We start from the raw sequence: 115,343 nt of genomic DNA on the forward strand, positions 1-115,343 counted from the left end.
AGCCAGCTGCGATGCACCAGCCAACCGGCTGGCTTATTCACCGCGACCAGCCACTCATCTTGATAAAGGATTTCGAGCATCAGGCGGAAGGTTCCTGGAACAGCGCATCAAATTTGTTGAGCGTCAGCAATAACGCCGCATAGCCTGCGGTGTCGTCTGGCAATGCGACTTCATAATAAGGTGCGATAGCGAAATTCTGCGGTAACGGCGCGCCACTTTCGAGCAGCGCATAAAAGCGCGGCATCAATACCCATTGCAGCCACTGCAGTGGCTCCATGGTATCGAGACAGAAAGGTTCGGTACTGGCGAAGGCGTTCGCCTCGGGGGATTGTGACTGCCAATGGCCGTGTTCGCGCATCACCGCTTCGACCTGCTGCAGGCGCTGAAAAATCATTTGCGACGACATGCGCCACCTCCAGAGAAAAATTGGGCGGCAAGCATACCATCAGTCACGCCCGGCGCAAAAATGGCATAAAAAAAGGGAGCACTGTGATTACAGTGCTCCCGGTTTTCGTTTGCAGCATTCCAGCTACTGCTGTGCTCCCTGCTCATCCATGACAACTTTTCCTGCGCTTTCCGTCGCTTGTCATCATGACATTGGTCCTTAGCATCCTGGCCCGCCACATTCCGCGTGGCTCTCATTCTCCGTCCTGGAGGTGTCCCTGACTCAATCCTGAGTGTCCTGCTTCGTCCTGAAGCCTTCCTTGTGCCGTAAACTCCGTTACGTTCCTGCCTCATGGCTGACATTCTCCTGAACGTCTCTTAATCCCCAGCATCCTGCCAGTGGTGACTATTCTCCCAGAAACCATCGCAATAACAAGCCAGTAAGAAGCGTTAATGGATTAAGCCCTGTCTTAATTTTCAGATTGATGCCATAAGTTCATGATTCACAATATTTTTACATTTACGGCTTCCAGAAGTCTGCACGATGATCTAGCGATCTCTCACACGCGGCGTGAGAGATCTCTCACAAAGCGAAGCCTGAAAATCTGCAAATCACTGAGTAACCGGTTGTAATGCATTAAGAAATGTCTTAACGGATGGCGCCAGCACTTCGCGCTTTTTAGTGCCAGGCTCCTCCAGAATGACCTCACCGGTAAGATTGCACAGCGCAATCACATCATTCTCTGAATCGGTGGTGGCGATAAACAAGGTCGGTGCTTGTCTTAAGCGGCGCTTCATGACCAGATGGCCAATCAGGTTCTCCTGCAGACGGGTGAAATCCGCTTCGCTCCATACCTGCAGCAGGGTAATCGGCCGCTGCTTTAAGGTTGCCGTCATATCGCCTGCAAATTGCGTGGTGTAAAACGCACTGATTTCCGGTTGCAGCTGCAGATCCAGTGCGCGCTCCACCGCTTCAAGCGTGGCCGGTAAGGTAAACGGCTGCGGCTGCCACAACACGCGGTCATCCAGCGTGCTGATAATACAATCTGAAGGAACGCCAAGCAGATCGGCGCTGGCGGGAAAATGTCCGGTTTGTTGCTGCCAATGTTCAACGTAGCGGGCGGTAAACTCACGCAGAGCATCTACGGTTTGCTGCATCATTCATATTCTCGCAGGTGTTAGGTTACACTTAACCACTTTGATGAAATTTAGTGGTAACCGTTATGTCTTCTGAAAACCGGGATCAGGCATTAAGCGGCCTGACCTTAGGTAAGCCCACGGCTTATGTTGATCGTTACGATAACACGCTGCTGCAATCCGTACCGCGCAGCCTGAACCGTGAGCCGCTTGGGCTGTATCCCGATACACTGCCATTTACTGGTGCAGATATCTGGACGCTATACGAACTCTCCTGGCTCAACAGCAAAGGCGTTCCGCAAGTCGCGGTGGGCGAAGTGGTGCTGCGCGCCGATAGCCAAAACCTGATCGAGTCGAAGAGTTTCAAGCTCTATCTTAACAGTTTTAATCAGACAGTTTTCGCTGACTGGGGCGAAGTGCGCCAGACGCTGGAGCGCGATCTCAGCGCCTGCGCAAAGGGTCAGGTCAGCGTGGCCCTGTTTCGTCTTAGCGAAGTGGAAGGCCAGCCAATCGGCCACTTCAATGGCGAAGTGATTGATGAGCAAGATATCGAAATCCACGATTACGCCTTCAACGCAGATTATCTGGCGCAGGCTGCTGGCCGCGAGGTGGTTGAAGAAACGCTGGTTAGCCATCTGCTGAAATCAAACTGCTTAATCACCAATCAGCCCGATTGGGGCTCGGTAATGATCCGCTACAAAGGCCCGCGTATCGATCGTGAAGCGCTGCTGCGTTATCTGATCTCATTCCGTCAGCACAATGAGTTTCATGAGCAGTGCGTTGAACGCATTTTCAACGACGTTCAGTGCTTTTGTCAGCCAGAAGCGTTAACCGTTTATGCACGTTACACGCGGCGCGGCGGTCTGGATATCAATCCGTGGCGCAGCAACGTGCCCTTCTCTCCCGGTTTTTCCCGCCTGGTTCGCCAGTAACAGATTGCGAGACGCCTCGCAGGGCGCTGCACGGATGCGCGGTTCCTCTTGAGCATTCACGGCGGACAACGTTACTCTGTTGAAGGCGCGATTGAAGCATGCGCGACCAGGGATTTTCGTCGCTGCGTTAATAAGTTAAGCGCAGCGTCATCAGCCACGCATTTGCGTGTAAAGGAGTTCTCTTGATTACACATATCAGCCCGCTTGGCTCGATGGATCTGCTCTCCCAGCTTGAAGTCGACATGCTGAAGCGCACCGCCAGCAGCGACCTTTATCAGCTGTTTCGTAACTGTTCTCTTGCGGTACTCAATTCCGGCAGCCAAACCGACAGCAGCCAGGAATTGCTTTCGCGTTTCGAAAACTTTGATATCAACGTGTTGCGCCGTGAACGCGGCGTGAAACTTGAACTCATCAACCCGCCGGAAGAGGCGTTTGTTGATGGCCGTATTATTCGTTCGCTGCAGGCGAACCTGTTTGCCGTGCTGCGCGACATCCTGTTTGTGAACGGACAACTGGCGGCCACCGAACGCTGCCAGAGTGATGAACCGGAAGACTCTGCGCATATCACCAATCAGGTTTTTTCGATTCTGCGTAACGCGCGTGCGCTCCATATTGGTGAGTACCCGAATACCGTGGTGTGCTGGGGCGGTCACTCGATCAATGCGGTGGAATACCAATATTGCCGCAATGTCGGCACACAAATGGGCCTGCGCGAACTCAACATCTGTACCGGTTGCGGGCCTGGCGTGATGGAAGCCCCGATGAAAGGTGCCGCCGTTGGCCATGCGCAGCAGCGCTATCATGACAGCCGCTTTATCGGCCTGACCGAACCGTCAATCATTGCCGCAGAGCCACCGAATCCGCTGGTCAATGAGCTGATCATCATGCCGGATATCGAAAAACGCCTCGAAGCCTTTGTGCGTATCGCCCACGGCATCGTGATTTTCCCAGGCGGCGTAGGCACAGCGGAAGAGCTGCTCTATCTGTTGGGTATTTTGATGAATCCGCATAACAGCGATCAGGTACTTCCGCTGATTCTGACCGGACCCAAAGAGAGCGCCGACTACTTCCGCGTGCTGGATGATTTCATCGTTAACACGCTGGGTGAAGGCGCACGCAAGCACTACAAAATCATCATTGATGATGCCGCTGAAGTAGCGCGTCTGATGAAGAAAGCCATGCCGCAGGTGAAAGAGTATCGTCGCGAAACCGGCGATGCCTACAGCTTTAACTGGTCGATTCGTATCGCACCCGAATTGCAGGTGCCCTTCCTGCCGACGCACGAGAATATGGCAAACCTGAAGCTGTTTCCGGATCAGCCTGCCGAGCTGTTGGCAGCGGATCTGCGTCGCGCTTTCTCCGGCATTGTCGCGGGTAACGTTAAAGAGATCGGGATTCGTGAAATTCGCGAGAAAGGTCCATATAAGCTGCACGGCGATGCCAATCTCATGCACCGCATGGATGAGCTGTTGCAAGGCTTTGTCGCACAGCAGCGCATGAAGCTGCCGGGCAGCGCCTACATCCCTTGCTACGAAATCATCAAATAACCCATCAGGAAGGCAGCCTGCGGGCTGCCACTATCGCTATGTCGTTTCATCTTCTTATCATTGATGCACTCAATCTGATTCGCCGTCTGCACGCCGTTCAGGGATCGCCGTGCCGCGACAGCTGTGTTGCCGCCTTGCATCAGTTATTAGGACATACCCAGCCCACGCACGTGGTGGCGGTGTTTGATAGCCATGAGCGTCAGCCCGGTTGGCGCCATCAACTTTTGCCGGATTACAAAGCGGGCCGTCCGCCGATGCCGGAAGATTTGCATCTGGAGATGCCCGCGCTGCAGGACGCCTTCCGCGCAGCAGGCGTCAGCTGTTGGGTGGCCGATTTAGACGAAGCCGATGATCTCGCCGCCACGCTGGCGGTGAAAATGGCTGACGCCGGTCATCAAGCAACCATTGTCTCGACCGATAAAGGTTATTGCCAGCTGCTGGCACCCAACATTCGTATTCGCGACTATTTCCAGAAGCGCTGGCTGGATGTGCCATTTATCGAGCAAGAGTTTGGCGTAACGCCCGCGCAGTTGCCTGATTACTGGGGATTGTGCGGTATCAGCAGCAGTAAAATTCCCGGCGTACCCGGCATTGGCCCGAAAAGCGCCCGTGAGCTGTTAATGCAGTTTGGTTCGCTGGATGCGATTTATCAGCAATGGGATCAGGTGCCGAGCAAGTGGCAGGGGAAATTGCAGGAACAGCGGGAGATGGCAGAAATCTGCCGCAAGGTCTCGACGTTAAAACGGGATTTGGTTTTACAGGGCAATCTCAATACATTGAGATATCATACAAAATAGCGGTCACCATAAATGGCGACCCTACAAAACACATCATATCCTGCGAAATAATTTGTGCTACAGCAAGGCGGCAAGTGCGCGAGTCCCCGGGAGCATACATCAGTATGTGACCGGGGCGAGCAAACGCAGCCAACGCCGCTGTAGTGCAAAGTATGAAGCAGGACCGCTGTAGTGCAAAGTATGAAGCAGGACTAGCGCTCGTCGCGACGGCCGCCAACTGCCGCCCACAACCGGCGTACGTGAACGGTGACCTCTTCGCGGTCGTGATAGAGCTGACGTGCCTGAATCTGGGCATTTATGCCCTGCGCTTTCAGCGCGTCATCAATCATCGCCAGGTTCTGCGTCACTTCTTCGTAGCGCTTTTTCATGGGCAGCTTAAGGTTGAAGATCGCTTCACGGCACCAGCCATTCACCAGCCATTCGGTCATCAGGCTCGCTACGCGCACCGGTTTTTCCACCATGTCGCACACCAGCCAGCTGATATTGGTACGCGGCGGACGGAATTTAAAACCATCTTCGCGGCAGTGCGTGACTTGTCCGGTATCCATCAGGCTTGGCGCCATCGGACCGTTATCCACCGCAAATACCCACATGCTGCGTTTCACCAGCTGATAGGTCCAGCCGCCGGGGCAAGCGCCAAGATCGACGGCGTACATGCCGCTGGCTAAACGCTCATCCCACTCATCCGCCGGCACAAACACGTGGAAGGCCTCTTCCAGCTTGAGCGTGGAACGGCTCGGCGCATCGGACGGGAACTTCAGGCGCGGGATGCCCATGTAGAATGGTGAGTTGTTTTCCGGCAGCGAATAGCCAACGTAGCAGGTGCCCGGCGCAATAAAGAACACATGCACCACCGGACGCTTCGGCGTTTCGTAATTAAGCAGGATTTTGCTTTCACGCAGGCTGGCACGCAGCGGCACAGTTAATTTACGGCAGAACTTGGTGAGCTCTTTCGCTTCATTGGTATCCGGCACTTCAACGCGCAGTTCACCGCCCTTCTCCACCACACCGGTCAGCATGCCGACAATCGGCGTGATGCGATCTTCTGGCGGCAGATCGCGCAGCAGCTCTCCCACCACCAGCATCTGACGCGCAAAGATCAGCTCGGCAAACGGCAGCGTTTGGATCAGCTTTTCAGCGTCTTCCTGCTGATAGCACTCATACAGCACGTAACCCGAGTCATCTTTGACGCGCGGGAAGCCGTAAATCTCGCGCTCAGCTGCTTTCGCGCTGATTTCTGCCGCGCACTCTTTCTCAAATCCCGGACGGCAATAGAGTAAAACTTTATTCATGGCGATCTGCCTTTCGTTTCAGACGCAGTGCGCCAATCAACATCAAGAACCAGCCAATAAGGAAGCACAAGCCGCCCACTGGCGTAACAAAAACCCAAAACTTCATGTGCGACAGCGCCAGACAATAGAGGCTGCCACTGAACAACACGGTACCGAGCGCCATCGCAGCGCTACTCCAGTAAAACCAGATATTGGCGCGGCGCAGCATGGCGGCACCCAAGCCGATCACCGCCAGCGTGTGATACGCCTGATATTCGAGGCCGGTATGTATCCACGCCATTTCGGCCGGGCCGAGCGATTTGCTCAGCACATGCGCCCCGAAAGCACCAAACGCCACCAGTAAAAATCCACTGATAGCAGCAAAAACAAACATGGCACGACTGGACATCAAAGAATCCTCAAGGTAATGCGCACATCACTGTGCAGCCATCGATGCATTAGTGATCGTAGCGAAAACGGAATTTTTCTTGTTCATTGGCCGCTTTTTCCAGGATCCACTGACGAAAGGCGGCTATTTTACCCAGTTCTGCCTGGCTGTCATGACAAACCAGATAAAAAGCATTTTTACTGACTAATACGTCATTAAAAGGACACACCAGACGACCAGCTTCAATCTCACTCTGCGCCATCACATTATTTGCCAGCGCCACGCCCTGACCATGTATCGCCGCCTGCAGCACCATCGCGCTGTGGCTGAAGATCGGGCCCTGTTGCACATTAATGTGCTGCAATCCCAGCTGGCGCGTATAAGATTGCCAGTCGCGGCGCGATGCATCATGCAGCAGCGTGCAGTGCGCCAAATCAGCCGGTGATTTGAGCGGATTGTCGCCGGTCAGCAACATTGGTGAGCAGACCGGCAGCAAATATTCGGCATACAATTTCTCAACCCGCAGACCTGGCCAATTGCCGCGACCGTAGAAAATCGCCACGTCAACATCATCCGCCAGTTTCTCCTCATCACGGTCCACCGCCTGGATACGCACGTCGATGCCCGGATAAGCCATATTAAAGCTGGAAAGGCGAGGCACCAGCCACTGAATGGCGAAACTCGGCAGCAAACTGACGGTAAGTGCACCTTTGGCGCTGCGCGCCTGCAACTTACGTGTCGCATCGTTTAGGGCGGAGAAAATCTCCTTGATGTCTAAATAGTAGCTTTGACCTTCTTCTGTCAGTAAAAGCGAACGATTCCTCCGGCGAAACAGCTTTAAACCTAAGAAATCTTCCAGAGATTTGATCTGATGGCTGACAGCAGCCTGGGTAACAAACAGCTCTTCAGCGGCTTTGGTGAAGCTTAAATGACGGGCAGCAGCATCGAAGACGCGTAAAGCATTGAGCGGCGGAAGGCGTTTAGACATGGTTTTCCGTATCCGGATTGACAAGGTAATACTTCAACTTATACAAAGTCGCTACGTATTAGTTTTTTTAATCCGAGACATTATAATTTGTCCGTTGAGGAAGCTCCAGCAAATACCTATAGTTGCCGCACTTCCTGAGCCGGAACGAAAAGATTTCTGGAAACGTGCGAGAGATCGCAGACTTTTGGAGAGCTTTTGGCTTGTGGTCGTGATGTTGTGTTTGCATTTTGATCTGCCGCTTGCAGATCAAGCTTTTAATTCCTGTAGATTTACCCTGTCTGTCCATAGTGATTTTAAATAGCACCGCAAATTGCGGTGCTTTTTTTTGCCTAATTACTGCCCCATCTCTACCATCTCTTTAACGTCAGAGCGGTTAATCTGCTGCTTGTTGCCATTGGCATCCTGATAGCTGATCATACCGGTTTCATCATCAACTTTAGGTTTGCCGTCGGCGACGATGGTGCGACCATCATTAGTGTGCATCACGTAATTGCTGGAACATGCGGACAGGGTAAAGGCCAGAGTACATACGGCCAGCACTGCGGTGAGTTTATTCATCTTATTTCTCCTTGCAGATTGATTGCATTAAACCACCCGCATGCGCTCACCAAAGGTAGCGCCAGTGAAATCGACTGTGAATAGCGACGCGTTATGCGGGTTTCGGTTCAAACCTTGCAATAATTAGCATAACGCGCTTTTCCAGCTTTGCCAGGCAACGGGCCAGCTTTCAGCCTGGTCCTAATATGATTAACAGTGGGCTGAGTATGACCATTTTTTCCCCAGGCGCCTTCCGCCAGCAGTTCCCCGCAATGAGCGATGCCGGTATCTACCTCGATAGCGCGGCCACTGCGCTCAAGCCGCAGGCGGTGATCGACGCAACGGCACAGTTCTACAGCTTAAGCGCGGGCACCGTGCATCGTAGCCAGTTCGCTGCCGCTCGCGCATTAACCGAAAAGTACGAACAGGCGCGCGGTTTAGTGGCGCGCTGGCTCAATGCTGCGGACGATCGGCAGATTGTCTGGACGCGCGGTACCACCGAAGCGATCAATCTGGTGGCGAACAGCTGGCTGGCGCCGCGACTGCAGGCTGGCGATGAAATCGTAGTTAGCGAAGCCGAACATCACGCCAATCTGGTGCCGTGGCTAATGGTGGCAAAAGCGGCGGGCGCGAAAGTAGTGAAATGGCCGCTGGGCGCCGATCGTCTACCGGATATCGCGCAGTTGCCGGCATTGCTCAATTCACGCACCCGATTGTTAGCCGTTGGCCAGATGTCGAACGTCACCGGCGGCTGTCCGGATCTGGCGCAGGCGATCCGTTTAGCCCATGACGTCGGCGCCAAAGTGATGGTAGATGGCGCACAAGGCGTGGTGCATTGTCCGCCGGATGTGCAGGCGCTGGATATTGATTTCTATGCTTTTTCCGGCCATAAACTTTACGGCCCAATGGGCATTGGCGTGCTGTATGGTAAGGCGGAATTGCTGGAAGCGATGGATCCATGGCAAGGCGGCGGCAAAATGCTGACGCAGGTCGATTTTAACGGTTTCACGCCGCAGCCAGTACCGTGGCGTTTTGAGGCCGGAACGCCCAACGTTGCGGGCGTGGTGGGTTTGAGTGCCGCGCTGGAGTGGCTGGCGCAACATGATGGCAAAAAAGCCGAAATGTGGAGCCAGCAGCTGGCCAGCCTCGCTGAAGAGCAGCTGAGCGACATCGCCGGTTTCCGCAGCTTCCGCTGTGGCAATGCCAGCCTGCTGGCGTTTGATATTGCCGGCATTCATCACAGCGACATCGTCACGCTGCTCGCCGAGCACGGCATCGCATTACGCGCCGGACAGCACTGCGCGCAGCCGCTGATGGCGGCGCTTGGCGTTACCGGCACGCTGCGTGTCTCGTTCGCCCCCTATAATAATTTGCAGGACGTGGATGCGCTGGTGCGCGCCATGCGCCATGCCGTCGATTTACTGAGTGAATAAGCCCATGACATCAACCCTGCTCGCCCCGCATCCGTTCGGCGATCTGATTACCGCCGCCAGCCTGACGGAAAAATTCAGCTATTTTCATCAGTGGGAAGATCGCTATCGTCAGTTGATCCAGCTCAGCCGCCAGCTGCCTGCGTTAGCCGAAGAGCTAAAGACGGCGGATATCGAGCTTACAGGCTGTGAAAATCGCGTGTGGCTCAGCTGCCAGCTGTTGAACGACGGCACGCTGCACTTTTATGGCGACAGTGAAGGACGCATCGTGCGTGGATTGCTGGCGGTGTTACTGACGGCGGTGGAAGGCAAAACGCCAGCCGACTTGCTACAGCAAGATCCGCTGGCGTTGTTTGATACGTTAGGGCTGCGTGCGCAGCTGAGTGCGTCGCGCAGCAGCGGCTTACAGGCGCTGGCGGATGCGGTGCAACGCGCTGCACGTCAGCACACTCAGGCCGTTTGACGCGCCGCTTTCGCCAGAAACTTCTTCAACGCGTGAGAAACCGCCACAAACCCGAAAGTGGCGGTCACCATGGTCGCCGCGCCGAATCCGGCGGCACAATCCATCCGTTTCGGCCCTTCGGCGGTGGAGCGTGAAGTGCACACGCTGCCGTCCGGCTGCGGATACATCAGTGCTTCCGTTGAGAACACGCAGTCGATGCCGAGCTTGCCTTTGCTGTTCTTCACCACGCCGAAATCCCCTTTCAATCTCTCACGCAGCTTAGCCGCCAGCGGATCCTGAATGGTTTTCGCCAGATCGCTAACCTGGATCTGTGTGGGATCGATCTGGCCGCCCGCGCCGCCGGTGGTAATCAGCGGGATCTTGTTGCGACGACACCAGGCAATCAACGCAGCTTTGGGCCGCACGCTATCAATCGCATCAATCACGTAGTCAAACCCCGCTGATAACAGTTCGGCGGTATTCTCCGGCGTGATGAAGTCATCAATACAGATCACTTCGCATTCCGGATTGATGGCGCGCATACGTTCCGCCATCACTTCGGTTTTCGCCTGGCCCACTTTGCCCTGCAGCGCATGAATCTGGCGGTTGGTATTGGTGATACAGACATCGTCCATATCAATCAGGGTGATTTTACCGATGCCGGTGCGCGCTAACGCTTCCGCCGCCCACGATCCCACCCCCCCAATACCAATCACGCAAAAATGCGCGTCGGCAAAACGCTGTAGCGCGTCCTGCCCATAAAGACGCGCCGTGCCGCCAAAACGTTGTCGCCAGGCGTCGCTGACTACTGTCATAACCAAACCTTTCCGCTAAAACGGGACATTAATTAGAACCTAACAGCAGCGAACCGTTGTTGCCATTTTGTGGGTTGCTGAACATCGGCTGACCGGTGCCCGGCGCGGCTTTCAATACCCAGACGCGGCCATAGTGGTTGTAGAAACCGGCCAGATGCGCCGCATCGGGGCCAACGCCCTGATAGATATCGAAGTGCTGGCCTTTAATCGCGCCGCCCACGTCCAACGCCACCATCAGGCGCATCTCATATTTGCCATTGAACTTGCCCTTCTCGTTCAGCTGCGGCACTTCCGCCAACAGCACGGTTCCGGCTGGAATCAGTGAACGATCGGAGGCAACAGAGGCTTTGGCAATTAGCGGTACCGCGCTGGCACCGCGCACCGGCACATACTCTTCCGGTTTAAAGAAGACGAAGGATTGATTGGTTTCCAGCACCGAACGCACTTCCTGTGGCGAATGCTCTTGCGCCCACTGGCGAATCGCCTGCATCGACATATCTTCGCGCTTCACTTCACCGCGATCGATCAGCTCTTTACCAATGCTGTGGTAAGCCCAGCCATTTTTGCCGCCGTAGCCAAAGAAGCGCAGCGGACGGCCATCGCCAAAATCAACGTAGCCGCTGCCCTGCACATCCATCATGAAGTTATCGATCAGCGAGTTGCTGTAAGCAATGATGTAGCGATCGTCGAGCCCGCCGCTATATATAGAAGCGCGACTCGGCAGCTTCTGTCCGCGCGGACGCGGCGGCATACGATAAATCGGATACTGGAACTCGCCCTGACGGGTATAACGCGCTTCCACGACCGGCGTGTAGTAGCCGGTGAATTGCACGTTACCGTAATTGTCGGTGCCTTCCATCTGGTAGGCATTCAAACCAAACTGATTAAGCTGACGCGTATCGGCGCCGGACAGCAGCCAGTTTTGCACTGCGCTGTAGGTGCCGTTGTTGCGCCCAAACAGGCCAGAAGAGGCGGTTTGAATCTGCACCACCTGATCGCCAAAGTCTTTACCGTTCACCGGACGCCCTTTGGCATTCGGCTGATTGACCAGCCCGAGCGGTTGCTCCAGCTTGCCATCAATATATTGTTGACCGCGGTCGGTCGGTTTGGAACTACAGCCCGCTAACAGCGCGATAAATGCGCCAGTAAGTGCATACTTCGCCCAATGTCCTTTCATAACCTTCTCTTTTTATCGATTGTTTGCCCGGCGAAGATAGCAAAGGGACAGAGAGATTGAAATCTGCCCTAAGCGGTCACGCTCACATCTGTACAATAATTCACCCAATGGCGAGTTTATTCATCAACTGACTGTAAATTTAGCGTTTTGTCTCAAAAAGGGGTTGCATCGCCGCGCGTCCAGAGTATAGTGCGCATCCACGGACGCGGGGTGGAGCAGCCTGGTAGCTCGTCGGGCTCATAACCCGAAGGTCGTCGGTTCAAATCCGGCCCCCGCAACCAATTCTTCTTAAATGAAGAGACAATGTGAAGTGTCGTGTAACGCGTCAGTCGGACGCGGGGTGGAGCAGCCTGGTAGCTCGTCGGGCTCATAACCCGAAGGTCGTCGGTTCAAATCCGGCCCCCGCAACCAATTGTCTTAAGAAGAATACAATGTGAAAAGTCGCTTAACGCGACAGACGGACGCGGGGTGGAGCAGCCTGGTAGCTCGTCGGGCTCATAACCCGAAGGTCGTCGGTTCAAATCCGGCCCCCGCAACCAATCATTTAAACACCTTAACGGGTGTTTTTTTGTTTCTGCCGTCCGGAAAAAGCGGCATTGCTGCCGCCCTCCTCAGCGATGCGCCAGCGCCGCACCCTTATTAAAATACGCCTTAATCCCATGCAGAATCGCCTCAGCCACCTGATGCTGATAGCGCGCCGTGCGCAGCTTGCGCTCCTCTTCGACATTACTGATAAACGCGGTTTCCACCAGTATCGAAGGAATATCCGGTGCTTTCAACACTGCGAATCCCGCCTGATCGACCGTGCGCTTGTGCAGGTGGTTGATATGTCCCATGCGTGACAGCACCTCTTTACCAAACTTCAGGCTGTCGCTGATGGTCTGCCGCTGCACCATGTCGAACATGGTGTGGTCGAGATAGCGATCGCCGCTCATGCTGACGCCGCCAATCAAATCGGCATCATTCTGCGTTTGCGCGAGGAAGCGCGCCGCCGCTGAAGTTGCGCCGCTGGTTGAAAGCGCAAACACCGACGAACCACGCGCGGCCCGGCTGGTGAAGGCATCGGCGTGGATCGAGATAAACAGATCCGCGCGCTGCTTTCGCGCTTTCGCCACGCGCACACGCAGCGGGATGAACACATCCTCATTGCGCGTCATGTAGGCTTTCATGTTGCGCTCTTTATCGATCAGCGCCTTCAGATAGCGACCGATTTTCAACACGATATCCTTCTCGCGCGTTTTGTATTTGCCATGCGCGCCGGGATCTTCACCGCCATGTCCAGGATCGATCATGATGATAATCGGTCGATCGCGCCCTGCTTTCCCCGGTAGCGCCGCCTGCACCGGCTGATCGCGCTCAAGATCACCCTGATTGTAATCCTGCAGTAATGCCAGTAGCGGATCCTCTTCCCGTGATTGCTGATTAGGATAGAGATCGACCACTAAGCGATGCTTGATGCCCGCCACCGGCGCCAGGGTGAAGGTCTTAGGTGCCGTGCTGCGCTTCAGTTCCAGCACCAGCCGCACCGTATTGGCATCAAACTGGCCCACGCGTGCGGTTTTAATAAAGGGATCGTCTACGCGCACCAGCTTATCGACCCCTTTCAGAACCGGATTGATGTGCATATTTTCGATATCGATAACCAGACGATCGGGATTACTCAGCGTGAACTGCTTGTACTTTAGGGGAACGTTTGATTCCAGTGTAACGCGGGAGTAAGTCGATGATGGCCAGATGCGCACCGCCACAATACGCTGGCTGGCAGCCAGCCCGGTGCGCGTAACGCTTAGCATTAATAGTGCGCCTGCGCCCTGTAATAATCGTCTTCGTGTAAAAGCTTCGGACATGCCGCTCCAACTGCTGTGTTATGTCTAAAAAATCGTCACTTGATGGCAAGAAAGTGAAAACTTTGTTCGATGAGAATTGTCTTGTCTTGCCGGAAAACCCAGATAATGCAGGCTGTTAGCGCGTGTTGCATCAGGAAAATCGTAAAGTAACGTCAGCCCCGACGCTTGCAATAAGGGGCAAAAGAGCATAAAAATACGAAAATTACGAATAAACATGCACAGAGGGCTTTGCCGTGAAGGAACGCAGTACAGAACTGGTTCAGGGTTTTCGCCATACCGTTCCCTATATAAATACCCATCGTGACAAGACCTTTGTCATCATGTTGGGTGGCGAGGCCATCGAGCATGAGAACTTCTCAAGCATCGTTAATGATATCGGTCTGCTGCATAGCCTCGGCATTCGCTTAGTGGTGGTTTATGGTGCGCGTCCGCAAATTGACGCCAGCATGGCCCAGCAACAGCTGGAACCGATTTACCACAAACACACCCGCGTGACCGATGCGCAGTCCCTTGAGCTGGTGAAGCAAGCCGCAGGTCGTTTACAGCTGGATATCACCGCGCGTCTGTCGATGAGCCTCAACAACACGCCGCTGCAAGGTGCGCACATTAATGTGGTGAGCGGCAACTTCATTATCGCGCAGCCGCTCGGCGTGGATGATGGTGTTGATTACTGCCATAGCGGCCGTATTCGTCGTATTGATGAGGAAGCGATTCATCGTCAGCTGGACAACGACGCGATTGTACTGCTCGGTCCGGTGGCGGTTTCTGTGACCGGTGAGAGTTTTAACCTGACGTCAGAAGAAGTGGCGACGCAGCTGGCGATCAAATTGAAAGCCGAGAAGATGATTGGTTTCTGCTCTGAACAGGGCGTGACCAATCGCGAAGGCGCGATTATTTCTGAACTGTTCCCGAACGAAGCCCAGGCGCGCATTGACGAGATGGAAAGCGATGGCGATTTCCTTTCTGGCACCGTGCGTTTCTTGCGTGGTGCGGTAAAAGCCTGCCGCAGCGGCGTGCGTCGCAGTCACTTAATCAGCTATCAGGAAGATGGTGCGTTGCTGCAAGAACTGTTCTCGCGCGACGGTATCGGTACCCAGATTGTGATGGAGTCAGCCGAGCAGATTCGTCGCGCCAACATCAACGATATCGGCGGTATTCTTGAGCTGATTCGCCCGCTGGAGCAGCAAGGGATTTTAGTGCGTCGTTCCCGCGAGCAGCTGGAGATGGAGATTGATAAGTTCACCATTATTCAGCGCGATAACCTGACCATCGCCTGCGCCGCGCTCTATCCGTTCCCGGATGAGCAGATTGGCGAGATGGCTTGTGTGGCAGTGCATCCGGATTACCGTAGTTCGTCGCGGGGTGAGCTGCTGCTGGATCGCGTGGCGTTACAGGCGCGTCAGATGGGGCTGAAGAAGCTGTTTGTGTTAACCACGCGCAGCATTCATTGGTTCCAGGAGCGTGGCTTTACGCCGGTGGATATTGAGTCGCTGCCTGAGAGCAAGAAGCAGATGTATAACTATCAGCGCCGTTCAAAAGTGCTGATGGCGGATTTGGGTTAAGTGCGGTTGGTGTGATTGGTCGCCATAAATGGCGACCCTACTAAAACCGTTCATATCGGCCATACGAAACCATTCCCGTAGGGTCGGCATTAATGCCGACCTTGTCCATCACCGCACCAGCTTTACTCCCCGCTCAACCGCTCCAGCAATCCGCTGCGTCGCTGGGTACGCAACTGCACAGCACGGCGGAACACGCTGTCATCGCTATACAACGTCAGCTGCTTACGTGCGCGGGTAATCGCGGTGTAAATCAGTTCGCGCGTTAACACCGGCAGAAACTGCGCCGGCATCACCAGCGCCGTATGATCAAACTCCGAACCCTGCGATTTATGTACCGTCATCGCCCACGCGGTATCGTGCGTCGGCAATCGGCTCGGCTGCACCGCTTTAATGCTGCCATCCGGCAACGGGAAGAACACTTTCAGCAGACCTTCCTCATCAAACAGCGTAATGCCGATATCGCCGTTAAACAGGCCCAGCGCGCTGTCGTTGCGCGTCACCATCACCGGACGTCCCTGATACCAGCGACTGCCGCCGGTTGGACGACGAATCAGCTGCAGCTGCATCAGCTTCTGCTCAATACGCTGGTTCAATCCCTGCACGCCAAACGGCCCTTCACGCAGCGCGCACAGCAGCTGATATCGGCCAAATGCCGCGATAATCTCTGCAGGATCAGCGCGTTGGCTAATGAGTTTCAGGAATGGCTGATAACCGGCAGCAATCTCCGTCAGCATCGCCTGATACGCATCCGCATCCTGTAAAGGTTGACGGGTGATATCGCTGAAACCGGCCTGGAACACAGCTTCAACCGCCTTTACATCACCGGCGTTAACCGCTGCGGCCAGTTGGCCAATGCCGGAGTTGGCGTCAAAGCGGTAGCTTTTACGCAGCAGGCAAATCGCGTCGCGCACGGCGGGCGCGCTGCTGTCATCGTTACCCGCTACTTCACTGCCGGTGAGCGCACTCAGCTGCGCAGCACGCATCGGGCTGTATCCGGCTTCGGCACAACGACAGATGTCACCGAGCACCGCGCCCGCTTCCACCGACGCCAGCTGATCGCGATCGCCAAGAAATATCACGCGCGCCTGCGCTGGCAATGCCGCAATCAGGTTCGCCATCATGCCGAGATCGACCATTGAGGCTTCATCCACCACCAGCACATCCAGATGCAGCGGATTCCCGGCGTGATAGCGCAGGCGCTGCGTTTCCGGCTGCGCGCCTAACAAGCGGTGCAGCGTGGTGGCATCGGCTGGAAAGCGCTGCCGCTCCGCCTCGCTCACCGGCAGCTTTTGCAGCGCCTTGCCCAGCGATTCGGTGAGACGCGCCGCCGCTTTACCGGTTGGTGCAGCCAACTGAATACGTAACGCGCCTTCACTGAGACGGATCAGCGCCGCCAGCAGTTTTGCCACCGTGGTGGTTTTGCCGGTGCCGGGACCGCCCGAGATCACCGCAGTTTTCTGCGTCAGCGCCACCGCAGCCGCAATCTTCTGCCAGTTATCCGGCTCGATGCCAAACAGCTGATCCAGCACTAGCCGCACCTCTTCAGCCGCAAAAGCTTGTGATGTTGGTTGAGTCTGGAAGAAACGCGCCACCTGCCCTTCGTTGTGCCAAAGACGATGCAGATAGAGACGATCTTCGCTCAGCACGATGGGCGCTGCTTGCTCGCTGCGACTCAGCGCCGACCAGCCGCTTAAAATTGCAGCCCAATCCTGCGGTTCGCCTGCCGCTTGCCAGATGGCCTGCGCCAGCTCCGCATGACGCCCTTTAAACAGGTTGTCACGGCTTAGCTGTGATAACGGCAAACAGACATGCCCATCTCCCGCCTCCGCGCTGAGGCACGCTGCCAGCAGCAAACGCGCCGGTTGCTCGTCGTCGGCCAGCAGTTGAGCGAACTGGACATCCAGCGAGCGCAGCAAACGCAGCTCAGCCGCCTGTGCTAAAAGCGCGGTCATACCGCTCATGCTGTCGCTCCCGGCCCGCGAAACAGGCTATCCAGTTGTGAAACAAAATCGAAAGTCGGGCGGGTGTGGAACACACCGTTGTCTGGCGAACTGCCGTCCATGCCACGCAGGAACAGATAAAACACACCGCCGAAATGCTGCTCATAATCGTAATCCGGCACGCGATGTTGTAAATAGCGGTGCAGCGCCAGCGTGTAGAGTTGGTACTGCAAATCGTAGCGGTGGTCGATCATCGCCTGCGCCATGGCCTGCGGCGTGTAAGCCTCATGGCTGTCGCCGAGCCAGTTGGATTTATAATCCAGCAGGTAATATTTGCCCTGCCAGCGGAAAACCAGATCGATAAAGCCTTTCAGCATGCCCTGCACCTGACGAAAATCGAGCGGCGGAGCCTGTGCCGATAACGCATCCTGAGAAATTAACGCGCTCAGTTCGTGCGCGGTCAGCACGTTGTCAATCGGTAGATAGAACGCCATCTCTACCAAACGATCGCTGCTCTGCACCTGTGCCAGATGAATGCCCTGCGCGTTGAGCGGCGTGCTCAATACACGCGTAATCCACGCGCTGAGCATCGGCTGCCAGTGCAGCGGATAGCCGTTTTGCTGCAGATGTTGCGCCAGCTTCTCTTCAGAAGGCGGCTGCGGGAAATCCAGCGATTCGAACAGCTCGTGTAAAAATGTTCCCGGCGCAGCACCGCGCGGGAAATGATGTGGCGTGAGCGCTGCTTCCTCTTCCTCTTCACGCTCCTCTTCGCCTGCCGCTTCGACATCAAAATTCGGCATCACCTCAAGCAGACGATGAGCACTGTGCTGCTGCAAACCGGAGTAACTGGTGACGCGCCACGGATCGGCCAGCACGCGCGTTACGGATCGCGCGCCCAATTCGCTATCGGCGATAGCCTCAACCTGCCAGCGCTCGGCTTGCATATCTTCTGCCAGCACCACATCGGTGCCCGCCGCGTCCATGTCATGCAGTAACGCACCGAGCTGTTCGGCCGTCGCCGCTTCGCCGCGCTGCAACAGAAAACCGAGCGCGCTTTTATGCAAATCGCTCTCGCCCTCTTTCTTGCGTGTGCCGCGAAACAGCGGTGCCACGCCGACGCTGCAGTGATAGATCGAACGGGTCAATGCCACGTAAAGCAGGCGTAAATCCTCCGCCAGACGCTCCTGTTCGGCCAGCGCCAGACTCTCCTCGTCGGCTTGCAGATCCAGCACCGCGTCAAAGTTCTCACGATCGTGATAGAGCGCGGTATCGGCCTCGCGGAAACCGGCGGCAAACGGCAGCCACACTAACGGATATTGCAGGCCTTTAGATTTGTGGATGGTGACGATCTGCACCAGATGGCGATCGCTCTCCAGACGCAGCTGCTGGCTGGCAGACTGGCTGTCCGGACGCGCGATCTGCTGTGCCAGATGGCGCACCAGCGCATGCGGGCTATCCAGTTGTGCAGCCGCTTCCTGCAGCAGTTCGCCCAGATGCAGTAAATCTGTCAGACGACGCTCACCGTTCTCCGAGGCCAGCAGATTTTCCGCCAGCTGGCGCTCCAGCATCATTTCGCGCAGCATCGGCAAGACGCCACGCTGCTGCCACACCAGCTGCCAGCGGGCAAAGGTATCCACCAGTTCATCCCAACCGCGCGCATCCTGATCCAGCGCATCCAGCTGCGAGGCATCAAAAGCAAACAGCGAGGTTGCCAGCGCGGTGCGCAGCATACGCTCCTGCTCCGGCGCCAGTACTGCCTGCAACAGCCATAACAGCTCACGCGCTTCCGGCGTGGTGTAAACGCTGTCGCGATTCGACAGGTAAACCGATGGAATGCCCAGCAGATTGAGTGCTTCGCGAATCAGGTTGGCTTCGTTACGGCTGCGCACCAGCACGGTGATGTCAGAGGCTTGTACCGGCCGCAAAGTGGGCGCTTTGCCCAGCATCGCGCGCTGCTGCTGCCCGGCCTGCAACCAGCGACTAATATCGGCTGCACACTGCTGCGCCATACGTTGCTGATAATCGCCAACGCTGCAGCCTTCGCCTGGTTGTAGCCAGAAGCGTAACGCCGCTTGCTCAACCTGATCGATGCTAAGAGACAACGGCTGGTTTGGTGGTGCGAACTGCACCGGCTGGAACGGGATCTCCGCAAACAGGAAGGGCGCGTCGAGGCGTGCAAACAGTTGATTAACGCTGTTAACCATCGCTGGCGACGAGCGCCAGTTGGTGTCCAGCGTGTAGTGCGCACTGACTTCGCTGCGCGCGCGGATATAGGTAAAAATATCCGCGCCACGAAACGCGTAAATCGCCTGTTTGGGATCGCCAATCAGCAGCAGCGCATGCGCTGGCTGATTGATGTAAAGCGTGCGGAAGATGCGGTATTGCAGCGGATCGGTGTCCTGAAACTCATCTATCAGTGCCACCGGGAAACGCTGGCGAATCGCCTGAGCCAGCTGCTCACCGCTCGGCTGTTGCAGGGCTTCGTCGAGGCGGCTCAGCAAATCATCAAAGCCTAACAGCGCCTGCTGACGTTTCTCTTTGCGCACCGCAGCGCGCACCTCTACCAGCGCGCGCGCAATCACCAGATCGCGCAGCGACAGCGGCTGGGCAAGGAAACTGTCGATGGCGTCAAACAGGGTGTGATGCGGCGGATTGCCCTTTTTGGTCTTCTCTTCAAGCATGCGCTGACCGAAGCGCGCCAGTTCGGCAGGCACCTGATAATCACGCGTTTCGCTCTGCGCCCAGGAGCTGACTTTGTTGACCCAGACCGGCAAATTTTTGCTGCTGTAGCTGCGCTTATCCACATCAGATTGCCCCACCAGCGTCAGCACCTCTTCACCCACCGCCAGCCATTGCGCTTTCATGGCGGCGATACGCGCCAGGTTTTCGCTGTGGCGCGAAGCCAGAGTTTCACTGTCAGCAGGCGGCAGAAGCAGGCTGGGCGATTCGCCCTGCAACCACGGACGCAAAGTGGAAAGCAACTGCTCTGGGCCGCTCCATTCACTGACAATTACCCGCGCAACATCCAGCGTCAGCGGATAGCAGTGACGACGCCAGAAATCGGCGGTCGCCTGGCGCAGCAGCAGCTGTTCATCCTCAATCAGCTGTTGTTCAAACAGCATGCCGGACTCAAAGGCGTTGAGATTCAGCATGCGCTGGCAGAAGCCGTGAATGGTGAAAATGGCGGCTTCATCCATCTGACGTTCGGCGGCCAGCAGCAGCGAGGCGGCATCGGCGGGTTGCGGGATCTCTTGCAGCAGCTGCATCAGCATCGGATTGCTGCTAATGCCGCGCAGGCAGGCTAACCGCAGCTCGTGGATGTTGGCGCGAATACGCCCGCGCAGTTCAGCGGTAGCGGCCTCGGTAAAGGTCACCACCAGAATCTCTTCGACCGACAGCGGACGCGAATAAGCATGTTGTCCGCCCAATCCCAGCAGCAGCCGCAGATAGAGCAGCCCGATGGTAAAGGTTTTACCGGTCCCTGCGGAGGCCTCAATCAGACGCTCACCGCGCAGCGGCAGCGTCAGAGGATTGAGCGATTCAGGTAGCAGACTCATTGCGCGTCACTCTTCACGGGCAAGGATTGCTGCAGTTTCTGGACCTCATCCCATGTGGTCCAGCCCGGCAGCTGTGCGTAGTCATCTTTGGTCGCGCCATCATGGCTGCCGCCAATCTGAGAAATCATCGCCATGCCTGTTTGTGCTAATACCGCCTGATGGAAGAAGTCGGCCAGACCAGCTGGTGTTAGCTGCTGGATTTGCTCAATCGCTTTTTCACGCGTATCGAAAGCAAAGTTCTGACGTTTAAAGTCACGGTTAAAGCGGTTCGCCTCTTCATCCAGCGTTTGCGGGCGCTGCTTCATATCGTTAATTAGCGCCTGCTGATACTGGGCAAAATCTTCCGCTTTCATGCTGCGCAGACGCTGTTCCGCCTGCGGATAAAACGCCTGGAAGCGTTGCAGTAAAAACGTCGGCTGCTTGCTGTTACTTTGCAGCAGGAAACCGATGCCCCATTGGCGACCAATCGGCATCTGATACGCAAACACCGCGTAGCCGAGCTGCTCTTCGGTACGCAACTGGTTGTAGAACCAGGGTTGGACGATCTGGCTCAGCATGGTGCTGTTGGCCATGCTTTGATATTCGCTGAAGCCCAACGGCACATACAGCGCGGCCAGCGCCGAATCGGTGCTACTGCCGGCTTTTTGCAGGTTGGCCTTGATCGCTTTATCCACCGACACATAATCACTGTGCCAGTAGCCGTGACCATCGCTCTGCAACTGCTGCTGCAGCTCATCGCCGAGCTGTTTCACGCGATCGGCAGAGAGATTGCCCACCACCATCATTTCCGGCGTTGCATGATGAATCAGCGCATCGCGGTAATCGGTGACCTCTTTCAGCGTGATGTCCTTCACCAGTTTGCGGCGCGTTTCACGCTGGGTGTAAGGCAGCTGCGACAACATCTGCATCGGCTGAATCGCCTGTTCAAACGCTTTGCCCTTCTCTGCCGCCTCCAGTCGATCCAGATACCAGGATTTGGCCTGCTCCAGCTGCTGCTGATCCGGCGTAAAGGTGGCGTAACCTTCCACCAGCTTCTTTAGCAATTCCGGAAGACGTTGGGTAAAACCGCTGGCGCTAAACACGATGCCATCATCTTCCCCGGTGGAGAAACTGATGCCGCCAATCGAGGCTTGCGAATTCAGTTCATCCAGCGCCAGGCTAGAGAGATAGTCATTCAAGCCAAACAGCACCTGCTGGCGCGCATCGCTAATCGCGGATTTGTTACGCAGCGCCAGGGTGATAGCGGCTTTCGGTTCGCTGGCAAACAGCTGACTTGGCATCCAGTAAATACGCATGCTGTCGCCATTGGTCAGTGCGACCGGATGATCGTAGGTTTTGCCATCGGCAGGAATGATGGAAAAATCCGACGGAATGTAGGGATTCAGCGTGGGCATCGACAGCTGGAGCTGTGCGGCGCGTTGCTGCCAGTCGCTGAACTGGGCCTCGCTGATTTTGTCCACCTGATAGGGCGCATTCACAAAGTAGGCCTCTTTGTTATGCGGCTCCTGCGGGCTGATGTACCAGATACGCGCGTTCTGCGGCGTCATCTCATCGAGACGCGTTTTGATTGCGGCGGGATCGAACTGATCGGCCAGATACGGCGCATCCAGCGTGTGTTCAACCGGCACCCGCAGCATGGTATCCACCAGCCACTCAATGTAATCCATATCGCGGGTAATCGATGGATAACGGAAATCCAGCGCCAGCACGTGGGAGACTTCATCGAAGTACGCTTTACTGATGCCTTTGCTGCGCAGCATATCGAGGTAATTAAACACCGCAGCGACCACTTCATCGCGCTGCGCAAGACCTTTGTCGGTTAACGAAACGCTGATAGCGAAGACGCCGCTATTGCGCTCGGTCATTGGGTCAGCACCGGCGCTGACGCCATCCGCCAGCCCCTGTTTTTGCAGCCAGTCGTTGAGGGTGTTTTTACTGCGATTGCTGAGAATGTAGCTGATCAGCGTATCGGTTTTACTGCGGAACTGGCCGCTGTTGTTCGGGATACGGAACTCAATTTTTAACTGCTTGCGCGGCTGCGCGGGCACGTAATGGATAATGATGCCCTTCTGCGCGTCGGTCACCACCGGCACGTCAATCTCTGGCACGGTGGTCTGATGATTAGCCACACGACCAAAGGTTTTTGCCGCAATGTCGGCCATCTCGGGTAGCGGTTTGTTGCTGTAGATCACCGCCTTCATCAGATTGGCGGAATAATGGCTGTGATAAAAGTCGGTCAGCGCCTGATGCAATTTGCTGTCCGGCTTGTCGCTCAACGTATCGAGGTTGCCGCCGGAATAGCGCGAGCCCGGATGCGCGGGATTGAGGGTTTCTGCGCCCACCTGCGCCATGCGCAAGCCATCGCGTGAGCGAGCCATGGTCAGTTCTGCGTTGACCGCATGGCGCTCACGGTCGGCATTAACCGGATCGAGCAACGGTTCAGCAATCGCATCAGCCAGACGATCGACTGCTGGCTGCAGCGCACTGTTTTCCACTTCCAGATAGAACGCCGTGCGATACGACGCGGTGCTGGCATTGTGGCTGCCGCCATTCTTTTTCAGGAATTCGGCGAGATTATCAGGCTGCGGATAACGCTTTGATCCCATCAACACCATGTGTTCGAGATAGTGCGCCAAACCCAGTTGCTGATTAGGATCGTCCAGCGAACCAATCGGTAAGGTCAGCGCCGCCAGTGATTTAGGCGCTTCGGCATCCGAGACCAGCAGCACGGTCATGCCGTTGTTTAATGTAATCGCCTGGTAACTGCGTGGATCGTGATCGCTTTTACGAATGGTGTCATTGATGGGTTGCCAGCCGCGATCGGTATCGGCAAAGGCATTCAGCGCTAACGTGCTCAGCAGCAGCGCTCCAATCCAGCGTGCGTAAATCCGCATTTAAACCCCTTACGTTACCCTTTTCCGCTTGCTGTGTGCCCAGCGGTGAAATAGACAAACTTTCTTATCGTGTCAGGAACAACCTCAAACGAGGCCGTATTCCCTTGCTATTCATCATTTTGATGCGCCAGGCGCACCGGCAAATACCATTGGCGTGCGGCGGCAGTTATCGCATGCACGGCATCATCATCCAATGAGCGACTCAGGCGCTGCAGATAGGGATCGCTGCCCTCGCCTTCCACCTGGAAACCACCCTGCCAGGCTTGCAGCAATTTGTTAAGTGCCTTTTTCTGCGTTGCTTCGTCTTCCAGCAACTGCTGCGACTTACTGTCAAAGCTGGCTTCCAGCCAGGCTCCGCCGGATTTATTCAGCAGCATCAGCGGCTGGACTAATCCAGCCTGATAACCCGCAACATACTCATTCAGTAGCGACAGCGCCTGTTCCGCAGGCAGCGCCGCGAAGCGCCAGTGACTCTGTTTACGACCGTACATGCGGCTTTCACCGCTGCCGCCCAATGCGCAATACACCAGATGTTCCAGCCATAGCAGCAGGCCATCATTCATGTTGAGCACGCCCGGACGCCAGCGCAGCAGGCCATCAGCTTGCACCTGCGTCAGCCAACCGGTCAATTGCACTGCGCCGAGCGTCAGATTGATTTCCCAACTTTCGGCGGGCTGGCGTTGACCACTCACCTCGACTGCCACTTCCAGCATCTCTTCGGTCTGGCTCTGCCAGAAAAGTTCCCCGAACGCGCCGTAAGGCAGATTGCCTGCCGCGCGATGGCGCGCATACAGTTGCGCCGGATCGTCACCGTTGACCAGCGTATTCAGTAATTGGGCGTTGATTTGGTAGCGTTCGAGGCTATCAGGCGCGAACGGTTCGCTGTCGGGCAGTTCGCTCTCTTCCATCCAGAAAGCCACACCCAAGCGCTGCTGGAACCATGCGCGCACCGGATGACGCCAGAAGCGCAGCAGTTGCTCCAGCGACAAGGTTTCTAACGGTGCAGGCGGCAAAGGCTGTACAAAATCCGGCTGTGCCACGCCGCTGCCGCTGGCCGCTGGCAGCCACTCCGCAGCAAAGCTTTGCCCGGGTGCGCCCGGTTGGAAGTTCTCTGCGGCAAACGGCATGCGGCTGTGCAGCTTTTGCAGATGGTCGCGCACGCGTTGCTCACTGATATCGGGTTCAAGTGCTTCATCCTCCGGCAGACGGAAGCTTTGTCCCAGATAATCCACCAGCTCGCTCACTAATACCGATGGATAGCGCTCCGTGTTGTCCTGAATCGCCCGGCCAATGTAGCTGATATAGAGCTGCTGCTGCGCCGAGATCAGCGCTTCGAGGAACAGATAGCGGTCATCATCGCGGCGGCTACGGTCGCCTTTGCGCATCTGTTGCTGCATCAGGTCGAAACCAAGCGGCGCTAAGGTGCGCGGATAGACGCCATCGTTCATGCCCAGCAAACACACCACTTTGAAGGGAATCGAACGCATCGGCATCAGCGTACAGAAGTTGATGGGACCGGCGAGAAAACGTTGGCTGATGCGCTGTTGATCGAGGCGCGAACGCAGCTCATCGCGTAGCAGCGTAACCGGAATCGGCTGTTGATACGCCGCCTGCATGCCCTGTTCGATAATCTGTTTCCACTGCGTTTCCACCAGCAGTAGCGCGGCTTCACTTTCGGCGTCTCCGCTAAAGAAGCACTCAATCAGCTCACGGCACAGCGGCTGCCACTCTGCCAGCGTGCGTTCTTCTGCCAGACGCGCACGCCACTCTTCCAGTCGCGATAGCAGTTCAGCCAGATGACCCGCCAGTTCAGCGATCAAACCCCTGGATTCGTCATAAGGCAGAATCCCTTGCCAGTCACCGTTGCGGCTCTCCAGCGCATAGCCGAGCAGCATGCGCTGCAGGCCAAAGCGCCAGGTGTGTTGTCCGGTTACCGGCAGCGCCAGCGCTTCTACGCTGGCATCATCCAATCCCCAGCGAATGCCGGACTCCATCACCCAACGGCGCAGCAGTCGCAGCCCGCTTTCATCTACCGAGAAGCGCTGTGCCAGCGCGGGAACCTCAAGCAGCGCCAGCACATCTTCGGAGGCAAAGCGACTTTCAGGCAGCGACAGCAAGCTGAGCAGCGCCAGAATCGCCGGATGCGCCTGACTGGCGCGGCGGTCGGAAATGGCGAACGGCAAATAGCGTTCGCTCGGCGCGCTGGCAAAAGCGGCCTGAATAAAAGGGGCGTAACTGTCGATATCCGCCACCATCACGATGATGTCGCGCGGCTTGAGTTCGGGATTGGCTTCCATCAGCGTGAGCAGATGATCCTGCAGCACTTCAACTTCACGCTGGGCGCTATGACACACCTGCAGCGTGATCGAGCGATCTTCCGGATCAAGCAGGCGTTTCTCGGCGCTGTTCGCCAATTCTCCCGCATTAAGACCAATGACCGCTCTATCGTCCAGATTGAGCAGATCCGCTTGCAAGCTGTGCAGCAGATTGTCTTGTGGCATCTCAACGAAGGCATCAATGTCGTTGGCAGCGGATTCCATCTGGCTCAGCAGAAACAGATTATCGCGCCCCAGTTTGCCCCATGATGCCAGCAGCGGATTGGTTAGCTGCTGCTCGCCGATGTCGTTAAACAATGCCGGCGCGCTGGCTGGATCGCGGAACAGCGGCTGCAGCTCGTCCGATTGTATGCGGCGACGCTGGCGGCTTTGCAGCTTCGCCAGAAAAGCATAATCCTGAATGTCGCCCCAATAGTGACGGCAGGGGTTGGTGAACAGCAGATGGATATCAATGTGCCGACCCAGCGCTTCCAGTGCCTGCAGATAGACCGGAGGCAGCGCGGAAATACCGCAAATAAACACGCGTTGCGGCAAGCCTGCCGGCGGCGTTTGCGCCTGTTCCAGCTTTTGGATGAAGCGCGCATAGAGATTGGCGCGATGCCACATCGGCTGACCCAGGCTTTCGGTGAAGTTGACCAGATCGCACCACAGCGGTGCCTGCCACTGCTGCGATTCGCCCAAGCCATCAATCAGTTCACCGCGCTCCCAGCTGTTGAGCCAGTCCGAGCGATACACCAGATATTGGTCAAACAGGTCAGCAACACGGGCGCTGAGCTGATACAGCTTGCGCTTATCGTCATCATCATTGAGGTAGTGACGCAGCGGCTGGAATGCGTCCTGCTCCAGCAAAGTTGGCAAGCGATGCATCAGCTTCCAGCTCATGCTGGCTTTGGTAAAGGCGCTCTCTTCAGGAATATCGGGCAGCACCTTGACGAACATGTTCCAGATGAAGCTGGCAGGCAGCGGGAAATCGATGTTGGCGGCAATGCCGAAACTGTTAGCCAGCTCCATTTGCAGCCACTGCGCCATGCCTGGGCTTTGTACCAGCACCTGCTCAGCCGCCAGCGGGTCGGCCAGCGGTTGATTTTCAATCAGAATTCCTGCCAGATTCTTCAACAGATCAAGCTGATTTGAGTGATAGACCCGGAACATATTTCTCCTAAACACAAGACAACAACGCAGCCGAGCCACTCTACCGTTTATCACCTGCGATGCCTACCGCTAGTGGCAATTGAGCTGCGCCAGTGAGGCGGAACGCTGCTGTGGACCCGTAACCGTCACGCGCTCCAGCGTACAGCCGCCCGCCAGGCTCTGCTGCTGGCGCTGATTCTGCCATCCCTCAACCTCACGTCCAAGCAACGCCTGACCGGCAACACGCCACGCCTGTCGCTGCTGCCACTGCTGGCTAAAACCCAGCGCCAGCGCGCGATGATATTGCAGCAAGGTGCTGATGGTCATCGCCAACATCAGCATCGCCACCAGTGTTTCTGCGAGGCTAAAGCCCTGCTGCTTCTGGCTGGCACAGCGCCGGCTGCGACAGCGGACAGTAATCGATCCAGCCATGCGCTTGCCGCTGTGGTTGCGTGTTGGGAATTGATACCCAACGATAGAGCCACAGCGCGCGCCCTTCTCCATGTCCCGATAACAACGCATTGTCATCCTCCATCCGTAGCAGGCAGCTTTGCCACTGCTCTGCTGTCCATTGCTGACATTGCCAGCCGGTGGCCTGCGGCCAGTTTTGCACGCTGCCCCACTCTAACGCCGCCTGCGCCTGCCAGAAATCCTGGCCGTGCAGTTGCTCGTCAGCCACTAATACCATGCTTTGCGAAAGCTGCGTTCGCGTGGCGTGTAGCGTCAATCCGCCCATCAGTAACATCATCAGCACCATGCCCAGCGTGCTATTGCCGCGCTGCTTCACAGATTGATTCCTTCAATCCAGTTTTCCAGTTCTACGCTTTGGCTGTCAGCGTGTCCCGCCAGTTGCAGCACCAGACGCGTTCCCTGCCGCTCAAGCTTGAAGGTATCGATGGTGAGAAACGCCGGATCGGAGAGTTTCTCCCAACCGCTGCTGTTGCACTCATCCACGCCACGCTGCATTTCAAGCTGTCCGCTGCGCAGCCGATAGCCGTAATAGTCACTTTCGCTGTGGCCCACGCCTTCCCAGCGCCCGTTGCTGTTCTCATCCCAGCGCAGTAAAACGCAACTGCCGCTGGCGGCAATCGTTAGCGCCGAACCGCTGCACTGGCCGTGACAATAGCCGGCTCGGCGCAGCGCTTTATGCAGCGTATTGACGATCTGCTGCAGCTCCTGCTGTAACTGCACGCGCTGTTGCAGGCGCAGATTCTGCTCCAGCAGCAGCGGTAAAAATCGCCCGACGCTGATCATCAGTACCGCGCCTATCGCCATGGCAATCAGCATCTCCAGCAGGCTGAATCCACGTTGCGCTATTCGCATCCTTTTTCTCCCGGCTGGCAGGCGCGGATGCGCGCTCTGGCGGAGATGATTAAGCGCCAGCGCCCCGCCGCACTGGCGAGATCGATGCTGCCAGGACGCGCAACATCACGCCGTCCGTAAAAACCGACGTCGCCGGTGATGGCGACAAGGCGCACGCTGTCGTGCGGCGGTTTAAATAACCAGCGCGAGGGCAATGCGCAGCCTTCTGCCGGTTTGGCTCCCGCGCCAAGACAACCGTTTTCACCGCTTTGTAACCACAGCGTGAGATCGCGATTGTGCCAGTTTGCATGGGCGCGCAGGCGCAGCAGAAATCCCTGCAGTTGCAGTACGCTGTCGCGCAGCTGTTGATACTGCTGCCAGCGCTGCCAACCATGCAGCGCGCCAACGCTGAGTATGCCGGCGATCACCATCACCAATAGCAGTTCGGGCAAGGTGAAGCCGTGGTTATCGTTTCTGTTCATGGCGGGTAATGTGCCCAGCGGCATGAGGTTGAACAAGCTTGGGAAATCAGCGTTGGGAAACGTTGCGCAGGGAATCGGGTGAGGTGTGCAGTGGGATACAGCGTTTTGTGAGGCGGATTCAGGATTGAGGTGCGGTTGGAGAGTGAGATGCGGTGAGGATTGAGGTGCGGGTGAGTAGAGGTCGCCATGAATGGCGACCCTACGAGTGTGGTGTTAAATTGCGACGGGCGCTTTAATCGCGGGATGCGGATCGTAGCCTTCAATCTCGAAATCATCGAACTGATAATCAAAGATAGAGGCCGGTTTACGCTTGATCACCAGCTTCGGCAACGGACGCGGTTCGCGCGTTAACTGCAGGCGTGCTTGCTCTAAATGGTTGCTGTACAGATGGGTATCGCCACCGGTCCAGACAAAATCGCCCACTTCGAGATCGCACTGCTGCGCCACCATATGCACCAGCAGCGCGTAGCTGGCGATGTTGAATGGCAGACCAAGGAAGATATCGCACGAACGCTGATAGAGCTGGCAAGAGAGCTTGCCGTTCGCCACGTAGAACTGGAAGAAGGCGTGGCAAGGTGCCAGCGCCATTTGATCCAGCTCGCCCACGTTCCACGCCGAGACGATGATGCGGCGCGAATCCGGGTCACGCTTCAACTGCTCAATCACTTTACTGATTTGATCAATCTCTTCGCCCGACGCGCTGCCCCAGCTGCGCCACTGCTTGCCATACACCGGACCAAGATCGCCATTATCATCTGCCCATTCGTCCCAGATGGTGACCTTGTTCTCTTTCAGGTAACCGATGTTGGTCTCACCTTTCAGGAACCACAGCAGCTCATGAATGATCGAGCGCAGGTGCACTTTCTTGGTGGTAACCAGCGGAAAACCGTCCTGCAAATTGAAACGCATCTGGTGGCCAAAGATCGAGAGAGTGCCGGTGCCGGTACGGTCGGCCTTTTCAGCGCCTTCATTCAGCACATGTTGCATTAGGTCCAGATACTGTTTCATTTTACCTCACGAGTTTGTTGCTGCGGGCGACGACGATACGCCCAGATCATCATAATCACACCGGCCAGAATCATTGGGATCGACAAAATCTGTCCCATGCTGACGCCGCCTTCAAACAGGCCAAGCTGCGCATCCGGCTGACGGAAGAACTCCACGATAATGCGGAATGCGCCGTAGCCAATCAGGAACAGGCCCGAGACGCTGCCCATTGGGCGCGGCTTGCGGATAAACAGGTTGAGAATGATGAACAGCACGATACCTTCGAGGCACAGCTCATACAGCTGTGACGCATGACGCGGTAGTACGCCGTAGGTGTTCAGCAACTCCTGGTACTGCGGATTGTTGGCCGCCAGCGCGATATCTTCGCTGCGTGAACCCGGGAACAACATCGCGTATTTGAAATCGGGCGCCACGCGGCCCCACAGTTCGCCATTGATGAAGTTACCGAGACGACCGGCACCCAAACCAAACGGGATCAGCGGTGCAATGAAATCCGCCACCTGGAAGAAAGTACGCTTGGTGCGGCGTGCGAAGATCAGCATCACCACAATCACACCAATCAGGCCGCCGTGGAACGACATGCCGCCATCCCAGACCTTAAACAGATACAGCGGATTTTCCAGGAACAGCGGCAGGTTGTAGAACAACACATAGCCGATACGTCCACCGAGGAATACGCCGAGGAAGCCCGCATACAGCAGGTTTTCCACTTCCTCTTTTTTCCAGCCGCTGCCAGGTTTGTTGGCGCGTCGCGTCGCCAGCCACATGGCAAATACAAAGCCCACCAGATACATCAAGCCGTACCAGTGAAGCGAAACCGGTCCGATAGAGAAAATTACCGGATCGAATTGGGGAAACGAAATGTAGCCGTCAGTCATCTTTCACCACTGTTTTTTTCTGCCCTGAAACGGGTCTGGCTAAGGGTTCACATAATAAAAGGCCGCGCATAATAGCACAGCCACGTTTAACACAGGTCGCGAAGATGTAACCGTTAACGCCCGCCGCGAATTAAACCGCCTAAACCACGGCGCTCCATAAAGGTAGAGACCAGATGGCGCACTTCCGAGGCGGTATGCGCAGCCAGCCCATGCTCGCTAAGCTTCTGCGCCTCTTCAAAGTCGAGATGACGCAGCAGATATTTCACACGCGGTACATTCTTGCCGTTCATGCTGAGATGGTGATATCCCATGCCCACTAACAGCGCGACACACATTGGATCGCCGGCCATTTCACCACACAAGCAGAGCTCCAGTTTGGCCTGGCGGGCTTCGCTGGCGATGGTGTGCAGCGCCCGCAGCATCGCCGGATGCAGCGAATCATACAGGTTCGCCACGCGCGTGTTGTTACGATCGACCGCCAGCAAATATTGCGTCAAATCGTTGGTACCGACGGAGACAAAATCCACGCGATCCGCCAGATGCGGGATCATAAACAGCATCGACGGCACTTCAATCATGATGCCAATGCGCGGCTTAGGAATCACATAGCCGAGCATCTCTTCCACTTCGCGGCCAGCGCGATCGATCAGACGACGCGCATCATCGATCTCATCGATATGGCTGATCATCGGCAGCAAAATGCTTAAGTTGCCAGACGCCACGTTGGCACGCAGCATGGCGCGCACCTGTACCAGGAAGATTTCAGGCTGATCGAGCGTTAGGCGAATGCCACGCCAGCCAAGGCACGGATTCTCCTCGCTGATCGGCATATACGGCAGCTGTTTATCCGCGCCGACATCCAGCGTACGCAGCGTCACCGGCTTGTCGTAGAACAGCTGCAGCATGCCCTGATACTGCGCCACCTGCTCCTCTTCGGACGGGAAGCCGTTGTGCAGCATGAACGGAATTTCGGTGCGGTACAGACCGATGCCATCTACCCAGTTATCCAGTGCCTGCTCGTGTTCCGCGCTGAGACCGGCATTCAGCATCACCTGAATGCGCTCACCGCTTTTCAGCTCGCCGGGCTGCTCGACCACGCCTTCGGCCATTTTGCTCAGCGCGTTCTCTTCGCTGATCAAACGCTGATACTCCTGCACCAGCACCGGTTCCGGATCGATCAGCACTTCGCCGCGATAGCCATCAACAATCAGCAAGCGTTTGTTGAGCTGCGCCGGCAGGATATCCGCGCCCATTACGGTGGGGATGCCCATCGCGCGCGTCAAAATCGCCGCATGCGAGTTGGCCGCGCCGTCGCGCACCACCACGCCCGCCAGACGTTCCTGCGGCAATTCCGCCAGCGTGGTGGCGGTGAGTTCATCGGCGACTAACACGAAGCGTTCCGGCCACGCATTGGTGCCGACCAGTGAATCATCGAGGTGGAACAGCAGACGCTGACCGAGCACGCGCAGATCGCCGGCGCGCTCGCGTAAATATTGATCCTGCAGGTTGGCGAACTGCTCGGCGAACTTCTCGATCACCGTTTTCACTGCCCACTCGGCTACCGATCCGCGCTCGATCTCATCAAACAGATCTTTTTTCAGGCGCGCATCGGTAAGCAGGTGCGAATAGAGATCGAAGATCGCCGCGCTCTCTTTCTGCACGCTGGCAGCAAAGCGTTTACTGAAGCGGCGGAATTCGTTGCCGGCTTCGCCCATCGCCAGCACCAGACGCTCGCGTTCACGCTGCACGTCGAGCGTGGACGCAGCAGAAACCTGGTCGAGCAGCGGTTGAGTTTCATCCACCCATCCGGGCGCAACCGCCACGCCAGGTGCCGCAGCAATGGCTTTTACCCGCGTCTGACGGAATTGACCAAACAGTTGACCGAGCTGCGACTGCGACAGCAAGCCCGCCATTTGCGTGGCGAGCGTGACGAGGAAAGACTCTTCGCTTTCATCAAACTGACGGTGTTCGCGCTGCTGGATAACCAGCACGCCAAGCAGCTGGCGACGGCTGATGATCGGGACGCCGAGGAAGGAGCGATAGCGCTCCTCTTTAACAGAAGGAATGTATTTGAAGCTGGGATGGCTTTGCGCGTCGGCGAGGTTGATCGGCTCAGCTAAGCGTCCAACAAGGCCAACAATGCCTTCATCAAACGCCAGCGTGACCGTACGACCACGCGGCTTTTTTAGCCCGCGTGTCGCCATCAGGTAGTAGCAACGACGATCGTGATCGGCGAGATAAACCGAGCAAACCTCGGTTTCCATCGCAAGGCAAATTTCGTTTACCAGAATGTCGAGTGCTTCATTCAGACGTGGAGCACTCGCCACTTTCTCTACAATTTCGCGTAACTGAGTGAGCATAAAGGGCGTGGCCTATCCTCTTTTACGTCGTTGGGCGGCGTTATTCCGCTGCCCCGCACTCTCCTGCATAGACATCACTACGCCCGCGAATTCTTTCATTACGCGGCGATAAACATCGCGCTTGAAAGAGACCACCTGACGTACCGGATACCAGAAGCTAACCCAGCGCCAACCATCAAACTCCGGCGTGCTGCTGTGCTGCACATTGATTTCCGCGTCACTACACATCAACTGCAGAAGAAACCACTTTTGTTTCTGGCCGATACACACCGGCTTTGTGTCCCAACGCACCAAACGTTTTGGCAACTTGTAGCGTAACCAGTTTCGGGTTGAAGCAAGTATTCGAACATCTTTGCGGTGTAAACCCACTTCTTCGAACAGTTCGCGATACATCGCCTGTTCAGCAGTTTCACCCGGATTGATGCCTCCCTGAGGAAATTGCCAGGAGTGCTGTCCAAAGCGCCTGGCCCACAACACTTGTCCTTGCCTGTTACAGATTACGATACCAACATTCGGGCGGTAGCCATCATCATCGATCACTGGACTACCTCAAAGCTAAATTTGAATAGCCTGATTGTTTCACACTCCTTACAGGCGGTAAACCACTGGATAGCGGGCCGCAGGCGGAATAAAAACAGGATAACTCACAGAGATTAGCCAAGTTATAAACAGACGATCCCATTTATCGGCGATCTTATTCACGTTTTCTGTGGATAGCTTTGTGCAGAACACGGGAATGAGTTGAATAACCACTTCGGATAAATCTCATCGCTCAGCATAATAGCGGCGATAAATACGATATATTTCATCGATATAAAACTTATTAACCGTTAAATCACTATCAGGATCAACGGTTATCCTCCGCTCGGTTTTTTCGATCGGTTAAAGATCCATCACCGACGTTTTTATCCACAGAGAATGCCCTAAACCTGGTCAAAGAAAGGAAAAAAAGCGTTCAAAACACTAAAGTCAAGGCTGTAAATGGAAACAGGGGTACGAACAAAGGGGTGTTACCCCACTTTTCTGTGGATAACCAGGTTCAACACCTGTTCATTGTCGATAACAAGCTGGGATAACCTGGCCATATCATCGGATGGCCCCATTCCATTGGAATAAAAAAGCATGCTGAATCATGCTATTATCACGGTTATTCAACTAACTGCCATGTGGACAAACCCGACCCGCGTTTACTGTTCACTCTTCAACCAATGTGAGTTTTAGCATGCACTCCTCACCGTTATTGCCGTCACCACCTGAAAACGAAGCGGAATTACTGCAGCGCGCACAACAGCTGGCGGGACAGACCTTTGCCGCGCTGGCGGCGCAGATTAACCTGCCGATTCCCGCAGATTTGAAACGCGACAAAGGCTGGGTTGGCATGCTGTTAGAGCTGCATTTGGGCGCCAGCGCTGGCAGCAAAGCTGAGCAGGATTTCGCCCATCTCGGCATTGAGCTGAAAACTATTCCGGTTGATGCGCAAGGCAAACCGCTGGAGACCACCTTCGTGTGCGTCGCGCCATTAACTGGCAATAGCGGCGTGACCTGGCAAACCAGCCATGTGCGGCACAAACTGGCGCGAGTGCTGTGGATCCCGATCGAAGGCGATCGTACCTTGCCTTTGGCCGAGCGCCGCGTCGGTTCGCCGCTGCTGTGGCATCCGAGTGAAGAAGAGGAGCAACAGCTGCGTGAAGACTGGGAAGAGTTGATGGATATGATTGTGCTCGGTCAGGTGGAGCGCATCACCGCACGTCACGGTGCCTGGCTGCAGATCCGTCCTAAAGCCGCCAACAGCAAAGCGTTGACCGAAGCCATCGGCGAACACGGCGAGCCGATCATGACGCTGCCGCGCGGCTTTTATCTGAAGAAAAGCTTCACCGGTCCGCTTTTGGCGCGACATTTTTTACTGTAAATGCATATTGCTGCCGATAATTTTAGGAATGATGCGATTACTCCTAACGACGAAAGCATTTATTACTACACTTTTGCTGTTGAAGTCGCGAGAAGGAGATAAGAATGAAAGGGTTGGTGAGTGCAGTGGGTTTAGCGTTGGTGGCGCTGTTATTGAGTGGTTGTAGCAGTGATTACGTCATGGCGACCAAAGATGGCCGCATGATCATGACAGATGGCAAACCCGCCATCGATAAAGAGACCGGATTGGTACAGTACACCGATGAGAAAGGCCATCAGATGCAGATCAATGGTGATGAGGTTTCAACCATCATTGAGCGTTAAGTGCCAAATTGCCCTGCCTGCACGCGTTTTCCCTTTGTGCAGGCGATTTCCCGAACTTTCCCCTCTTCCTTCCGCGCCGCTTCACACGCTATAGTCCCAAAGGACACAACATTCCCTTTCATAATGAAAAAAGGATGCCGGCAAATGCACTATCACCGTATTCCCCATAGCACGCTGGAAGTGAGTCAGCTGGGGCTTGGAACCATGACGTTTGGTGAGCAGAACAGCGAAGCCGACGCCCACGCACAGCTTGATTACGCGGTTAGCAGTGGTATTAACCTGATTGATACCGCGGAAATGTATCCGGTGCCGCCGCGCCCGGAAACTCAGGGATTAACCGAACAATACATTGGTAGCTGGCTGAAGAAGCGCGGCAGCCGTGACAAAATCATCCTCGCCAGCAAAGTGGCCGGTCCGGTACGCGGCGCGGATGCGTCGATTCGCCCGAACCAGGCGCTGGATCGCAAAAACATCCGCGAAGCGCTGGATGCCAGCCTGAAACGCCTGAATACCGATTATCTCGATCTCTATCAGCTGCACTGGCCGCAGCGTCAGACCAACTATTTCGGCAAGCTGGGTTATCAATACACCGATTCCAGCGTGCCGGTGACGCTGCTGGAAACGCTGGAAGCGCTGACCGAACAGGTGCGCGCCGGTAAGATTCGCTACATTGGCGTGTCGAACGAAACCGCGTGGGGCGTGATGCGTTACCTGCAGCTGGCTGAAAAGCATGAGCTGCCGCGTATCGTCACCATCCAGAATCCGTACAGCCTGCTGAACCGCAGCTTCGAGGTTGGTTTAGCGGAGATCAGTCAGCATGAAGGCGTTGAGCTGCTGGCTTATTCCAGCCTGGCATTCGGTACCTTGAGCGGTAAATACCTGAACGGTGCGAAACCCGCCGGTGCGCGCAATACGCTGTTTAGCCGCTTCACCCGTTACAGCGGCGATCAGTCCAATCAGGCGATTGCTGCCTATGTTGCGCTGGCGAAGAAGCACAATATGGATCCGTCGCAGATGGCGCTGGCGTATGTGCGTCAACAGCCGTTTGTCGCCAGTACTTTGCTGGGCGCCACCACGCTGGAGCAACTGAAGATTAACGTTGAGAGTTTCAATCTGACGCTGAATGCTGATGTGTTAGAGGAACTGGAAGCGATTCATCGCCAGTTTACCTATCCAGCCCCGTAAAACCGTAGGGTCGCCATTCATGGCGACCTTTTTAATTACCGTACAATCCACCGCACCTTCTACCGCCGCCCTTTCCACCACAACACCGCAATCGCCACGGCGAAAATCGCGCCGAATCCGACGCCGGTCGCCACCGCAGGCGCGCCCAGCTTAATCGCCACGGTATACAATCCCAGCATCAGCAGCATCGCGGTATTTTCACCGAGATTCTGCACCGCAATCGCGTTGCCTGAACCCACGGACTCCTTGCCGCGCTCCTGCAGCAGCGCATTCAGCGGCACTACAAAGAAACCACCCAGCGCACCAATCAACATCAGCACCAGATAGGCATTCAGCAAGCTGGTTTGCAACGCGAACACCACCACCATCACGCCAATCAGCACACCGGCAGGCATGCAGCGACGCACGGTTTGCAGCGTCACCAGTTTTGCCGCCGCAGCCGCGCCAATCACGATGCCAATCGCCACCATCGCATTCAGCGTGGTCGGGGTTTTGTTGTCGCTGATGCCAAGCGCCACCGGTACCCACAGCACCAGCAGGAAACGCAGCGTCACGCCCGCGCCCCAAAACAAACTGGTACCGAGCAGCGAGAAACGCGTTTCGCCGTTACGCCACAGCAGCTTCGTGGCCGTGACGAAACTGCGCAGCATGGCAGCAAAATGCCAGCTCTGGCCCGGACGCGCCGCCGTCAGGCGCGGAATAAAGATGTTCGCCACCACCGCCATCGCATAGGTCATGGCACACACCACCAGCGCGGCGACCAGGTTCCAGTCCGCCAGCATCCCGCCCGCCACCGAACCCAGCAGAATCGCTGCAATGGTCGAACCTTCCATCAAGCCGTTGGCTTTGACCAGGCGTTCACCGCTGGTGATCTCCGTCAGGATGCCGTACTTGGCCGGCGAATAGGATGCCGCGCCAATCCCCACCAGCGTGTAGCCAAGGAACGGATTGAAGCCGAAGCAGATGGTCAGCGCGCCCAGCAGCTTGAGGCTGTTGGCGAACATCATCACCCGACCTTTGGCGAAGCTATCCGCCATCTGCCCAACGAACGGCGCGAGCAGAATGTAAGTAGCGACAAACAGCATTTGCAGGATCGGCTGGCTCCAGTCCGGATAGAACTGGTTTTTCAGCACCGCCAGCGTTACGAACAACAGCGCGTTGTCGCCAAATGCCGAGAAGAACTGCGCCACAATCACCGCCAGCATGTTGCGTGACATTAGCGGTGCATCGTTATTTAACGCCTGGCTCATGCTTGCTCCTGTTCCGCCAGCTGCTTGAGGCTGACATAGTCCGGTTTGCCGCTGCCCAGCATCGGCAGCTGTTTCATCACGCGGATATCGCGCGGCACCGCCAGTTCTGGTGCGCCAATCTCACGTGCTGCTTTCAGCAAGGTATCGCGCCCCAGTTCGCTGTCGGTAGTAAACAGCACCAAAGCTTCACCCCGATTACCGTCCGGACGCAGCGATGCCGCATGCTGTTTCTCGTTGGAGGCTTTCAGCGCAATCTGCTCCACAATTTCCAGCGACACCATCTCACCGGCAATTTTGGCAAAGCGTTTCGCACGCCCCTGAATCTGGCAGAAACCGCCTTCATCAAAGCTGACGATATCGCCGGTGTCGTACCAGCCTGCTTCCATCTCGCCTTCGCCGTTATCGGCGACCGGCACTTCCAGCACGCCTGGATTTTCCACGCGCAGATACCCGTTCATCACGTTTGGACCGCGCAGCTGCAGGCGACCGCCCTGCTCAATGCCCGGCACCGAAATCAGACGCGAATCCATGCCCGGCAGAATGCGGCCGACAGTGTGATTTTTCGCCGCCATCGGCACGTTGATCGCCACCACCGGCGCACACTCCGTCACGCCGTAGCCTTCGAGAATACGGATGCCGTATTTCTCCATGTAGATCTGACGCGTCGCTTCCTGCAGTTTCTCCGCGCCTGCCACCACATAGCGCAGACGCGCAAAATCGTAAGGGCTGGCGAAACGCGCGTAGTTACCGAGGAAGGTTGAAGTACCAAACAGCACGGTGCAGTTACGGTCGTAAACCAGCTCCGGCACGATGCGGTAATGCAGCGGGCTCGGATAGAGAAACACCTGCGCGCCGGTCAGCAACGGGGTAAACAGGCCAACGGTTAAACCAAAAGCATGGAACAGCGGCAGCGCCGACATAAAGCGGTCGCGCGGGGTGAAATCCGCCACGGTACGAATCTGCTCAACGTTCGCCAGCAGACTTTTATGCGAGTGCACCACACCTTTGGGATGGCCTTCCGAACCGGAGGTAAACAGCACCATCGCCGCATCTTCCGGCTGCTGCGCCACCAGCGCACGGCGCGGCATCAGCAGATGCGCCACAATCCACAACTTGTCCTGCAGCGTAACGGTATCTTTCAGATCTTCCAGATAGATCCACTGCACTTCGGTCAGTCCCTGCGGCAAGTGCCACAGGTTGCCTTTTTCGAGGAACTGCCGCGAGGTAAAGACAGTTTTCACCTGCGATGCGGTCAACGCCGCACGCATGCCATTCACACCTGCGGTGTAGTTGAGCATCGCCGGAATGCGGCCGCGCAGCGAAGCACCGAGAATCGCCGCCGCCGTCACCGTGGCGTTCGGCAGCAGCAGACCGACGTATTCACCTTGCTGGCTGTAGCGCTCCAGAATGCGGCCCACGCCAAGCGCTTTCTTCAGCAAACCGGTGTAGCTATCCGGTTTGAAGTTGACGTCTTCGATACACGGCTTCATCGCGCCATAACGCTGACGCGCATTGAGGAAAGCCTCGAACAGCGTCTCACGCGGACGCACTGCCATGCGGGCTTCCATCATCACATGATGAAGGTGCTCGCCCGCCAGCGTGCGGCGATCGCGCGCGCGTTTGGCGTCAGGCATCGGGATTACCGTTGGCGGCAGCACCGTTAAGGTGATGCGTGGGAACAGGCGGCGTTTAAACACGCCCGCCAGACGACCAAACGGTGTATATTCCGCGCCTTCGATACGCATCGGCACCACGGTGGCACCGGATTTCGCCGCCACAAAGCCCGCGCCGCTGTAGATCTTCATCAGCGATCCGGTCACGGTGATGCGCCCTTCCGGGAAGATTACCACCGGACGGCCCTGATTGATCATGCGCACCAGATGTTTGATCGACATCGGCTTGGTGGGATCGAGCGGAACGAAGTCGATAATCGGCTTCAGCAGACGCATAAACCATTGATCGCTGATCGACGAATAGACCGCGAACACCGGTTTGATCGGCAGAAACAGCGCCACCAATACGCCATCGAGAAATGACATATGGTTGGGGGTGATCAGCACTTTCTCTTTATGCAGTGCCGCGAGGTCGCCGCGCAGTTCCACACGCCACAGCAGGCGGAACAGGAAACGGAAAAAAGTCAGTAGCATGCCAGCTCCTTAGCAGTCGTAAAAAATGGCTCTTACGATGCAGGATCTGGGGATTTTCGACAAGTGGCGCGGTGATTTAAACGCAATTGCGGTTGTAGAGCCGCCATTCATGGCGTTAAGCACAGAGCGACTTTCGTTCGCCTCGTGCTGATGCAGTTGCAGCACCTTCGTGCGGCGACCGAGCAGAGGACGCATGGCCGCGCCCTCTGCACTCCCGGGCCTTGCGCCAGCCCAACCCGCCGCTTCGCGGTGCCTTCACTTATTCACGATTCCTGACGGACCGGTGGCGATTCGCTCCTGCTCAACGCCACCTCTCACCGCATCCATGCGGCTCGCCCTGGAATCCCTCATTCGCTCAGCGGTTTGGGATGTCGCCTCAACACCCGCGCTGCAGCATCAATGTATTATTTTGACTCACAGTCGCTGCAAATTCCGTAGGGTCCGCCATTCATGGCGACCTGGTTTCACCGCGCATCCATCTGCCAGCCGCCGCCCAGCGCCGCGATCAGACCAACGCTGCTCACCCATTGCGTGCTCTGCAGCGACAGCAAACTCTGCTGCGCACTCAGGCTGCTGTTTTCGGTGGTGGCGACGTCGAGATAGTCGATCATCCCGGCGTCATACTGATTGCGCGTCACGCGTGCCGATTCCTGCGCTGCGTCGGTGGCCGCCTGCTGCGAGGCGATTTCGCCCTGCAAGGTGTTCAGCTGCACCAGATAATCTTCCACTTCCCCCATGCCCGTCAGCACCGACTGGCGATAGCTGGCGACGCTGGCATCATAGGCGGCGCGCGCCTGTTCCACTTTCGCTGAGGTGGCACCGAAATCTAACAGCGTGCCGCTCAGTTCCGGCCCCAAAGACCAGACGCGATCAGGCAGCGAGAACAAACTGTTGATCGCCGATGAACTCACGCCGCCGCTGGCGCTCAGCGTCAGATCAGGATAGTAACCGGCAATCGCCACGCCAACCGCCGCATTTGCCGCAGCGACGTTGCGCTCGGCATAGGCGATATCAGGACGGCGCTGCAACAGCTGCGACGGCACGCTGTTCGGTATCGCGGGCATCGCCGCCTCCAGCTTCGCCACCGGCAAGGAGAAATCCGCCGGTGCGCGGCCCAGCAGCAGCGCAATCGCGTGCTCCATCTGTGCACGCTGCCACTGATAATCCTGCGCTGAGGCGCGGGCGCTCTCCAGCTGCATCTGCGCCTGCGCTAAGGTGGCGCGCGATTCGCTGCCCGCCGCGTATTTATTTTGAATCACGGTTAAATAGCGCTGATAAGCATCGATACTGCGCTGAAAGAGCGCGATTTTCTCGTCGATGATGCGCAGTTGGAAATAGTCCTGCGCCAGTTCGGACTGCGCGCTCAAGGTGATATTTGCCAGCTCGGCTTTGCTGGCTTCGGCGCTGGCGTTGTTCTCCTCCAGCGTGCGCCGCAGTTTGCCCCACAAATCCAGCTCCCAGCTGGCGCTGAGTTCGGCGGCATGGCTGTTGCTAACGCTGCGTTGTCCGGTAGCGCTGGCGCGGCTGCCGCTGCGCGTGCTACTGGCATCGTAGCCCACCGACGGCAACAACGCCGCGCGTGATTGCCCGGCCAGCGCCTGCGCTTCGCGGTACTGCGCGGCATAAGTGGCGACGTTCTGATTGGAGATGCTCACCTGCTTCAGCAGGCTATCCAGCGTGGCATCGTGATACACCTGCCACCAATCCCCTTTGCTGGTTGCATCCTGCGGCGTCGCCTGCGTCCAGCCTTTGGCTTCTTTGAAATGGGTCGGCATCGCCATCGTCGGGCGCTGATAATTGGGGCCAACCGCGCAGCCCGCCAGCAGCATCACGGTGAGCAACGGCGTTATTTTCAGGGACATTTTCATCTATCGGGATTCCACATGACGCAACCGCAGCCACTGACGTTGCGTGGCGCGGCTCAAACGATCAAGCCAGAGATAAACCACCGGCGTAGTAAACAGCGTCAGCAGCTGGCTCAGCGCCAAACCACCGGCAATCGCCAGCCCGAGCGGGCTACGTAAGTCGGCATCGCCGCCGCTGCCCAACGCCAGCGGCAGCGCGCCGAAGAACGCCGCCAGCGTGGTCATCATGATCGGCCGGAAACGCATCAAACAGGCTTGGGTAATCGCCTGCTGCGGCGTCATGCCTTGACTGCGCTCGGCGTGAATCGCAAAGTCGATCATCATGATGGCGTTCTTTTTCACGATACCGATCAGCAGGATGATGCCGATCAGCGCGATCACCGTCAGCTGCGTGTTGGTGAGCAGCAACAGCAGCAGCGCGCCCACGCCCGCCGACGGCAGCGTCGAGAGAATGGTGATCGGATGGATGTAACTCTCATACAGCACGCCGAGCACGATATACACCGCCGCCAGCGCCGCGATAATCAGCCACGGCATGGTGGCGGTAAGCTGGGCGAACGCGGCGGCGGTGCCAGCAAAACCGGCCTGAAGGGTGGAGGGTAAACCGAGCTGCGCCATCGCCTGCTTAATCAGCGCCTGCGCCTGCTCCAGCGACACGCCATCATTCAGGTTGAAGGCGATGGTGCTGGTGGCGGATTGGCCCTGATGCGCCACCGACAGTGGTGCGTTGCCGCCGGTGAAGCTGGCGAACGCCGCGAGCGGCACGCGATCGCCGCTGTCGTTAATCACGTACAGCTGCTGGAGAATCGCCGGATCGCGCGTGTAGCTATCCTGCAGCGACATCACCACATGATACTGATTAAGCGTGTGATAAAGCGTGGCGACCTGACGCTGGCTGAAGGCGTTATTCAGCATTGTGTCGAGCATCTGCACGTTCACGCCAAACCGTTTGGCGCGGTCGCGATCGATGTTGATCACCACTTCCTGACCGCCGGTTTGCGCATCAGAATCGACGCTATTCAATTGCGGGATCGCCGCCAGCGCCGCCTGCACTTTTGGCGTCCATGTGCGCAGCAGATCGAGATCGTCGGCCTGCAAGCTGTACTGATAGGTGGCGTTGGCACTGCGCCCGCCGATATGCAGATCCTGCGCCGCCATCAGGAACATCTGCGCGCCGGCGATATCGCGGGTTTTCATACTCAGGCGGTTGGCCACTTCGGTGGCGGTGGCATCGCGCTTGTCAAAATCTTTGAGCCGCACGAAGAAGTTGGCGCTGTTGCGCGAGCCGAACATGCCGCTGCCCATCGACGACATCACGCTCTCCACCGCCGGATCGGACTGGATGATTTTGGTGAACTGCAGCATTTTCGGCTTCATCGCCTGGAAGGAGATGTTCTGGTCAGCGCGCAGCGCGCCCATCAGCAAGCCGGTATCCTGATTGGGGAAAAAGCCTTTCTGCACCACGGAAAACAGGAACAGATTGAGCAACACGGTCAGCACCAGACTGAACATCGTCAGCTTTTGGTGCGCCATCACCCAAGCCAACCCGCGCGAGTAAGCCGCCAGCAACGCGTTAAGTTGGTTTTCGATAAACTGATACAGCGGATGTGGGCGTTGAGTGACTTTGGGCTTTGGCTTTAACAGGCGCGCGCACAGCATCGGCGTCAGGCTCAGCGAGACAAACATCGAGATCAGCAGCGATACCGTCAGCGTGACGGCAAATTCGCGGAACAAGCGTCCGACGATGCTGCCCATCAGCAGAATCGGGATAAACACCGCAATCAGCGACATAGTCATCGACAGCACGGTAAAACTCACTTCCTGCGCGCCACGCAGCGCCGCGCGCAGCGGACTGAGCCCTTCTTCAATATGGCGCGTGATGTTTTCCAGCACCACAATCGCGTCATCGACGACAAAACCGGTGGCGATAATCAGCGCCATCAGCGACAGATTATCGAGGCTGTAACCCAGCAGATACATCACCGCGCAGGTACCAATCAGCGAAACCGGCAGCGCCAGCGCCGGGATAATCACCGCCTGCACGTTGCGCAGAAACACAAACACCACGCCGATCACCAGCAGCATCGCCACCAGCAGCGTCTCTTCGGTGTCGTACAGCGAGGCGCGCACCGTCGGCGAGCGATCCACCACCACTTTCAGTTGCGTATCGGCGGGCAGATCTTTTTCCAGCGCCGGTAGCTGTGCTTTGATGGCATCAATGGTGTCGAGCATATTGGCACCGGCCTGGCGCTTGATGCCCACCATCACCGACGGCATAGCGTTGAGGAAACCGGCCTGATACTGATCTTCCACCGAATCATAAACGGTCGCCACATCATGCAGCCGCACTGCTTTGCCCGCTTTATAGGTGACGATCAGATCCTGATACTGCGCGGCTTTATCCAGCTGGCCGTTGCTGTCCACCACCCATGACTGGCTGCTGCCCTGCAAAATCCCTTTCGGCTTATTGGTGGTGCTGTTGGCGATGGCGCTGCGCACCGTATCCAGCGAAATGCCGTACTGCGTCAGCTTCAGCGGCTGTAGATCGATACGCACCGCCGGTAAGGCGCTGCCCATCAGCGACACTTCGCCCACGCCTTTCACCTGGCCCATCGCCTGCTCGATTTTGCTTTCGGCCAGATCGTAAAGTTCGCCTGGCGTGCGCGTGGCGGAAGTCAGCGCCAGCATCACAATCGGCGCATCCGATGGATTGGCTTTGCGATAGGTCGGCAGCGACTCCATCGCGCTCGGCAGCAAACTGCGCGCGGCGTTGATCGCCGCCTGCACGTCACGCGCCGCGCCGTTGATGTCGCGATCGAGATCAAACTGCAAAATCACGCTGGTCGATCCCTGCGAACTGCTTGAGGTCATCTCGGTGACACCGGCGATTTGCCCCAGCGAACGCTCCAGCGGCGTGGCGACGGTGGCCGCCATGGTTTCCGGGCTGGCACCGGCCAGGCTGGCGCTTACCATAATGGTGGGGAAATCCACCTGCGGCAGCGGCGCCACCGGCAGCAGCCGATAGCCCAACGCGCCCAGCAGCAGGATCGCCAGCGTCAGCAATAACGTGGCAACCGGGCGGAAGATAAACAGCCGGGTGAGGTTCATCGCTCGCCTCGCGCCTGCTGCTGCTTGCGCTGCATGTAGCGCTTGCCGCGCTGCGCGATGCCATCAAACCACAGGTAAATCACCGGCGTGGAGAACAGCGTTAGCACCTGGCTGACAATCAAACCGCCGACAATCACCAAACCCAGCGGCTGGCGCAGCTCAGCACCGGAACCGGACGCCAGCATCAGCGGCAGCGCACCCAGCAGCGCCGCCATGGTGGTCATCAGAATCGGGCGGAAGCGCAGTAAACAGGCCTGATGAATCGCGTCGCGCGCGCTCATGTGCTGCGTGTTTTCCGCCTCCAGCGCGAAGTCGATCATCATAATCGCGTTCTTCTTGACGATACCGATCAGCAGGATCACGCCAATCAGCGCGATCAGGCTGAACTCGCTGCCCGCCAGCAGCAGCGTCAACAGCGCACCGACCGCCGCCGACGGCAGCGTCGAGAGAATGGTCACCGGATGAATAAAGCTCTCGTACAGAATGCCGAGCACCACGTACATCGTGATTAATGCCGCCAGAATCAGCCACAACGTATTGCCGGTGGCGCTCTGGAACGCCGAGGTTTCGCCCTGATAACGCAAGGTGATGCTCGATGGCAGATTGAGCTGCTGCGTCACCTCGGCGATCGCCTTCTGCCCATCCTCCAGCGAATAGCCGCTGTTGAGATTGAATGACACCATTACCGCCGGGAACTGATTAAGGCGCATGTGCATTAGCGAACCGGTGCGCTGGTGAATGGTGGCGATGGAAGTAAGCTTCACCATGCCGGTGGTGGTTGTGGTGGTGTCATCCGTGGAAGACGTGGTACTGCTGGTCACCGGCAAATAGACATCATCAAACGAAGCTGGCGATTGCTGGTACTGCGGCGCCACTTCCAGCACCACGCGATACTGATTGGCCTGGGTAAAGATGGTCGAGACCAGACGCTGACCGAAGCTGTTATACAGCGCGGTATCGACGTCGGAGGCGGTAATGCCGTAGCGCGCCGCTTTATCGCGGTTGAGTTCGACGTAAGCCACACGCCCTTGATCCTGCAGGTTGCTCACTACGCCGTTAAACTCCGGACGCTGCTGCAAGGCGGCGACCATCTTCGGCGTCCAGCTCACCAGGTTTTCGCTGTCGGCATCATCCAGCGTGAATTGATACTGGCTCGGCGACACCTGATCGTTGACGGTCAAATCCTGCGCCGGTTGCAGATAGAGCTGAATGCCCGCCACCTGCTGCGCCGCCTGTTGCAGCTGTTTGATCACCACATCGGCTTTGTCATCGCGATCGCCAAATGGCTTGAGGTTGATCTGGATGCGCCCGCTATTCAGGCTGGTGTTGCTGCCATCAATACCGATGGTTGAGGACAAACTCGCCACCGACGGATTTTGCAAAATCACCTTCGCCAGCGCCTGCTGCCGCTTCGACATCTCGCTAAACGACACATCCTGCGACGCTACGGTGACGCCCTGAATCATCCCGGTATCCTGCGTCGGGAAGAAGCCTTTTGGGATGGCGATATACAAAAGCGCGGTGAACGCAAAGGTCGCCAGCGCCACCAGCAGCGTCAGCTTCTGATGGTTCAGTACCACCGTCAGCATGCGGTCGTAGCCGCGCACCAGCTTGTCGAACAGCTCGCCGCCTTTACGCGAGAAGCGCGACTGTTTTTCCGGCGGAATGTGCTGCAACAGATAGGCGCACAGCATCGGCGTCAGCGTTAGTGACACCCCCATCGACACCAGAATCGACACCGCCAGCGTGATGGCAAATTCGCGGAACAGCCGCCCGACCACATCGCCCATAAACAGCAGCGGGATCAGCACCGCAATCAGCGAAAAGGTCAGCGAGATAATGGTAAAGCCAATCTGCTGCGAGCCTTTCAGCGCCGCCTGCATCGGCGTTTCGCCCTCTTCCAGCCGGCGAGAAATGTTCTCCACCACCACAATCGCATCGTCAATAACGAAGCCGGTGGCGATAGTCAGCGCCATCAGCGACAGGTTATTCAGGCTGAAGTCGGCCAGATACATCACGCCGAAGGTGCCAATCAGCGACAGCGGCACCGCCACGCTGGGAATCAGCGTCGCCGCCACGTTGCGCAGGAACAGGAACGTCACCATCACCACCAGCGCCACCGACAGCATCAGCTCAAACTGCACATCGCTAATGGAGGCGCGAATGGTTTGCGTACGGTCCGACAGGATGCTCATCTTCACGCCGTCCGGCAGCGCCGCCTGCAATTTCGGCAGCTGCGCTTTGATGCTGTCCACCACCTGAATCACGTTGGCACCGGGCTGGCGCTGCACGCTGATGACAATAGCCGGGCTGTTGTTAGCCCACGCCGATTGGAAGCTGTTCTCCGGCCCTTGTTCGATATGCGCGATATCTTTCAGCCGCAGCGCCGCGCCGTTTTGATAAGTGATGATCAGATTGCCGTACTCATCGGCGGTGCGCAGCTGATCGTTGGCGTCGATGGTGACCGAGTGATATTTGCCGTCGAAGCCGCCTTTCGAGCCGTTAACGTTGCTGTTACTGATCAGCGTGTTGACGTCTTCCAGCGACAGCTTGTGCGCTGCCAGCGCTTTCGGGTCCATCTGCACGCGAATCGCCGGTTGATGGCCGCCCGCCAGCGTCACCATGCCGACGCCGTTAATCTGCGACAGCTTGAGCGCCACGCGCGTGTTCACCAGATCCTGCACCTGGGTCAGCGGCAGCGTGTCGGAACTCACCGCCAGCGTAATCACCGCCGTATCAGCCGGATTGACCTTTTTATAGGTCGGCGGATTGGGCAGATCGCTCGGCAGCAAATTATTGGCAGCGTTGATCGCCGCCTGCACTTCCTGCTCGGCGACATCCAGCGACAGATCGAGGCTGAACTTCAGCGTGACGATCGACGATCCGCTTGAGCTGGTCGACGTCATCTGGCTCAAACCGGCCATTTGGCCGAGCTGGCGCTCCAGCGGCGAGGTGACGGACGACGCCATCACATCCGGGCTGGCACCGGGATAGAGCGTGGTGACCTGGATGGTCGGGTAATCCACCTGCGGCAGCGCCGAAGTAGAAAGAAAGCGATAGGAGAAGATCCCGGCGATCAGCACGCCGACCATCAGCAAAATGGTGGCGACCGGACGCTGGATAAACAGGCGAGACGGATTCATTTGGCCTCGACGGTCGCGGTGGTTTTGCGCTCATCCGCCAGCTGCACTTTGCTGCCGTTGGTCAGGCGATCGATGCCTTCGGTCACCAGACGATCGCCCGGCGCCACGCCTTTGAGGATCGCCTGCTGATCTTCACCAAACGTTGGCCCGGTGGTGACCGCTTTGCGCGTCACGGTGTTGTCTTTATTGATGACAAACACGAAGCTGCCGTCGCTGCTCAGCTGCAGCGCCTGCGCCGGGATCACCGTGGCGTTTTTCAGGATGTTGGTTTGCAGTCGCAAATTAACGAACTGATTGGCAAACAGCGACTCGTCTTCATTCGGGAAGGTGGCTTTCAGCTCAATGGTGCCGGTGGCGGTATCGATCTGGTTGCTGATGAACTTCACCTCGCCCTGCGCCAGCGCGCTGCTGTTGTCCTGATCGTAGGCGGTGGCGGGCAGGCTTTGTCCGCCGTGCAGCGCTTTGGTCAACTGCGGAATGTTGCCCTGCGGCACGCTAAAGGTCACGGCGGCGGGCTGCATCTGCGTCACCACCACGATGCCGGTGGTATCGGTGGTTTGCACCATGTTGCCGGGATCGACCAGACGCAAACCGACGCGTCCGGTGATCGGCGAGATGATGCGCGCGTAATCGATATCCAGTTTAGCGCTGGCGATCTGCGCTTCATCGGCGGCGACCGCGCCTTTGTATTGGCCGACGGTGGCAGTTTGCGTATCGAGATCCTGGCGCGACAGCGAGTCCTGCGCCGCCAGTTTCTGATAGCGCACCAGCGTTAACTGCGCGCTTTTCAGCAACGCCTGATTCTGATTGAGATCGCCCTGATACTGCGCCAGCGTGGCTTGATAGCTGCGCGGATCGATCTGCGCCAGCAGCTGTCCGGTGCTGACTTTCTGTCCTTCGGTGAAGAACACCTTTTCCAGCTGACCGGCGACGCGGCTGGTGACGGTGACGCTGGCATTGGGGATCACCGTGCCAAGCGCGTTGAGATAATGCGGTACATCGGCAGTCGTGGCGACGCCGCTGTGCACCAGCGTTGCGCCGCCCATCATCATCGCCATGCCCGGCGGGCCGCCCGCGCCACCGCGATGACCGCCGCGACCGCCCTTCTCGCCGCCCGGCGGCATGCCGCCATGCCCGCCGACCACGCGCCAGATCACGCCCGCCACAATCAACAGCACAACCAACAGGAGCAGCCATTTCAGCCAGCGAGAGAACGTGGAGCGGGAAGCGTTAGGAGTCATCAGGATCTTCAAGTCAGCAAGAAAAAGGAAAGTCCCCGGTAAAACAGGGGATTATTTCAAAGGGAAACCATCACTGCGCGCATTATCGGTTGAATGCCCGCGCGAATTCCATACGCGAACCGTAAGGGTTTCGTTAAGGCAATTACGATTTCCAGCCGCCGCCTAACGCCTTGTAGAGGGTGATTTTCTGGCTCAGCTGGCCCAGATGCGCGCTGATCAGCGACTGCTGCGAACTGTAAAGCGATCGCTGGGCCACTAACACATTGAGATAATTGTCTACGCCTTGCCTGAAGCGCAATGCGGAGTAGTCGTAGTCGCGCTGATTGGCGCCAACCTCCTGTTGCAGCGCCGTCAGCTGATCCTGCCATGTGTCCTGCCCGGCCAGCGCATCGTTCACCTCTTTGAAGGCGGTTTGAATCGCTTTCTCGTAATCAGCAATGTCGATGCGTTTTTCGATATGCGCGATATTCAGGTTGGCCTCGTTTTTACCGCCGTCAAAAATCGGCAGATTAATCGATGGCATAAATGACCATGCGCCAGTGCCGCCGCCCAACAGGCTGCCAAGCGAACTGCTGGTGGAGCCGCCGGACGCGGTCAGCGTAATGCTCGGGAAGAAGGCGGCACGCGCCGCGCCGATATTGGCGTTCGCCGCCTTCAGCGTATGCTCCGCCGCCATGATGTCCGGGCGACGCGTCAGCAGATCCGATGGCAAGCCAGCCGGCGTGGCTGGGAACTGCCAGTTGGCGTCCAGCGTGGCGTGCGACAGCAGCGTGGCGGGCAGATCGGTGCCGACCAGCAAGCGCAGCGCATCGACATCCTGCCGCACCTGCCGCGTATAACTCGCCACGTCGGCCTGCGCCGCGCGCACCGTGCTTTCAGCCTGCGCCAGATCCTGATCGCTGCTGGCACCGCCGTCGTAGCTGAGTTTGGTCAGGTGATACGACTCCTGCTGGCTTTGCGCAGTACGTTGCGCCAGATGCAGCAGATCGTTATCCGAACTCAGCGTTAGCCACGCCGTCGCCACTTCCGCAATCAGCGAGATACGCGTGGCGCGCTCGGTGGCGGCGCTCGACAGATAGGTTTCCTGCGCCTGATCGCTCAGGCTTTGCAGGCGGCCAAAGAAATCCAGCTCCCACGAGGTCACACTCAAACCACTGTTCAGCTCGTGATAGGTCACCGCGCCGCTGGTTTTGGTGTTGTAGAGATTGGCCGGTTCATGCGCCGAGGTCTGGCTGGCCGTGGCGTTGATCGACGGCATCAACGCCGCGCGCTGCACCGTGACGCCCTGCTGCGCCTCTTGCACATTCAGCGCCGCCACGCGCAGGTCGCGGTTGTTGTCGAGCGACAGCTGAATCAGGTTGCGCAGCGTGACGTCAGTGAAGAAGTTCTGCCACGGCAAATCCGCCACGTTGCCGACCGGTGTCGCCTGATCGTATTTCTCATCCACCGGCAGCGCCGGGCGCTGATAATGCGGCGCCAGCGTACAACCGGCCAATGCCAAAGTCAGCGGCAACAGCGCCAGACGGAAATTACTAATGTTCATTTTTAACCACCTCTGCGGATGTTTGTTTCTTGCGCGCAAAGAACTGCGAAACCACCACGTAAAACATCGGCACAAAGAAAATGGCGAGGAAAGTCGCGGTGATCATCCCGCCCGCTACCGCCGTACCAATCGAGTGCTGACTGCCAGCGCCCGCGCCGTTGGAGATGGTCAGCGGCAGCACGCCGAGAATAAACGCCATCGAGGTCATAATGATTGGACGGATACGCAGCCGCGCCGCTTCCACCGCCGCTTCCACCAGCGTTTTGCCCTCACGCTCATGCAGCTCTTTGGCAAACTCTACGATCAAAATGGCGTTCTTCGCCGCCAGCCCGACCGTGGTGAGTAAGCCAACCTGGAAGAACACATCGTTCTGCAGGCCGCGCAGTAGCACCGCGCTGATGGTGCCAAGAATGCCGAGCGGCACCACCATGATCACCGAGAACGGAATCGACCAGCTCTCGTACAGCGCCGCCAGACACAGGAACACCACCAGAATCGAGATCAGATAGAGCTGCGTGGTTTGGCTGCCGGAGGCTTGCTCCTCATACGAAATGCCGTACCACTGCACGCGGAATCCGTGCGGCAGCTGCTTCGCCAGCTGCTCCACCGCTTTCATCGCTTCACCGGTACTTTGGCCCGGCGCGGGCGATCCGAGGATCTCTTCGGCGGTTAAGCCGTTAAAGCGTTCAAAGTGCGGCGAGCCATACACCCATTTACCCGAAGCAAAAGCGGAGAATGGCACCATGGTGCCGCTGCTGTTGCGGAAGTACCATTTGTCGAGATCGGACGGCGTGACGCGTGAGTCCGCTTTGCCCATCAGATAGACCTCTTTCACGCGGCCGTTATACATGAACTGATCGATGTAGCTGGAGCCCCAAGCCACCGACAAGGTGTTGTTGATGTCGGTCATGCTCAGGCCAAGCGCGCTGGCCTTCTCATCATTGATCTCCAGCTGATACTGCGGCTCATCTTCCAGCCCGTTAAGACGCACCTGCGCCAGATGCGGATCTTTGTTCGCCAGCGAAATAAGCTGGTGCGCGGCATCCATCATCTGCTGATGGCTGTGCGCGCCGGTATCCTGAAGATAGAGGTCGAAGCCGGTTGCGTTGCCCAGCTCCATCACCGCTGGCGGCACCATGGCGAAGATTTTGGCGTTCTGATAGTTGGCGAAGTGCGCCATCACGCGGTTCGCCAAATCCTGTACGCTTTGCCCGCTGTGCGTGCGGTCGCCCCAATCTTTCAGGCGCACAAAGGCCATGGCGTTGCTCTGACCGCGACCGGCAAAGTTAAAGCCCGCCACGCCAAAGGTGGTGGTCACCACCGACGCTTCGTTCTGTTGCAGATAGGCGTTGAGATCGTTGATGACCTGCTGAGTACGCTGCGACGACGAGTTCACCGGCAGTGTGATTTGCACCATCATCAAGCCCTGATCTTCGCCCGGCAGGAAGGTGGTGGGTACGCGGGTGAACAAAAAGCCCGTCACGCCGACAATCACCAGATAGATCACCAGGAACAGGCCGCGACGGGAAATCACTTTGCTGACGCCGTTGGTGTAATGCATCGCCCCGCTGTCGAACTTGCGGTTAAACCAACCGGCGAATCCGGTGGTTTTGTGCTCCGCCGCCGCCGGTTTCAGCAAGGTGGCGCACAGCGCAGGCGTGAAGATCAGCGCCATGATCACCGACAGCGCCATCGCCGAAACGATGGTGACCGAGAACTGGCGATAAATCACACCGGTCAATCCGGAGAAGAACGCCATCGGCAGCAGCACCGCCGACAACACCAGCGCAATGCCAAACAGCGCGCCCTGAATCTGCTGCATCGACTTGATGGTGGCGGCTTTGGGATCGAGATGCTCTTCGTGCATCACTCGCTCGACGTTCTCCACCACCACAATGGCGTCATCCACCAGCAACCCGATGGCGAGCACCATACCGAACATGGTGAGAGTGTTAATGCTGTAACCAAACGCCGACAGAATGCCGAAGGTGCCCAGCAGCACCACCGGTACCACCAGCGTGGTGATCAGCGTAGCGCGCAGGTTTTGCAGGAAGATCAGCATCACGAAGAACACCAGCACTACCGCTTCGATCAGCGTTTTCACCACTTCTTCAATCGAGGCGCTGACCACCGGCGAGGTGTCGTACGGGTACTGAATTTCGACGTTATCCGGCAGCGAATCTTTCAGGTCGGCGATGGTTTGGCGCACCGCTTTGGCGGTATCCAGTTCGTTAGCGCCGGTTGCCAGACGCAGCGCGATACCGGCGGCCGGTTTGCCGTTCATGGTGGCGTCGATGCCGTAACTTTGCGGCCCGAGCGCTACGCTAGCCACATCTTTCAGCCGCACCTGCGAGCCGTCGCTGTTCACTTTCAGCAGCACATTCTCAAACTGCTTCACGGTGGTGAAACGGGTTTTGCCGAGGATCGTCGCCTGGGTTTTTGCGCTCTGAATGGTCGGCAAACCGCCGAGTGAACCGGACGACACCTGCACGTTCTGGTTATCAATCGCGGTAGTGACATCGCTCGGCATCAGATTGTATTTATACAGCTTGGCCGGATCGAGCCAGATGCGCATCGCGTATTCGGATCCCAGCACCATGAAGTCGCCGACGCCCGGCGTACGCGAGATCGGATCTTCCAGTTTCGACACCAGCATGTCGGCCAGATCGCCGTTGGTCAGCTTGCCGTCTTTGGCGATCAGCCCAATGACCATCATGAAGTTTTTCTGGTACTTACGGATACGGATGCCTTGCTGCGTGACATCGGTGGGCAACTGCGACTCCGCCAGCGACACGCGGTCCTGCACCTGAACCTGGGCGATATCGGGATTGATGCCCTGATTAAAGGTGGCGATGATCTGCGCGCTACCGTCCGAGGCGCTGCTCGACTCCAGATAACGCAAACCATCCAGGCCGTTCAGCTGCTGCTCAATCACCTGCACCACGGTGTTTTGCGTGGTTTCGGCGCTGGCGCCCGGATAGGTCACCGAGATGGAGACCGCCGGCGCGGAGATGTTAGGATATTGATTGACCGGCAAACTGATAGCGGCAATCGCGCCCACCAGCATCACGATAATCGCGATAACCCAGGCAAAAATTGGACGTTCAATAAAAAACTTCGACATGCCGCCTCCCTATTGCGCTGCTGCGTCAGTCATCGAAAGACTCACCGCATTGGCGGATGGCGTGTCATTGGTGTTGGCAGCGGTAGTGGTGACTTTCACCCCGCTGCGCACGCTTTGCAGGTTGTTCACCACCACGTTTTCCCCTTGCTGCAGGCCCGACGTTACCAACCATTCGCCTTTGATCATCTCGCCGGTGTGGATGCTGCGCTGCTCAATGGTGTTGTCGCTTTTCACCACATAGACATACGGCTGGCCTTTGGTGTCATGCATGATCGACTCTTGCGGCAGCAAAATGCCCTGCTGCTGAATGCCCTGCGGGAAGCTGGCGTGCACGTACATGCCAGGCAGCAGTTCGTTGTGTGGATTCGGGAACACCGCGCGCAGCACCACGGTGCCGGTGGCGGTATCAACATTCACTTCCGAGAACGCCAGCTTGCCTTGCTCGGCGTACTGGCTGTTATCTTCCAGCGACAAGCCCACTGCGGCGGTGTTGTCGGCCACTTTGGCGATTTTGCCGTCGGCCAGCGCGCGGCGCAGACGCAGCAGATCGGTGGAGGATTCGCTGACATCGACATAGATCGGATCAAGCTGAGTGATGGTGGCGAGATAATCGGTTTGCCCGTTGGTGACCAGCGCACCGGCGGTAAACAGCGAGCGGCTGATGTGGCCGGAAATCGGCGCTTTCACCAGCGTGTAATCGAGATTCACCTTGGCGGTTTCCACATCGGCCTGCGCTTCACGCGCGGCGGCAACCGCATCGTCGTAGATTTGCTGGCTGATGGCGTGCGCGTTGGCCAGCGGCTGATAGCGTTTCACCACCATTGCATCGTTCTGCCAGGTCGTCATCGCTTTGTCGTAGGCGGCTTTATAGGTGGCCGGATCGATTTGATACAGCGGCTGGCCGGCTTTCACTTCACCGCCCTCAGTAAACAGGATTTTTTCAATCACGCCGCTCACCTGCGGACGCACCTGCGCAGTTCTCACCGCCGTGGTTCGGCCTGGCAATTGGCTAACAAGCGTAACGGGTTGCGCTTTCAGGTTGACCACGCCCACTTGCGGGGTGGCGGATGCGGCGGGCTTTGCTCCGCCCTGGTCACAGGCTGCCAGTAAAAACACCACGCTGGCAGAAAGAATTTTCAGGCGCATAGTTGTTCTCTAAAAGATAGGAAGGGAATAGTCACGAAGGTAATGACTCAAAAAGTCATTGTAGGGAGGCGGGTTAAGCGAGGTTGTTAAGGTTGCGTAAAATATATTTTCCAAAGGAAAATGGTAAACCTTTCGTGCCATAAATCGTTGGTGTTTTTGGCTTTTTGCGGTTTTTTGATGGCAATTCCGTCCGTGCATATCGCACCCGTAGGGTCGCCATTTAGGGTGACCGTTCCGGAGGCCGCACAGTACGGTCATTGGCAAGGTCGTCATGAATGACGACCCTACGGTTAACCTTTGGGTTCGATGCCGCGGCGGCGCAGCTCGCAGCGTGCCAGCTCTTTTAACCAGCACGACAGCGTAACGTTGTCGTCTTCGGTCACACTGCGCAGCTGTTCATGCAGCTCCGGATGAATACGTAACTGAAACGCCGAGGATCGGCCCTCGCCTTTTGGCGTGCGGTCTTTGGTTTTTGGCATTGCGGGTGGCCTCAACGAATCGCAAAAAAAAATCGCCCCCTAAAGCGCTACCAACACTGTAAGGGGCTAGCGAACCGCCATGGAATGCGACATCGCGGTGCGTTACATACAGGTTACACAACCCGATATTTTTATGTTGCCGGGGAAGTGTTAAGACTCAGACAAGAGGTGTGAGCGAGTTCGCTCGGCAGTAAATAACAGGCAAAAAAAACCCACGCATCTGCGTGGGTCGGTGTAATAACAGGGTACTGCCAAAGCAGCTTGTTTCACACCCATCAATACCTCTGGGATGTCCATATTGGCACCGTTGAGCCGGTGAAAGACAGGTGCAAAAAGCAACGGTGTTTGGGGAAGTGAAACGAGGTGTGAATATTCTCCACACCTCACTTACACTTTTGATTTAACTAAGATTTATCTGAAGAAGGTTTACTGTAGATCGCGTCAGGTGCCACGTTCATGTGCTTGAGTACCGGGCCCATGATGTTGCCGAAGATCGGTGCCGCCACCGATCCACCAAAGTGATCGCCAGCAGTAGGATGGTTGATCATCACCACCAGCGCCACTTCCGGATGGCTGGCAGGCGCGATGCCTGCGGTGTAGTTGATATAACCGCCATCGTACTTGCCGCTGGTGCCCATCTTCTCTGCGGTACCGGTTTTGGTCGCCAGACGATAACCCGGCACCGCCGCTCTAACACCGGTGCCGCCTGGCAGCACGTCGCTCTCCAGCATATGCACCACGGTTTGCACCACCTGCGGATTCGCCACCTGTTTGCCTAACACCGGCGGCGTCACTTTAGTGATCGACAGCGGACGATAGACGCCGTAAGAGCCGAGCGTGGCGTATTCACGCGCAATCTGCAGAGGCGTAACGCGCAAGCCGTAGCCAAAGGCGAAGGTGGCGCGTTCGATATCGGCCCAGCGCTCGCGATGCAGCGGGAAGTAACCGACGCTCTCGCCGGTCAATCCCAGCCCGGTAGGTTTACCCAGACCAAACGCCTGATAGGTATTAACCAGCGCTTCAGCGGGCATTGCCAGCGCAATGTGCGAGACGCCGATGTCACTCGATTTCTGCAGGATGCCGGTCATGGTGAGGCGCGGCCAGTGACCGACGTCGCGGATCAGGTGGCCGTTAACGCTGTACGGCGTGGTATCGATCACCGAGTCGGCGCGCACCAGATGGCGCTCCAGCCCTTCCATCACCACAAGCGGCTTCACCGTGGAGCCAGGTTCGTAGCTGTCGTTGATCGCCGAGTTACGCATCTGCGCCGGCGTGGCGTTTTCATAATTGTTCGGGTTGAACGACGGATAAGAAGCCATCGCCAGAATTTCGCCGGTGTCGATTTTCACCAATACCGCCGCGCCCGAATCCGCTTTGTTCAGCAGTACGCCGTCGCGCAGTTTGCTGTAGAGCGTGAATTGGTCGAACTTGTCGATGCTGAGCTGCACGGTTGGCGGCTGCTGTGGCGGCTGGTAATCGATCATCGCAATGATGTTGCCTTCGCCATCCTGACGATAAACCTCTTTGCCGGGATCGCCCTGCAGCACATGGTCGAAGCCTTTTTCGATGCCATTCAGGCCGTTGCTGTCGGCTCCCACGATACCAATCAGCGGCGCGGCCGCTTCACTCATCGGATAGAAACGGCTGTCGTTATACACCGAACTGATGCCTTTCAGTTTCAGCTCGGCGATATCTTTAGCGATGCCGAGTTCGATTTTACGGCCCAGATAGAGGAAACGTTTTTTCGGGTTGGCGGTAATGGCCGCGCGCAGATCTTCCGGACGCTGATTGAGCGCCGCCGCCAGATACGCCCATTTGGCGCTGGTGAAATCGGGATTCGCCTCCAGCACGCGCATTGGATCGGCGATGATGTCACGCGCCGGAACGCTCAGCGCTAACGCCTGGCCGTCGCGATCCAGCAAGGTGCCGCGATTAGTCGGCAGCGTCACGGTACGCAGCGAACGCTGATCGGCTTCGTGCTCTAGCATCGGATGCTTGATCAGCTGTAGGTCACCAACGCAAATCAGCAACAGCACCAGACAGCAGAAAACGCCAAGGCAAATCAGGCGAAAACGAAACGGGTTAAAGGGCGCTTTTATCTGGTCTTTTCCCAGAAATTTTTTTATTTGAGGCATGGCAATCCGCTGCTGTAAGTGAATCTGAAGCTTATTGCTTGCAGTTATAAAGAAACGTAAAGCGAGTTGACAGGAAAACTGTGTTTCGATTCGTTAAGCAAAAAAAAAACCTGCGCATCTGCGCAGGTCGGTGTAATCAAGAAAACTTTTTGATGTTCACCCATCAATACCTCTGGGACCCTGACTGTAGCAAGGCGGCACGCTGGGAAACCATCTCCTAAACGCAACAGTTACCGGCAAAATGTAACCAGCGATGAGATTATTCGTTGCCCATTCACATCAGATGTTTTTTGATTTCCACCAGGCAACTCATGGCGTTAGGGCCCTGGGTTAACGACGAGGTACCGATGTCTAACGTCAGTACATTCGGGTTGCCGGCGCGATCCCACGGCTGCCAGGCGCGACCAAATCCGGGATCGAACCAGGCGCCGGTGGCGATGATCACCACGCCCGGCGTTAAACCGTCGGTCAGGCGCACACCGGCCAGCATGCGACCACGCGCGTTGCTCACCTCAATCTCATCACCATTCTGAATATCACGCGTTGCCGCATCCTGCGGATGCATATACAGCGTCTCATGTCCGGCGGTTTTGTTGCCTTGCACCGTGGCGGTGGCGTCCATCTGGCTGTGCAGACGATCGGATGGCTGAATCGAGATCATATGCAGCGGAAACTGTGAACTGAGCGGCGCGCCCAGCCACTCTTGCGGCTCGCGCCACTCGGGATGGCCGGCGAAATCGTCCAGCTGATAATCGGCAATGGTTTGGCAGAACAGCTCAATCTTGCCGCTGGCGGTTTGAATTGGATGCGTTTCTGGGTTAGCGCGGAAATCATCCATAAACACGAACGGCTTGCCGCCTTCGGGAATCTCGACAAAACCGCGCTCCCAGAACTCATCGAACTCCGGGAAAGGAATATCGCGGCGCGCATGCGCCACTGCGCACTGCTGATACAGATGCTCAATCCACTGCATCTCATTACGCCCTTCGGTGAACACCTCACGGTAGCCCAGACGATCGGCGATATCAGCGAAGATGTCGAAATCATTGCGCGCCTGATGCTGCGGCTTGATCGCCTGATGCATTGCCAGCACGAAGCGATCGCGCGACGATCCGCCGATGTCGTTACGCTCCAGCGTGGTGGTGGCGGGCAACACGATATCCGCCATCTGCGCCGCCGGCGTCCAGACGATATCCTGCACAATCACGGTATCCGGGCGCTGCCAGCCTTCCACCAGACGATTGAGCTGCTGATGATGATGGAACGGATTGCCGCCCGCCCAGTGCACCAAATGGATATCCGGATAGTGCTGGGTTTCACCCTGGAATGCGTACGGCTGGCCGGGATTGAGCAGCATGTCGCTGATGCGCGCCACCGGAATCGACAAATTGCCCGGATTCGGGCCGGTGCTCATCATCGGTGCCGGACCGTCCTGACGCGGATTGCCGACGCTGTTCATCGAGCCGTGACCAAAGGAGAAACCGCCGCCCGGCAAGCCCGGCTGACCGAGCATTGACGACAGCGCAATCATCATCCAGTACGGCTGCTCGCCGCGATGGGCGCGCTGTACCGAATAGGAGCAGGTAATAAAGCTGCGTTTGCCAATCAGCTGCTGCGCCAGCAAAGCAATGCGCGCCGCCGGAATGCCGGTAATGCTGCTGGCCCACTCAGGCGTTTTGGCGATGCCATCGCTTTCACCGAGCAGATAGCCGCGCAGCTGCGGCCAGCCGATACAGTGGCTGGCGAGGAAGCTTTCATCCAGCGCGTTATGCCTGGTGATTTCAAAACCCAGCGCCAGCATCAGCGCCACGTCGGTGTTCGGGCGAATCGGAATCCACTCGGCATTGACGAACGCCGGACAGTCATCGCGCATCGGGCTAATGTTAATGATTGGCGTGCCTTTGGCGCTAAGCTGCTCCAGCGCCGGTTTCAGGCTGTGCTGCCCCGCGCCGCCGGACGCCACCTGCGCGTTTTTCAGCGCCAGGCCGCCGAAGGCGATAAAGATGTCGGCGTGCTGCACCACTTCCGGCCAGTCGGTCACGCGGCCAGTGAGCGGCATGTAGGTGCCAATCACGTACGGCAGGAAGAACTGCGCCGCGCCCCAGCTGTAGTTGCCTTGCTGATCGACCCCGCCGCCGCCCTGAAAATAGAAGCGGCGAATCAGCGTGCGCGCGTGGTTGACGCGCCCGGCGGATGACCAGCCGTATGAGCCGTTGAAAATGCCCGCTGCGCCGTAGCGATCGCGCACGCGGCGATTCTCTTCCGCCACCAAATCGAGCGCGGTATCCCAATCCACCGCCACGAAATCTTCCCGACCGCGTAAGGTGCGATCGCTGTTCTCGCGCGACTTCAGCCATGAACGGCGCACCATTGGCTGGCGGATACGCTTATCCGAATAGACCAGTTCAGGAATGGTGTTGAGCATCGGCGACGGATCGGCATCGGCGAAGAAGGGTTCACAGCCAATCAGGCGATCGTTTTCAGTGACGGCAGTGAATGCACCCCAGTGCGCCAGGTGTGGCACGCGAGTTTTCATGGTTTTTGGGTCCGGCAGGCAGGTGTGATTGTGTCTGGCAGCATAACATGAGCCTGTAACCGAGCTAAAGCGCGGCTGTGAGCGCCTGATTTTCCGTGCTTTTGCGACAGCGCTGGCATTCTGCCGGGTTGCTACAGGGTGGGTTTTCCGTAACACTGGTGGCATGTGTAAACGTTTTCCCGGATGTCGATAATCGCATGGCTACCATTAAGGATGTTGCCCGTATGGCTGGGGTGTCGGTTGCGACCGTCTCCCGCGTCATCAATAATTCGCCCAAAGCCAGCGAGAGTTCTCGCCTCGCCGTCACGGCGGCAATGGAGCAGTTGCAGTATCACCCGAACGCCAACGCACGCGCCCTGGCGCAGCAATCCACCGAAACCCTGGGGTTAGTGGTGGGCGATGTTTCCGACCCGTTTTTTGGCGCGATGGTCAAAGCGGTGGATGAAGTTGCGGGCCAAACCGGCAACTTTTTGCTGATTGGTAACGGTTACCACAATGAGCAAAAAGAGCGTCAGGCGATTGAGCAACTGATGCGTCATCGCTGCGCCGCCTTAGTGGTGCACGCCAAGAAAATCCCCGATGACGATTTAGAGATGCTGATGAAGCAGGTGCCGGGCATGGTGCTGCTGAATCGTCTGCTGAAAGGCTTTGAGCATCGCTGCATCGCGCTGGATGACCGCTACGGCGCGTGGCTGGCAACGCGCCATCTGATTCAGCAAGGCCATACGCAAATCGCCTTTATCTGCTCCACTCACACCATTTCCGATGCTGAAGATCGTCTGCAAGGCTATTACGACGCGCTGAAAGAGCACGGTTTGCCGTGCAACGATCGTTTAGTGGCGTGGGGCGAACCGGACGAAGTGGGCGGCGAGCAGGCGATGACCGAGCTGATGGGACGCGGCAAGCAGTTCACGGCGGTGGCCTGTTATAACGATTCGATGGCCGCCGGCGCGCTGGCGGTGCTGAGTGATAACGGCATTCGCGTGCCGGAAGAGATGTCGCTGATTGGCTTTGATGATGTGCTGGTGTCGCGCTATGTGCGCCCGCGTTTAACCACGGTGCGCTACCCGATTGTCACCATGGCGCAACAGGCGGCGCAACTGGCGCTGGCGCTCGCCAATGGCAGCGAGATGCCGGAAGTGACCAATATGTTTAGCCCCACGCTGGTAAGACGGCATTCGGTGAGTGGGCCGGGTTAATTTGGGTTTGTGCGTGGTTTCCCTCACCCTGGCCCTCTCCCAAAGGGAGAGGGGACTGAGCGAGTGCGTTTTTCACCTAATCATCCCCTCGCCCGCTTGCGGGAGAGGGTTAGGGTGAGGGACAACGCGCACCCATCACAACTCCCGCGAGTACACCTTCACCCGCACATCCGGGAACTCCAGCGCGTCACACTGATACTGCCAGCCAAAACGTTCGTAATAACCGCCAAAGGTTGACCATAACCACAGCTTGTCATGACCACGCTGCTGCGCGAAATCGATCACATGCTGCTGCAGCGCTTCGCTCAACCCTTTGCCGCGCGCGGACTCCTCGACAAACAGCGCCGCCACCCACGGTGTGAGATCCTGACGGCTGATCAAATCGCAGCGCCAGAATCCCACCGTGCCGAGCGGTATATCGCCATCAAGCGCCACAAAGGTCACCGGGAAATCGGCGCCGTTGAGGCTGCTGCGCACGATACTGTCGTAAAACTCACGCGACGTACCGTCGCCAAATGCCTGCCACAGCCAATCGGTGATCTGCGAGGCGTGATGCGGCACCTCGCTGAGCGCGACAATCTTCATCAGATCAGCTCCAGCGCCAGCAGCTCCTGAATGGTCTGCGCACGACGAATTTCACGCGGTGCGCCATTCTCAAACAGCACTTCCGGAATCAGCGGGCGGCTGTTGTAGTTCGACGACATCGATGCGCCGTACGCGCCGGTATCGTGGAACACCAGATAATCGCCGACCTGCGCCGCAGGCAGCGCGCGGGTTTCCACTTTGCCGCCTTCCAGCTGCGTGAACACGTCACCCGATTCACACAGCGGACCGGCCACCACGCTCTCGACAGTGGCGTCGCCCAACGCGCGGCCATCGACCGGCAGCAGAGAAATGTGGTGATAGCTGCCGTACATCGACGGACGCATCAAATCGCTGAAACCGGCATCAACCAGCACAAAGTGACGGCTGCCCATCTCTTTCACTGCACGCACCTGCGACACCAGCACGCCCGATTCGGCCACCAGGAAGCGACCTGGCTCGATCTCCAGTTTCACTGGATGACCGAGATGCGCGGCGATACGCTGACGCGCGCCGTTCCACAAGCCGTAATAGTGCTGGGTATCAATGGCTTCTTCGCCAATACGATAAGGAATCGACAAACCGCCACCGGCAGAAATCGCCTCAAGATCCTGACCAAACGCCACCACCTGATCGACCATCGCGTCACACACCTGCTGCAGATGGCCGTAATCCACGCCGGAACCGATATGCATATGCAGGCCGACCAGACGCAGGCCGTGCTGCTGAATCGCCGCCAGCGCCAGCGGCAGATCGCTATGCCAGATGCCGTGTTTGCTGTTCTCACCGCCGGTGTTGGTTTTCTGGCTGTGACCGTGACCAAAACCAGGATTGATGCGCAGCCACACCGCGTGGCCCGGCGACAGTTCGCCCAGTTGATGCAGCATATCCACCGAACCAGCATTGACCGGCACTTTTAGCTCGGCGATGCGCGTCAGCGTTGGCTGATCGAACACATCGGCGGTGAAGACGATATCTTCGCCGCCCGGCTGATAACCGGCGGCAATAGCACGCTCGATTTCGCCCAGCGACACCGAATCGACTTTGACGCCCGCCGCGCGCATCAGACGCAAAATGTGGATGTTGGAGCAGGCTTTCTGTGCAAAACGCACCACGTCAAAGGCGCCGAGTTGCGCAATACGCTGCTGAATGATCGCCGCATCGTACGCCCAGAATGGGCCAGAATAACGCTGCGCCAGCGGCAGTAAGTTGGCGGCAGTTAATGCGGTTTCGCTGTTGTTGAGTGGGCGTGGCATGTCAATTCTCCTGTGTCATTGAGGCCATTTAGCCACAGCGCATCAATTCAGAAAAATATCTGTTTTAGCGACATCTATACAAATATGATATGGATTCAGCGGAGGAGACGATGGCGAAAATTAACTGGCGACATATCGAAATTTTTCACGCGGTGATGACCAGCGGCAACCTGACGCAGGCGGCCACGCTGCTGCACACTTCGCAGCCGACGGTAAGCCGCGAACTGGCGCGCCTGGAGCAGCAGCTTGGCCTGCAACTGTTCGAACGCGTGCGTGGCCGCTTGCAACCAACGGTGCAAGGCTTGCGGCTGTACGAAGAGGTACAGCGCTCGTGGTACGGACTGGATCGCATTATGGATGCCGCCGAAGGATTGCGTCAGTTTCGTCAGGGCGAATTGTCGATCGCCTGCTTGCCGGTGTTTTCGCAGTCGCTGTTGCCGCCGCTGCTACAACCGTTTTTGCAGCGCTATCCGCAGGTCAGCCTGAATATTATTCCGCAGGAGTCGCCGCTACTGGAAGAGTGGCTGTCGGCGCAGCGTTACGATCTCGGTCTGACCGAAACCCAACACCCGCCAGCGGGTACCGAACGTGTGCCGCTGCTGACCTGTGATGAAGTGTGCGTGCTGCCGCCACAGCATCCGCTGTGTCAGCGCGAGGTGCTGACGCCACAGGATTTCCACGGTGAAAACTACGTCAGCCTGTCGCGCAGCGATAGCTATCGTCAGCTGCTGGATTCGCTGTTTCATGAGCAGGATGTGGAGCGTCGTCTGGTGCTGGAGACGCACAGCGCGGCGTCGGTGTGCGCGATGGTGCGCGCGGGCGTGGGGATTTCGATTGTGAATCCGCTGACGGCGCTGGATTACGCCGACAGCGGTGTGGTGATGCGTCGCTTCAGTATTGCCGTGCCCTTCACCGTCAGTCTGGTGCGGCCGCAGCATCGACCGGCTTCGGCGCTGGTCGATCACTTCTGCGACCACCTGCAACAGCACGTGGCCGCGTTTCCACAACGTATTGCCGAACGGCTGGCTTAAGCGTTGACCGCTTCGCCCTGCCCGCCCGATTTACGGAAGGTGATCAGGCAGATCACCAAACCAACTGCCGCGAGTGCGGCAGCGGCAACCGGCACCGACGTCAGGCCATAACCTTTCTCTATCACCGCGCCACCGACCCACGCGCCGAGCGCATTGCCGACGTTGAAGGCGGAGATATTCAGCGTCGAGACCAGATTTGGCGCATCTTTGCCGTGGCGCACCACGTTAATCTGCAAGCCCGGCACGGTGGCGAAGGTCGCCATCGCCCACAGGAACAGCGTGATTTCCGCCAGCCACAGCGCATGGCTGGTCCAGCTGAACAGCAGCGAGAACAGCGCAATCAGCATAAAGCTGAGGATCAGGCTAAACGACACTTTCCAGTCGGCCAGCTTGCCGCCGAGGATGTTGCCGACGGTCAGGCCCGCACCAATCAGGAACAGCGTCCAGCTGACACCGCGATCTGAGATGCCGGTCACCTGCAGCAGCAGCGGCGCAATGTAGCTAAACAGCGCAAACATCGCCGCCGCAAAGAACACCGTCATCAGCAGCGACAGCCACAGTTTGCCGTTGGCCAGCGCGCTGATTTCACTCGCCAGATGCACCGGCTTCTCTTCTTTGTTGGTCGGCAGGCTCACAATCAGCGCGATAAAGGCGAAGATGCCGATGATCGCCACGCCCCAGAAGGTGGCGCGCCAGCCAAACATCTGACCAAACCAGGTGCCGAGCGGCACGCCGAGCACGTTCGCCAGCGTCAGGCCGGTGAACATCAGCGCCACAGCAGAAGCCTGTTTACCCGGTGCCACCAGACTCGCCGCGACCACCGCACCGATGCCGAAGAACGCACCGTGACACAGCGCCGTCACCACACGCGCCAGCATCAGCAGGTTGTAGGTGTAGGCCAAAGCACAGAGCACGTTACCGATGATGAAGATGATCATCAGCAGAATCAGAGTACGTTTACGCGGCAGTTTGGCGGTCAGCAACGCCATGATCGGCGCGCCGATGGCAACGCCCAGCGCGTAACCGCTGATTAGCCATCCCGCAGAAGGAATCGTCACTTGCAGATCGCCCGCCACTTCGGGCAGCAATCCCATAATGACGAATTCCGTGGTGCCGATGGCGAACGCACTCAGCGCCAGCGCCAGTAATGCAACAGGCATAACACACTCTCCCAATAATTTTTTTGCAGGCGGACCGCACTGCGAGCGCAGTACGGTTACAACAGACGCTTATTAAAATTTGAACTGCGTCACACTGTTATTAAAGCATAGCCCTCTCATGCCAACTACCCCGCGCGCCGCAAGGCTTATTTGCGCCCGCAGCAATAATCCCTGCGCGGGAAAATGTCACAGACTAACCATTGAGACAGATTGATGTTTCCGCGCTACGCTTGAAAAGGATGTGATCGTTATCACAGTGAGTCAGCTTTTGACGCAAAATCAAACAGTAAAGGATGGACGTGCACTGCCGATACCTCAATGGATTGCCCGGTTATGGGGTGTCAAAAATCGAGGGGAAAGCGTATGCGATGGCTCATCGCGCTAACGGTTGGCTGCCTGAGTGGCTGCTCTGTTGGGCATTACGAATACAGCAAAGAAGCAGCAAAACGCGTCGATATGACCGTCACCGGCATTCCAACGGTGCTGGGCATTGGTGCGCTTGGCACCACCATTCCTCTCACGCCCGAATACAGCCTGACGGCGGCCCACGTGGCCAGGTATTCGCTCTATCGGGTGAAAGCCTGGCATCCCGAATGCGATATCGCCGTGGTGTACCACAAAAACAGCGAAGCCAATCTGCCACCGCCGTTCCGCAATAGCCACATTGGCGATGACGTGAATCTGTATGGCTACAGCTTTATTTCGGCGATGCCGGTGGCGTCGAGCGGCAAGAATCTGATTAACACCACGCTGGCAAATGACTGGAACAAAGCCAGCTGCGTGGTGGTGGCGGCCAATGCCGGCGTGGTGAAAGGCATGTCCGGCGGCGCGGTGTATAACGCCAGCGATGATACGCTGGCGGGCGTGATTGTCGGTTACAGCAGCCAGATTGATGACAATAAAAGCGGTAAGACGCTGTTTAAGAATGTGGCGCTGTATGTGCCGTATGCACGGTTTCAGGCGTGGCTGGATGGGGTGGTGAAGTCTTAGAGCGTGCGCGCTGTCCCCCATCCCGGCCGGTGCTGGCTGTCCCCCTCCTCGGTCCTCCCCCATAAATGGGGGAGGAAGATGTTGCAATATGATAGTTGGGGAGCTGCATGTGGCAGCGTCTCCTTCCCCCGCGAGCGGGGGAAGGTCGGGATGGGGGACAGCGTGCACAGTCACGCCGGAACCCACGCCCCCTTCAACTGCACCTGCGGGAATCCGCTGGTCAAAATACGCAGTTCGGCATCGCGCGGGGTGTTGTCGCCCTGCCCCTGAATGCTGACGATATCCTGCGGACAGGCGGAAAACGCCACAAAACAATCCATCTCGGCGCGCAGCACAATATAGTCGCCCGGCTTCGTGACCACTGGCAGCGTCTTCAGCGTGATGCCATCCGGCTGCACCTGAATATTCATAAAGATATTAAACGAGGCCAGATTGCCGTGCGGCAGCGTCACGCCCAGCTCGCTCATGCCTTCAAACAGGTTGTCATGACAGTTGCGATGCGGTTCGGTGCAGCCGAGCAGCTCATAACGACGTGCGTCGCAGGCCGCCATAAAGGTGTCGTGCACGCCTGGCGAGGTATCTGCCACCAGCGTCAAAATCGGGTGGCGCTGGCTGGTGATAAAGCTGTCGCCCACTTTGGGATTGAGACGCTGATTCCACACGCGCGTCGCCTCCATACACATATATTCACTCACGTCTTCGGCGTTATACGCCCAGCAATCCACCACCTGCGTGCCGTGCAGATTAATCACCTGCACCGCTTCACCTTTCTGCAGACGCACCGCTTTGCCGTAGCGCGCCGGGATGGTCATCGCTTCACGATGCTGAAATTCAGCCGACATGTTGTTCTCCTGATTAATGCTGCATGGCACGACGGTAGCGCGTCATGCGAGATTCAAGGCAGCGCGCCAGCCAGTCGATAACGCTGTTGAGCAGCCAGTAACAGAGCGCCACCGTGAGATAGATCTCCAGCGGCGCGTAGGTATCCGAAATCGCCTGTTTGGCGGCGTACATAAACTCCTGCACCGAGACAATCGACAGCAGCGCGGAGTCTTTAATCAAACCAATCATCAGCCCAACCAGCGGCGACAGCATCTGCGGCAATGTTTGCGGCAGCACCACGTCGCGCAGTTGTTCACTGCGGCTCAGGCCCAGCACGCGACACGCTTCCCACTGCCCTTGCGGCAGCGCATCAATCGCCGAGCGGATCACCTGCGCAATATAGGGCGCGTAGTAGAGCGTTAGCGCCAGCACGCCCACCACCGGCGACGACAGCGTGATGTCATATTCCGGCAGCACAAAGTAGAGCAGATAGATCACCACCAGCAGCGGCAAGGCGAGCGTTAAACCAATATAAAGATTGAGCAAACGCAGCCAGAACGGCGAGGCGCGCATTAGCAGCACGGCCAATAGCGCGCCCCACAGCAGCGAGCAGAGCGCCGCCACCAAACAGAGCTGCAAGGTGGCGAGCAAGCCGTCACCCAGCGACGGCAAAGAGGTGATAATTGCCTGCCAATCCATTATGCCAACCTCCGTTTCGCTTCCAGACGACGCGCCGCCGCAATCAACGGCATGGCGATCAGCAGATAACCGGCCGCCACCAGCAGCAACACCTGCGTGGCTTCGTAGGTGCGGGCGATGACGATCTGTCCGGCGTAGGTCAGTTCGGTGAGCGCCACCACCGACGCCAGCGGCGTGGTTTTCAGCAGAATGGTGAACTCATTGACCAGCATTGGCAGACTGGCGCGCATCACTTGTGGGTTGATGACGTACCACCACGTCAACAAGCGGCTCAGGCCCAAGGTGCGCGACGCTTCAAGCTGTCCGCGCGTCACCAGACTGCGATTGACGCGCAGGATTTCCGCCACGTAAGCGCCGCTGTTAAGACCAATGGCAATCACCGCCGCCAGCATTGGCTGACCGCCCAATCCCAGCCGTGGCAAGGTAAAAAACACCACAAACAGCTGCACAATCGCCGGCGTTCCGCGCATCACGCTGACATAGAAACGCCCGATGGCGCGCCAGATCCAGGCACGACGCAGTTGCAGGAAGCAGCCGAGCTGCCCCATTACTACGCTGACTAACGACGCCAGCACGGTCAGCACCAGCGTCATCAGCAGGCCGTGTCCGAGTTCCGGCAGCGCGGCCACTACCTGTTGATCCAGCCCCATGCGTTACTCCGCGTTAAAGTCGTGCAGGTTTTCCGCCACCGACAGCAGCAGCGGCGCGGGACGATCGTTGCCCTCAATGCCGGTGTTGCAGGCGGAGACGATGAACTGCGTGTCCATCACCACGCGACAGGTAATGCTGTCACCGGCTTTGGTCAGGTTGGTTTCCGGCAGAATATCGCCTTCCCGCGTCAGCTTGACGTGCATAAACAGGTTGATGGGATCCGGCAGCTTCGGTACCACCATGCCCAGACGCGCCAGCTCGCCACGCAGCGCATCGAGGCAACCTTCGCCCTGATGGCCGCGTTCAGTGAGAAACGCCGTGGTGGAAGCCGGCAGCAGCAGGTCGTGACGTTTCACGCTGTCTTTACCCAGCACCATCATCGGACGGCGACGGTTATTCACCAGACGCATACCGGAACCGAGCAGGTAGCTGTTGCTGAACACCCGCGTGTGATGCACCGACAGCCACACGGCGGGATCGGCCAGGCTAAAGCCAAACAGCGAAGCCACCGCTCCGTCGCCCTGTGCAGTGATACGCAGTAACTGGCCGCGCAGCACGCGAATCGAACCGATGCTGCCCGGCGCAACCTGCACCGGTTCAGCCAACGTGCGCACAGCGGTTTCTTCAAAACTTTCACGCATTAACAGCATGATTCATCTCCTGAGCGTGAAAATGGTCGCTGACCACGATGTCGATGGGCGTCACCTGCAGGCCGTTGCCGGGAATGATGTCCTGCGGGCAAGATGACACCGAGCAGATGAGATCGCACAGTGCTTCAAAGGTGATGCTGTCGCCCGCTTTGCTGTTGGGATCGGTGACTTCCATGCGGCCATCGGCGGTGACCGGGCCGTTCTGGAACAGGTTGAACGGCTCTGGCAGCGAGAAGTAGGTGACGCCAAATTCCTTCATCCCTTCCAGCAGGTTATCCACGCAGTTGCGATGCCCTTCGACACCGAAATCAATGCTGAAACGGGTGCGATCGCAGGCGGGCACGTTGGCGTCGTGGATGCCGATGCTATCGGCAAGAATGCGCAGCATCGGACGGTTTTCACTCGACCACAGCGCGTCGCCCGGCTTGAAGAACAGCGAGCGCAGTTGTTGACGCGTATGCACCGGCGACAGCTTCTCATTCAGATCATCGGCATTCACCGCGACGAAATCGGCCGCCTGCTGCCCTTCACTGTCAATCACGGTAATAAACTGGCCCTTGCGCACGCGGAAGGTTTTGCCAAAGCCGGCAGGTACCGTCAGGTTGGACTGGCACATAATTACTCCTGCGGGATGAAGTCGCTGGCGGGCACGGTAAAGGTGGTGCCGAGATATTGCTGCTGCAGTTTGGTCAGTTCGCCCTCTTTCTGCATCGCCAGGATGTGGTCGCTAATGGCTTTGTTCAGGCTGCCATCTTCTTTACGCGTCGCCCAACCCATCCACTGCGACGGGCCGACTTCGCCCACCTGCGCCACTTTGCCGGCATATTTTTTTGCTACTGGTGCCAGTACCGAGATGTCGTCATAAACGAAGTCGGCGCGTTTGGTCATCAGCGTGCTGACGGTTTGATCAAGTGAATCGACATTGATGATGGTGATCGGTTTTTTACCCTCATTCTTCAACTGCTCGTTGAAGCCCTTCAGCAGCTGCTCTGGCACGCTGGCGGTTTTCACCGCACCGCGCAGACCCGACAAGCTTTCCGGACTCAGGGTTTTGCCGTTGAAGGTTTTCGCCTCGGCTTCACGCACCAGCACGCCATTAACGGTTTTGCTGTACGGCACGGTGAACAGCACTTTTTTCGCGCGTTCCGCCGTGACGTTAAGGGATGAACCTTCGGCATTGAAAGAGCCGGAAATCAGGCCCGGCAGAATGCCGCTGAAGGCGGTTTTCTGAAACTCAAGTTTCACACCGAGCTCGTTGGCGAAGGATTGCATAATCGCCACGCTGTAACCGGTGATCTCACCTTTGTCATCGGTGTATTCGTAGGGAGGAAAGGTTGGATCGATACCGACGGTGATTTTGCCGCTGCTTTTGATGTCGGCCAGCGTGTCGGCTTGCGCCTGCGCTAAGGTGCCTACGGAGAGAAGAGCGGCAATCAGCAGTGCTGTTTTTTTCATTATGGTGTTTCCCTGGTGTTGGTGAAATGTCTTTTTCTACTGAGCATATTTTGTGCCAGTTTTTTCACCACTACGCAGGAAAACCCACAACAACTCATTCTTTAGGTAATAAAATCAATTGGAAACATTTGTTTCTTGTTTTTTATTTTTAATTTCTACTATTTCACATGATGCAGAATTGGGATGGATGGATTGGCGGAGGGTGGACAGAATTGCACCGTTTTGGTGATTTTTCTGGCGCACCCTGCGCCAGCACGGCGCATTATTCGAGTTCGTCGAGGGATTGGTGCAGCGCTTCGATTTGCGCGAGATGATCGTTGCTGGCTTTACCCATTTGTCGGGCCACCAGTGAACAGAGCAGATTACACACGCCGGAGAGCGCGGCGGTGCTGTCGAAGATCAGGCTGCTGTCGGTGTGACAGCGGATTACCCACTGCGCATGGCGCGCCGGTTTGCCAGAAAGTACATCGGCGATATACAGCATCGGCACATTGCGCTCGGCCAGCGCGTTCATCGCCGCTTCCAGCGCGGGCATGCGTCGACGCAGACCGACGCAGATCACCACATCTTCAGCGGTCAGAGCCGCCATATGTTCCGCCAGCGAATCACCGGGACGCGGCAGCAGACGCACGTCGGAGTGAATATGGATCAGATCGCGATAGATCAGATGCGCGATGGTTTGGCTGTGGCGCCAACCCATCACCACCACGCGACGCGCCTGGCTGATGGCGGTAACCGCCTGCTGCAGCTGTTCGCTGTCCAGCGTGCGATAGCTGTTGACCAGGTTGGCAATCTCTTTTTCCAGATGCTGCTGCATGATGCTGGCCAGCGGCGACGCGCTGGGTGCCGGTTGCAGGTAGAGCGGTGATCCGCTGCTCTGCATTTCACGCGCCTGGCGACGAGCGGCTTCATAACTTTCATAGCCGAGATGGCGGAAGAAGCGCGTGGTAGTGGCTTTGGATACGCCCGCGCTGTGCGCCAGTTCGGTGGCGGTGTTCATGGCTAACTGGCCCGGTGCGGCGAGTAGCACATCGGCAAGTCGCTGCTCGTGGCTGGAGAGTTGATCCCAGTGCTGACGAATCCGGCCCTCTAACGTTGCCGCTTTTGCACTCATGGTGATTCCCTGAAAATGAAAAAAACCATCCTGCACAGAGCGTGCCGGGTTGTCATCAGGAATTTTGTGTTGGGGGGAAGTGTGCTTGCTGTCCCCCTCCTCGGTCCTCCCCCATAAATGGGGGAGGAAGATGCTGCCATATGTCAGTCTTGAACTTGCATGTCGCAGCGTCTCCTTCCCCCGCTTGCGGGGGAAGGCCGGGATGGGGGACAGCGGCGCAATACTACTTAGCGCTAGGGCGCAGTGCCGGGAACAGGATCACATCGCGGATGGTGTGGCTGTTGGTGAACAGCATCACCATACGGTCGATACCAATGCCCAAACCAGCGGTTGGTGGCAGGCCATGTTCCAGCGCGGTGACGTAGTCTTCGTCGTAGAACATCGCTTCGTCATCGCCAGACTCTTTCGCATTCACCTGCTGCAGGAAACGCTCGGCCTGATCTTCTGCATCGTTCAGCTCTGAGAAGCCGTTACCGATTTCACGGCCGCCGATGAAGAACTCAAAGCGGTCGGTGATTTCCGGGTTCTCGTCGTTACGACGCGCCAGCGGCGACACTTCAGCCGGGTATTCGGTGATGAAGGTTGGCTGAATCAGGTGCGCTTCAGCGGTCTCTTCGAAGATCTCGGTTACTACGCGGCCGAGGCCCCAACTCTTCTCGACTTTGATGTGCAGCGATTGAGCAATCGCTACCGCTTTATCGAAGTCTTCCAGATCGCTCAGGTCAGTTTCCGGACGGTATTTCTTGATCGCTTCACGCATGGTGAGCTTCTCGAACGGCTTACCGAAATCGAAGCTGTGATCGCCATACGGCACTTCGGTGGTGCCCAGCACATCCTGCGCCAGGGTACGGAACAGGCTCTCAGTCAGCTCGATCAAATCTTTGTAATCCGCATACGCCATATAGAGTTCCATCATGGTGAACTCTGGGTTATGGCGCGGCGAAATACCTTCGTTACGGAAGTTACGGTTGATCTCGAACACGCGATCAAATCCGCCCACCACCAGACGCTTCAGATACAGCTCTGGCGCAATACGCAGGTACATATCGATGTCGAGCGCATTGTGATGGGTGATAAATGGACGCGCAGACGCGCCGCCAGGAATCACCTGCATCATCGGGGTTTCCACTTCCATAAACTCGCGGTTCACCATGAACTGACGAATGCCGGCCATGATTTGTGAGCGAATTTTGAAGGTTTTGCGCGAATCGTCGTTGGAGATCAGATCGAGATAACGCTGACGATAACGGGTTTCCTGATCGGCCAGACCGTGGAATTTGTCCGGCAGCGGACGCAGCGCTTTGGTCAGCAGACGCAGCTCAGTGATGTGGATCGACAGCTCACCGGTTTTGGTTTTGAACAGCTTACCGCGCGCACCGAGGATATCGCCGAGATCCCACTTTTTGAACTGCTCGTTGTAGACGCCTTCTGGCAGATCGTCGCGTGAGACGTAGATCTGAATCTGGCCGCCGACATCCTGCAGGGTGGCGAATGACGCTTTACCCATGATGCGGCGCGTCATCATTCGACCGGCCACGCTCACTTCTACGCCCAGCGCTTCCAGCTCTTCGTTCTCTTTAGCGTCATAGCTGGCATGCAGCACATCAGACGTGGTGTCGCGGCGGAAATCGTTAGGAAACGCCACGCCTTTTTCACGCAGCGCGCTGAGTTTTTCGCGACGCGCTTTCAGTTCGTTGTTTAACTCAAGGGCGGCATCAGCGCTCTGCGGTTGTTGTTCAGACATGTCGGTTCCTTATAGCCCTGCTTTTAAACTTGCTTCAATAAAACGATCGATATCGCCATCCAGCACCGCTTGGGTGTTGCGGGTTTCTACGCTGGTGCGCAGATCCTTGATGCGTGAATCGTCGAGAACATAAGAACGGATCTGGCTGCCCCAGCCAATATCAGATTTGTTATCTTCCGCTGCCTGCTTGTCCGCGTTTTTCTTCTGCATCTCATATTCGTACAGCTTGGCGCGTAACTGCTTGAAGGCCTGATCTTTGTTCTTGTGCTGTGAACGGTCGTTCTGGCACTGCACCACAATGTTGGTCGGCAAGTGGGTAATACGCACCGCAGACTCGGTTTTGTTAACGTGCTGGCCGCCCGCACCGGAGGCGCGGTAAACGTCGATACGCAAATCGGCGGGATTGATATCGATATCGATGTTGTCATCCACTTCCGGGTAGATAAACACCGAACTGAATGAGGTATGACGGCGGCCGCCGGAATCGAACGGGCTCTTACGCACCAGGCGATGAACGCCGGTTTCGGTGCGCAGCCAGCCAAACGCGTAGTCGCCGATGATTTTAATGGTGGCGGATTTGGTTCCGGCCACTTCACCGTCTGACTCTTCGATAATTTCGGTTTTATAGCCTTTGGCTTCCGCCCAGCGCAGATACATGCGCAGCAGCATGCTGGCCCAATCCTGCGCTTCGGTGCCGCCGGAACCGGCCTGAATATCCATGTAGCAGTCGGCGCTGTCATATTCGCCTGAGAACATACGACGGAATTCCAGTTCGCCCAGCTTCACTTCCAGTGCATCAAGCTCGGCAACCGCTTCGTTGAAAGTTTCTTCGTCGTCGGCTTCCACCGCCAGATCCAGCAAGCCTTGCACATCTTCCAGGCCCTGACGCATGTGATCTAAGGTTTCCACCACCGCTTCCAGTGAAGCGCGTTCTTTACCCAGCGCTTGCGCGCGCTCAGGTTCGTTCCAGACGTCAGGCTGTTCCAGCTCGGCGTTTACTTCTTCGAGGCGTTCTTTCTTGGCATCGTAGTCAAAGATACCCCCGAAGAACGTCGCTGCGCTCACTGAGGTCCTGGATACGATTTTTGACCGGATTAATTTCAAACATGGCTTTTCAGTCTTTTTTGACGATTCGGTGAAAGGAGATAAAAACTAACGCGCTAGTTTACCCGAAAGTGTGCGTACTTTGTAGCATTGCACGCAGTGTGAGTGAGTACGCACGCGCCGTGAGAAAAAAAGTTCTCAACCTTCTGGAAAGCCGCATTCGTTATGTTTTCCAAAACACCCCAGCAAACACCTCTCCCTCAGAACCTTCTTAGGAATTTTCCTGCAAATTTTAGGCGATTAGCGCTGAAAGACGTCATTAAAGATCATGATTTATAACGATAAATCATTAAGAATTGCCTTGTGAGAAATTTCCTGCAAGAAAGCAGACACGTCTCAAACAACGCCATTAAGCAGCTGATATTCAGCCTATCGATTTGTTAGCGCCCTTTTATCATTTTGCTCAGTGACTATCCCCCCGATGGACATCACTAACGTCCAGACCGTTTGTCACCACGACCGCCAGGAATGCGCAGCTTTGACAGGGAATGACACAGTAATCAGCGCCCGTAAACGTGAGCGGGCACAACATGTCCTGAGAGACATGAAGGAGTATCGATGTTTATTCCCGGTTTGCGCACTTCTCCGCGCCTGCTTGCCTTGTTGATGCCTTTGTTACTCGCCGCCTGCGGTGGCGGAGGTGGAGGCGGCGGTAGCGCGACAACCTCGCCCACCACCGGCACGCCTGAGACACCCACACCAGCTCAGCCCGGCGCGTTAGGCAATGCCAGCAAAGTGGGCATTATTGATTCGGGGTTATCGCCCGATCGCAGTGAAGTTAATTACGCCAATGTGCAGTTCACCAGCTACGTTGGCGGCGGTAGCAGTTTGAATGATAACCAAGGCATTAACGGTCACGGCACCGTGGTGGCGCTGACGTTATTGGGCCTGTCGCCGGGTAGCGCACTGTATGTGGCGCAGGCATCTCAAAACAATATTTTTCAATACGACGATACCGCGCGAGCGGTGAGCGGCCTGCTGAGCCAGGGCGTGCGGATTTTCAATATGTCGTACGCCTCCAGCGAACGTTTAACCACCGCGCAGGCGTTAACCGATGCGCAGCCGCACTATCAGGTACTGGTGCAAAGCATGCGTGAGATTGCGGCGGCTAACGGCCTGGCGGTGGTGATCACCGGCAATGGCGGCACCGCCACACCTTCTCCTAACGCCCAACTGCCGCTGATTTATCAGGACAGCGCGCTGCAAAAGAACATGCTGGCGGTCACCGGCGTGATGGACAGCACCTCATACGACACGGCGAACCGCGCGGCCTTAACCGGGCCGTTTGATGCCTGCGGCAACGCTGCCGCATGGTGCCTGAGCGCACCGGGTTACAGCGATTATCGTTTTCAGAATAGCGACGGCACCTGGGTGAATGCGCGTAGCTACGGCACCTCATTTGCCGCACCGCGCGCTGCAGCGGCGGCTTCGCAAGTGTTGCAGCGCTTTCCGTGGATGAGCGGCTACAACCTGCAGCAAACGCTGTTGACCACCGCCATTTATCATAGCGATGCGTATGCAGGCGCTGCGGATAGCGCCAACGGGAGGCCTTACAACGATACCTTCGGCTGGGGCGATCTCAACCAGGCGAAAGCGCTGAACGGTCCGGCGATGTTTTGGGCCAATGATTTTCACGCCAGCCTGGATGCGGGCAGCTATGTCTTCTCGAATGCCATCAGCGGCGATCGCGGTCTGATCCTTGACGGCGCGAATAATGGCGGCGTGCTGCAGTTAACCGGCAACAACAGTTACCTCGGCCAGACCAGTGTCTCGGCCAATACATTGCTCATCGATGGTGCGATTGCTGGCAGTGCCAACGTCAGCGGCAGCGGCATCCTGGGTGGCAGCGGCGTGATTGGCGGCAGCTTACTCAATCAGGGCTCGGTCAACGGCGGCTTGCAGGTGCACGGCGATTACCAGCAACGCAGCAACGGCGTGCTGAATATTGCGCTGAACAGTCCGCTGCGCGTAGCGGGCCATTCGACGCTGGACGGCATGCTAAACCTCGCGCCACCGTCATCGACCTATGTGGTGAAACAGCAGGAAACGCTGCTGACCAGCGATGCGGGCGTCAGCGGCCAGTTCAGTCAGGTCAATACCGGCGTGTTCCTCGATGGTTTGGTCAGCTACAACGCCAACAGCGTCACCGGCCAACTGACGCGTAAAAATACTGCGGCAGCAGCGGCAGCGATGGGCATCAACGGCGCCAGCACCCAGCAAACGGCCGTGAATCTGGAGCAGGCATTTAGCGTGGCGGATAGCTGGCAGCAACAGGGATCGCTCAGCAGTGCGCAGCAGTCGGCGCTGGGCGCGGCCGGCGCGTTCCAGACGCTGGCGGATGCCAGCAGTGCTCAGGCTGCCATTAATTCCCTTTCCGGTCAGGCGCACGCCTCCAGCAACGCGGTACTGTTTAACGCGCTGGATTATCAAAGCCGCCTGTTAAGCAACCGTATCGCCGACGCCAGCGCCGACAATCGTTACGGTTTCTGGATCGAAAGCGGTCAACTGCGCGGTTCACTGGATCAGGCGGGCTACCTCGGTACCGATTATCGCAACACGCTTACTGCGTTGGGCGTAGATAGCGATTTGGGCGTTTCTGGTCTGCGCGTGGGCGTGGCGTGGACGCAGAACCAGATCGATTCCACCTACGACCAAACCGGCGGCACCAGCCGTAATCGCCTGCAAGGCGCGATGCTGTATGGTCGCTACGATCTAACGCCAGAATGGTATCTGCAGGGCAATCTAAGCTATCAACATGGTCGCGATGAGTTAAAACGCCTGATATTACTGGATGAAGCTTCGCCGGTGTCATCGACCACCCGCAGCAACAGCTGGCAGGCGGCACTGCAGAGCGGCTATCGCTGGACAATTGAGGATAACTATCGCCTCGAACCGTATCTCGGCTGGCGTGAGACCGGGCTGGATACCGGTGCATTTGAGGATAAAGGCAGCGCGTTTGGTCTGAGTGGTGACGGCGACAGCTATCGACGCAGCGTCGGTTATAGCGGTTTGAGTATCAGCGCACGGCAGGATTGGTCGGCTGGATTGTGGAGCATGCTGAGTCTGTATGGCGAATATCAATACGCGTTCAACAATCCGTCAATGGATGTCAGCGCGCGCTGGGGCGGATTTGGCGATGACCAGAACCGTTTCACGATTCCCGGTATGCAGCTCGATCGCCGGTCGCAGTGGTTAGGCGTGCGGTTGGATGTGGCGCAGACGTCACGTGCGCGCCTGTTCCTGCGCGCCGACCAGCACTTCGCCGATCATGGTGACGAGAAAGTGCTGCGCGGCGGTGTGGATGTGAGTTTCTGAGTGCTGCGCACCCAACGGTGTAGGGTCGCCATTCATGGCGACCTCACGCACCTTACATCGGCCAGATATGATCGATGATCAACTGCACCGAACGATTACCACGATACTCGTTAATATCCAGCTTGTAGGCCAGCTGCACCTGACGCACGCTGCTGTCTGGCCACAGCGTGGTATCCACGTTGAAGGCAATCCCATCTAACAGCGGGCCGCCGCCGAGCGGCTCGACCATCACTTTTAAATGGCGCTCGCCCACTAACCGCTGTTGTAGCAGCTTGAACTTGCCATCGAACACCGGCTCCGGGAACGCCTGGCCCCACGGACCGGCTTCTCGCAGCATTTCGGCGGTGTGCAGCGTAAACTCCTGCGCATGCAGTTCGCCGTCCGACCAAATCACGCCCTGCAGCGCTTCGCCATCCAGCCACTCATCAATCAACGCGGCAAAACGCGCACGGAACTCCTCGTACTTCGCGGTTTCCAGTGACAATCCGGCGGCCATGGCGTGACCACCAAATTTGATCATCAAACCCGGGAACAGCGTGTCGAGACGCTCCAGTGCATCGCGCAGATGCAAACCGGCAATCGAGCGGCCAGAACCTTTCAGCGTGCCGTCTCCGGCAGGCGCGAAAGCGATCACCGGACGATGAAAGCGCTCTTTTAATCGCGACGCCAGAATTCCGACCACGCCCTGATGCCACTCTGGATGGTAGAACGCCAGACCCAGCGGCAGATCGGTGTGCTGGCGCTCCAGCTCATCGCACAGCGCCAGCGCTTCGCTCTTCATGCCCTGCTCAATCTCTTTGCGCGTCTGATTCAGCGCATCGAGCTCATTGGCCAGCATGCGCGCCTCGGAGATATCTTCGGTGAGCAGCAACGCCACGCCAACCGACATATCGTCCAGACGACCGGCGGCATTAAGACGCGGACCGACAGCAAAACCGAGATCGCTGGCAGCAAGTTGACGCGCATCGCGATTGGCAATCTCCAACAGCGCGCGAATCCCGGCGCGGCATTTTCCGGCGCGGATACGACTCAAACCTTGCCACACCAGAATGCGGTTGTTGGCATCTAGCGGCACCACATCGGCTACGGTGCCCAGCGCCACCAGATCGAGCAGTTCCGCCAGGTTTGGCTCGGCGCGGCTATCGCTAAACCAGTTTTGCTGACGCAGATGCGCACGCAGCGCCAGCATCAGATAGAAGGCCACGCCAACACCCGCCAGCGAACGTGAAGGGAATTCGCTGTCGTTGAGATTCGGGTTCACAATCGCTTCGGCGGCGGGCAAGGTTTCGCCCGGCAAGTGGTGATCGGTAACCAGCACCGGAATGCCGTGCTGATGCGCGGTATCGACTCCAGCATGTGATGAGATGCCGTTGTCGACGGTGAGAATCATCTCCGCACCGCGCGCTTTGGCCTGCTCGACCACTTCCGGACTTAAGCCGTAACCATCTTCGAAACGGTTTGGCACCAGATAATCAACGTTGCCACCAAGGCTGCGCAGCGCCAGCACGGTTAACGCGGTGCTGGTGGCGCCATCGGCATCGAAATCGCCTACCACCACGATGCGCTTGCCTGCCAACAGCATCTGATGCAGCAGCGTCACGGCGGCTTCGATGCCGCCCAGCGTTTGCCACGGCAGCAGATGTTTAGCGCCGCGCTCCAGTTCCAGCGCCTGTTTCACGCCGCGTTGCAGATACAAGCGGCGCAGCAAAGGGGGCAAATCAGCGGGTAGGCTGGCTTCGGTCTCGGCTTCGCGCCGACGCAATTCAACAGAATGAATCACTGTGCGTTAACCGCCACGCTTCTGGCCGTCAAGCACCTGCTTCAGCTCTTGCGGTCCCTGATAGCCAGGAATCATCATGCCGCTATCCGTGAGAATGGCTGGCGTGCCCTGAATGCCAAACAGGATGCCGAGTTTGTACTGCTGCTCGATATTGATTTTGCAGGTCGCTGGCGCATCCATCTGCGGCGCATCGCCTTTCATCGCTGCATCGAAAGCTTTGTTACGATCGGCGCTGCACCAGATGGCGCGCATGGCTTTTTCAACCTGGCCGTTGAGACCTTCACGCGGGAAGGCCAGATAGCGCACGGTGATGCCGAGCGCGTTGTAGTCGGCCATCTGCTCATGCAGCTTGCGGCAGTAGCCGCAGGTGATATCGGTGAACACGGTGATCACGTGCTGCTCTTTTGGCGCTTTGTAGACAATCATGTCTGGCGCCAGCGCCGTGACTTTTTTGTCCAGCAACTGGTTAGTGACGTTGACCGGTTGGCTGCCGCTGACATCATACAGCGGCCCCTGAATCATGTGTTTGCCGTCTTCGGAGACGTAGAGCACGCCGCTTTCGGTCAGCACCGTTTTGATGCCCGGCAGCGGTGACGGCTGGATTTCAGCCTGCTGCAATCCCAGTTTTTTCAGCGTTTGCTGAATGGCGTTGTCATCGGCATGCGCCAATCCAGTGAATGCACTGACCAGCAGAGCCAGCATCGTTAGCTGCTTTTTCATCTTAAATCCTTGTTACCGCATCTCAAGCGCGCGGATGATGCTGTTGATGTAACAGACGCAGGCGCTCAGTGGCGACGTGCGTATAAATTTGGGTGGTCGAGAGGTCGCTGTGGCCCAGCAACATCTGTACGACGCGCAAATCGGCGCCATGGTTCAGTAAATGTGTGGCAAATGCGTGGCGCAGCACGTGCGGCGACAGCTTTTCGCTATCGATACCGGCAAGGGTCGCATAGTGTTTGATGCGATGCCAGAAGGTCTGCCGCGTCATTTGCTGTGCGCGCTGGCTGGGAAACATCACGTCCAGCGTTTGCCCGTTGAGCAGCCACGGCCGACCATGTTCCATATAGTATTCAATCCAGTACACCGCTTCTTCACCTAACGGCACAAGGCGCTCTTTGTTGCCTTTACCGATCACGCGCACCACACCCTGACGCAGGCTGATATCGCTGATGGTTAAGCCCACCAGCTCCGTCACGCGTAAACCGGTGGCGTACAGCAATTCCAGCATCGCCTTGTCACGCAGTTCAAGCGGCACATCAATGCTCGGCGCCTGCAACAAGCGTTCGACCTGGTTTTCACTGAGATCTTTCGGCAGACGCTGCGGCAGTTTCGGTGCCGACAGCAGCGCGCTGGGATCGTCACTGCGCAATTTTTCCCGATAGAGATATTGGCACAAGCGGCGAATGGCGCTGAGGGTGCGCGCCGAGCTGGTGGCTTTGTAACCTCCCTCAACGCGTTCGGCGAGAAACTGCTGCAAATCAAGCGCTTCCAGCGTTAAGAGCGTGCGATCGTGGTGATGCAGCCAACCGGTGAGCGTTTGCAGATCCTGCCGATAAGAGGCGAGCGTATTTTGCGCCAGATTACGCTCAATCCAAAGCGCATCCAGAAACTGTTCGATCAGATCGCTGTCCTGCACTGTACTCTCCGCCCGTGTGAAATCGTGCTCATTATGCCTGAAAGTAGGCTGCTTCTGGTACAATTGCCCCCGAGTCAGTTTCAGACAGAGCATTAATTGCATGAATATTGGTTTATTTTATGGTTCGAGCACCTGCTACACCGAGATGACGGCGGAGAAGATCCGCGACTTTATCGGTGAAGAATTAGTCACGCTGCACAATTTGAAAGATGACGATCCGTCGCTGATGGAGCAGTACGATTTGCTGATCCTCGGTATTCCGACGTGGGACTTCGGTGAATTGCAGGAAGATTGGGAAGCGATTTGGCCGCAGATTCCGGCGCTGAACTTGCGCGGGAAAATCGTGGCGCTGTACGGCATGGGCGATCAGGGCGAATACGCCGAATGGTTCCTGGATGCGCTCGGCATGCTGCACGAACTGTTGCAGCCGATGGGCGTGCAGTTTGTAGGTTACTGGCCGCTGGAAGGCTATGAGTTTACCAGCAAAAAACCGCTGACCGCAGATGGCTCGCAGTTTGTCGGCCTGGCGCTTGACGATGTTAACCAGTTCGATCTGAGCGATGAGCGCGTCGAACAGTGGTGTGAACAGATTCTGACGGAAACCGCAGCGCTGCTTTAAGGCAGCGTTTGCCCCTCGCGCAGAAAACAGCAGGCGCGTAACGTGCGCCATTCACCGGGCGGCAGGTTGTCGTGCATCAACCACAGCCGCCAGCGCTTCCCCTGCTGGTTACGCAACACCAGCAAAACGCCATACGGTAACCAATCTGCCCTGCGTTCTGCTCGCCAGCGCACATCGCGCCACAGCCAATTGCCCTTAATGTCTAGCGCCAGACGACCTACGCGCTGCACCAAACGGCGCTCGTTGCGCCAGCATTCTGCCAGCAGCAGCACTAACACCGGCGCTTTACTCCACGCCCACGCGTCAGGCCACTCAAGCGCCAGCAGCAAACCGGCGCACAGCAGCGAGAGCGTCACATTCAGTGCGCGCGCACTGCGTGACGCCCGCAGATCACATTGCCACCGGACCGCGTTCACGGTTGCGCTGCTGAATCAGTTTCACCATGCGTTTGAACTCGGGATCGACCGGTTCACCGTGATTCATTAACCAGTTGAACAGATCGGGATCGTCACTCTTTAACAGCGCGATAAACACCTGCTTATCGGTGTCGTCCAGCGAATCATATTCGAATTTGAAAAACGGCATGATAGCGATATCCAGCTCCAGCATGCCGCGACGGCATGCCCATTGGACGCGGGCTTTGTCGTTAATTTCCATGTCTCAGGTTCCATGACTAAAAACAGTGGCGCTCAGTGTACCTGCTTTTTTTTCTCGCTGCAGGCGCTGTGCTTACCCCTGTGGAATGCCTCGGCGTTACATCCCCCAATTTGCAATGGGTATCACGCGATTTGTGCGCCATATTCAGTAAACAGGTTGCAAAGCCGCACTGCTCTTTTACCATTGCAACCTATTACCTCATTAATCAGGAAAGAGACATGTCGATTTTTACCCTTCCACCTCGCCAGCCTGCTGCATCGTCACGCCTGCCTTTGACCCTGATTTCGCTCGACGAATGGGCGCTGGTGAAGGTGCAGGGCAATGACAGCACGTCTTATCTGCAAGGTCAGCTGACGCTGGATGTTGCGGCGATGGGCGAGACGCAACATCGTCCTGCCGCGCACTGCGATGCCAAAGGAAAAATGTGGAGCAACATTCGTCTGTTCCATCGCACCGAAGGTTACGCGTACGTGGTGCGCCGCAACCTGCGTGAGCAGCAGCTTACCGAACTAAAGAAATACGCGGTGTTCGCCAAAGTCACCCTCGTTGCGGATGATGAAGCGGTGCTGCTGGGCGTTGCCGGTTTCCAGGCGCGCGCCGCGCTGGCGGGCGTGTTCAGCACGCTGCCGGATGCCGAAACGCCAGTGGTGCAGCAAGGTGACAGCACGCTGCTGTGGTTTGCCCAGCCAGCCGAACGTTTCCTGCTGGTGACCACGTCAGAACAGGCGAATGCGCTGAAAGAAAAACTGGCGGGCGAAGCGCAGTTCAACGACAGCTTGCAATGGCTGGCACTGGATATCGAAGCGGGCATTCCGGTGATTGAAAGCGCCACCAGCGCGCAGCTGATCCCACAAGCCACCAACCTGCAGGCGCTGGATGCGATCAGCTTCAAAAAAGGCTGCTACACCGGCCAGGAGATGGTGGCGCGGGCCAAATTCCGCGGCGCTAACAAACGCGCACTCTATTGGCTGGCGGGCAAAGCCAGCAAAGTGCCGGACGTTGGCGGTTCGATGGAGCTGCAGATGGGCGATAAATGGCGCCGCACCGGCACGGTATTGAGCGGTGTGCAGCTGGATGACGGCAGCGTTTGGGTGCAGGTGGTGATGAACAACGATTTGGAGCCGGAAAGCGTACTGCGCGTGGAAGGCGATGAAAGTGGCAAGTTGACCATTCAACCACTGCCGTATTCATTGGCAGAATAATTGCGCACCAAGCCCGCAGGGTCGCCATTCATGGCGACCTGAATCGAACTTACATCACATAAAAATAAATCGCGCAGAAGTGCAGCACGCTGCCGCCGAGCACAAAACCATGCCAGATGGCGTGACTGTAAGGAATGCGGCGTGAGACGTAGAAAATCACCCCCAGCGAATAAACAATCCCACCGGCAGCCAGCAGCCAAATCCCGCCCGGCGACAGTTTGATCGCCAGCTGATAAATCACCACCAGCGACAGCCAACCCATACCAAGATAAGTCACCAGCGACAGCGCTTCAAAGCGATGAGCAAAGGCGATTTTGAACAGGATACCGGCCAGCGCCAGACTCCAAATCACCACCATCAAACCTTGTGCCAGCGGCGAATTGAGCCCCACCAACAAGAACGGCGTATAAGTGCCGGCAATCAACAGATAGATGGCGCAGTGGTCAAATTTCTTTAGCCAGTATTTGGCTTTTTGATGGGGAATGGCGTGATACAGCGTTGAGGCGAGATAGAGCAAAATGATGCTGCTGCCGTACAGGCTGTAACTGGTGATCGCGGTGATGTTAGCTTGGGATTCAACGGCTTGTGTCAGCATTAACACCAGCCCGATAATACCGAAAATGCAGCCGATTCCGTGGCTGATACTATTGGCAATCTCTTCTGCCAACGAGTAGCCCTGGGCAATAACTGGGGTTTGTACCATGAAGTGATTCCTGAACAACGGAAAAAGCAAGTGTGCTATTTCTGAGCAACCAGAGTAACCGGGATAATTTTCAGAGTACACATGTACGCTAAATTAAATCTGTGAGTGGGTGTGACAGGTGAGAGATTGATTAAGTCGGTCGCCATGAATGGCGACCCTACGGGGATTTGGAGGGTTTTATACGTAAAGGATCATCGTTTTTGGGTTTTGTAGGGTCGGTATTTATGCCGGCCTGATTAATTATCGCCCGCCAGCCGCATCAATAAAGGTGCCCGTCACATACGACGCGGCATCGCTCGCCAGCCAGACAATCGCTGCAGCAATCTCTTCGGCCTGACCGCCGCGTCCCATTGGCAACATGCTTGCCAGCCGATCGACTCGGTCCGGCTCGCCGCCATCGGCGTGCATGTCGGTATAAATAAGGCCAGGGCGCACGCTGTTGACGCGAATACCCTGCGCCGCCACTTCCAGCGACAAACCTTTGGTCAGCGTATCCATCGCCCCTTTCGAGGCGGCGTAATCCACATATTCACCTGGCGCACCCAGACGGGATGCGGCGGATGACACGTTGACGATGGCACCACCTTTGCCGCCATGATGCGTACCCATGCGTTTCACCGCCTCACGACAACAGATGAACGTGCCGGTAACGTTAGTGGCGAACACGCGTTGAATACGTTCGGCATCCAGATCTTCCACCCGGCATTGGGTAAACAAAATACCGGCATTATTCACCAGCACTCGCAGCACGCCCGCTTGCTGATCCAACTCGGCAAACATACGCATAACCTGTGTTTCATCGGCGATATCGGCCTGCAATGTAAACGCACTGCCGCCCTGCGCTTCAATCTCTGCCACCACGCTTGCCGCTTCGGCTTGACGCTGGCGATAGTTGATCGCCACGCGATAACCCGCCTGCGCCAACAATAACGCGGTTGCGCGGCCAATCCCACGACTACCACCGGTAATCAAAGCCAGATCCATTTTTGCCTCCAAAAAAAAGGGCCGAACAGTCGGCCCTTTCATAAATACTTCCCGTAACTTTAGCCTAAATATATTCGCTCATTGGTACACACGAACAGAAGACATTGCGGTCGCCAAATACATCATCCAGACGTTTCACCGTCGGCCAGTATTTGTTAGCGCTGCCGGCCGGGAACACCGCCAGTTCGCGGGTGTACGGATGCGTCCAGTCGCCGACGATTTCTGTCTGGGTGTGCGGTGCGTTTACCAGCGGGTTATCTTCCAGCGGCCATTCGCCATCGGCAACGCGATCGATTTCCATGCGGATGGCCAGCATCGCATCGATAAAGCGATCCAGCTCGATTTTGCTTTCTGATTCCGTTGGTTCAACCATCAGCGTTCCCGCCACCGGGAATGACATGGTTGGTGCGTGGAAACCGTAATCGATCAGACGTTTAGCAATATCCAGCTCGCTGATGCCGGTCTGCTCTTTCAGCGGACGAATGTCGAGAATACATTCGTGCGCCACGCGGCCATCGCGGCCCGCATACAGAATCGGATAAGCAGATTGCAGACGGCTGGCGATATAGTTGGCGTTCAGAATCGCCACCGAACTGGCTTGTTTCAGACCTTCTGCGCCCATCATGCGGATATACATCCAGCTGATTGGCAGAATCGATGCACTACCGAACGGAGCAGCAGAAACCGCGCCCTGCTGCGTCAGCACGCCATCAATTTGCACTACGCTGTGACCCGGCACGAACGGCGCCAGATGCGCTTTCACACCGATTGGGCCCATGCCTGGACCGCCACCGCCGTGCGGAATGCAGAAGGTTTTGTGCAGGTTAAGGTGCGATACGTCCGCGCCGATGTAACCCGGCGTGGTGATACCAACCTGCGCATTCATGTTGGCGCCGTCGAGATACACCTGGCCGCCGTGCTGATGCACGATCTGGCACACTTCGCGGATGGTTTCTTCGTAAACGCCGTGCGTTGACGGATAGGTCACCATGATGCACGACAGCTGCTCACCGACCTGTGCGGCTTTCTCACGCAGATCGCCAAGGTCGATGTTGCCTTGTTTATCGCAAGCCACCACCACCACCGACATGCCCGCCATCTGCGCCGATGCCGGATTGGTGCCGTGCGCCGAGCTTGGGATCAGGCAGACATTACGGCCACCTTCGTTGCGGCTTTCGTGGTAACGGCGAATCGCCAGCAGACCCGCGTATTCGCCCTGTGCGCCCGAGTTGGGCTGCATGCACAGCGCATCGTAGCCGGTCAGCTGCACCAGCCATTGCGACAGCTGGCCAATCATCTGCAAATAACCCGACGCCTGCTCAGCCGGGCAGAACGGATGCAGTTCGGCGAATTCCGGCCAGGTGATCGGGATCATCTCCGCCGCAGCGTTGAGTTTCATGGTGCACGAACCGAGTGGGATCATCGCCTGGTTCAGTGCCAGATCCTTTTTCTCCAGGCTGTGCATGTAACGCATCATCTCAGTTTCGCTGTGATGACGGTTGAACACCGGATGGGTCAGGAAGGCGCTCTCACGCACCTGACCGGCCGGAATCGCGCTGTTTTCCGCAGCAACAGCGGCATCCAGCGCATCAATGTCCTGGCCGTGAGCATCACCCAGCAGGATCGCGAACAGCGCCAGCACATCTTCACGTGCGGTGGTTTCATCCAGCGTAATGCCGACGGCATTGTGGATATCGCTGCGCAGGTTGACGCCAAAGCTCTGCGCGCGGTTTAGTACCGCCGCTTTATCAGATATTTCTACTGTCAGCGTATCAAACCAGCTGTTGTGGCGCAGCTTCAGGCCGCCGTTTTGCAGGCCTGCGGCCAGAATGCTGGTCAGACGGTGAATACGGGATGCAATGCGTTTCAGGCCAACCGGACCGTGATGCACCGCATAGAGACCGGCGATATTTGCCAGCAGCACCTGCGATGTACAGATGTTGGAGTTGGCTTTCTCACGACGGATATGTTGCTCGCGGGTTTGCATCGCCATGCGCAGCGCGGTGTTACCGGCGGCATCGCGTGATACACCAATGATACGGCCAGGCATCGAGCGTTTATGCTCGTCGCGGCTGGCGAAGAACGCGGCGTGTGGTCCGCCGTAACCCATCGGCACGCCGAAACGCTGGGCAGAACCGAAGACGATATCTGCGCCCTGCTTGCCTGGCGCTTCTAACTGCACCAGCGCCATGAAGTCTGCGGCTACGCTCACCACCACTTTGCGGCTTTTCAGCTCGGCAATCAGTGTGCGGTAATCGTGCACTTCACCGTGCGTACCAACCTGTTGCAGCAACACGCCGAACAGATCGTCGTGATCCAGCACCTTGTCAGCACTATCAATAATCAGTTCAAAACCAAAGGTTTCTGCGCGGGTGCGCACCACATCCAGCGTCTGTGGATGAATGTCATTGGCGATGAAGAATTTGCTGGCGGTTTTCAGTTTGCTGACGCGCTTGGCCATCGCCATCGCTTCGGCTGCAGCGGTCGCTTCATCCAGCAGTGACGCGGAAGCGATATCCAGACCGGTCAGATCCAGCGTCAGGGTTTGGAAGTTGAGCAGCGCCTCAAGACGGCCCTGCGATACTTCTGGCTGATACGGCGTATACGCGGTGTACCAGCCTGGGTTTTCCAGCATGTTACGCAGGATAACCGGCGGTGTGATCACCGCGCTGTAGCCCATGCCGATCCAGGATTTGTAGCGTTGGTTCTGACTGGCAATGGCTTTCAGCTCTGCCAGCGCTTGCTGCTCGGTCGCGGCGTCGCCCACTGCAGGCGGGCCTGGCAGTTGGATATCAGCAGGCACGATAGAACTGATCAATGAGGAGAGCGAACTGGCACCGATCGCTTTCAGCATTAAGTCCTGTTGTTCCGGCGTAGGACCGATGTGGCGCTCAATGAAAGCACCGTTGTGTTCAAGCTGGCTGAGAGTCTGGGTCATTTGCAGTAAATCCTGAATCGGGCTGGGTTACAAAAATGGCGTTAAATCAGGCAGATAAAAAAGAAGGTGGCGCAGCGCGTCACCTTCTAAAACTACCGGTTACTCGTCGATCGCGGCTTTGTAGGCATCAGCATCCAGCATAGCGTCGAGCTCTGACGCGTCGCTGGCTTTGATGCGGAACAGCCAACCATCAGCGTATGGCGCGCTGTTCACCAGCTCTGGCGAATCGCCCAGTTGGTCATTCACCGCAACAATTTCACCGCTCAGTGGCGCATAGATGTCTGAAGCCGCTTTCACCGACTCCGCAACGGCGCAGTCATCACCGGCCGCGAAGGTGGCACCAACATCTGGCAGATCGACAAACACCATATCGCCCAGCAATTCCTGTGCGTGTTCGGTGATACCAACAGTAAAGGTGCCGTCGGCTTCTTTACGGACCCACTCGTGGCTATCGCGGTATTTCAATTCACTTGGCACATTGCTCATTGGCCATTTCTCCTGAAAAAAATTACTGGGCGACCGGCTTACCGGCGCGAACAAAAATCGGTTTGGTGACGTTTACTGGCATTTCACGGTTGCGGATTTCCACTATCGCCTGCTCACCAATCCCGGCTGGCACACGCGCCAGCGCGATGCTGTAACCCAGGGTTGGTGAGAAGGAACCACTGGTAATAATACCTTGCTGCGGCTGACCTTGTTGATCGGTGAAACGTACCGTTAAGCCGTTGCGCAGCACGCCTTTTTCGGTCATCACCAGGCCAACCAGCTTCTCGGTGCCGTGCTCGCGCTGCGCCTGCAGGGCATCACGACCAATGAAATCGCGATCGGCAGGTTCCCAGCTGATGGTCCAGCCCATATTGGCGGCGAGCGGCGAAACGCCTTCATCCATCTCCTGACCGTACAGGTTCATGCCCGCTTCCAGACGCAGCGTGTCACGCGCACCAAGTCCTGCCGGTTTAACGCCTGCGGCCAACAGCTGCTGCCAGAAAGCGGCGGCCTCATTCGCAGGCATGGCAATCTCATAACCCGCTTCGCCGGTATAACCGGTAGTGGCGATAAACAGCTTTTCTGCCTGCACGCCAAAGAAGGGTTTCATGCCGTCAACGGCATCACGCTGAGCAGCGCTAAATAGCGTTTGTGCTTTCTGCTGCGCATTTGGGCCTTGCACCGCAATCAGCGCCAGATCGTCACGCTCGGTCAGCTCCACGCCAAAAGGCTGCGCATGCTGTTTAATCCACGCTAAATCTTTCTCACGCGTGGCGGAGTTCACCACCAGACGGAAGAAATCTTCGCTCATAAAGTAAACAATCAAATCATCAATGACGCCAGCGGAGGCATTCAACATGCCGGTATACAGGGCTTTGCCCGGTTGGGTCAGCTTGGCGACATCGTTCGCCAGCAGATAACGCAGGAATTCGCGGGTATGTGCGCCGCGCAGATCGACAATGGTCATGTGGGAAACATCAAACATGCCGGCATCGTTACGCACCGCGTGATGCTCATCCATTTGCGAGCCGTAATGCAGCGGCATCATCCAACCGTGGAAGTCCACCATGCGCGCACCGCTTGCCTGATGCTGTTCGAATAGAGGCGTTTGCTGAGTCATAACCATCCTGTGAATACAAGTGAGTGTGACGCGCCTGCGTCGCCTTCGCAGGCTGACGCAAACGTTCTCTTTATGCTGAAGTTATCACCTAATGCGGCAATTAACCATGAGGAAAACGAGGGCGAAACACTACCACCTTTCGATGAGCCACCGAACAGCCACCAGCATAAATCACTGCATTATTGTAATTAGCCTCGCACAAAATACGACTAAATTACTTTCACGCAGCAAATTGAGGGAATAGACGCCGCAGGTTTAAGAAATGGTCCGGCATGTGAAAAGTTATTGCATGAATTAATCTAATGCGAATTAAGGGGTAAAATTAGAATAAATCAAATGAGGCGCGATTGCGGTGCAGCGCTGCATCATTGCGGTGCAGCAAAGAAAACGGCGCCTATTTAGGCGCCGTTGGCAGAGATGATTAGCGTATCCAGCTGGGTAGATCGTTAAGCCCCATCGCCTGTTTTAGCATCAGCGGTTTGACGCCCGGCAAAGTATCGGCGAGCTTGAGGCCAACATCACGCAGCAGCTTTTTCGCCGGATGGGTACCGGCAAACAATTCGCGGAAGCCTTGCATCCCCGCCAGCATCATCGCCGCGCTGTGCTTGCGGCTGCGCTCATAGCGACGCAGATAGAGATGCTGACCAATGTCTTTGCCTTCCTGATGCAGGCGGCGAATTTCACCAATTAATTCGGCTGCATCCATAAAACCAAGATTCACGCCCTGCCCGGCCAGCGGATGGATAGTGTGGGCGGCATCGCCGACCAGCGCTAAACGGTGCGCGGCAAAGTTACGCGCATAACGTGCCGTCAGCGGGAAAGTTTTACGTTCGCTCTCGACCTGACACAAGCCAAGACGCATATCAAACGCCACCGACAGTTGCTGATTAAATAGCGCTTCCGGCATCGATTGCACGCGCGCCGCTTCCTGCGGCGAGAGCGACCAGACGATTGAGCATAAGTGCGGATCCTGCATCGGCAGAAACGCCAGAATACCGTCGCCATGGAACACCTGACGCGCAATGGCGTCATGCGGCATATCGGTGCGGATATTTGCCACCAGCGCGTGATGCTCGTAATCCCAGAAGGTCAGCGGAATATCCGCTTTGTCACGCAGCCACGAATTCGCGCCGTCGGCAGCAACCAGCAAACGGGCGCTCATCATGCTGCCATCTTGCAGCGTAATAAAGGCTTCGTTGTCGCCAAATGCCACTTGCTGCAACTGCGCCGGGGCAAACAGCGTGATATCGCTGCTCTGACTGGCACGCTGCCACAACGCACTATGAATCACTTCATTTTCAATGATATGACCGAGATGCGATAAGCCCTGCTGCTCATCATCAAAGCTGATCGAACCGAAGCTGTCCTGATCCCACACTTCCATGCCGTGATAGGCACTGGCACGCAGCGCCAAAATGCTCGACCAGACATCGAGCTTTTGCAGCAGACGTTCGCTGGCAGCGTTGATGGCGGAGACGCGAATCGACGCCTTGGCCGCCGGATCAAACTGTGGCTCGGGTGCTTTTTCCAGCACGGCAACGCGTAAGCCGCTGCCTTGTAGTCCGCAGGCGACGGCCAAACCCACCATGCCGCCTCCGGCAATTGCCACATCAAAAGTTTGCATTGCTGCCCCTTAATTCGTGCTTAACGCTTAACCCAGCCGAGCGTGCGCGCGGCAAGTGGATTTCGTAGCCAAGGCAGATGGTCCATTGCCACCAGCCCAAGATTTCGTCCTGCTACCAACGGCGCATAGCGGTTAGCAAACAGTCGGACTAAACCGTCAGTGACGCCAATAGTGGCGGCACGATCGGGCTGACGTCGCGCGGCAAAATGCTGCAATACCGCGAAACTGCCGGGATCTTGCTGCTGACGATGTGCGCCCGCCAGCGTTTCTGCCAGTGACATCACATCGCGCAAACCCAGATTGAAGCCTTGTCCGGCAATCGGATGCAGCGTTTGTGCCGCGTTGCCCACCAGCGCCAGACGATGCGTCACCTGACGTTCAGCGGTTTGCAACGCCAGCGGATAATGTTCGCGTTGACCGGAGTGCGTGAAACGCCCCAACCGCCAGCCAAATGCGCGCTGCAGTTCTTGCAGGAAGGTGGCATCGTCCCACTGCTTAACCGTTGCTTGCGCCTCAAGCGGATGGCACCACACCAGCGACATGCGGTTGCCGGACATCGGCAACAGCGCCAGCGGGCCGTGTTCGGTAAAGCGCTCAAAGGCGCGGCCCTGATGCGGTAACTGCGTCGACACGTTGGCAATCACCGCCAGCTGCTGATAATCGTCGCGCTGCCAGGTGATGCCGCAGGACGCGCCTAAAGGTGAACGCGCACCGTCGGCGGCCACCAGTAATGCGCCTTCCAGTTGTTCGCCGCTGTTCAGCGTGACCTGCACGTTATCTGCGGTGCGTGATACCGAAGTTACGCGATCCGGGCAGCGCAGCGTGACGCCAGGCGCTTTCTGCAGGCGTTGAAACAGTCGCTGGCCGACATCAAACAGTTCGACCACCTGGCCGAGCGCCGGAACCTGATGATCTTGCGCTTTAAGCGAAACAAAACCGGTATGACCGCGATCGGAAACGTGAATATCGGTAATTGGCGTGGCGCAATCGGCCAGCGAGCGCCACAGATCGATATCCGCTAACTGCTGACAGGTGCCTGCCGCCAGCGCAATCGCACGTCCGTCGAAGCCGGGATGTGCGCGGCTGTCGGGCTGGCTGCGTTCAATCAGCGTAACCGGCAGTTGGCCTTGCGTCAGATGTGAAATCGCCAGCGCAAGGGTCGCGCCGGTCATGCCGCCGCCGGCAATCAAAATGCTCATGCGTGACGTGCCGCCGCCATCAGAGCTTCAATCGCGTCGGCGTCTTTCACTACGCTGTCGGTGAGATTTTCGTTGCCGTCAGCGGTGATGACGATGTCATCTTCGATGCGAATGCCAATACCGCGATATTGTGCCGGCACTTTGGCATCTGGCGCGATATACAAGCCTGGCTCAACGGTCAGCACCATGCCCGGCTCAAGTAAGCGGTCGCGGCTTGGCGTGCCGTAATGGCCGACATCGTGCACATCCAGCCCCAGCCAGTGGCCCAAACCGTGCATGAAGAACGGACGATGCGCCTGCTCTTCAAACAGCGTATCGATGTTGCCATCCAGAATGCCGAGATCGACCAGCCCGGTGATCATGATGCGCACCACTTCGTCATTGACGTCATGGATGCTGATGCCCGGACGGAACATCGACAGCGCTTTGTAGAGCGAGGCCAGCACGATGTCGTAGATGGCGCGCTGCGGTTCACTGAAGGTGCCGTTGACCGGGAAGGTGCGGGTGATATCGCCCGCGTAGCCGTGGAATTCACAGCCTGCATCGATCAGCACTAAGTCGCCATCGCGCATTTCACATTCGTTTTCGGTGTAATGCAGAATGCAGCCATTTTCGCCGGAACCGACAATGGTGTTGTACGAGGGGAAGCGCGCGCCGTGGCGATTGAATTCGTGATGAATTTCGCCTTCCAGCTGATATTCGAACATGCCCGGACGACAGGCTTGCATCGCTCGCGTGTGCGCCAGCGCGCTGATTTTGCCGGCGCGGCGCAGAATCTCAATCTCTTCTGCGCTTTTGAACAGGCGCATTTCATGCACCCACGGACGCCAGTCGGTAAGCGTATCCGGCGCGCTGAGGTTTTGACGGAAGCCGCGACGCAGTTTTTCCAGCGCGCTGAACACCAACTGATCGGCTTCTGCGTATTCGCCTTGCGCGTGGTAAACCACATCCAGCCCGTTAAGCAGTTGATGCAGCTGCTCGCCAATGTCATCCCACGGCAAGGCGCGATCGACACCCAGTTTTGCCGGTGCGGCATCCTGACCAAGGCGGCGACCAAACCAGATTTCGGCCGTCAGGTCACGCACGCGATTGAACAGCACGCTGTGATTGTGCTTGTCATCGCTTTTGATCAATACCAGCAGCGCCTGCGGTTCGTTAAAACCGGTGAAGTACCAGAAGTCACTGTTTTGCCGAAAGTTGTATTCGGTGTCGTTGCTGCGCGTCACTTCAGGTGCAGCAAAAATCAATGCCGCGCTGCCTGGCGCCATGCGGGCAATCAACGCCTGACGACGTTGTTGAAACGTATCCAAGGTAATCATGTTTGCACTCCCTGTTGAAGACGGGCCACAACGCACCCGCATTGACGCGCTTAGTGTAACGTAGGTTTCTGTACTTCTGGTGCGGTTGGCTGATGCTGACGCGTGAAGGTGTCATGGCACAGCAGAGCGGCAACGCGCACGTATTCAATCACCTCTTCAAGCGACTGCTCCAGCTCTTCCTGATCTTCATCTTCGTCATAGCCGAGCTGTGCAATAGTGCGCAGATCGTCAATCGCTTCGCCGGTTTCACCGGTCACTTTCTCCAGCTTAGGCTGAGTGACGCCCAAACCGAGCAGGAAGTGGTTGACCCAACCGGCCAGCGCATCCGCGCGATCGAATACCGTGATGTCATCATCTTCCGGCAACATCAGCTGGAACATAAAGCCTTCATCTTCCAGCGTGGTCGCCAGGCTTTCATGCAGCGCTTGCAACGGCTGAGACAGACTCTGCGAAAACGCCATGCCTTCGTTGGTGAGATCGTGAACCATGGTTTTCCAGCTGGTATCCTGATTGCCGCCGCACAGAATCCCGGAAAGAAGACCATGCATTTCGGCTGGCGTCATGCCCACGCCCTGCTGTGAAAGGGCCGCGGCCAGCGCGTTGTAACTAGGCGTTGCGTTCTGTAAAGACATAAGCTTTGGTCGTCGTTGGCGGAATAAGTTCGTGTTATGCTACCACCAGGTGCCTCTGGGTTTCCAGAAAAGGGGTTGTAACTTATAACTCGGGTATATATAGTTTCGCACCTCCCAACCCATTGACCGGTAAGGGAGATGCGATCGAAGTAATCAGTTAGGATGGTGGCATGTCTGCACAACCAGTAGATATTCAAATTTTTGGTCGTTCGTTAAGAGTGAATTGCCCGCCTGAACAGCAAGATGCGCTGAATCTGGCCGCAGAGGATCTCAATCAACGGTTGCAAGATTTAAAAGTTCGCACTAGAGTCACCAATACAGAGCAGCTGGTGTTCATCGCCGCGTTAAACATCTGCCACGAGTTGGCACAAGAGAAAGGTAAGACGCGCGACTATGCAGCAAACATGGAACAACGTATCCGCATGCTGCAACAGACCATTGAACAAGCGTTAGTAGAGCAAGGTCGCATAACTGACCGCCAGGGCCCTAATTTTGAATAACACTTCATGGTCCTCGTGCTAGAGTGACGGTGAAGTAAATTTTCTCTGAGATGTTTGCAAGCGGGCCAGTCCCCTGAGCCGATATTTCATACCAACAGAATGTGACGCTCCACAATTTGTGCGCATGCTCGGTCCGTCCGAGAAGCCTAATAGTTGTGACGGCATGTTCACCTTGAACCAAGGGTTCAAGGGTTACAGCCTGCGGCGGCATCTCGGAGATCTCCATTTAGTAGCAAGTCTGATTCCCCGGTTCGCATGATATAATCGCTTTTAAGAAGCGATTATTCCGGGGATTTAGATATCATGTCAGCGCCCTCACTTATCGACCGTCAAGACATCCGACAGCATGTGCGCCATTTGCGCCGTAATCTCACATCTGAACAGCAAGAACAGGCCGCCGATCAGTTGGCTGAACACGCCATCAACATTGCGCCGATCGCTAATGCTCAACGCATTGCGCTGTTTTTGTCTGTCGATGGAGAGATCAATACCCGCCCGCTGATCGCCAAACTGTGGCAGCAAAAAAAACAGGTCTATTTACCGGTGCTTCATCCCTTCTCGCCGGGCAATCTGCTGTTTATCCGTTACACGCCAGAAACTTCACTCATGCCAAATAAACTTCGCATCCCGGAACCGCCGTTGGATATCACACAACTGGCAACGCTGGATCAACTCGATGTGATGCTGGTGCCGCTGGTGGCGTTTGACCATGCGGGTCAACGTTTGGGAATGGGCGGCGGATTTTACGATCGCACGCTGCAACACTGGCAGCAGCATGGTTTTCTTCCGGTGGGAATCGCACATGATTGCCAGCGCGTAGAAGCGCTGCCAGTCGCTGCATGGGATGTGCCGCTACCCGCGATACTGACGCCATCGAAACTGTGGCAATGGGAAGCGTAAACAGGGAAAACAAAGGGCGCCGATGGCGCCCTGATTAATCAGTACAGCAGACGGGCGCGGATGGTGCCTGGAATCGCCTTCATCGCCTGCAGCGCTTTATCCGCTACATCTTTTTCCGCATCGATATCAATCACCACATAACCCATCACCGGCGTAGTTTGCAGATACTGAGCCGCGATGTTGATACCCTGCTCGGCAAAGATCAGGTTGATGGCCGTCAATACGCCTGGACGGTTTTCGTGGATGTGCAACAAACGGCTCGCGCTCGCTGCATGCATTGGCAGCGAGACTTCCGGGAAGTTAACCGCAGACAGCGTAGAACCGTTATCCGAATACTTCGCCAGCTTGCCAGCCACTTCGATACCGATATTTTCCTGCGCTTCCTGTGTTGAACCACCAATGTGCGGCGTCAGAATCACGTTATCAAACTCGCACAACGGTGAGTTGAACGGGTCGCTGTTGGTGGCAGGTTCAACCGGGAACACGTCGATGGCGGCACCGGACAGATGTTTGTTCGCCAGTGCATCGCACAGCGCCGGAATATCAATCACGGTACCACGTGCAGCGTTGATCAGCAGCGCGCCTGGCTTCATCAGCGCCAACTCTTCGGCACCAATCATGTTCTGGGTCGACTGGGTTTCAGGAACGTGCAGGCTCACCACGTCGCTCATGTTGAGCAGATCGGAGAGATGACGCACCTGCGTCGCATTACCCAGCGGCAGCTTGCTTTCGATATCGTAAAAGAACACGTGCATACCGAGGCTTTCTGCCAGCACACCCAGTTGCATGCCGATGTGGCCGTAGCCGATGATACCCAGTTTTTTGCCGCGTGCTTCGAACGAACCGTTGGCGACTTTATTCCAGATGCCACGGTGCGCTTTGGCGTTAGCTTCCGGAATGCCACGCAGCATCAGCAACATTTCGCCAATCACCAACTCAGCCACTGAACGGGTGTTGGAGAACGGTGCGTTGAACACCGGCACGCCGCGTTTCGCCGCAGCACCGAGATCAACCTGGTTGGTACCGATACAGAAACAGCCGACTGCCACCAGCTTTTCTGCGGCAGCGAAGATCTCTTCGGTCAGTTGGGTACGGGAACGGATACCAATGAAGTGCGCATCGCGGATGGAGGATTTCAGCGACTCCGCATCCAGCGCCCCTTTGTGAAACTCGATGTTGGTGTAGCCTGCTGCACGCAGGTTTTCCAGCGCACTCTGGTGAACGCCTTCCACCAGCAGGAACTTAATCTTGTCTTTTTCCAGTGATACCTTTGCCATTTCCCGACCCTATTCAGAATTCAATGAGGACTACCATAAGGTAGCCTTCTGTCAAAATATCAAAAATTTCGTGCGCAGCAATACAAACGATTGCCTGGGAGCCAGCACGCGCCCACGCGGAGACAGCACAATGCCGTACAAAATCGTGACATCCTGAGTGGACGAAGTACGAACTCACTGCTGATGAATCTTTTGTGACATAAGTCACCAAATTTCAGCCTGGCGAGAAAAGATGTTTTGCGGATGGAAATAACCGGCGCATGACGCGCGCCGGACAGATCATTTTACGATGGTTTTCACGCCGTCGGCGGTGCCAATCAGCGCGACATCGGCGCCACGTCCTGCAAACAGGCCAACGGTCACCACGCCAGGCAGCGCGTTGATGGTTTTTTCCAGTTCGATGGGGTCGAGAATTCGCAGATTATGCACGTCGAGAATAATGTTGCCGTTGTCGGTAATGACGTTCTGGCGATACTCCGGCAAGCCGCCGAGTTTAACCAGTTCACGCGCCACATAAGAACGCGCCATCGGAATCACTTCAACCGGCAGCGGGAAATTGCCCAGCACATCGACTTCTTTCGATGCATCGGCAATGCAGATGAATTTCTTCGCCACCGCCGCAACGATTTTCTCTCGCGTCAGCGCTGCGCCACCGCCTTTGATCATCTGCATCTGCGGATTGATTTCATCGGCGCCATCGACGTAAACCGACAGCTCATCAATTTCGTTGAGATCGAAGACGTGAATACCTAACGCTTTCAGTTTCTCTGTCGAGGCTTCCGAGCTGGAAACCGCACCTTCAATCTGATTCTTCATGGTGCCGAGTGCATCAATGAAATGCGCTGCCGTTGATCCGGTCCCTACGCCGACAATGGTGCCGGGCTCTACGTACTGAAGGGCTGCCCAACCTACCGCTTTTTTCAGTTCATCCTGGGTCATAGTATGTTTAAAACCTGTGCGACATCGAAGTGCGCGTAGTATAAAACAAGGCGCTGTGAAAAAGCGCGACTGTTAGACAGCCGATTTAACGCTTTGGAAGCCAGCCCGCAAAAATGCGCCGCAGCACAATTTGACAGTTTTATGGCATAGTAACGTCCACCCTGAACGAGAGAGAACAATAATGAAACGCCCGGATTATCGAACGCTTCAGGCGCTGGATGCTGTGATTCGCGAGCGCGGCTTTGAGCGTGCGGCACAAAAACTCTGCATTACCCAATCTGCGGTTTCACAGCGAATTAAACAGCTGGAAAATTTATTTGGTCAGCCGCTGCTGGTGCGCACCGTGCCGCCGCGTCCGACCGAGCAGGGACAAAAATTACTGGCGTTGTTACATCAGGTTGAACTGCTGGAAGAGGAGTGGCTGGGTGATGACAACGGTGGAACCACGCCGCTGTTGCTGTCGCTGGCGGTCAACGCCGACAGTCTGGCAACCTGGCTGCTGCCCGCGCTGAAAGATGTACTGGCCGATTCGCCGGTGCGCCTGAATTTGCAGGTAGAAGATGAAACCCGCACGCAGGAACGTCTGCGTCGTGGTGAAGTGGTCGGCGCGGTGAGTATTCAGCCGCAGCCGCTGCCCAGCTGCTTAGTGGATCAATTGGGCGCGCTCGATTATCTGTTCTGCGCCTCGCCTGATTTTGCTGCACGTTACTTCCCAAATGGCGTGACGCGCTCTGCGCTACTGAAAGCGCCGGCGGTGGCGTTTGATCATCTGGATGATATGCATCAGGCGTTTTTACAGCAGAATTTTGACCTGTCGCCGGGCAGCGTGCCCTGCCATATCGTTAACTCGTCAGAAGCCTTTGTGCAGCTGGCGCGTCAGGGTTCGGTGTGCTGTATGATTCCGCATCTGCAGATTGAGCGCGAGCTGGCGCAAGGTGAGCTGGTGGATTTGACGCCAGGCCTGTATCAGCGTCGTATGCTGTACTGGCACCGGTTTGCGCCGGAAAGCCGCTTGATGCGCAGCGTCACCGATGCGCTGATTGCGCACGGACATCGCGTGCTGCGTCAGGATGTGTTGCCGGCGTAAAGATCAGGTCGCCATTAATGGCGACCTGATATACAAACTTACGGTGTATTCGGTTTGATTTCGAACACCACATCCACCTGATCGTCAAAGTGAATGCTCTGCTGCTCGTAAGTTTGCTGCGCGGTGGTATCAGCGGGTGCAGCGGCGGCTTTGTACATGCGCGCCATCGGCATCGGCTGGTAGTTCGCAACGTGATAGCGGATGCTGTAAACCGAACCTAACTTAGCGTTAAACCCTTCTGCCAGCGCATTGGCCTGCTGCGTAGCATTTGCGATCGCCACTTTACGCGCTTTCTCTTTATAGCTGTCCGGATTCGCGACACCCAGTTCAACGGAACGAATTTCATTCAGGCCAGATTTCAACGCGCCATCCAGCAGCTCGTTCAGCTTGTCCAGTTGACGCAGCGTCACCTGCACCTGACGCTCGGCACGATAGCCTTTCAGTACCGACTTACCTTCTTTGGTGTAATCATACTCTGGCTGCGTGCTGAGGTTTGCAGCATCAATATCTTTTTTCTCGATGCCGTTCTTTTGCAGGAAATCGAAATATTGCGCCACGCGGTCATCAGCTTGTTTCTTCGCTTCTGCCGCGTCTTTCGACGAAACATTCACCACAATAGCGAGCGTCGCGAGATCTGGCGTGGCATCAACGCTTGCCTGTCCAGACGTCACCACATGCGGTCCATTCGGCAATTCGCCTGCCTGAACTAAACCGGACAGTGCGCCGGTGCTCATTACGGCGGCCAGCGCCAGTGCTTTCAGTTTCACGAAAGTCCTCCTTGAGGGATTCAATTTGCAGGTTGCCATTATGGCTAAACCTAAAACACATTAACATGTGTGCTTATCTGATTAGTAAACAGCTCAAAAGTTCGAGCAATCTCCTTTTTAACGTAGCCGCGATCGCAAATTCAGCTGTACGGATTCGCCTATTAAGCACTTATTCGTTTCTATTAAAGAAACACTTCTGGGTTCGGGAGAGTTGCCAATGACAGAACAGCCGCTTAGCCAAACAGCCGTCAGCGTTCGCGCTGGACGCACGCGCTTTCTGATGCTCGCTCTGGTGTTTATTAATATCATTATCAATTACATGGATCGTACTAACCTGTCGGTTGCCGCTACCGCAATGGCGGGCGAACTGCGCTTCACGCCGATGGAGATGGGATTGATCTTCTCTGCTTTCGGCTGGATCTACGCCGCACTGCAGATCCCCGGCGGCTTCCTCATCGACCGCCTTGGCACGCGCGTGGTCTATGGCGTCGGTTTATTTGCCTGGTCATTGATTACCGCGCTGCATGCGCTTGCCAACAGCTTTGGCGCACTGTTTGGTCTGCGGCTCGGCGTGGGAGCGTTTGAAGCGCCGGTGATGCCCTCCAATAATCGGGTAATTTCCAGCTGGTTCCCGGAGCAAGAGCGCGCCAGTGCGATCGGTATTTACTCCTCAGCGCAGTTTGTCGGCCTCGCCTGTATGACGCCGCTGCTGTTTCATCTGCAGGATGCATTTGGCTGGCGCGGGCTGTTTTTGATTACCGGAGTCGCGGGGATGATTTGGGCGCTGGTGTGGTATTGGCTCTACCGCGAGCCAAATCAGCATCAAGGCGTGTCCGAAGCTGAGCTCAACTATTTGCGCGACAACGGTGCGCTGCTGGAGAGTCGGCAGAATACGCAACAACCCAAAGCGCGCTGGAGTGATTTGGCGCAGATGTTCCGCAGTCGCAAATTGGTCGGCATCTATCTCGGCCAGTTCACCATCTCTGCCACCTTCTGGTTCTTCCTCACCTGGTTCCCGACCTATCTGGTTGAGTATCGCCACATGGGCTTCATCAAAAGCGGATATGTGGCTTCGGTGCCCTATTTCGCCGCCTTCTGCGGCGTGCTGCTGGCCGGATTTGCCTCGGATCGCATGATACGCCGCGGCATTTCTGCCAGCGTGGCGCGCAAGCTGCCGGTAATCCTGGGTCTATTCCTGACGCTGTTTATTCTTGGTGCCAACTACACCGATGATTCCACGCTGATCATCCTGTTTATGTCGCTGGCATTTTTCGGCAACGGACTGGCAACCATTACGTGGGTGTTTGTCACGGCGCTGGCACCGCGCCATTTGATTGGTCTGGCGGGCGGCGTATTTAACTTTACCGGCGCGCTCTCCTCCATCGTGGTGCCGATTGCTATTGGTGCGTTAATCGACGGCGATAACTTCGCGCCAGCACTGGCGTTTATCGCCGTGCTGGCCGCGATTGGCATCTGCAGTTATCTGTTTATTGTCGGGAAAATCGATCATGTTAGCGCGGGGTGATGACGGTTTGCGCCAGCGATTGCAGCTGTTGCAGCCGCTGCGCGAGATGCGCCTCATCGTCCTGCCAGATTTTGGCAAACGCCAGTGCAGCGCGATTGTTATCGATCGGCTGCGCCATGCTGATTTCGCCGTCATCACGGTGCCAGATCAGGTAACTCTCAGCACGCTTACGCGCCAGCAGCGGCGCAATTTGCAACCACTGTTCGTCGTTAAAACGCGGGCGCAGCGCCTCATCGCTCTCCGCGGCCAGCAACGACACGCCAATCACCGATTGCCACGCGGGCAGCATGCGGAAACCCGCCAGCGCCTGGCTGGTGTTGATGCGTTCACCGGGTTCCGAGTGCCAGATATAGATCACCTGATCTTCCCACAGCACGCCCAGCGCCACCACAATATCGCGCGGCGCATGCCGTTCCAGCTGCGGCAACGCCTGTGCAAACAGCGAAGATCCGCGAATTGCCTGTGCCGCCAGCGCGTGAATACCGGGGCCGGGCAAATAGCGTCGATGCTCATCCTGCGTGGTCAGTCCAATCGAGGCCATGGTCATCAGCAGGCGATTCACGCGCGTGCTGTTCATCCCCATCTGGCGCGCCAGTTCACGGCAACCCACGGCTTTATCACTGGACACCAGATATTGCAGGCAGCGAATACCGTCAATCAAGCTTTGGTTGGGTTGAGAAGACATAGATCACCTGCGGCGGGAAAAATCCAATCTTAGCCTTAGAGTCAGAGGAATGAAATGATGCAGACTTTCTCTACGCAAAATGTGCGCGACTTTCCGCAACAACGGCTACAAGCGGAGTTGCTGATCGTCGGCGGTGGACTGGCGGGCGTATGTGCCGCACTCGCCGCCGCACGCGATGGCCTTGATGTGGTGCTGATTCAGGATCGTCCGGTACTGGGCGGCAACGCCTCCAGCGAAGTGCGCTTGTGGGCCAACGGCGCCACTTCGCACATGGGCAATAACAATCGCTGGGCGCGCGAAGGCGGCATCATGGGCGAGATCATGGAGGAGAACCTGTGGCGTAACAAAGAGGGCAATCCGGTACTGTTCGATATGGTGCTGCTGGACATGGCGCAGGCACAGCCCGGCCTGACTTTGCTGCTCAATACGGTTGTTACTGAGATCGAAAAGTCGGGCCGCCGCTTGCAGTCAGTGCAGGCATTCAATGCCATCAATCAAACGCGTTATCAGGTTTCGGCGTCACAATTTATCGATGCCAGCGGCGATGGCGTGTTGGGCTATCTGGCCGGTGCGGCGCATCGTGTAGGTGCCGAATCCGTGGAGGAGTTCGGCGAGAAAATGGCGCCAGGTGAGAATTTTGGCCACAAGCTCGGGCATTCCATTTATTTCTACACCAAGCGTACAGCGCAACCAGTACGCTTCGTTGCGCCCTCTTTCGCACTGAAAGAGATTACCGCCATCCCGCGCTATAAACGCCTGAGTTCAGAACTGAACGGCTGCGATTTATGGTGGCTGGAATGGGGCGGACGGCTTGATACCGTGCATGAGAGCGAAACCATCAAGTGGGAGCTGTGGAAAATTGTCTGGGGCGTGTGGGATTACATCAAAAACTCCGGCGAATTCCCCGATGCCGATAACCTCACCATCGAATGGGTTGGCCTGATTCCCGGCAAGCGCGAGAGTCGGCGTTTTCTCGGCGATACCCTGCTTTGCCAGCAGGACATCATCGAACAGCGCGACCACTACGACGCGGTGGCGTATGGCGGCTGGTCGATTGATCTGCATCCGGCCGACGGCGTCTACAGCGAACACGATGGCTGTCGTCAGTTCCACAGCAAAGGCACTTACACCATCCCCTTCCGCGCGCTCTACAGCCAGTCGCTGGACAATCTGTTGTTAACTGGCCGACTAATCTCCGCAACGCACGTCGCCTTTGGCAGCGCTCGCGTTATGTGCACCTGCGGCGTGCTGGGCGAAGTGGTGGGTCGCGCGGCAGCGCTGTGCCAGCAAATGCAGATCACGCCCGCCGAACTGGCGCAGCCAGACCGCGTTGGTCAGCTGCAGCAGCATCTGCTGCGTCAGGGCGCGTTTTTTTCCACGACATCCGTTGGCAAACCCCGCGCGTGATGCGCATGTCACGGTGAGCAGTACCTTACAGCTGCGCGCCCTGCCCGCTGATGCCGGTTGGCAGCCGCTAAAATCCCGCTGTGCATTACTGCTGCCACTTAAAGCGGGTGAACGCTTGCCGACGATTAGCGTGCAGTTACGCGCCGCATATGCGCAGAAATTACAGGTGTCGCTGCTCTCCAGCGCTAATCCGGCCAATATCTGCGGCGATTGCCATCTGGCCACGCAAAGCATCACGGTTACTGAGCAAGGCACGTATCGACTGAGCTTTGATTATCGTGCCGATTGCGATCGCTATGTGTTTATCACCTTTGAGGAGAACGCCGCGATTGAAGTTGCGCTGACCAGCCAGCGTTTGCCGGGCGTGATGATGGTCTTCAATAGTTTGAATCCGCGCGTGGCGAAGCGTACCCGGCAGATTAACGATGGCGATTACGGCGTTGATGAGTTTGATTTCTGGCTGCCGCGCCGTGCCCCGCAGCAAATCCTGCTGGCCTTTGCGCTGGACATGCCGCTGCAACTCTGGCACCGCGACTACCTGCTCAACGGCAAGCTACGCCCGGAACAGCACACCAATTGCTGGGTGCCCGCGCAGGATGATACGCATCCCTACGCGTGCTGGCACTGGAACGAACCGCAACGGGCAAAACAGATTACCTTGCTGTTCGACAACGACTTCGATCATGCGATGGAAACGGTGCAAATGGGGCACGCACAGGCGGTGACGCCGCACTGCACCACGCATTATCGGGTATGGCTGGATGAGATGCTCTTGGCGGAGGTGACGGAAAATCATCACTCGCTGTGTCATCACGCGGTGCCAAAAGGCGTGAGTTTTAGCCAGATTCGGCTGGAGTTGCTCGCCAGCGCGGGCGCGCTACCCGCACTGTACGGATTACATCTGCATTAGAGAGCGGCAATGCCCTGACGCGCCAGCTGAATGGCGATAAACCACATCACGCCGCCGACCAGCAGATTGATAATGCGCTGCGCCCGCACGGTGCGCAGCCGCGGCGACAGCCACGCTGCCAGTAGCGCCAGGCCGAAGAACCAGATGATTGAGGCGCTCACGGTGCCAAATGCAAACCAGCGACGCGCATCTTCAGAGGGAAGCTGGCTACCGAGGCTGCCGAGCACCACAAAGGTGTCGAGATAGACATGCGGATTGAGCCAGGTGACTGCCAGGATGGTGGCGATAATGCGCCAGCGCCCTTGTTTCAGCTCTGCGTCAGAAGCCAATGAAACATCGCCCTTCCACGCACTGCGCAGCGCGCCCCAGCCGTACCACAGCAGAAATGCCACGCCCGCCCAGGTGATCAGCATCAATAAGATCGGCGATTGATTCAACAACGCGCTGCCGCCAAAAATCCCACCGCAGATCAGCGCAATGTCGCTAATGGTACACAGCGATGCGGTCATCAGAGGGTAGTGGCGTTTGATGCCCTGATTCATCACGAAAGCATTTTGCGGCCCTAACGGCAGAATCAGCGCAGCACCAAGAGCAAGCCCTTGTAAATAAACAGATAACACGGAAACAATCCTAAAAAATGGGGAGATGCGATGCAGTATAGTGACGCGAGGATATTAGAGGAAATTGAAATATTTAATCGGCCATTAGAATAAGTAATAAAAAAGGCACCCGCAGGTGCCTTTCTTATTTACTCAGTGCGCGCAGGTTGCTGTTGCTCGCTCTTCACCTGATGCAGATGCACATCCATCTGCGGATAAGGAATGCCGATGCCGTTCGCGTCCAGCGTACGTTTGAAGTTCTTCATCAGATCCCAATAGACGTTTTGCAGGTCGCTGCTTTTGCTCCAGCAACGCACCACAAAGTTGAGCGATGACGCAGCCAGTTCATTCAGGCCAATCTGGATACCCAAATCTTTTAGTACGCGCTCATCCGCTTCAACCACTTCACGGAAAAGTGCAATTACCTGATCAACATCCGCATCGTAAGCGACGCCAATAATGAATTCGTTGCGACGGATCGGTTCGCGCGAATAGTTAATGATATTACCCGCGATGATTTTACCGTTTGGTACCACGACAATTTTGCCATCAGCCGTTTTCAAGGTGGTGGAAAAGATCTGCACGTTTTGTACCGTGCCCATCACGCCACCGAGATCAACAAACTCACCGGTTTTGAACGGGCGGAAGGTCACCAGCAATACGCCTGCAGCCAGGTTGGATAGCGAGCCTTGCAGCGCCAAACCCACCGCCAAACCGGCAGCACCCAGCACGGCAATCACGGAAGCGGTTTGCACCCCAACGCGTCCCAGTGCAGCGATGACGGTGAAAGCGATAATTCCGTAGCGCACCATTGCAGAGAGGAAATCTGCCACTGTCGCATCAATGTGACGCGCCAGCAGAACGCGATTAATTGCATTGGAGACGATGCGGGCAATGAACATACCAATGATGATGGTAACAATCGCCGCCACAATATTGACCGCATAGCTCAGGATCAGCGCCTGATTACGTACCAGCCATCCACCCGCACTATTAATGCCGTCGACGACGTTTAAGTCTTCCATTTGTTAGCCCTGTTGTTGAGTTTCCCGCAGGAAATTGCCAAAAACTGCCAGATTGACTCCGGCATTCCGATTACAAGGGTAAACAAAAATAGGGCGAAGCGCCAAAAATGGCCTGAATTCGTGGGATTTTCCGGACGAGACGCATAAAAAAAGGCCCTTGCGGGCCTTTTTGCTATTGTAAGGAAAAATTACAGTACGTCGACAGCGTTAAGCTCTTTGAAAGCCTGCTCCAGGCGAACAACCATTGAAGCCTGAGCAGAACGCAGCCACACGCGTGGGTCGTAGTATTTCTTATTCGGGCTATCCACGCCAGTCGGGTTACCCAACTGCGCTTGCAGATAGTCTTCGTTCTTTTTGTAGTACTGCAGAATACCGTCCCATGTTGCCCATTGGGTGTCGGTATCGATGTTCATCTTGATCACGCCGTAGCCGATAGACTCTTCGATTTCTGCAGCAGAAGAACCTGAACCACCATGGAACACGAAGTCTAGCGCGTTGTGCGGCAGATTGTGTTTCTTGGCCACGTATTCCTGAGAATCACGCAGGATGGTTGGAGTCAGTTTCACGTTGCCTGGCTTGTACACGCCATGCACGTTGCCGAATGAAGCCGCGATGGTGAAACGTGGGCTGATTTTACTCAGCTCGGTATAAGCGTAATCAACGTCTTCTGGCTGAGTGTACAGAGCAGAAGCGTCCATGTGGCTGTTGTCCACGCCGTCTTCTTCGCCACCGGTGCAACCCAGTTCGATTTCCAACGTCATATCCAGCTTGGCCATGCGCGCCAGATACTTAGCAGAGATCTCGATGTTCTCTTCCAGTGACTCTTCAGACAGGTCAATCATGTGAGAAGAGAATAGCGGCTTACCGGTTTTCTTGAAGTGCTCTTCACCCGCGTCCAACAGACCGTCGATCCACGGCAGCAGTTTCTTGGCGCAGTGATCGGTGTGCAGGATAACTGGCACGCCGTACTGTTCAGCCATCAGATGCACATGGTATGCACCCGCGATAGCGCCGAAGATTGCCGCGCCCTGAGGTTTGTCGGTTTTGAAACCTTTACCGGCGATGAAGGCAGCACCACCATTGGAGAACTGAACGATGACCGGCGCTTTCACTTTGGCCGCAGCTTCCAATACCGCGTTGATAGAGTCCGTGCCGACGCAGTTAACTGCTGGCAGAGCGAATTTGTTCTCTTTCGCTACCTGGAAAATTTTCTGAACGTCGTCACCAGTGACAACGCCGGGTTTTACGAAATCAAAAATTTTAGACATGTTTGTGTCCCGTTTCGTTACCGTTCATCCCCGAAGGGATTGCGATTTGATTGCCCCATACAGGGCTAGCCTTCAGGCGACGCCAAAGCGCCGCCCCCAAAGAGTTACTGCTTGGCGCGCTCTTCCAGCATAGCAACTGCTGGCAGTTTTTTGCCTTCCACGAACTCGAGGAATGCGCCGCCGCCGGTAGAGATATAAGAGATCTTATCTTCGATACCGAACAGGTCGATTGCAGCCAGCGTATCGCCGCCACCTGCCACTGAGAACGCATCGCTATCGGCGATAGCATTCGCCACGATTTCGGTGCCTTTACGGAAGTTCGGAAACTCGAACACGCCAACCGGGCCGTTCCACAGAATGGTTTTCGCGCCTTTCAGAATCGCGGCCATTGCCTGAGCGGTTTCGTCACCGAAGTCCATAATCTCTTCGTTATCCGCTACTTCGGAAACCTTTTTCACGGTAGCCGGAGCAGTTTCAGAGAATTCCGTGCCTACGCGAGAATCGGTAGGAACCGGGATGCCATGCTCGTCACGCAGCTTTTTCGCTGCTTCAACGAAGTCTGGCTCAAAAAGTGATTTGCCGACGTTGTTGTCGATAGCCACGAAGGTATTCGCGATACCGCCGCCCACAATCACGGTGTCAGCAATTTTCACCAGCGACTGCAGCACATCAAACTTGGTCGACACTTTAGAACCACCAACCACAGCAACTAATGGACGCTCTGGATTGCTCATCACTTTGCCCAGCGCTTCCAGCTCAGCTGACAGCAGCGGACCGGCACACGCGATTGGTGCGAACTTGCCTACGCCGTGGGTAGAAGCCTGTGCGCGGTGCGCAGTACCAAACGCATCCATCACAAACACGTCGCACAGCGCGGCATATTTCTTCGACAGGCCTTCTTCGTCTTTTTTCTCGCCTTTGTTAAAGCGCACGTTTTCCAGCACAACCAATTCGCCCGCGCCGACTTCAACGCCGTCGAGGTAATCTTTTGCCAGGGTAACGTTGGTGCCGTTCAGTTTGTCTTTCAGGTAGTTAACAACCGGCAGCAGGGAGAACTCTTCGTTGTATTCACCTTCGGTCGGACGACCCAGGTGAGAGGTAACCATCACTTTCGCGCCCTGTTTCAACGCCGCTTCGATGGTAGGCAGAGAAGCACGAATACGTGCATCTGACGTCACTTTCCCTTCTTTCACTGGCACGTTGAGATCGGCACGGATCAGAACGCGTTTACCAGCAAGATCCAGATCGGTCATCTTAATTACAGACATGGTGAACCCTCTCGTTGATTCTCATAAGTTTTGCCAGACGCAGTCCGCGTCTTACCTGAAACCGCTTGCGGCCATTGCTAACGTGGTGTCGATCATGCGGTTAGCAAAGCCCCATTCGTTGTCACACCAAACCAGCGTTTTGATAAGGTGATGACCACTGACCCGCGTTTGCGTGCCATCGACTATGGCACTGTGCGGATCATGGTTAAAATCTACTGAGACTAACGGTAATTCCGTATAGTCAACTATACCACGAAACGCCCCTTCTGACGCATTTCGCAACAAGGCATTAACCTCGCAGGCCTTCACCGCTTCGCGCACCGAGACGCTCAAATCAATGGCTGTCACGTTGATGGTGGGCACGCGCACCGCAATCGCCTCAAAGCGATCGTTAAATTTCGGAAAAATACGGGTAATGCCAGCAGCAAGACGCGTATCTACCGGAATGATCGATTGGCTGGCGGCGCGGGTACGACGCAGATCGCTGTGGTAGGCGTCAATCACCTGCTGATCGTGCATCGCCGAGTGAATGGTAGTCACGGTGCCCGACTCAATGCCAAAGGCGTCATCCAGCAACTTGATCACCGGAATAATGCAGTTGGTGGTACAGGATGCGTTGGAGACAATGCGGTCAGTTTGTTTAAGAGCTTGTTCGTTAACACCGAATACGACAGTAGCATCGAGATCGTTACCGCCCGGATGCGAGAACAACACTTTCTTCGCACCTGCTGCCAGATGGGCTTCGCCATCAGCGCGGCTGCCGTACACGCCGGTGCAATCCAGCACGATATCCACATTCAGTTCGCGCCACGGCAACACATCGATTTCCGCCTGATGCAGGATGCGAATGGTGTCGTCGCCAACAAACAGCTGATCGCGCTCCTGGCGCACATCAAAGGCAAAACGGCCGTGGCTGGTGTCGTACTTCAGCAGATGCGCCATCCCGGCGGCATCGGCCAGCTCGTTAATGGCGACCACGGTGATCTCAGCCCGGCGACCGGTTTCATACAGAGCGCGCAACACGTTACGCCCGATACGACCAAAACCATTTATTGCTACGCGAACGGTCATTTCTACCTTCAACAACACCCGAAAAAACGTGCCGATTAGCCTGAGCGTTTCACACCGTTTTGTACAGGGAATTATTGCCTGCTCTCACCGGCAAGATGCACGTTTTCGCTGGCGACTGAAACGGTTCAGCTAGAGTAATGCAAGAGAGGAATAACGGGAATGATTGCGATCAAGTGAGTGGCGGAATATTGGATCTACGTCACAATTTTTGCACTGCGGAATTATTACTACAGGAATAATTGAACCGTTTCAGGTTGGAGGTGGTGAATCAATAAGGGCGCCCCAGCTGGGACGCCCTTTATACCCGCTGTGTAGGGTCGCCATTTATGGCGACCTCAAATCACAGAATCGATTTCGCCGTTTTAACCACGTTCTCAACGGTGAAACCAAACTCTTTGAACAGCTGATCCGCAGGCGCTGACTCACCGAAGGTGGTCATGCCGACGATCGCCCCGTTCAGGCCGGTGTATTTGAACCAGTAATCCGCGATACCCGCTTCAATCGCCACGCGTGCGGCAACTGCTTTCGGCAGCACGGATTCACGGTACGCCGCGTCCTGCTTGTCGAAGGCGTCGGTGGATGGCATAGAAACCACGCGCACCTTGCGTCCTTCCGCCGTCAGCTGCTCATAAGCAGCCACTGCCAGCTCCACTTCTGAACCGGTAGCGATCAGGATCAGCTCTGGTGTGCCTTCACTGTCCTTCAGCACGTAACCACCACGCGCCACGTTCGCCAGCTGCTCAGCGCTGCGATCCTGCTGCGCCAGGTTCTGACGCGAGAAGATCAGCGCCGACGGGCCGTCAACACGTTCAATGGCATATTTCCACGCCACCGCTGACTCAACCTGGTCGCACGGGCGCCACAGGCTCATGTTTGGCGTCACGCGCAGGCTGGCCATCTGCTCAACCGGCTGGTGCGTCGGGCCATCTTCGCCCAGACCAATCGAGTCGTGGGTGTAGACCATGATCTGACGGATTTTCATCAGCGCGGCCATACGTGCGGCGTTGCGCGCGTACTCGACGAACATCAGGAAGGTCGCAGTGTACGGCAGGAAGCCGCCGTGCAGCGCGAGGCCGTTGGCGATGGCGGTCATACCGAACTCGCGCACGCCGTAATGGATGTAGTTGCCCGCCGCGTCTTCATTGATTGGCTTAGAACCGGACCACATGGTGAGGTTGCTTGGCGCCAGGTCAGCGGAGCCGCCCAGATATTCCGGCAGGATTTTACCGAAGGCTTCGATGGCGTTCTGCGAGGCTTTACGGCTGGCGATTTTCGCCGGATTGGCCTGCAGCTGCTCGATGAACTTCTGCGACTCAGTGGCCCAGTTAGCTGGCAGCTCGTTGTTTACGCGACGTTTGAACTCCGCAGCCAGCTCCGGATGTGCAGCGGCATAGGCAGCAAACTTCTGGTCCCACGCGGACTCTTTCGCCTGGCCGGCTTCTCTGGCATCCCACTGCGCGTAGATGTCTGAAGGGATTTCAAACGGACCGTGGTTCCAGCCCAGCTGCTTACGGGTCAGCGCGATTTCGTCGGCACCCAGCGGCGCGCCGTGCGAGTCGTGCGTACCGGCTTTGTTCGGCGAACCGAAGCCAATCACGGTTTTGCACATCAGCAGCGAAGGCTTGTCGGAAACCGCTTTGGCCTCTTCAACCGCTTTCTTAATCGCGTCGGCATCGTGACCGTCCACGCCGCGCACCACGTGCCAGCCGTAGGCTTCAAAGCGTTTAGCGGTGTCGTCGGTGAACCAGCCGTCAACGTGACCGTCGATGGAGATGCCGTTGTCATCATAGAAGGCAACCAGTTTGCCCAGCTTCAGGGTGCCGGCGATAGAGCAGACTTCGTGTGAGATGCCTTCCATCATGCAGCCGTCGCCCATAAACACGTAGGTGTTATGGTCTACGATGTCATGACCCGGGCGGTTGAACTGCGCCGCCAGCGTGCGCTCGGCAATGGCAAAACCCACTGCGTTCGCAATGCCCTGACCCAGCGGGCCGGTAGTGGTTTCAACGCCTGCGGTGTAACCGTATTCCGGGTGGCCTGGAGTTTTAGAGTGCAGCTGACGGAAGTTCTGCAGCTCGCTCATTGGCAGATTGTAGCCAGTGAGGTGCAGCAGGCTGTAAATCAGCATTGAGCCGTGACCGTTCGACAGCACAAAGCGGTCGCGATCTGCCCACAGCGGGTTAGTAGGGTTATGGTTCAGGAAGTCACGCCACAGTACTTCGGCGATGTCCGCCATGCCCATCGGGGCACCCGGATGTCCCGAATTGGCTTTTTGTACTGCATCCATACTTAACGCGCGAATGGCGTTGGCAAGCTCTTTACGAGAGGGCATCTTCTACTCCAGGTCGGATTAATGCTCCGCCACGCTTAACTTATTGTAATTAATCAGTTATAAGGCGAAGCGAGAAAAAAGTCGCACATCAATGTACATGAAAATCAGGACAAAAGTACATGCATCTGGATGCTAAATCACGGGTAACCGTTTGCATTTCCGGCCTTGTCTGCTAGCCATTGCACAACATGCGAGCTATAACCAAATCGTTTAAACACCTGTGACGGTTTCAGGTGTTTGTTTTATTTACCTTGTTACCCAAAGGATGCCGATATGAAAATGAGAGCTACCATTGTTGCTCTGGGAATGGCTTCGTTGCTGAGCGGCTGCGAAGGATTTGATAACAACGCGCTGCTGCAATCTGGTGCGCAGGCTTATCAGGCCTACGCGCTGAACGATGCGCAAGTGAAAGAGTTAAGCGATCAATCTTGTGCGCAGATGGATAAAGACAATCAGGTTGCACCCGCCAACAGTGAATATCAGCAGCGCCTGAACAAAATCGCCGCGGCGCTCGGCGATAACATCAACGGCGTGCCTGCCAACTACAAGGTGTATCAAACCAAAGACGTCAACGCCTGGGCGATGGCCAACGGTTGTATCCGTGTCTACAGCGGTTTGATGGACATGATGACCGACAACGAAGTCGAAGGTGTGCTCGGCCATGAGATGGGCCACGTCGCACTGGGCCATACGCGTAAAGCGATGCAGGTGGCGCTGACGACCACTGCAACGCGCACCGCTGCGGCTTCCGTCGGCGGCGTGATTGGCTCGCTGTCACAATCGCAATTGGGTGAAATGGGCGAAAAACTGGTAAATGCACAGTTCTCACAAACCCAGGAAACACAGGCTGACGATTACTCGTTTGATCTGATGAAAAAGCGTGGCATTGATCCGATGGGATTAGCGACCAGCTTTGAGAAGCTGGCGAAGCTGGAACAGGGACGCCAGAGTTCGATGTTTGATTCGCACCCGGATTCGGAAGCGCGCGCCCAGCATATTCGTGAGCGCATTGCCGCTGGGAAGTGAATTGTGCTGGCTGTCCCCCTCCTCGATCCTCCCCCATCAATGGGGGAGGAAGATGCTGCAATATGTAGGCTCAGAGGCTGCATATAGCAACATCTCCTTCCCCCGTTAACGGGGGAAGGCCGGGATGGGGGACAGCAAGCAAAGATCAAGCAAGCAATAATCAACGCTTAAACAATCCATCCACCATCGCACCCAAATCCTGGGTATTCGACGTCTTAATGTGGCCCTGCGGCGATAGCTTATCAATCACCTGCGGCAATAAGGCAGCCAGCGTACCGGACGCACCATGTACATCGGTGCCGAGCTTATCCGCCAGCGACTGCAGCTGATCATTGCCAAGCGCGTTTTGAATCTCGCCGCCATCAATCGACATGTTACTGCCGCTGCCAAGCCAGCTATTCAGCACCTGCCCGAGTCCGCCCTGCTGAAACTTCTGCAGCAGCACCTCAACGCCGCCCTGTTCCTGCACCCAGTTCCAGATAGCCATCAGCTGTTGCATCTGGTTGCCCTGCCCGCTTCCGTTGCTGTTTCCCAGCGATCCCACTAAATCGTCCAGTAAACCCATAGTCGCCTCCGCAGATTAATTAACCGCCAGTAAGTGTAGCCGCAAGCAAATGGATTAACCTTTATTTGCCGCCTGCACGTGCAGCATGTCCAGCGCCAGTGTGGCTGCTGCCAGCGAGGTTAGATCGGCGTGATCGTAACCCGGCGCAACTTCTACCAGATCCATGCCGACGATGTTCATGCCCTGCAAACCGCGAATCAGCTTGGTGGCTTTATCGCTGCTCAGGCCACCAATCACTGGCGTACCGGTGCCCGGTGCATGTGCCGGATCGAGGCAGTCGATATCGAAGGTCAGATACACCGGCAGATCGCCAACGGTGCGCTTCACTTCCGCCAGAATGTCATCAACGCTGCGGTCATTGACCTGCGCGGCATCCAGCACGTTGAAGCCGAGGCTCTTATCGAATTCGGTACGAATGCCGATCTGCACAGAGTGTTGCGGATCGATCAAACCCTCTTTCGGCGCGGTGAAGAACATGGTGCCGTGATCGAAGGTTGGGCCATTGGAATAGGTATCGGTATGCGCGTCGAAATGCACCAGCGCCATTTTGCCGAAGTGCTTAGCGTGCGCGCGCAGCAGCGGCAACGTAACGTAGTGGTCACCGCCAAAAGTCAGCATACGCTTACCGTTTGCCAGCAGTTTCTCGGCATGCGCCTGCAGTTTGTCAGAGAGATCCTGTGAATCGCCGAAGGCATAAACCAAATCGCCGCAGTCCACCACGTTCAGACGCTGACGCAGATCGAAGTCCCACGGCCAGCGGCAGCCTTCCCACGCCAGGTTGGTTGAGATCTGACGAATCGCGCCCGGCCCTAAACGACTGCCCGGACGGCCTGAGGTTGCGGCATCGAAAGGAACACCGGTGATCACCCACTCAGCGTCACTCTCGTATGGCTGGAAGTTCAGCGGGAAGCGCATGAAACCGAAGGCGTTAGAAACCAGGGAGTTATCGTACTGATTGCCCAGGGTGTTATACATAATTCGTCCTCATTAAGGCGGTAATCGTTTCACCAGTTTAGGAGATAAATAAAAAATCCCCTCCGCGTCGTTAGGCCCGACGAGGAAGGGATTGATTGGCGCGATTATCGCGGAGATTTTAGCGCCCTGCAATCGGACAGCATCAATCACCGCTCCCGCATCGCCTCCTTCCCCTTATTAAACGGCTTGATCAGATAATCCATCACCGTCTTCTCACCGGTCTTAATATCCACGGTAGAAACCATGCCGGGACTGATGGAGAAGCGCTTA

At 56.7% G+C, this 115,343-nt stretch carries 93 protein-coding genes, 3 tRNA genes, 1 other RNA gene and 1 pseudogene (2 of these 98 cut by a window edge); 25 read left to right on the forward strand and 73 right to left on the reverse strand.

Features of this window, described 5'->3' with window-relative positions; genetic code table 11:
• The 3 genes from truC to syd form a co-directional block, all read right to left on the reverse strand.
• Window positions 1-80, reverse strand: the 5' end (the start) of a protein-coding gene (gene truC / locus NQH49_RS15210; RefSeq protein ID WP_256697241.1) for a tRNA pseudouridine(65) synthase TruC. Its footprint begins 700 nt before the window's first position; the window shows 80 of its 780 coding nt (coding positions 1-80); the start codon lies at window positions 78-80; its stop codon lies beyond the left edge, outside the window.
• Window positions 80-406 (reverse strand): YqcC family protein, encoded by a 327-nt coding sequence (locus NQH49_RS15215; RefSeq protein ID WP_256697242.1) that lies wholly within the window; start codon window positions 404-406, stop codon window positions 80-82. The genes truC and NQH49_RS15215 overlap by 1 nt, the downstream gene beginning before the upstream one ends.
• 590 nt (window positions 407-996) lie before the next feature.
• Entirely contained in the window at window positions 997-1,545 is a 549-nt protein-coding gene (gene syd, locus NQH49_RS15220) for a SecY-interacting protein (protein WP_256697243.1), read from the reverse strand.
• Between the two features lie 62 nt (window positions 1,546-1,607).
• Here syd and queF point away from each other — a divergent pair, with 62 nt between their 5' ends.
• The 3 genes from queF to xni all read left to right on the forward strand — a co-directional run bounded on the left by queF (window position 1,608) and on the right by xni (window position 4,797).
• The gene (queF, locus tag NQH49_RS15225; protein ID WP_256697244.1) at window positions 1,608-2,453 is read left to right on the forward strand and encodes an NADPH-dependent 7-cyano-7-deazaguanine reductase QueF; all 846 of its coding nucleotides are present in this window, start codon (window positions 1,608-1,610) and stop codon (window positions 2,451-2,453) included.
• A gap of 182 nt (window positions 2,454-2,635) precedes the next feature.
• Window positions 2,636-4,000, forward strand: a complete 1,365-nt coding sequence (gene ppnN, locus NQH49_RS15230) for a nucleotide 5'-monophosphate nucleosidase PpnN (RefSeq protein ID WP_256697245.1) — start codon at window positions 2,636-2,638, stop codon at window positions 3,998-4,000.
• Between the two features lie 38 nt (window positions 4,001-4,038).
• A complete protein-coding gene (xni, locus tag NQH49_RS15235) occupies window positions 4,039-4,797 on the forward strand; it encodes a flap endonuclease Xni (protein ID WP_256697246.1) in 759 nt (252 codons plus the stop codon).
• A gap of 191 nt (window positions 4,798-4,988) precedes the next feature.
• On the opposite strand, the gene rlmM is transcribed toward xni, so the two are convergent.
• From rlmM to NQH49_RS15255, 4 genes are all read right to left on the reverse strand, one after another.
• Window positions 4,989-6,089 (reverse strand): 23S rRNA (cytidine(2498)-2'-O)-methyltransferase RlmM, encoded by a 1,101-nt coding sequence (rlmM, locus tag NQH49_RS15240; protein ID WP_061719908.1) that lies wholly within the window; start codon window positions 6,087-6,089, stop codon window positions 4,989-4,991.
• On the reverse strand, window positions 6,082-6,477 hold the full coding sequence (locus NQH49_RS15245) for a DUF423 domain-containing protein (protein WP_008109570.1): 396 nt from the start codon (window positions 6,475-6,477) through the stop codon (window positions 6,082-6,084). The genes rlmM and NQH49_RS15245 overlap by 8 nt, the downstream gene beginning before the upstream one ends.
• A 49-nt stretch (window positions 6,478-6,526) precedes the next feature.
• Window positions 6,527-7,444: a transcriptional regulator GcvA gene (locus NQH49_RS15250; RefSeq protein ID WP_008109573.1), complete on the reverse strand. Its 918-nt coding sequence runs from the start codon at window positions 7,442-7,444 to the stop codon at window positions 6,527-6,529.
• A gap of 333 nt (window positions 7,445-7,777) precedes the next feature.
• On the reverse strand, window positions 7,778-8,002 hold the full coding sequence (locus tag NQH49_RS15255; RefSeq protein WP_008109575.1) for a YgdI/YgdR family lipoprotein: 225 nt from the start codon (window positions 8,000-8,002) through the stop codon (window positions 7,778-7,780).
• A gap of 206 nt (window positions 8,003-8,208) precedes the next feature.
• Between NQH49_RS15255 and csdA the strand changes: the two genes are divergently transcribed.
• On the forward strand, window positions 8,209-9,414 hold the full coding sequence (gene csdA, locus NQH49_RS15260; protein WP_256697247.1) for a cysteine desulfurase CsdA: 1,206 nt from the start codon (window positions 8,209-8,211) through the stop codon (window positions 9,412-9,414).
• 4 nt (window positions 9,415-9,418) lie between these two features.
• Entirely contained in the window at window positions 9,419-9,874 is a 456-nt protein-coding gene (gene csdE / locus NQH49_RS15265; RefSeq protein WP_256697248.1) for a cysteine desulfurase sulfur acceptor subunit CsdE, read from the forward strand.
• On the opposite strand, the gene tcdA is transcribed toward csdE, so the two are convergent.
• The gene (tcdA, locus tag NQH49_RS15270; protein WP_101762004.1) at window positions 9,862-10,668 is read right to left on the reverse strand and encodes a tRNA cyclic N6-threonylcarbamoyladenosine(37) synthase TcdA; all 807 of its coding nucleotides are present in this window, start codon (window positions 10,666-10,668) and stop codon (window positions 9,862-9,864) included. The two genes, csdE and tcdA, sit on opposite strands and share 13 nt — an antisense overlap.
• A gap of 28 nt (window positions 10,669-10,696) precedes the next feature.
• Window positions 10,697-11,845 carry a murein transglycosylase A gene (gene mltA, locus NQH49_RS15275; RefSeq protein WP_256697249.1) on the reverse strand — a complete coding sequence of 383 codons (1,149 nt, stop codon included), beginning with the start codon at window positions 11,843-11,845 and terminating at the stop codon, window positions 10,697-10,699.
• 204 nt (window positions 11,846-12,049) lie between these two features.
• Between mltA and NQH49_RS15280 the strand changes: the two genes are divergently transcribed.
• The 3 genes from NQH49_RS15280 to NQH49_RS15290 all read left to right on the forward strand — a co-directional run bounded on the left by NQH49_RS15280 (window position 12,050) and on the right by NQH49_RS15290 (window position 12,384).
• A tRNA-Met gene (locus NQH49_RS15280) sits at window positions 12,050-12,126 on the forward strand.
• Window positions 12,127-12,179: 53 nt separating this feature from the next.
• Window positions 12,180-12,256, forward strand: a tRNA-Met gene (locus NQH49_RS15285).
• 51 nt (window positions 12,257-12,307) lie between these two features.
• Window positions 12,308-12,384, forward strand: a tRNA-Met gene (locus tag NQH49_RS15290).
• A gap of 72 nt (window positions 12,385-12,456) precedes the next feature.
• On the opposite strand, the gene amiC is transcribed toward NQH49_RS15290, so the two are convergent.
• Window positions 12,457-13,692 carry an N-acetylmuramoyl-L-alanine amidase AmiC gene (amiC, locus tag NQH49_RS15295; RefSeq protein WP_256697250.1) on the reverse strand — a complete coding sequence of 412 codons (1,236 nt, stop codon included), beginning with the start codon at window positions 13,690-13,692 and terminating at the stop codon, window positions 12,457-12,459.
• Window positions 13,693-13,925: 233 nt separating this feature from the next.
• Here amiC and argA point away from each other — a divergent pair, with 233 nt between their 5' ends.
• On the forward strand, window positions 13,926-15,254 hold the full coding sequence (gene argA, locus NQH49_RS15300; protein ID WP_007891884.1) for an amino-acid N-acetyltransferase: 1,329 nt from the start codon (window positions 13,926-13,928) through the stop codon (window positions 15,252-15,254).
• A 122-nt stretch (window positions 15,255-15,376) separates the two neighbouring features.
• Here argA and recD read toward each other — a convergent pair whose 3' ends face one another.
• From recD to rppH, 12 genes are all read right to left on the reverse strand, one after another.
• Window positions 15,377-17,215, reverse strand: a complete 1,839-nt coding sequence (recD, locus tag NQH49_RS15305; RefSeq protein ID WP_256697252.1) for an exodeoxyribonuclease V subunit alpha — start codon at window positions 17,213-17,215, stop codon at window positions 15,377-15,379.
• Window positions 17,212-20,751: an exodeoxyribonuclease V subunit beta gene (gene recB, locus NQH49_RS15310; protein ID WP_256697253.1), complete on the reverse strand. Its 3,540-nt coding sequence runs from the start codon at window positions 20,749-20,751 to the stop codon at window positions 17,212-17,214. The genes recD and recB overlap by 4 nt, the downstream gene beginning before the upstream one ends.
• A complete protein-coding gene (gene ptrA, locus NQH49_RS15315; RefSeq protein ID WP_256697255.1) occupies window positions 20,748-23,645 on the reverse strand; it encodes a pitrilysin in 2,898 nt (965 codons plus the stop codon). Before ptrA ends, recB begins: the two co-directional genes overlap by 4 nt.
• Before the next feature lie 107 nt (window positions 23,646-23,752).
• Complete coding sequence (recC, locus tag NQH49_RS15320) at window positions 23,753-27,133, reverse strand: exodeoxyribonuclease V subunit gamma (RefSeq protein WP_256697256.1); 3,381 nt, start codon at window positions 27,131-27,133, stop codon at window positions 23,753-23,755.
• Between the two features lie 69 nt (window positions 27,134-27,202).
• Window positions 27,203-27,544 carry a prepilin-type N-terminal cleavage/methylation domain-containing protein gene (locus tag NQH49_RS15325; protein ID WP_256697257.1) on the reverse strand — a complete coding sequence of 114 codons (342 nt, stop codon included), beginning with the start codon at window positions 27,542-27,544 and terminating at the stop codon, window positions 27,203-27,205.
• Window positions 27,477-27,899, reverse strand: coding sequence for a DUF2509 family protein (locus NQH49_RS15330; protein ID WP_256697258.1), 423 nt, complete (start codon window positions 27,897-27,899; stop codon window positions 27,477-27,479). Before NQH49_RS15330 ends, NQH49_RS15325 begins: the two co-directional genes overlap by 68 nt.
• On the reverse strand, window positions 27,896-28,435 hold the full coding sequence (locus NQH49_RS15335; protein WP_256697260.1) for a prepilin peptidase-dependent protein: 540 nt from the start codon (window positions 28,433-28,435) through the stop codon (window positions 27,896-27,898). Before NQH49_RS15335 ends, NQH49_RS15330 begins: the two co-directional genes overlap by 4 nt.
• The gene (locus NQH49_RS15340) at window positions 28,426-28,896 is read right to left on the reverse strand and encodes a prepilin peptidase-dependent protein (protein WP_256697261.1); all 471 of its coding nucleotides are present in this window, start codon (window positions 28,894-28,896) and stop codon (window positions 28,426-28,428) included. Before NQH49_RS15340 ends, NQH49_RS15335 begins: the two co-directional genes overlap by 10 nt.
• 213 nt (window positions 28,897-29,109) lie before the next feature.
• Window positions 29,110-29,904: a thymidylate synthase gene (gene thyA, locus NQH49_RS15345; RefSeq protein ID WP_256697263.1), complete on the reverse strand. Its 795-nt coding sequence runs from the start codon at window positions 29,902-29,904 to the stop codon at window positions 29,110-29,112.
• On the reverse strand, window positions 29,901-30,782 hold the full coding sequence (gene lgt / locus NQH49_RS15350) for a prolipoprotein diacylglyceryl transferase (protein ID WP_008109262.1): 882 nt from the start codon (window positions 30,780-30,782) through the stop codon (window positions 29,901-29,903). Before lgt ends, thyA begins: the two co-directional genes overlap by 4 nt.
• Before the next feature lie 113 nt (window positions 30,783-30,895).
• Window positions 30,896-33,142: a phosphoenolpyruvate--protein phosphotransferase gene (ptsP, locus tag NQH49_RS15355; RefSeq protein WP_256697265.1), complete on the reverse strand. Its 2,247-nt coding sequence runs from the start codon at window positions 33,140-33,142 to the stop codon at window positions 30,896-30,898.
• Window positions 33,143-33,154: 12 nt separating this feature from the next.
• Window positions 33,155-33,682, reverse strand: a complete 528-nt coding sequence (gene rppH / locus NQH49_RS15360) for an RNA pyrophosphohydrolase (protein WP_007890933.1) — start codon at window positions 33,680-33,682, stop codon at window positions 33,155-33,157.
• A gap of 682 nt (window positions 33,683-34,364) precedes the next feature.
• On the opposite strand from rppH, the gene mutH reads away from it, so the two are divergent.
• The 3 genes from mutH to NQH49_RS15375 all read left to right on the forward strand — a co-directional run bounded on the left by mutH (window position 34,365) and on the right by NQH49_RS15375 (window position 36,559).
• The gene (gene mutH / locus NQH49_RS15365) at window positions 34,365-35,051 is read left to right on the forward strand and encodes a DNA mismatch repair endonuclease MutH (RefSeq protein ID WP_256697266.1); all 687 of its coding nucleotides are present in this window, start codon (window positions 34,365-34,367) and stop codon (window positions 35,049-35,051) included.
• Window positions 35,052-35,155: 104 nt separating this feature from the next.
• Window positions 35,156-35,374 carry a YgdI/YgdR family lipoprotein gene (locus NQH49_RS15370; RefSeq protein ID WP_256697267.1) on the forward strand — a complete coding sequence of 73 codons (219 nt, stop codon included), beginning with the start codon at window positions 35,156-35,158 and terminating at the stop codon, window positions 35,372-35,374.
• Between the two features lie 144 nt (window positions 35,375-35,518).
• Entirely contained in the window at window positions 35,519-36,559 is a 1,041-nt protein-coding gene (locus NQH49_RS15375) for an NADP(H)-dependent aldo-keto reductase (RefSeq protein WP_256697268.1), read from the forward strand.
• Window positions 36,560-36,618: 59 nt separating this feature from the next.
• Here NQH49_RS15375 and lplT read toward each other — a convergent pair whose 3' ends face one another.
• The 12 genes from lplT to NQH49_RS15435 form a co-directional block, all read right to left on the reverse strand.
• The gene (gene lplT, locus NQH49_RS15380; RefSeq protein WP_256697269.1) at window positions 36,619-37,809 is read right to left on the reverse strand and encodes a lysophospholipid transporter LplT; all 1,191 of its coding nucleotides are present in this window, start codon (window positions 37,807-37,809) and stop codon (window positions 36,619-36,621) included.
• A complete protein-coding gene (aas, locus tag NQH49_RS15385; RefSeq protein WP_256697270.1) occupies window positions 37,806-39,956 on the reverse strand; it encodes a bifunctional acyl-ACP--phospholipid O-acyltransferase/long-chain-fatty-acid--ACP ligase in 2,151 nt (716 codons plus the stop codon). The genes lplT and aas overlap by 4 nt, the downstream gene beginning before the upstream one ends.
• A 464-nt stretch (window positions 39,957-40,420) precedes the next feature.
• Window positions 40,421-41,824 carry an efflux transporter outer membrane subunit gene (locus NQH49_RS15390; protein ID WP_256697271.1) on the reverse strand — a complete coding sequence of 468 codons (1,404 nt, stop codon included), beginning with the start codon at window positions 41,822-41,824 and terminating at the stop codon, window positions 40,421-40,423.
• The gene (locus NQH49_RS15395; protein ID WP_256697272.1) at window positions 41,825-44,929 is read right to left on the reverse strand and encodes an efflux RND transporter permease subunit; all 3,105 of its coding nucleotides are present in this window, start codon (window positions 44,927-44,929) and stop codon (window positions 41,825-41,827) included.
• Window positions 44,926-48,072, reverse strand: a complete 3,147-nt coding sequence (locus NQH49_RS15400; protein WP_256697273.1) for an MdtB/MuxB family multidrug efflux RND transporter permease subunit — start codon at window positions 48,070-48,072, stop codon at window positions 44,926-44,928. Before NQH49_RS15400 ends, NQH49_RS15395 begins: the two co-directional genes overlap by 4 nt.
• The gene (locus NQH49_RS15405; protein WP_256697274.1) at window positions 48,069-49,313 is read right to left on the reverse strand and encodes an MdtA/MuxA family multidrug efflux RND transporter periplasmic adaptor subunit; all 1,245 of its coding nucleotides are present in this window, start codon (window positions 49,311-49,313) and stop codon (window positions 48,069-48,071) included. The genes NQH49_RS15400 and NQH49_RS15405 overlap by 4 nt, the downstream gene beginning before the upstream one ends.
• 142 nt (window positions 49,314-49,455) lie before the next feature.
• Window positions 49,456-50,856 carry an efflux transporter outer membrane subunit gene (locus tag NQH49_RS15410; protein ID WP_256697275.1) on the reverse strand — a complete coding sequence of 467 codons (1,401 nt, stop codon included), beginning with the start codon at window positions 50,854-50,856 and terminating at the stop codon, window positions 49,456-49,458.
• The gene (locus tag NQH49_RS15415) at window positions 50,846-53,980 is read right to left on the reverse strand and encodes an efflux RND transporter permease subunit (protein ID WP_256697276.1); all 3,135 of its coding nucleotides are present in this window, start codon (window positions 53,978-53,980) and stop codon (window positions 50,846-50,848) included. The genes NQH49_RS15410 and NQH49_RS15415 overlap by 11 nt, the downstream gene beginning before the upstream one ends.
• Window positions 53,981-53,989: 9 nt before the next feature.
• Entirely contained in the window at window positions 53,990-55,126 is a 1,137-nt protein-coding gene (locus NQH49_RS15420; RefSeq protein WP_256697277.1) for an efflux RND transporter periplasmic adaptor subunit, read from the reverse strand.
• 290 nt (window positions 55,127-55,416) lie between these two features.
• Window positions 55,417-55,605, reverse strand: coding sequence for a YlcI/YnfO family protein (locus NQH49_RS15425; protein WP_256697278.1), 189 nt, complete (start codon window positions 55,603-55,605; stop codon window positions 55,417-55,419).
• A 404-nt stretch (window positions 55,606-56,009) separates the two neighbouring features.
• Window positions 56,010-57,740, reverse strand: a complete 1,731-nt coding sequence (locus NQH49_RS15430; RefSeq protein WP_101761978.1) for a penicillin-binding transpeptidase domain-containing protein — start codon at window positions 57,738-57,740, stop codon at window positions 56,010-56,012.
• A 274-nt stretch (window positions 57,741-58,014) separates the two neighbouring features.
• Entirely contained in the window at window positions 58,015-60,276 is a 2,262-nt protein-coding gene (locus NQH49_RS15435; RefSeq protein ID WP_256697279.1) for a molybdopterin-dependent oxidoreductase, read from the reverse strand.
• 197 nt (window positions 60,277-60,473) lie between these two features.
• On the opposite strand from NQH49_RS15435, the gene galR reads away from it, so the two are divergent.
• On the forward strand, window positions 60,474-61,475 hold the full coding sequence (gene galR / locus NQH49_RS15440; protein ID WP_036649453.1) for an HTH-type transcriptional regulator GalR: 1,002 nt from the start codon (window positions 60,474-60,476) through the stop codon (window positions 61,473-61,475).
• 135 nt (window positions 61,476-61,610) lie between these two features.
• Here galR and NQH49_RS15445 read toward each other — a convergent pair whose 3' ends face one another.
• Both NQH49_RS15445 and lysA read right to left on the reverse strand, forming a co-directional pair.
• Window positions 61,611-62,060 (reverse strand): GNAT family N-acetyltransferase, encoded by a 450-nt coding sequence (locus tag NQH49_RS15445; RefSeq protein ID WP_008108205.1) that lies wholly within the window; start codon window positions 62,058-62,060, stop codon window positions 61,611-61,613.
• On the reverse strand, window positions 62,060-63,313 hold the full coding sequence (gene lysA / locus NQH49_RS15450; protein WP_256697280.1) for a diaminopimelate decarboxylase: 1,254 nt from the start codon (window positions 63,311-63,313) through the stop codon (window positions 62,060-62,062). Before lysA ends, NQH49_RS15445 begins: the two co-directional genes overlap by 1 nt.
• A 110-nt stretch (window positions 63,314-63,423) precedes the next feature.
• On the opposite strand from lysA, the gene NQH49_RS15455 reads away from it, so the two are divergent.
• On the forward strand, window positions 63,424-64,344 hold the full coding sequence (locus tag NQH49_RS15455) for a LysR family transcriptional regulator (protein WP_256697281.1): 921 nt from the start codon (window positions 63,424-63,426) through the stop codon (window positions 64,342-64,344).
• Here the strand turns inward: NQH49_RS15455 and NQH49_RS15460 are convergent.
• On the reverse strand, window positions 64,341-65,504 hold the full coding sequence (locus tag NQH49_RS15460) for an MFS transporter (protein WP_256697282.1): 1,164 nt from the start codon (window positions 65,502-65,504) through the stop codon (window positions 64,341-64,343). The two genes, NQH49_RS15455 and NQH49_RS15460, sit on opposite strands and share 4 nt — an antisense overlap.
• Before the next feature lie 363 nt (window positions 65,505-65,867).
• Here NQH49_RS15460 and NQH49_RS15465 point away from each other — a divergent pair, with 363 nt between their 5' ends.
• Window positions 65,868-66,494: a serine protease gene (locus NQH49_RS15465; RefSeq protein ID WP_256697283.1), complete on the forward strand. Its 627-nt coding sequence runs from the start codon at window positions 65,868-65,870 to the stop codon at window positions 66,492-66,494.
• Between the two features lie 170 nt (window positions 66,495-66,664).
• Here the strand turns inward: NQH49_RS15465 and NQH49_RS15470 are convergent, their stop codons facing one another.
• The 9 genes from NQH49_RS15470 to prfB form a co-directional block, all read right to left on the reverse strand.
• Complete coding sequence (locus NQH49_RS15470) at window positions 66,665-67,336, reverse strand: DUF1989 domain-containing protein (protein ID WP_061719875.1); 672 nt, start codon at window positions 67,334-67,336, stop codon at window positions 66,665-66,667.
• 13 nt (window positions 67,337-67,349) lie between these two features.
• Window positions 67,350-68,015, reverse strand: a complete 666-nt coding sequence (locus NQH49_RS15475; protein ID WP_256697284.1) for an amino acid ABC transporter permease — start codon at window positions 68,013-68,015, stop codon at window positions 67,350-67,352.
• Window positions 68,015-68,665: an amino acid ABC transporter permease gene (locus NQH49_RS15480; RefSeq protein WP_008108217.1), complete on the reverse strand. Its 651-nt coding sequence runs from the start codon at window positions 68,663-68,665 to the stop codon at window positions 68,015-68,017. The genes NQH49_RS15475 and NQH49_RS15480 overlap by 1 nt, the downstream gene beginning before the upstream one ends.
• 3 nt (window positions 68,666-68,668) lie before the next feature.
• Window positions 68,669-69,316, reverse strand: coding sequence for an urea carboxylase-associated family protein (locus NQH49_RS15485; RefSeq protein WP_256697285.1), 648 nt, complete (start codon window positions 69,314-69,316; stop codon window positions 68,669-68,671).
• Window positions 69,300-69,932: a DUF1989 domain-containing protein gene (locus NQH49_RS15490; protein WP_008108219.1), complete on the reverse strand. Its 633-nt coding sequence runs from the start codon at window positions 69,930-69,932 to the stop codon at window positions 69,300-69,302. The genes NQH49_RS15485 and NQH49_RS15490 overlap by 17 nt, the downstream gene beginning before the upstream one ends.
• Before the next feature lie 2 nt (window positions 69,933-69,934).
• Window positions 69,935-70,771: a transporter substrate-binding domain-containing protein gene (locus NQH49_RS15495; RefSeq protein ID WP_256697286.1), complete on the reverse strand. Its 837-nt coding sequence runs from the start codon at window positions 70,769-70,771 to the stop codon at window positions 69,935-69,937.
• Window positions 70,772-71,033: 262 nt separating this feature from the next.
• Window positions 71,034-71,885: a MurR/RpiR family transcriptional regulator gene (locus NQH49_RS15500; protein ID WP_256697287.1), complete on the reverse strand. Its 852-nt coding sequence runs from the start codon at window positions 71,883-71,885 to the stop codon at window positions 71,034-71,036.
• A 223-nt stretch (window positions 71,886-72,108) separates the two neighbouring features.
• Entirely contained in the window at window positions 72,109-73,629 is a 1,521-nt protein-coding gene (lysS, locus tag NQH49_RS15505; RefSeq protein ID WP_256697288.1) for a lysine--tRNA ligase, read from the reverse strand.
• 9 nt (window positions 73,630-73,638) lie between these two features.
• A protein-coding gene (gene prfB, locus NQH49_RS15510) for a peptide chain release factor 2 (protein WP_102135998.1) occupies window positions 73,639-74,737 on the reverse strand; the annotation gives its coding sequence in 2 pieces (ribosomal slippage) (window positions 73,639-74,661 and window positions 74,663-74,737; 1,098 coding nt in all).
• Window positions 74,738-75,291: 554 nt separating this feature from the next.
• On the opposite strand from prfB, the gene NQH49_RS15515 reads away from it, so the two are divergent.
• Window positions 75,292-78,048 carry an autotransporter domain-containing protein gene (locus tag NQH49_RS15515; protein ID WP_256697290.1) on the forward strand — a complete coding sequence of 919 codons (2,757 nt, stop codon included), beginning with the start codon at window positions 75,292-75,294 and terminating at the stop codon, window positions 78,046-78,048.
• A 52-nt stretch (window positions 78,049-78,100) separates the two neighbouring features.
• Here NQH49_RS15515 and recJ read toward each other — a convergent pair whose 3' ends face one another.
• The 3 genes from recJ to xerD are packed head-to-tail and all read right to left on the reverse strand — an operon-like array spanning window position 78,101 to window position 81,464.
• Entirely contained in the window at window positions 78,101-79,828 is a 1,728-nt protein-coding gene (gene recJ / locus NQH49_RS15520) for a single-stranded-DNA-specific exonuclease RecJ (RefSeq protein WP_256697291.1), read from the reverse strand.
• A gap of 6 nt (window positions 79,829-79,834) precedes the next feature.
• Window positions 79,835-80,548 carry a bifunctional protein-disulfide isomerase/oxidoreductase DsbC gene (gene dsbC, locus NQH49_RS15525; protein ID WP_154155349.1) on the reverse strand — a complete coding sequence of 238 codons (714 nt, stop codon included), beginning with the start codon at window positions 80,546-80,548 and terminating at the stop codon, window positions 79,835-79,837.
• A gap of 22 nt (window positions 80,549-80,570) precedes the next feature.
• Entirely contained in the window at window positions 80,571-81,464 is an 894-nt protein-coding gene (gene xerD, locus NQH49_RS15530; protein WP_256697292.1) for a site-specific tyrosine recombinase XerD, read from the reverse strand.
• A gap of 100 nt (window positions 81,465-81,564) precedes the next feature.
• Here xerD and fldB point away from each other — a divergent pair, with 100 nt between their 5' ends.
• On the forward strand, window positions 81,565-82,083 hold the full coding sequence (gene fldB / locus NQH49_RS15535) for a flavodoxin FldB (RefSeq protein ID WP_007890275.1): 519 nt from the start codon (window positions 81,565-81,567) through the stop codon (window positions 82,081-82,083).
• On the opposite strand, the gene NQH49_RS15540 is transcribed toward fldB, so the two are convergent.
• Complete coding sequence (locus NQH49_RS15540) at window positions 82,080-82,499, reverse strand: protein YgfX (RefSeq protein ID WP_256697293.1); 420 nt, start codon at window positions 82,497-82,499, stop codon at window positions 82,080-82,082. The genes fldB and NQH49_RS15540 overlap by 4 nt on opposite strands.
• Window positions 82,474-82,740, reverse strand: a complete 267-nt coding sequence (gene sdhE, locus NQH49_RS15545; protein ID WP_061719865.1) for an FAD assembly factor SdhE — start codon at window positions 82,738-82,740, stop codon at window positions 82,474-82,476. Before sdhE ends, NQH49_RS15540 begins: the two co-directional genes overlap by 26 nt.
• A 218-nt stretch (window positions 82,741-82,958) precedes the next feature.
• Here sdhE and ygfZ point away from each other — a divergent pair, with 218 nt between their 5' ends.
• The gene (gene ygfZ / locus NQH49_RS15550) at window positions 82,959-83,942 is read left to right on the forward strand and encodes a tRNA-modifying protein YgfZ (RefSeq protein ID WP_256697295.1); all 984 of its coding nucleotides are present in this window, start codon (window positions 82,959-82,961) and stop codon (window positions 83,940-83,942) included.
• A 49-nt stretch (window positions 83,943-83,991) separates the two neighbouring features.
• Here the strand turns inward: ygfZ and trhA are convergent, their stop codons facing one another.
• From trhA to NQH49_RS15595, 9 genes are all read right to left on the reverse strand, one after another.
• Complete coding sequence (gene trhA, locus NQH49_RS15555; RefSeq protein WP_256697296.1) at window positions 83,992-84,645, reverse strand: PAQR family membrane homeostasis protein TrhA; 654 nt, start codon at window positions 84,643-84,645, stop codon at window positions 83,992-83,994.
• Window positions 84,646-84,885: 240 nt separating this feature from the next.
• Window positions 84,886-85,629 (reverse strand): SDR family oxidoreductase, encoded by a 744-nt coding sequence (locus NQH49_RS15560; protein ID WP_256697297.1) that lies wholly within the window; start codon window positions 85,627-85,629, stop codon window positions 84,886-84,888.
• 64 nt (window positions 85,630-85,693) lie between these two features.
• Window positions 85,694-88,567 carry an aminomethyl-transferring glycine dehydrogenase gene (gene gcvP, locus NQH49_RS15565; protein ID WP_256697298.1) on the reverse strand — a complete coding sequence of 958 codons (2,874 nt, stop codon included), beginning with the start codon at window positions 88,565-88,567 and terminating at the stop codon, window positions 85,694-85,696.
• A gap of 99 nt (window positions 88,568-88,666) precedes the next feature.
• Window positions 88,667-89,053, reverse strand: coding sequence for a glycine cleavage system protein GcvH (gene gcvH, locus NQH49_RS15570; protein ID WP_008108250.1), 387 nt, complete (start codon window positions 89,051-89,053; stop codon window positions 88,667-88,669).
• A gap of 22 nt (window positions 89,054-89,075) precedes the next feature.
• Window positions 89,076-90,173, reverse strand: a complete 1,098-nt coding sequence (gene gcvT, locus NQH49_RS15575) for a glycine cleavage system aminomethyltransferase GcvT (RefSeq protein ID WP_256697299.1) — start codon at window positions 90,171-90,173, stop codon at window positions 89,076-89,078.
• A gap of 421 nt (window positions 90,174-90,594) precedes the next feature.
• Window positions 90,595-91,797 (reverse strand): FAD-dependent 2-octaprenylphenol hydroxylase, encoded by a 1,203-nt coding sequence (gene ubiI / locus NQH49_RS15580; RefSeq protein WP_256697300.1) that lies wholly within the window; start codon window positions 91,795-91,797, stop codon window positions 90,595-90,597.
• 20 nt (window positions 91,798-91,817) lie between these two features.
• Window positions 91,818-92,996: a 2-octaprenyl-6-methoxyphenyl hydroxylase gene (gene ubiH / locus NQH49_RS15585; RefSeq protein WP_256697301.1), complete on the reverse strand. Its 1,179-nt coding sequence runs from the start codon at window positions 92,994-92,996 to the stop codon at window positions 91,818-91,820.
• A complete protein-coding gene (gene pepP / locus NQH49_RS15590; protein ID WP_256697302.1) occupies window positions 92,993-94,315 on the reverse strand; it encodes a Xaa-Pro aminopeptidase in 1,323 nt (440 codons plus the stop codon). The genes ubiH and pepP overlap by 4 nt, the downstream gene beginning before the upstream one ends.
• Window positions 94,316-94,365: 50 nt before the next feature.
• The gene (locus tag NQH49_RS15595) at window positions 94,366-94,947 is read right to left on the reverse strand and encodes a YecA/YgfB family protein (RefSeq protein ID WP_008108255.1); all 582 of its coding nucleotides are present in this window, start codon (window positions 94,945-94,947) and stop codon (window positions 94,366-94,368) included.
• Between the two features lie 170 nt (window positions 94,948-95,117).
• On the opposite strand from NQH49_RS15595, the gene zapA reads away from it, so the two are divergent.
• From zapA to NQH49_RS15610, 3 genes are all read left to right on the forward strand, one after another.
• A complete protein-coding gene (zapA, locus tag NQH49_RS15600; RefSeq protein WP_007890288.1) occupies window positions 95,118-95,447 on the forward strand; it encodes a cell division protein ZapA in 330 nt (109 codons plus the stop codon).
• A gap of 39 nt (window positions 95,448-95,486) precedes the next feature.
• A non-coding RNA gene (gene ssrS, locus NQH49_RS15605) (6S RNA) lies at window positions 95,487-95,670 on the forward strand.
• Window positions 95,671-95,750: 80 nt separating this feature from the next.
• On the forward strand, window positions 95,751-96,347 hold the full coding sequence (locus NQH49_RS15610) for a 5-formyltetrahydrofolate cyclo-ligase (RefSeq protein ID WP_256697304.1): 597 nt from the start codon (window positions 95,751-95,753) through the stop codon (window positions 96,345-96,347).
• A 38-nt stretch (window positions 96,348-96,385) separates the two neighbouring features.
• Here the strand turns inward: NQH49_RS15610 and serA are convergent, their stop codons facing one another.
• Window positions 96,386-97,624: a phosphoglycerate dehydrogenase gene (gene serA, locus NQH49_RS15615; protein ID WP_008108257.1), complete on the reverse strand. Its 1,239-nt coding sequence runs from the start codon at window positions 97,622-97,624 to the stop codon at window positions 96,386-96,388.
• A 279-nt stretch (window positions 97,625-97,903) separates the two neighbouring features.
• A complete protein-coding gene (rpiA, locus tag NQH49_RS15620; protein WP_008108258.1) occupies window positions 97,904-98,563 on the reverse strand; it encodes a ribose-5-phosphate isomerase RpiA in 660 nt (219 codons plus the stop codon).
• Window positions 98,564-98,744: 181 nt separating this feature from the next.
• Here rpiA and NQH49_RS15625 point away from each other — a divergent pair, with 181 nt between their 5' ends.
• A complete protein-coding gene (locus tag NQH49_RS15625) occupies window positions 98,745-99,650 on the forward strand; it encodes a LysR family transcriptional regulator ArgP (protein WP_007890292.1) in 906 nt (301 codons plus the stop codon).
• A 38-nt stretch (window positions 99,651-99,688) separates the two neighbouring features.
• Here NQH49_RS15625 and NQH49_RS15630 read toward each other — a convergent pair whose 3' ends face one another.
• Window positions 99,689-100,417 (reverse strand): oxidative stress defense protein, encoded by a 729-nt coding sequence (locus NQH49_RS15630; RefSeq protein ID WP_061719855.1) that lies wholly within the window; start codon window positions 100,415-100,417, stop codon window positions 99,689-99,691.
• Between the two features lie 217 nt (window positions 100,418-100,634).
• Between NQH49_RS15630 and NQH49_RS15635 the strand changes: the two genes are divergently transcribed.
• Window positions 100,635-101,942, forward strand: a complete 1,308-nt coding sequence (locus NQH49_RS15635; protein WP_256697306.1) for an MFS transporter — start codon at window positions 100,635-100,637, stop codon at window positions 101,940-101,942.
• Here NQH49_RS15635 and NQH49_RS15640 read toward each other — a convergent pair.
• Window positions 101,929-102,627, reverse strand: a complete 699-nt coding sequence (locus NQH49_RS15640) for an IclR family transcriptional regulator (protein ID WP_256697308.1) — start codon at window positions 102,625-102,627, stop codon at window positions 101,929-101,931. The two genes, NQH49_RS15635 and NQH49_RS15640, sit on opposite strands and share 14 nt — an antisense overlap.
• Before the next feature lie 57 nt (window positions 102,628-102,684).
• Between NQH49_RS15640 and NQH49_RS15645 the strand changes: the two are divergent.
• A pseudogene (locus tag NQH49_RS15645) lies at window positions 102,685-104,944 on the forward strand (FAD-dependent oxidoreductase).
• Here the strand turns inward: NQH49_RS15645 and argO are convergent.
• The 6 genes from argO to tkt all read right to left on the reverse strand — a co-directional run bounded on the left by argO (window position 104,941) and on the right by tkt (window position 112,507).
• Window positions 104,941-105,564 (reverse strand): arginine exporter ArgO, encoded by a 624-nt coding sequence (argO, locus tag NQH49_RS15650; RefSeq protein ID WP_256697310.1) that lies wholly within the window; start codon window positions 105,562-105,564, stop codon window positions 104,941-104,943. The pseudogene NQH49_RS15645 and the gene argO overlap by 4 nt on opposite strands.
• A 128-nt stretch (window positions 105,565-105,692) precedes the next feature.
• A complete protein-coding gene (gene mscS, locus NQH49_RS15655; protein WP_256697311.1) occupies window positions 105,693-106,568 on the reverse strand; it encodes a small-conductance mechanosensitive channel MscS in 876 nt (291 codons plus the stop codon).
• A 188-nt stretch (window positions 106,569-106,756) separates the two neighbouring features.
• Window positions 106,757-107,836 (reverse strand): class II fructose-bisphosphate aldolase, encoded by a 1,080-nt coding sequence (fbaA, locus tag NQH49_RS15660; protein ID WP_256697312.1) that lies wholly within the window; start codon window positions 107,834-107,836, stop codon window positions 106,757-106,759.
• 104 nt (window positions 107,837-107,940) lie between these two features.
• Window positions 107,941-109,104 carry a phosphoglycerate kinase gene (gene pgk, locus NQH49_RS15665; protein ID WP_256697314.1) on the reverse strand — a complete coding sequence of 388 codons (1,164 nt, stop codon included), beginning with the start codon at window positions 109,102-109,104 and terminating at the stop codon, window positions 107,941-107,943.
• Between the two features lie 51 nt (window positions 109,105-109,155).
• Window positions 109,156-110,175 (reverse strand): erythrose-4-phosphate dehydrogenase, encoded by a 1,020-nt coding sequence (gene epd, locus NQH49_RS15670; protein ID WP_256697315.1) that lies wholly within the window; start codon window positions 110,173-110,175, stop codon window positions 109,156-109,158.
• Between the two features lie 340 nt (window positions 110,176-110,515).
• The gene (gene tkt, locus NQH49_RS15675) at window positions 110,516-112,507 is read right to left on the reverse strand and encodes a transketolase (protein ID WP_256697316.1); all 1,992 of its coding nucleotides are present in this window, start codon (window positions 112,505-112,507) and stop codon (window positions 110,516-110,518) included.
• 273 nt (window positions 112,508-112,780) lie between these two features.
• Here tkt and loiP point away from each other — a divergent pair, with 273 nt between their 5' ends.
• Entirely contained in the window at window positions 112,781-113,533 is a 753-nt protein-coding gene (gene loiP / locus NQH49_RS15680; RefSeq protein ID WP_008107309.1) for a metalloprotease LoiP, read from the forward strand.
• Window positions 113,534-113,693: 160 nt separating this feature from the next.
• Here loiP and NQH49_RS15685 read toward each other — a convergent pair whose 3' ends face one another.
• The 3 genes from NQH49_RS15685 to NQH49_RS15695 all read right to left on the reverse strand — a co-directional run.
• Window positions 113,694-114,098: a YidB family protein gene (locus NQH49_RS15685; RefSeq protein ID WP_256697318.1), complete on the reverse strand. Its 405-nt coding sequence runs from the start codon at window positions 114,096-114,098 to the stop codon at window positions 113,694-113,696.
• Window positions 114,099-114,152: 54 nt separating this feature from the next.
• Complete coding sequence (gene speB, locus NQH49_RS15690) at window positions 114,153-115,073, reverse strand: agmatinase (RefSeq protein WP_256697319.1); 921 nt, start codon at window positions 115,071-115,073, stop codon at window positions 114,153-114,155.
• Between the two features lie 146 nt (window positions 115,074-115,219).
• Window positions 115,220-115,343 carry the 3' end of an HlyD family type I secretion periplasmic adaptor subunit gene (locus tag NQH49_RS15695; RefSeq protein WP_256697320.1) on the reverse strand. Its footprint extends 1,103 nt past the window's final position, so the window shows 124 of its 1,227 coding nt (coding positions 1,104-1,227); the start codon falls outside the window, past its right edge — the gene reads right to left on this strand; it ends in the stop codon at window positions 115,220-115,222.

This window comes from Pantoea trifolii, from assembly GCF_024506435.1.
Classification (GTDB): domain Bacteria; phylum Pseudomonadota; class Gammaproteobacteria; order Enterobacterales; family Enterobacteriaceae; genus Pantoea; species Pantoea trifolii.

Excerpts from the sequence above, each read along its gene's own strand:
- xni (WP_256697246.1), top strand. The coding sequence starts at position 4,039 with ATGTCGTTTCATCTTCTTATCATTGATGCACTCAATCTGATTCGCCGT.
- pgk (WP_256697314.1), bottom strand. The coding sequence starts at position 109,104 with ATGTCTGTAATTAAGATGACCGATCTGGATCTTGCTGGTAAACGCGTT.
- NQH49_RS15370 (WP_256697267.1), top strand. The coding sequence starts at position 35,156 with ATGAAAGGGTTGGTGAGTGCAGTGGGTTTAGCGTTGGTGGCGCTGTTA.
- recD (WP_256697252.1), bottom strand. The coding sequence starts at position 17,215 with ATGAGCGGTATGACCGCGCTTTTAGCACAGGCGGCTGAGCTGCGTTTG.
- lysS (WP_256697288.1), bottom strand. The coding sequence starts at position 73,629 with ATGTCTGAACAACAACCGCAGAGCGCTGATGCCGCCCTTGAGTTAAAC.
- NQH49_RS15390 (WP_256697271.1), bottom strand. The coding sequence starts at position 41,824 with ATGAAAATGTCCCTGAAAATAACGCCGTTGCTCACCGTGATGCTGCTG.
- NQH49_RS15470 (WP_061719875.1), bottom strand. The coding sequence starts at position 67,336 with ATGTCGGCTGAATTTCAGCATCGTGAAGCGATGACCATCCCGGCGCGC.
- rlmM (WP_061719908.1), bottom strand. The coding sequence starts at position 6,089 with ATGAATAAAGTTTTACTCTATTGCCGTCCGGGATTTGAGAAAGAGTGC.
- NQH49_RS15435 (WP_256697279.1), bottom strand. The coding sequence starts at position 60,276 with ATGAAAACTCGCGTGCCACACCTGGCGCACTGGGGTGCATTCACTGCC.
- NQH49_RS15395 (WP_256697272.1), bottom strand. The coding sequence starts at position 44,929 with ATGAACCTCACCCGGCTGTTTATCTTCCGCCCGGTTGCCACGTTATTG.
- gcvH (WP_008108250.1), bottom strand. The coding sequence starts at position 89,053 with ATGAGCAATGTGCCAAGTGAATTGAAATACCGCGATAGCCACGAGTGG.
- NQH49_RS15400 (WP_256697273.1), bottom strand. The coding sequence starts at position 48,072 with ATGAATCCGTCTCGCCTGTTTATCCAGCGTCCGGTCGCCACCATTTTG.
- NQH49_RS15465 (WP_256697283.1), top strand. The coding sequence starts at position 65,868 with ATGCGATGGCTCATCGCGCTAACGGTTGGCTGCCTGAGTGGCTGCTCT.
- lplT (WP_256697269.1), bottom strand. The coding sequence starts at position 37,809 with ATGAGCCAGGCGTTAAATAACGATGCACCGCTAATGTCACGCAACATG.
- ubiI (WP_256697300.1), bottom strand. The coding sequence starts at position 91,797 with ATGCAAACTTTTGATGTGGCAATTGCCGGAGGCGGCATGGTGGGTTTG.
- speB (WP_256697319.1), bottom strand. The coding sequence starts at position 115,073 with ATGTATAACACCCTGGGCAATCAGTACGATAACTCCCTGGTTTCTAAC.
- NQH49_RS15475 (WP_256697284.1), bottom strand. The coding sequence starts at position 68,015 with ATGGATTGGCAGGCAATTATCACCTCTTTGCCGTCGCTGGGTGACGGC.
- NQH49_RS15495 (WP_256697286.1), bottom strand. The coding sequence starts at position 70,771 with ATGAAAAAAACAGCACTGCTGATTGCCGCTCTTCTCTCCGTAGGCACC.
- sdhE (WP_061719865.1), bottom strand. The coding sequence starts at position 82,740 with ATGGAAATTAACGACAAAGCCCGCGTCCAATGGGCATGCCGTCGCGGC.
- NQH49_RS15560 (WP_256697297.1), bottom strand. The coding sequence starts at position 85,629 with ATGGATCTGGCTTTGATTACCGGTGGTAGTCGTGGGATTGGCCGCGCA.
- NQH49_RS15335 (WP_256697260.1), bottom strand. The coding sequence starts at position 28,435 with ATGCGAATAGCGCAACGTGGATTCAGCCTGCTGGAGATGCTGATTGCC.
- csdE (WP_256697248.1), top strand. The coding sequence starts at position 9,419 with ATGACATCAACCCTGCTCGCCCCGCATCCGTTCGGCGATCTGATTACC.
- NQH49_RS15595 (WP_008108255.1), bottom strand. The coding sequence starts at position 94,947 with ATGTCTTTACAGAACGCAACGCCTAGTTACAACGCGCTGGCCGCGGCC.
- NQH49_RS15325 (WP_256697257.1), bottom strand. The coding sequence starts at position 27,544 with ATGGCTGGATCGATTACTGTCCGCTGTCGCAGCCGGCGCTGTGCCAGC.
- serA (WP_008108257.1), bottom strand. The coding sequence starts at position 97,624 with ATGGCAAAGGTATCACTGGAAAAAGACAAGATTAAGTTCCTGCTGGTG.
- galR (WP_036649453.1), top strand. The coding sequence starts at position 60,474 with ATGGCTACCATTAAGGATGTTGCCCGTATGGCTGGGGTGTCGGTTGCG.
- NQH49_RS15625 (WP_007890292.1), top strand. The coding sequence starts at position 98,745 with ATGAAACGCCCGGATTATCGAACGCTTCAGGCGCTGGATGCTGTGATT.
- gcvT (WP_256697299.1), bottom strand. The coding sequence starts at position 90,173 with ATGACTCAGCAAACGCCTCTATTCGAACAGCATCAGGCAAGCGGTGCG.
- syd (WP_256697243.1), bottom strand. The coding sequence starts at position 1,545 with ATGATGCAGCAAACCGTAGATGCTCTGCGTGAGTTTACCGCCCGCTAC.
- NQH49_RS15215 (WP_256697242.1), bottom strand. The coding sequence starts at position 406 with ATGTCGTCGCAAATGATTTTTCAGCGCCTGCAGCAGGTCGAAGCGGTG.
- NQH49_RS15485 (WP_256697285.1), bottom strand. The coding sequence starts at position 69,316 with ATGCTGTTAATGCGTGAAAGTTTTGAAGAAACCGCTGTGCGCACGTTG.
- NQH49_RS15405 (WP_256697274.1), bottom strand. The coding sequence starts at position 49,313 with ATGACTCCTAACGCTTCCCGCTCCACGTTCTCTCGCTGGCTGAAATGG.
- tkt (WP_256697316.1), bottom strand. The coding sequence starts at position 112,507 with ATGCCCTCTCGTAAAGAGCTTGCCAACGCCATTCGCGCGTTAAGTATG.
- NQH49_RS15425 (WP_256697278.1), bottom strand. The coding sequence starts at position 55,605 with ATGCCAAAAACCAAAGACCGCACGCCAAAAGGCGAGGGCCGATCCTCG.
- NQH49_RS15430 (WP_101761978.1), bottom strand. The coding sequence starts at position 57,740 with ATGCCTCAAATAAAAAAATTTCTGGGAAAAGACCAGATAAAAGCGCCC.
- NQH49_RS15340 (WP_256697261.1), bottom strand. The coding sequence starts at position 28,896 with ATGAACAGAAACGATAACCACGGCTTCACCTTGCCCGAACTGCTATTG.
- queF (WP_256697244.1), top strand. The coding sequence starts at position 1,608 with ATGTCTTCTGAAAACCGGGATCAGGCATTAAGCGGCCTGACCTTAGGT.
- NQH49_RS15515 (WP_256697290.1), top strand. The coding sequence starts at position 75,292 with ATGTTTATTCCCGGTTTGCGCACTTCTCCGCGCCTGCTTGCCTTGTTG.
- NQH49_RS15445 (WP_008108205.1), bottom strand. The coding sequence starts at position 62,060 with ATGAAGATTGTCGCGCTCAGCGAGGTGCCGCATCACGCCTCGCAGATC.
- NQH49_RS15635 (WP_256697306.1), top strand. The coding sequence starts at position 100,635 with ATGACAGAACAGCCGCTTAGCCAAACAGCCGTCAGCGTTCGCGCTGGA.
- trhA (WP_256697296.1), bottom strand. The coding sequence starts at position 84,645 with ATGGTACAAACCCCAGTTATTGCCCAGGGCTACTCGTTGGCAGAAGAG.
- dsbC (WP_154155349.1), bottom strand. The coding sequence starts at position 80,548 with ATGAAAAAGCAGCTAACGATGCTGGCTCTGCTGGTCAGTGCATTCACT.
- NQH49_RS15420 (WP_256697277.1), bottom strand. The coding sequence starts at position 55,126 with ATGCGCCTGAAAATTCTTTCTGCCAGCGTGGTGTTTTTACTGGCAGCC.
- NQH49_RS15500 (WP_256697287.1), bottom strand. The coding sequence starts at position 71,885 with ATGAGTGCAAAAGCGGCAACGTTAGAGGGCCGGATTCGTCAGCACTGG.
- ygfZ (WP_256697295.1), top strand. The coding sequence starts at position 82,959 with ATGTCGATTTTTACCCTTCCACCTCGCCAGCCTGCTGCATCGTCACGC.
- aas (WP_256697270.1), bottom strand. The coding sequence starts at position 39,956 with ATGCTACTGACTTTTTTCCGTTTCCTGTTCCGCCTGCTGTGGCGTGTG.
- gcvP (WP_256697298.1), bottom strand. The coding sequence starts at position 88,567 with ATGACCCAGACTCTCAGCCAGCTTGAACACAACGGTGCTTTCATTGAG.
- mutH (WP_256697266.1), top strand. The coding sequence starts at position 34,365 with ATGCACTCCTCACCGTTATTGCCGTCACCACCTGAAAACGAAGCGGAA.
- NQH49_RS15375 (WP_256697268.1), top strand. The coding sequence starts at position 35,519 with ATGCACTATCACCGTATTCCCCATAGCACGCTGGAAGTGAGTCAGCTG.
- lgt (WP_008109262.1), bottom strand. The coding sequence starts at position 30,782 with ATGACTGACGGCTACATTTCGTTTCCCCAATTCGATCCGGTAATTTTC.
- recC (WP_256697256.1), bottom strand. The coding sequence starts at position 27,133 with ATGTTCCGGGTCTATCACTCAAATCAGCTTGATCTGTTGAAGAATCTG.
- NQH49_RS15480 (WP_008108217.1), bottom strand. The coding sequence starts at position 68,665 with ATGGGGCTGGATCAACAGGTAGTGGCCGCGCTGCCGGAACTCGGACAC.
- NQH49_RS15460 (WP_256697282.1), bottom strand. The coding sequence starts at position 65,504 with ATGCCTGTTGCATTACTGGCGCTGGCGCTGAGTGCGTTCGCCATCGGC.
- NQH49_RS15640 (WP_256697308.1), bottom strand. The coding sequence starts at position 102,627 with ATGTCTTCTCAACCCAACCAAAGCTTGATTGACGGTATTCGCTGCCTG.
- zapA (WP_007890288.1), top strand. The coding sequence starts at position 95,118 with ATGTCTGCACAACCAGTAGATATTCAAATTTTTGGTCGTTCGTTAAGA.
- loiP (WP_008107309.1), top strand. The coding sequence starts at position 112,781 with ATGAAAATGAGAGCTACCATTGTTGCTCTGGGAATGGCTTCGTTGCTG.
- tcdA (WP_101762004.1), bottom strand. The coding sequence starts at position 10,668 with ATGACAGTAGTCAGCGACGCCTGGCGACAACGTTTTGGCGGCACGGCG.
- NQH49_RS15415 (WP_256697276.1), bottom strand. The coding sequence starts at position 53,980 with ATGTCGAAGTTTTTTATTGAACGTCCAATTTTTGCCTGGGTTATCGCG.
- pepP (WP_256697302.1), bottom strand. The coding sequence starts at position 94,315 with ATGATTACCTTGGATACGTTTCAACAACGTCGTCAGGCGTTGATTGCC.
- ptrA (WP_256697255.1), bottom strand. The coding sequence starts at position 23,645 with ATGCGGATTTACGCACGCTGGATTGGAGCGCTGCTGCTGAGCACGTTA.
- fldB (WP_007890275.1), top strand. The coding sequence starts at position 81,565 with ATGAATATTGGTTTATTTTATGGTTCGAGCACCTGCTACACCGAGATG.
- NQH49_RS15490 (WP_008108219.1), bottom strand. The coding sequence starts at position 69,932 with ATGTGCCAGTCCAACCTGACGGTACCTGCCGGCTTTGGCAAAACCTTC.
- NQH49_RS15685 (WP_256697318.1), bottom strand. The coding sequence starts at position 114,098 with ATGGGTTTACTGGACGATTTAGTGGGATCGCTGGGAAACAGCAACGGA.
- NQH49_RS15255 (WP_008109575.1), bottom strand. The coding sequence starts at position 8,002 with ATGAATAAACTCACCGCAGTGCTGGCCGTATGTACTCTGGCCTTTACC.
- amiC (WP_256697250.1), bottom strand. The coding sequence starts at position 13,692 with ATGTCCGAAGCTTTTACACGAAGACGATTATTACAGGGCGCAGGCGCA.
- NQH49_RS15410 (WP_256697275.1), bottom strand. The coding sequence starts at position 50,856 with ATGAACATTAGTAATTTCCGTCTGGCGCTGTTGCCGCTGACTTTGGCA.
- thyA (WP_256697263.1), bottom strand. The coding sequence starts at position 29,904 with ATGAAACAGTATCTGGACCTAATGCAACATGTGCTGAATGAAGGCGCT.
- NQH49_RS15250 (WP_008109573.1), bottom strand. The coding sequence starts at position 7,444 with ATGTCTAAACGCCTTCCGCCGCTCAATGCTTTACGCGTCTTCGATGCT.
- recB (WP_256697253.1), bottom strand. The coding sequence starts at position 20,751 with ATGAGTCTGCTACCTGAATCGCTCAATCCTCTGACGCTGCCGCTGCGC.
- epd (WP_256697315.1), bottom strand. The coding sequence starts at position 110,175 with ATGACCGTTCGCGTAGCAATAAATGGTTTTGGTCGTATCGGGCGTAAC.
- NQH49_RS15245 (WP_008109570.1), bottom strand. The coding sequence starts at position 6,477 with ATGTCCAGTCGTGCCATGTTTGTTTTTGCTGCTATCAGTGGATTTTTA.
- rpiA (WP_008108258.1), bottom strand. The coding sequence starts at position 98,563 with ATGACCCAGGATGAACTGAAAAAAGCGGTAGGTTGGGCAGCCCTTCAG.
- ubiH (WP_256697301.1), bottom strand. The coding sequence starts at position 92,996 with ATGAGCATTTTGATTGCCGGCGGCGGCATGACCGGCGCGACCCTTGCG.
- csdA (WP_256697247.1), top strand. The coding sequence starts at position 8,209 with ATGACCATTTTTTCCCCAGGCGCCTTCCGCCAGCAGTTCCCCGCAATG.
- NQH49_RS15455 (WP_256697281.1), top strand. The coding sequence starts at position 63,424 with ATGGCGAAAATTAACTGGCGACATATCGAAATTTTTCACGCGGTGATG.
- mscS (WP_256697311.1), bottom strand. The coding sequence starts at position 106,568 with ATGGAAGACTTAAACGTCGTCGACGGCATTAATAGTGCGGGTGGATGG.
- mltA (WP_256697249.1), bottom strand. The coding sequence starts at position 11,845 with ATGAAAGGACATTGGGCGAAGTATGCACTTACTGGCGCATTTATCGCG.
- lysA (WP_256697280.1), bottom strand. The coding sequence starts at position 63,313 with ATGCCACGCCCACTCAACAACAGCGAAACCGCATTAACTGCCGCCAAC.
- fbaA (WP_256697312.1), bottom strand. The coding sequence starts at position 107,836 with ATGTCTAAAATTTTTGATTTCGTAAAACCCGGCGTTGTCACTGGTGAC.
- NQH49_RS15610 (WP_256697304.1), top strand. The coding sequence starts at position 95,751 with ATGTCAGCGCCCTCACTTATCGACCGTCAAGACATCCGACAGCATGTG.
- ptsP (WP_256697265.1), bottom strand. The coding sequence starts at position 33,142 with ATGCTCACTCAGTTACGCGAAATTGTAGAGAAAGTGGCGAGTGCTCCA.